Origin of the sequence: Pseudomonas sp. OTU5201 (genome assembly GCF_038440135.1) — a bacterium.
GTDB lineage: Bacteria > Pseudomonadota > Gammaproteobacteria > Pseudomonadales > Pseudomonadaceae > Metapseudomonas > Metapseudomonas resinovorans.
In genome coordinates this window covers 1-114747 of record NZ_JASATC010000004.1, presented here as the reverse complement: position 1 = coordinate 114747, position 114747 = coordinate 1, and the positions used below count along the sequence as shown (strand labels likewise).

General features: G+C 61.4%; 106 protein-coding genes and 2 pseudogenes. 10 read left to right on the top strand and 98 right to left on the bottom strand.

What is annotated here, in order from left to right:
• Positions 1-129: 129 nt before the first annotated feature.
• The 76 genes from AAHM40_RS04005 to AAHM40_RS03630 form a co-directional block, all read right to left on the bottom strand.
• Positions 130-540 carry a DUF2802 domain-containing protein gene (locus AAHM40_RS04005; protein WP_342243505.1) on the bottom strand — a complete coding sequence of 137 codons (411 nt, stop codon included), beginning with the start codon at positions 538-540 and terminating at the stop codon, positions 130-132.
• A 1-nt stretch (position 541) separates the two neighbouring features.
• Positions 542-1021, bottom strand: coding sequence for a chemotaxis protein CheW (locus AAHM40_RS04000; RefSeq protein WP_016493839.1), 480 nt, complete (start codon positions 1019-1021; stop codon positions 542-544).
• A gap of 94 nt (positions 1022-1115) precedes the next feature.
• Positions 1116-1973, bottom strand: a complete 858-nt coding sequence (locus AAHM40_RS03995; RefSeq protein ID WP_342243504.1) for a CheW domain-containing protein — start codon at positions 1971-1973, stop codon at positions 1116-1118.
• An 87-nt stretch (positions 1974-2060) separates the two neighbouring features.
• Complete coding sequence (locus AAHM40_RS03990; protein WP_342243503.1) at positions 2061-2849, bottom strand: ParA family protein; 789 nt, start codon at positions 2847-2849, stop codon at positions 2061-2063.
• Between the two features lie 49 nt (positions 2850-2898).
• Positions 2899-3786: a flagellar motor protein MotD gene (gene motD, locus AAHM40_RS03985; RefSeq protein ID WP_342243502.1), complete on the bottom strand. Its 888-nt coding sequence runs from the start codon at positions 3784-3786 to the stop codon at positions 2899-2901.
• A 10-nt stretch (positions 3787-3796) separates the two neighbouring features.
• On the bottom strand, positions 3797-4537 hold the full coding sequence (locus AAHM40_RS03980; protein ID WP_342243501.1) for a flagellar motor protein: 741 nt from the start codon (positions 4535-4537) through the stop codon (positions 3797-3799).
• 16 nt (positions 4538-4553) lie between these two features.
• Entirely contained in the window at positions 4554-5657 is a 1104-nt protein-coding gene (locus tag AAHM40_RS03975; protein ID WP_342243500.1) for a protein-glutamate methylesterase/protein-glutamine glutaminase, read from the bottom strand.
• A gap of 44 nt (positions 5658-5701) precedes the next feature.
• Positions 5702-7930 carry a chemotaxis protein CheA gene (locus AAHM40_RS03970; RefSeq protein ID WP_342243499.1) on the bottom strand — a complete coding sequence of 743 codons (2229 nt, stop codon included), beginning with the start codon at positions 7928-7930 and terminating at the stop codon, positions 5702-5704.
• 18 nt (positions 7931-7948) lie between these two features.
• Entirely contained in the window at positions 7949-8737 is a 789-nt protein-coding gene (locus tag AAHM40_RS03965; RefSeq protein WP_028626566.1) for a protein phosphatase CheZ, read from the bottom strand.
• A 19-nt stretch (positions 8738-8756) separates the two neighbouring features.
• On the bottom strand, positions 8757-9131 hold the full coding sequence (locus tag AAHM40_RS03960) for a chemotaxis response regulator CheY (protein WP_003083073.1): 375 nt from the start codon (positions 9129-9131) through the stop codon (positions 8757-8759).
• Positions 9132-9214: 83 nt separating this feature from the next.
• Entirely contained in the window at positions 9215-9961 is a 747-nt protein-coding gene (fliA, locus tag AAHM40_RS03955; RefSeq protein WP_028626565.1) for an RNA polymerase sigma factor FliA, read from the bottom strand.
• Positions 9958-10791, bottom strand: coding sequence for a flagellar synthesis regulator FleN (gene fleN / locus AAHM40_RS03950; RefSeq protein ID WP_280282531.1), 834 nt, complete (start codon positions 10789-10791; stop codon positions 9958-9960). The genes fliA and fleN overlap by 4 nt, the downstream gene beginning before the upstream one ends.
• Before the next feature lie 70 nt (positions 10792-10861).
• Positions 10862-12211, bottom strand: coding sequence for a flagellar biosynthesis protein FlhF (gene flhF / locus AAHM40_RS03945; RefSeq protein ID WP_342243498.1), 1350 nt, complete (start codon positions 12209-12211; stop codon positions 10862-10864).
• A 15-nt stretch (positions 12212-12226) separates the two neighbouring features.
• Complete coding sequence (gene flhA, locus AAHM40_RS03940) at positions 12227-14350, bottom strand: flagellar biosynthesis protein FlhA (protein WP_342243497.1); 2124 nt, start codon at positions 14348-14350, stop codon at positions 12227-12229.
• 424 nt (positions 14351-14774) lie between these two features.
• On the bottom strand, positions 14775-15911 hold the full coding sequence (flhB, locus tag AAHM40_RS03935) for a flagellar biosynthesis protein FlhB (RefSeq protein WP_342243496.1): 1137 nt from the start codon (positions 15909-15911) through the stop codon (positions 14775-14777).
• A gap of 81 nt (positions 15912-15992) precedes the next feature.
• Positions 15993-16769 (bottom strand): flagellar biosynthetic protein FliR, encoded by a 777-nt coding sequence (gene fliR / locus AAHM40_RS03930; protein WP_274802908.1) that lies wholly within the window; start codon positions 16767-16769, stop codon positions 15993-15995.
• A 2-nt stretch (positions 16770-16771) separates the two neighbouring features.
• On the bottom strand, positions 16772-17041 hold the full coding sequence (fliQ, locus tag AAHM40_RS03925; RefSeq protein ID WP_077521921.1) for a flagellar biosynthesis protein FliQ: 270 nt from the start codon (positions 17039-17041) through the stop codon (positions 16772-16774).
• 10 nt (positions 17042-17051) lie between these two features.
• Positions 17052-17807, bottom strand: coding sequence for a flagellar type III secretion system pore protein FliP (gene fliP / locus AAHM40_RS03920; RefSeq protein ID WP_342243495.1), 756 nt, complete (start codon positions 17805-17807; stop codon positions 17052-17054).
• Positions 17807-18247 (bottom strand): flagellar biosynthetic protein FliO, encoded by a 441-nt coding sequence (fliO, locus tag AAHM40_RS03915; RefSeq protein WP_342243494.1) that lies wholly within the window; start codon positions 18245-18247, stop codon positions 17807-17809. Before fliO ends, fliP begins: the two co-directional genes overlap by 1 nt.
• 4 nt (positions 18248-18251) lie before the next feature.
• Positions 18252-18707 (bottom strand): flagellar motor switch protein FliN, encoded by a 456-nt coding sequence (gene fliN, locus AAHM40_RS03910; RefSeq protein WP_446731532.1) that lies wholly within the window; start codon positions 18705-18707, stop codon positions 18252-18254.
• A gap of 54 nt (positions 18708-18761) precedes the next feature.
• The gene (fliM, locus tag AAHM40_RS03905) at positions 18762-19733 is read right to left on the bottom strand and encodes a flagellar motor switch protein FliM (RefSeq protein ID WP_028626555.1); all 972 of its coding nucleotides are present in this window, start codon (positions 19731-19733) and stop codon (positions 18762-18764) included.
• 13 nt (positions 19734-19746) lie between these two features.
• The gene (fliL, locus tag AAHM40_RS03900; RefSeq protein ID WP_342243493.1) at positions 19747-20265 is read right to left on the bottom strand and encodes a flagellar basal body-associated protein FliL; all 519 of its coding nucleotides are present in this window, start codon (positions 20263-20265) and stop codon (positions 19747-19749) included.
• Between the two features lie 189 nt (positions 20266-20454).
• Positions 20455-21738: a flagellar hook-length control protein FliK gene (locus tag AAHM40_RS03895; RefSeq protein WP_342243492.1), complete on the bottom strand. Its 1284-nt coding sequence runs from the start codon at positions 21736-21738 to the stop codon at positions 20455-20457.
• Positions 21739-21822: 84 nt separating this feature from the next.
• Positions 21823-22176: an Hpt domain-containing protein gene (locus AAHM40_RS03890; RefSeq protein WP_342243491.1), complete on the bottom strand. Its 354-nt coding sequence runs from the start codon at positions 22174-22176 to the stop codon at positions 21823-21825.
• A 32-nt stretch (positions 22177-22208) separates the two neighbouring features.
• On the bottom strand, positions 22209-23903 hold the full coding sequence (locus tag AAHM40_RS03885; RefSeq protein WP_342243490.1) for an ATP-binding SpoIIE family protein phosphatase: 1695 nt from the start codon (positions 23901-23903) through the stop codon (positions 22209-22211).
• Between the two features lie 11 nt (positions 23904-23914).
• The gene (locus tag AAHM40_RS03880; RefSeq protein ID WP_028626550.1) at positions 23915-24220 is read right to left on the bottom strand and encodes an STAS domain-containing protein; all 306 of its coding nucleotides are present in this window, start codon (positions 24218-24220) and stop codon (positions 23915-23917) included.
• Between the two features lie 156 nt (positions 24221-24376).
• Positions 24377-24826 carry a flagellar export protein FliJ gene (gene fliJ, locus AAHM40_RS03875; protein ID WP_342243489.1) on the bottom strand — a complete coding sequence of 150 codons (450 nt, stop codon included), beginning with the start codon at positions 24824-24826 and terminating at the stop codon, positions 24377-24379.
• 6 nt (positions 24827-24832) lie between these two features.
• On the bottom strand, positions 24833-26185 hold the full coding sequence (fliI, locus tag AAHM40_RS03870; RefSeq protein WP_028626548.1) for a flagellar protein export ATPase FliI: 1353 nt from the start codon (positions 26183-26185) through the stop codon (positions 24833-24835).
• Positions 26175-26969, bottom strand: coding sequence for a flagellar assembly protein FliH (fliH, locus tag AAHM40_RS03865; RefSeq protein WP_342243488.1), 795 nt, complete (start codon positions 26967-26969; stop codon positions 26175-26177). Before fliH ends, fliI begins: the two co-directional genes overlap by 11 nt.
• Before the next feature lie 10 nt (positions 26970-26979).
• A complete protein-coding gene (fliG, locus tag AAHM40_RS03860; RefSeq protein WP_028626546.1) occupies positions 26980-27996 on the bottom strand; it encodes a flagellar motor switch protein FliG in 1017 nt (338 codons plus the stop codon).
• Positions 27989-29767, bottom strand: coding sequence for a flagellar basal-body MS-ring/collar protein FliF (fliF, locus tag AAHM40_RS03855; RefSeq protein WP_342243487.1), 1779 nt, complete (start codon positions 29765-29767; stop codon positions 27989-27991). Before fliF ends, fliG begins: the two co-directional genes overlap by 8 nt.
• Positions 29768-29781: 14 nt before the next feature.
• Positions 29782-30114: a flagellar hook-basal body complex protein FliE gene (gene fliE / locus AAHM40_RS03850; protein ID WP_028626544.1), complete on the bottom strand. Its 333-nt coding sequence runs from the start codon at positions 30112-30114 to the stop codon at positions 29782-29784.
• 216 nt (positions 30115-30330) lie between these two features.
• Complete coding sequence (fleR, locus tag AAHM40_RS03845; RefSeq protein ID WP_342243486.1) at positions 30331-31746, bottom strand: sigma-54-dependent response regulator transcription factor FleR; 1416 nt, start codon at positions 31744-31746, stop codon at positions 30331-30333.
• A gap of 6 nt (positions 31747-31752) precedes the next feature.
• Positions 31753-32958, bottom strand: a complete 1206-nt coding sequence (locus AAHM40_RS03840; RefSeq protein WP_342243485.1) for a sensor histidine kinase — start codon at positions 32956-32958, stop codon at positions 31753-31755.
• A gap of 110 nt (positions 32959-33068) precedes the next feature.
• Complete coding sequence (locus AAHM40_RS03835; RefSeq protein ID WP_342243484.1) at positions 33069-34541, bottom strand: sigma-54 dependent transcriptional regulator; 1473 nt, start codon at positions 34539-34541, stop codon at positions 33069-33071.
• Positions 34542-34759: 218 nt separating this feature from the next.
• On the bottom strand, positions 34760-35056 hold the full coding sequence (locus AAHM40_RS03830) for a flagellar protein FliT (protein ID WP_280282551.1): 297 nt from the start codon (positions 35054-35056) through the stop codon (positions 34760-34762).
• Positions 35057-35084: 28 nt separating this feature from the next.
• Positions 35085-35465 (bottom strand): flagellar export chaperone FliS, encoded by a 381-nt coding sequence (fliS, locus tag AAHM40_RS03825; protein ID WP_028626539.1) that lies wholly within the window; start codon positions 35463-35465, stop codon positions 35085-35087.
• Positions 35466-35549: 84 nt separating this feature from the next.
• A complete protein-coding gene (gene fliS, locus AAHM40_RS03820; RefSeq protein WP_028626538.1) occupies positions 35550-35948 on the bottom strand; it encodes a flagellar export chaperone FliS in 399 nt (132 codons plus the stop codon).
• Positions 35949-35951: 3 nt separating this feature from the next.
• On the bottom strand, positions 35952-37394 hold the full coding sequence (gene fliD, locus AAHM40_RS03815) for a flagellar filament capping protein FliD (protein ID WP_342243483.1): 1443 nt from the start codon (positions 37392-37394) through the stop codon (positions 35952-35954).
• A gap of 96 nt (positions 37395-37490) precedes the next feature.
• Entirely contained in the window at positions 37491-37853 is a 363-nt protein-coding gene (locus AAHM40_RS03810) for a flagellar protein FlaG (RefSeq protein WP_342243482.1), read from the bottom strand.
• A gap of 81 nt (positions 37854-37934) precedes the next feature.
• On the bottom strand, positions 37935-39128 hold the full coding sequence (locus AAHM40_RS03805) for a flagellin (protein WP_342243481.1): 1194 nt from the start codon (positions 39126-39128) through the stop codon (positions 37935-37937).
• Positions 39129-39435: 307 nt separating this feature from the next.
• Entirely contained in the window at positions 39436-44619 is a 5184-nt protein-coding gene (locus tag AAHM40_RS03800) for a glycosyltransferase (protein WP_342243480.1), read from the bottom strand.
• Between the two features lie 65 nt (positions 44620-44684).
• Entirely contained in the window at positions 44685-45431 is a 747-nt protein-coding gene (locus tag AAHM40_RS03795; RefSeq protein WP_342243479.1) for a cephalosporin hydroxylase family protein, read from the bottom strand.
• The gene (locus AAHM40_RS03790) at positions 45428-46135 is read right to left on the bottom strand and encodes a metallophosphoesterase family protein (RefSeq protein WP_342243478.1); all 708 of its coding nucleotides are present in this window, start codon (positions 46133-46135) and stop codon (positions 45428-45430) included. The genes AAHM40_RS03795 and AAHM40_RS03790 overlap by 4 nt, the downstream gene beginning before the upstream one ends.
• Positions 46132-47118 carry an ATP-grasp domain-containing protein gene (locus tag AAHM40_RS03785; RefSeq protein ID WP_342243477.1) on the bottom strand — a complete coding sequence of 329 codons (987 nt, stop codon included), beginning with the start codon at positions 47116-47118 and terminating at the stop codon, positions 46132-46134. The genes AAHM40_RS03790 and AAHM40_RS03785 overlap by 4 nt, the downstream gene beginning before the upstream one ends.
• Positions 47108-47971 carry an NAD-dependent epimerase/dehydratase family protein gene (locus AAHM40_RS03780; protein ID WP_342243476.1) on the bottom strand — a complete coding sequence of 288 codons (864 nt, stop codon included), beginning with the start codon at positions 47969-47971 and terminating at the stop codon, positions 47108-47110. The genes AAHM40_RS03785 and AAHM40_RS03780 overlap by 11 nt, the downstream gene beginning before the upstream one ends.
• Positions 47971-48696: a class I SAM-dependent methyltransferase gene (locus AAHM40_RS03775; protein ID WP_342243475.1), complete on the bottom strand. Its 726-nt coding sequence runs from the start codon at positions 48694-48696 to the stop codon at positions 47971-47973. Before AAHM40_RS03775 ends, AAHM40_RS03780 begins: the two co-directional genes overlap by 1 nt.
• Positions 48693-49421 (bottom strand): WbqC family protein, encoded by a 729-nt coding sequence (locus AAHM40_RS03770; protein WP_342243474.1) that lies wholly within the window; start codon positions 49419-49421, stop codon positions 48693-48695. Before AAHM40_RS03770 ends, AAHM40_RS03775 begins: the two co-directional genes overlap by 4 nt.
• On the bottom strand, positions 49418-50542 hold the full coding sequence (locus tag AAHM40_RS03765; RefSeq protein ID WP_342243473.1) for a DegT/DnrJ/EryC1/StrS family aminotransferase: 1125 nt from the start codon (positions 50540-50542) through the stop codon (positions 49418-49420). The genes AAHM40_RS03770 and AAHM40_RS03765 overlap by 4 nt, the downstream gene beginning before the upstream one ends.
• Complete coding sequence (locus AAHM40_RS03760) at positions 50539-51762, bottom strand: class I SAM-dependent methyltransferase (protein WP_342243472.1); 1224 nt, start codon at positions 51760-51762, stop codon at positions 50539-50541. The genes AAHM40_RS03765 and AAHM40_RS03760 overlap by 4 nt, the downstream gene beginning before the upstream one ends.
• Positions 51759-52316 carry a dTDP-4-dehydrorhamnose 3,5-epimerase family protein gene (locus AAHM40_RS03755; RefSeq protein ID WP_342243471.1) on the bottom strand — a complete coding sequence of 186 codons (558 nt, stop codon included), beginning with the start codon at positions 52314-52316 and terminating at the stop codon, positions 51759-51761. Before AAHM40_RS03755 ends, AAHM40_RS03760 begins: the two co-directional genes overlap by 4 nt.
• On the bottom strand, positions 52307-53383 hold the full coding sequence (gene rfbG / locus AAHM40_RS03750; RefSeq protein ID WP_342243470.1) for a CDP-glucose 4,6-dehydratase: 1077 nt from the start codon (positions 53381-53383) through the stop codon (positions 52307-52309). Before rfbG ends, AAHM40_RS03755 begins: the two co-directional genes overlap by 10 nt.
• Positions 53383-54150, bottom strand: a complete 768-nt coding sequence (gene rfbF / locus AAHM40_RS03745) for a glucose-1-phosphate cytidylyltransferase (RefSeq protein WP_342243469.1) — start codon at positions 54148-54150, stop codon at positions 53383-53385. Before rfbF ends, rfbG begins: the two co-directional genes overlap by 1 nt.
• 150 nt (positions 54151-54300) lie before the next feature.
• Complete coding sequence (locus AAHM40_RS03740) at positions 54301-55632, bottom strand: UDP-glucose dehydrogenase family protein (protein WP_342243468.1); 1332 nt, start codon at positions 55630-55632, stop codon at positions 54301-54303.
• Positions 55633-55664: 32 nt separating this feature from the next.
• The gene (gene flgL / locus AAHM40_RS03735; RefSeq protein WP_342243467.1) at positions 55665-56915 is read right to left on the bottom strand and encodes a flagellar hook-associated protein FlgL; all 1251 of its coding nucleotides are present in this window, start codon (positions 56913-56915) and stop codon (positions 55665-55667) included.
• Between the two features lie 11 nt (positions 56916-56926).
• Complete coding sequence (flgK, locus tag AAHM40_RS03730; RefSeq protein WP_342243466.1) at positions 56927-58981, bottom strand: flagellar hook-associated protein FlgK; 2055 nt, start codon at positions 58979-58981, stop codon at positions 56927-56929.
• 9 nt (positions 58982-58990) lie between these two features.
• Complete coding sequence (gene flgJ / locus AAHM40_RS03725) at positions 58991-60151, bottom strand: flagellar assembly peptidoglycan hydrolase FlgJ (RefSeq protein WP_342243465.1); 1161 nt, start codon at positions 60149-60151, stop codon at positions 58991-58993.
• A gap of 10 nt (positions 60152-60161) precedes the next feature.
• Complete coding sequence (locus AAHM40_RS03720) at positions 60162-61262, bottom strand: flagellar basal body P-ring protein FlgI (RefSeq protein ID WP_342243464.1); 1101 nt, start codon at positions 61260-61262, stop codon at positions 60162-60164.
• Positions 61263-61273: 11 nt separating this feature from the next.
• Complete coding sequence (flgH, locus tag AAHM40_RS03715; protein ID WP_028626517.1) at positions 61274-61987, bottom strand: flagellar basal body L-ring protein FlgH; 714 nt, start codon at positions 61985-61987, stop codon at positions 61274-61276.
• Between the two features lie 18 nt (positions 61988-62005).
• Positions 62006-62791, bottom strand: coding sequence for a flagellar basal-body rod protein FlgG (flgG, locus tag AAHM40_RS03710; protein WP_028626516.1), 786 nt, complete (start codon positions 62789-62791; stop codon positions 62006-62008).
• A gap of 45 nt (positions 62792-62836) precedes the next feature.
• The gene (gene flgF, locus AAHM40_RS03705; protein WP_280282570.1) at positions 62837-63580 is read right to left on the bottom strand and encodes a flagellar basal-body rod protein FlgF; all 744 of its coding nucleotides are present in this window, start codon (positions 63578-63580) and stop codon (positions 62837-62839) included.
• Between the two features lie 283 nt (positions 63581-63863).
• Positions 63864-65201 (bottom strand): flagellar hook protein FlgE, encoded by a 1338-nt coding sequence (flgE, locus tag AAHM40_RS03700; protein ID WP_342243463.1) that lies wholly within the window; start codon positions 65199-65201, stop codon positions 63864-63866.
• Positions 65202-65246: 45 nt separating this feature from the next.
• The gene (gene flgD / locus AAHM40_RS03695; RefSeq protein ID WP_342243462.1) at positions 65247-65930 is read right to left on the bottom strand and encodes a flagellar hook assembly protein FlgD; all 684 of its coding nucleotides are present in this window, start codon (positions 65928-65930) and stop codon (positions 65247-65249) included.
• Positions 65931-65946: 16 nt separating this feature from the next.
• Positions 65947-66393 (bottom strand): flagellar basal body rod protein FlgC, encoded by a 447-nt coding sequence (flgC, locus tag AAHM40_RS03690; protein ID WP_342243461.1) that lies wholly within the window; start codon positions 66391-66393, stop codon positions 65947-65949.
• Between the two features lie 14 nt (positions 66394-66407).
• On the bottom strand, positions 66408-66815 hold the full coding sequence (gene flgB / locus AAHM40_RS03685; RefSeq protein WP_137821659.1) for a flagellar basal body rod protein FlgB: 408 nt from the start codon (positions 66813-66815) through the stop codon (positions 66408-66410).
• A gap of 332 nt (positions 66816-67147) precedes the next feature.
• Complete coding sequence (locus AAHM40_RS03680; RefSeq protein WP_342243460.1) at positions 67148-67852, bottom strand: NAD(P)H-dependent oxidoreductase; 705 nt, start codon at positions 67850-67852, stop codon at positions 67148-67150.
• Between the two features lie 89 nt (positions 67853-67941).
• Positions 67942-69132: a pyridoxal phosphate-dependent aminotransferase gene (locus AAHM40_RS03675; RefSeq protein ID WP_342243459.1), complete on the bottom strand. Its 1191-nt coding sequence runs from the start codon at positions 69130-69132 to the stop codon at positions 67942-67944.
• Positions 69133-69153: 21 nt separating this feature from the next.
• A complete protein-coding gene (locus AAHM40_RS03670; RefSeq protein WP_342243458.1) occupies positions 69154-70764 on the bottom strand; it encodes a 5-guanidino-2-oxopentanoate decarboxylase in 1611 nt (536 codons plus the stop codon).
• A 103-nt stretch (positions 70765-70867) separates the two neighbouring features.
• Positions 70868-72955, bottom strand: coding sequence for an acetate--CoA ligase family protein (locus tag AAHM40_RS03665; RefSeq protein ID WP_342243457.1), 2088 nt, complete (start codon positions 72953-72955; stop codon positions 70868-70870).
• A gap of 13 nt (positions 72956-72968) precedes the next feature.
• Positions 72969-74129 carry an acyl-CoA dehydrogenase family protein gene (locus AAHM40_RS03660; protein WP_028626506.1) on the bottom strand — a complete coding sequence of 387 codons (1161 nt, stop codon included), beginning with the start codon at positions 74127-74129 and terminating at the stop codon, positions 72969-72971.
• A 28-nt stretch (positions 74130-74157) separates the two neighbouring features.
• A complete protein-coding gene (locus AAHM40_RS03655) occupies positions 74158-74940 on the bottom strand; it encodes an enoyl-CoA hydratase/isomerase family protein (RefSeq protein WP_342243456.1) in 783 nt (260 codons plus the stop codon).
• A gap of 373 nt (positions 74941-75313) precedes the next feature.
• Positions 75314-76711, bottom strand: a complete 1398-nt coding sequence (locus AAHM40_RS03650; protein WP_342243455.1) for an amino acid permease — start codon at positions 76709-76711, stop codon at positions 75314-75316.
• 181 nt (positions 76712-76892) lie between these two features.
• On the bottom strand, positions 76893-79139 hold the full coding sequence (locus AAHM40_RS03645; protein ID WP_342243454.1) for an ATP-binding protein: 2247 nt from the start codon (positions 79137-79139) through the stop codon (positions 76893-76895).
• Complete coding sequence (locus AAHM40_RS03640; RefSeq protein ID WP_342243453.1) at positions 79136-79909, bottom strand: substrate-binding periplasmic protein; 774 nt, start codon at positions 79907-79909, stop codon at positions 79136-79138. Before AAHM40_RS03640 ends, AAHM40_RS03645 begins: the two co-directional genes overlap by 4 nt.
• A gap of 4 nt (positions 79910-79913) precedes the next feature.
• Positions 79914-80633, bottom strand: a complete 720-nt coding sequence (locus AAHM40_RS03635; protein WP_028626501.1) for a response regulator — start codon at positions 80631-80633, stop codon at positions 79914-79916.
• Between the two features lie 78 nt (positions 80634-80711).
• A complete protein-coding gene (locus AAHM40_RS03630) occupies positions 80712-81362 on the bottom strand; it encodes a TetR family transcriptional regulator C-terminal domain-containing protein (protein ID WP_342243452.1) in 651 nt (216 codons plus the stop codon).
• 150 nt (positions 81363-81512) lie between these two features.
• On the opposite strand from AAHM40_RS03630, the gene AAHM40_RS03625 reads away from it, so the two are divergent.
• From AAHM40_RS03625 to AAHM40_RS03610, 4 genes are all read left to right on the top strand, one after another.
• The gene (locus tag AAHM40_RS03625; RefSeq protein ID WP_342243451.1) at positions 81513-82607 is read left to right on the top strand and encodes a polyamine ABC transporter substrate-binding protein; all 1095 of its coding nucleotides are present in this window, start codon (positions 81513-81515) and stop codon (positions 82605-82607) included.
• 31 nt (positions 82608-82638) lie between these two features.
• A complete protein-coding gene (locus AAHM40_RS03620; RefSeq protein WP_342243450.1) occupies positions 82639-84057 on the top strand; it encodes an aminotransferase in 1419 nt (472 codons plus the stop codon).
• A gap of 43 nt (positions 84058-84100) precedes the next feature.
• The gene (locus AAHM40_RS03615; RefSeq protein WP_342243449.1) at positions 84101-84952 is read left to right on the top strand and encodes a helix-turn-helix transcriptional regulator; all 852 of its coding nucleotides are present in this window, start codon (positions 84101-84103) and stop codon (positions 84950-84952) included.
• A gap of 86 nt (positions 84953-85038) precedes the next feature.
• The gene (locus AAHM40_RS03610) at positions 85039-85464 is read left to right on the top strand and encodes an organic hydroperoxide resistance protein (protein ID WP_120649894.1); all 426 of its coding nucleotides are present in this window, start codon (positions 85039-85041) and stop codon (positions 85462-85464) included.
• A gap of 87 nt (positions 85465-85551) precedes the next feature.
• On the opposite strand, the gene cheR is transcribed toward AAHM40_RS03610, so the two are convergent.
• Together cheR and AAHM40_RS03600 are read right to left on the bottom strand one after the other, a co-directional pair.
• Positions 85552-86379 (bottom strand): protein-glutamate O-methyltransferase CheR, encoded by an 828-nt coding sequence (gene cheR, locus AAHM40_RS03605; RefSeq protein WP_342243448.1) that lies wholly within the window; start codon positions 86377-86379, stop codon positions 85552-85554.
• 45 nt (positions 86380-86424) lie between these two features.
• Positions 86425-87357, bottom strand: coding sequence for a chemotaxis protein CheV (locus tag AAHM40_RS03600; RefSeq protein WP_342243447.1), 933 nt, complete (start codon positions 87355-87357; stop codon positions 86425-86427).
• 76 nt (positions 87358-87433) lie between these two features.
• Here AAHM40_RS03600 and flgA point away from each other — a divergent pair, with 76 nt between their 5' ends.
• The 4 genes from flgA to AAHM40_RS03580 all read left to right on the top strand — a co-directional run bounded on the left by flgA (position 87434) and on the right by AAHM40_RS03580 (position 90018).
• The gene (gene flgA / locus AAHM40_RS03595) at positions 87434-88195 is read left to right on the top strand and encodes a flagellar basal body P-ring formation chaperone FlgA (protein ID WP_342243446.1); all 762 of its coding nucleotides are present in this window, start codon (positions 87434-87436) and stop codon (positions 88193-88195) included.
• Positions 88196-88324: 129 nt separating this feature from the next.
• Positions 88325-88663 (top strand): flagellar biosynthesis anti-sigma factor FlgM, encoded by a 339-nt coding sequence (gene flgM, locus AAHM40_RS03590; protein WP_342243445.1) that lies wholly within the window; start codon positions 88325-88327, stop codon positions 88661-88663.
• Positions 88664-88710: 47 nt separating this feature from the next.
• Positions 88711-89178 carry a flagella synthesis protein FlgN gene (locus AAHM40_RS03585; RefSeq protein WP_342243444.1) on the top strand — a complete coding sequence of 156 codons (468 nt, stop codon included), beginning with the start codon at positions 88711-88713 and terminating at the stop codon, positions 89176-89178.
• Between the two features lie 90 nt (positions 89179-89268).
• Positions 89269-90018, top strand: a complete 750-nt coding sequence (locus tag AAHM40_RS03580; protein WP_342243443.1) for a flagellar brake protein — start codon at positions 89269-89271, stop codon at positions 90016-90018.
• Positions 90019-90087: 69 nt separating this feature from the next.
• Here AAHM40_RS03580 and AAHM40_RS03575 read toward each other — a convergent pair whose 3' ends face one another.
• The 19 genes and pseudogenes from AAHM40_RS03575 to AAHM40_RS03490 all read right to left on the bottom strand — a co-directional run bounded on the left by AAHM40_RS03575 (position 90088) and on the right by AAHM40_RS03490 (position 111809).
• The gene (locus AAHM40_RS03575; protein ID WP_342243442.1) at positions 90088-90708 is read right to left on the bottom strand and encodes a TIGR04282 family arsenosugar biosynthesis glycosyltransferase; all 621 of its coding nucleotides are present in this window, start codon (positions 90706-90708) and stop codon (positions 90088-90090) included.
• Positions 90709-90807: 99 nt separating this feature from the next.
• Positions 90808-92136, bottom strand: a complete 1329-nt coding sequence (locus AAHM40_RS03570) for an MFS transporter (RefSeq protein WP_342243441.1) — start codon at positions 92134-92136, stop codon at positions 90808-90810.
• A gap of 60 nt (positions 92137-92196) precedes the next feature.
• Positions 92197-93438: a glutamine synthetase family protein gene (locus tag AAHM40_RS03565; protein WP_342243576.1), complete on the bottom strand. Its 1242-nt coding sequence runs from the start codon at positions 93436-93438 to the stop codon at positions 92197-92199.
• A gap of 509 nt (positions 93439-93947) precedes the next feature.
• Positions 93948-95954 (bottom strand): polysaccharide biosynthesis protein, encoded by a 2007-nt coding sequence (locus AAHM40_RS03560; RefSeq protein ID WP_342243440.1) that lies wholly within the window; start codon positions 95952-95954, stop codon positions 93948-93950.
• A gap of 217 nt (positions 95955-96171) precedes the next feature.
• Positions 96172-97182, bottom strand: coding sequence for an MraY family glycosyltransferase (locus AAHM40_RS03555; RefSeq protein ID WP_342243439.1), 1011 nt, complete (start codon positions 97180-97182; stop codon positions 96172-96174).
• Complete coding sequence (locus AAHM40_RS03550; RefSeq protein ID WP_342243438.1) at positions 97179-98141, bottom strand: UDP-glucose 4-epimerase family protein; 963 nt, start codon at positions 98139-98141, stop codon at positions 97179-97181. The genes AAHM40_RS03555 and AAHM40_RS03550 overlap by 4 nt, the downstream gene beginning before the upstream one ends.
• Positions 98142-98160: 19 nt before the next feature.
• A complete protein-coding gene (gene wecB, locus AAHM40_RS03545; protein WP_342243437.1) occupies positions 98161-99288 on the bottom strand; it encodes a non-hydrolyzing UDP-N-acetylglucosamine 2-epimerase in 1128 nt (375 codons plus the stop codon).
• A complete protein-coding gene (locus AAHM40_RS03540) occupies positions 99281-100291 on the bottom strand; it encodes a polysaccharide biosynthesis protein (protein WP_342243436.1) in 1011 nt (336 codons plus the stop codon). The genes wecB and AAHM40_RS03540 overlap by 8 nt, the downstream gene beginning before the upstream one ends.
• A gap of 30 nt (positions 100292-100321) precedes the next feature.
• Positions 100322-101179: a dTDP-4-dehydrorhamnose reductase family protein gene (locus tag AAHM40_RS03535; protein ID WP_342243435.1), complete on the bottom strand. Its 858-nt coding sequence runs from the start codon at positions 101177-101179 to the stop codon at positions 100322-100324.
• Between the two features lie 11 nt (positions 101180-101190).
• Positions 101191-102429 carry a glycosyltransferase family 4 protein gene (locus AAHM40_RS03530; RefSeq protein ID WP_342243434.1) on the bottom strand — a complete coding sequence of 413 codons (1239 nt, stop codon included), beginning with the start codon at positions 102427-102429 and terminating at the stop codon, positions 101191-101193.
• Positions 102430-102476: 47 nt separating this feature from the next.
• Positions 102477-103649, bottom strand: a complete 1173-nt coding sequence (locus tag AAHM40_RS03525; protein WP_342243433.1) for a glycosyltransferase family 4 protein — start codon at positions 103647-103649, stop codon at positions 102477-102479.
• Between the two features lie 38 nt (positions 103650-103687).
• Positions 103688-104623, bottom strand: a complete 936-nt coding sequence (locus AAHM40_RS03520) for an NAD-dependent epimerase/dehydratase family protein (protein ID WP_342243432.1) — start codon at positions 104621-104623, stop codon at positions 103688-103690.
• A gap of 69 nt (positions 104624-104692) precedes the next feature.
• Complete coding sequence (locus AAHM40_RS03515; protein WP_342243431.1) at positions 104693-105844, bottom strand: hypothetical protein; 1152 nt, start codon at positions 105842-105844, stop codon at positions 104693-104695.
• A gap of 100 nt (positions 105845-105944) precedes the next feature.
• Positions 105945-107051, bottom strand: a complete 1107-nt coding sequence (locus AAHM40_RS03510) for a polysaccharide pyruvyl transferase family protein (protein WP_342243430.1) — start codon at positions 107049-107051, stop codon at positions 105945-105947.
• The gene (locus AAHM40_RS03505) at positions 107048-108040 is read right to left on the bottom strand and encodes a nitroreductase family protein (protein WP_342243429.1); all 993 of its coding nucleotides are present in this window, start codon (positions 108038-108040) and stop codon (positions 107048-107050) included. The genes AAHM40_RS03510 and AAHM40_RS03505 overlap by 4 nt, the downstream gene beginning before the upstream one ends.
• A gap of 38 nt (positions 108041-108078) precedes the next feature.
• Positions 108079-109428, bottom strand: coding sequence for a flippase (locus AAHM40_RS03500; RefSeq protein WP_342243428.1), 1350 nt, complete (start codon positions 109426-109428; stop codon positions 108079-108081).
• A gap of 268 nt (positions 109429-109696) precedes the next feature.
• On the bottom strand, positions 109697-109771 hold the full coding sequence (locus AAHM40_RS27175) for a hypothetical protein (protein ID WP_446731534.1): 75 nt from the start codon (positions 109769-109771) through the stop codon (positions 109697-109699).
• Positions 109772-109890: 119 nt separating this feature from the next.
• Positions 109891-110181, bottom strand: a pseudogene (locus tag AAHM40_RS03495) (MBL fold metallo-hydrolase); the annotation flags it as partial.
• Positions 110182-110513: 332 nt separating this feature from the next.
• Positions 110514-111809 carry a Wzz/FepE/Etk N-terminal domain-containing protein gene (locus AAHM40_RS03490; RefSeq protein WP_342243427.1) on the bottom strand — a complete coding sequence of 432 codons (1296 nt, stop codon included), beginning with the start codon at positions 111807-111809 and terminating at the stop codon, positions 110514-110516.
• Positions 111810-112240: 431 nt separating this feature from the next.
• On the opposite strand from AAHM40_RS03490, the gene AAHM40_RS03485 reads away from it, so the two are divergent.
• Entirely contained in the window at positions 112241-112519 is a 279-nt protein-coding gene (locus AAHM40_RS03485) for an antitoxin of toxin-antitoxin stability system (RefSeq protein WP_342243426.1), read from the top strand.
• A gap of 112 nt (positions 112520-112631) precedes the next feature.
• Positions 112632-112769: pseudogene (locus AAHM40_RS27170) on the top strand (type II toxin-antitoxin system RelE/ParE family toxin); the annotation flags it as partial.
• A gap of 71 nt (positions 112770-112840) precedes the next feature.
• Here AAHM40_RS27170 and AAHM40_RS03475 read toward each other — a convergent pair.
• The gene (locus AAHM40_RS03475) at positions 112841-114124 is read right to left on the bottom strand and encodes a Wzz/FepE/Etk N-terminal domain-containing protein (protein ID WP_342243425.1); all 1284 of its coding nucleotides are present in this window, start codon (positions 114122-114124) and stop codon (positions 112841-112843) included.
• Positions 114125-114747: the final 623 nt, after the last annotated feature.

The window sequence follows — 114747 nt, the reverse complement described above, 5'->3', positions numbered from 1 at the left end:
GAGAAGCCCCGGAATTTCAGCTTAGGTCAGGCGTATGGGTAGGATTCGGAACGATTGGAATGGAACAGGAATGGGTTAATAACAGCGGGCACTAAGACGCGCGCAGAATTCGAAGTTCGGTGACGAAGGTCAGTCGCGATCCTTCTGGGCCTGGTGCAGCCTGCTTACCAACTCGGCTTCGGCCTTGGTCAGGCCACAGGAATGGGTGAGGTCGTCGACGCTGGCGCCAAGTCCCACCAAGCGCGCAGCTTGCGAGAAGGAAAGGCTGGTGGGGTCACGCTGTTCGATCCGACTGAGCTTGTCCGGCAAGGGCGCTACCTGGCGGCGTAGCTCGTGGAGTTCCTCGCCCATGCGCACGCTGCCTTCCAGATAGGCGTCGAGGCGACGCCCCAGATCCTTGAACTTCTGGTCGCGCACTGCATCGCGCTGGGCCTGAGCCTCCACTTCCTGGCGCAGGCGCTTGGCCAGCCAGTAGCAGGTCACGCCCAAGCCGATGCAGGCCAGCGCAAGGGCCACCGCGAGCAGTGCAATCCAGATCAACTCAAATGCTCTCCAGCTCCGACCACTCTTCCTCGCTCATCATCTTGTCCAGCTCGACGAGGATCAGCAGCTCGCCGTTCTTGTTGCAGACACCCTGGATGAACTTGGCGGATTCGTCATTGCCGACGTTGGGCGCGGTCTCGATCTCCGACTGGCGCAGATAGACCACCTCGGCCACGCTGTCGACCAGGATGCCGACCACCTGCTTGTCAGCCTCGATGATGACGATGCGGGTATTGTCGGTCACCGGCGCCGGGCCGAGACCGAAGCGTTGACGGGTGTCGATCACGGTCACCACGTTGCCGCGCAGGTTGATGATACCCAGCACGTAGCTCGGCGCCCCCGGCACCGGTGCGATCTCGGTGTAACGCAGGACTTCCTGCACCTGCATCACGTTAATGCCGTAGGTTTCGTTGTCCAGGCGGAAAGTCACCCATTGCAGGATGGGATCTTCGGCACCTTGAGCGGACGATTTTTTCATGTTCCCTAGCCTCTCTTGAGCCACCCTGGGCGGCGGTCGCGGGTTATGCCCGCTGTTGTGTTCATGGGGCCCCGTACGGCACAGGGCCTCCCCCTCAATTCAGCGACATGCGCTTGGTTGCGCCGCTGGCGATCAGCTCGGCCAGTGCCGAGACGTCCAGCAACGCACACATATGTTCGATCACGGTACCGGCCAACCAGGGCCTTTGGCTACGCTGGCTGCGCCATTTGATTTCATTCGGGTCCAGGCGGATGGAGCGGCTGACCTGGTGCACCGCCAATCCCCACTCGTAGCCCTGCACCGAAATCACGTACTGCAGGCCTTCGCGGAAATCCTCGCGGTAGCGTTCAGGCATCACCCAGCGCGCGGTATCCAGCACCTTCAGGTTGCCTGCCTGGCACGGCAGTATGCCGAGGAACCAGTCCGGCTGCCCGAACAAAGGCGTCAGCTCCTGCCCGGCCAACGGGTAAATGGAGCCCAGGGACACCAGCGGAACGGCCAGCGTCAGGCCGGCGACATCGAACAACAGGCACTCGAAGGGCTCTTCGCCCCACGCGGGGCGCCCACCGGCGACCAGTGCCGGCACATCGGACTGGAGCGCCCCCGGCATACTGAGCTCCACCAGCGGCTCGACACGCGCGTGCATGGGTTCTGGCTCGGCTTCGACCACCGTCGGCATGAGGGCTTCGGCTTCCAGGACCAGCAGCGGCTCCACCTCCGCCTCAGGTGCGACCAGAACCGGGGCAACCAGCGGCTCGGGCGCCAGCACGGGCAGAGCCCCCAGTGCGTGAGTCAGGCGTGCGTCACGTACCTGCTCTTCCAGCACCGCAGCTTCGAACTCTTCCCGGCTGATGCTTTCAGCCAGCTCGACCGTCGCCTCATGCAACAGCGCATCCAGGTAGGACTGCAGAGCCAGCTGCGGGCGGGTGGCGGTGGCGAGGGGACGACTCATGTTGGGAACCCACGGAATTTATCTGTAGAGCCTATCGGCAGGCGGCGCCCTTCACTTGAGCTCCGGCGGTCGACGATGCGATTCATCTCAGGCCACCTGGGTAGCCGGCAGTTGGCTGAGCAAGTGCTTGAGCAAGGCTCGGTAGGCGATCACGCCACGACTGTTGGCATCGTACTGGGACGGCGTGACACCGGCGCGGCTGGCATCCCGCAAGCGGGTATCCACCGGGATGTAGGCCTGCCAGAGGTTCTCCGGGTAGTTGTTGCGCAGCACCTTGAGGGTATTGAGCGACGCCTGGGTCCGACGGTCGAACAGAGTCGGCACGATGGTGTACGGCAGCGCTTGCTTGCGCGAGCGGTTGATCATCGCCAGGGTACTGACCATGCGCTCCAGCCCCTTTACCGCCAGGAACTCGGTCTGCACCGGAATGACCAGTTGCTGGCTCGCGGCCAGGGCGTTGACCATGAGCACGCCGAGCAGCGGCGGACTGTCGATGATGGCGTGATCGAACTGCTGCCAGAGCTGCGCCAGGCTCTTGGCGATCACCAGCCCGAGGCCGTTCTGCCCCGGCGACTGACGCTCCAGGGTCGCCAGCGCTGTGCTGGACGGCAGCAGGGAAATACGTTCGTGGCTGGTCTGCAGCAACAGTCCACGCGGCAGGCCATCGGGTACGGTGCCTTGTTGCAGGAACAAGTCGAAGCAGCTGTGTTCCAGGGTATCCGGGTCATGCCCGAAATAGCTGGTCATCGACCCGTGCGGGTCGAGGTCCACCACCACGACTCGCTTGCCGGCATCCGCCAGCAGGCCCGCCAGGGCGATGGATGTGGTGGTCTTGCCGACTCCACCTTTTTGGTTGGCTACTGCCCAGACTCTCATCTTCATCATCCTCCCGGCTGTGCTACTGCGCCGAGAATCAGCACCTGCCCTACGGGGCCGGTGACGGGGAATTGACGGCACCCGTTGCAGGGGCCTGTGCTGGCGCTGCAGGTGCAGGTTGCGTGCCAGCCCGCTGCAAGGCGCTATCCGGTTTGGCATTGGCGCTGCCGACGCCGCTCACACTGCGACGCACATCGAGATTGCGGGAAATCACCAACACGACTCGGCGATTGCGCGCCCGACCTTCGGCGGTGGTGTTGTCGGCAACCGGCTGGAACTCACCATAGCCCACTGCAGCCAGGCGGTTGGCTGCCAGACCATCCTTCGCCAGCATGCGCACGATGCTCGCGGCACGCGCCGCAGACAGCTCCCAGTTGGACGGGAACTGCGAGGTGGCGATGGGCAGGTTATCGGTAAAGCCTTCGACATGAACCGGGTTGTCGTAGGGTGCCAGAATCCTGGCGACCCTCTCGATAAGGTTGAAGGCCGCATCATTGGGAATGGCGTCGCCGCTGGGGAACAGCAGGCTGGAGTTCATCTCGATCTCCACCCAGAGCTCATTGCCGCGCACGTTCAACTGCTCGGACTTGATCAGGTCGCCAAAGGCATCGCGCACGCTCTGGGCAATTTCCTGCAGCGGGTCGGCGCCCGGATCATCAACGGAGGTCTGACTGCGTTCGCTTTCCTCCATCATGCTCCGGTCCGGCTCAGTGGTCCGGGGCTTTTCCTCTCCCACCGGGATCGGCTTGATCGAACGATCCGGCTGGTTGAACACGCCCACCAGGCTGTCAGAGAGAATCTTGTACTTGCCTTCGTTGATCGACGAAATGGAGTACATCACCACGAAGAAGGCGAACAACAGCGTGATGAAGTCCGCGTAGGACACCAGCCAGCGTTCGTGATTCTCGTGTTCTTCCTGATGCCGCCTGCGCGCCATGGCCCGCTCCTCAATCCATGAAGCCCTGAAGCTTGAGTTCGATGGAGCGCGGGTTCTCGCCCTCGGCGATGGAGAGAATGCCCTCCAGCAGCATTTCGCGGTAACGCGACTGGCGCATCGCGACGGACTTCAGCTTGTTGCCGATGGGCAGAAGCAACAGGTTGGCGAAGCCGACGCCATAGATGGTGGCGACGAAGGCCACGGCGATGCCACCGCCCAACTGACTGGGATCGGCCAGATTACCCATGACATGGATAAGGCCCATGACGGCACCGATGATGCCGATGGTGGGCGCGTAACCGCCCATGCTCTCGAACACCTTGGCGGCCTGCAGGTCACGGCCTTCCTGGGTGAAAAGGTCGACTTCGAGGATGCTGCGGATGGATTCCGGCTCAGCACCATCAACCAACAGCTGCAAGCCTTTGCGGGCGAAAGGATCGGGTTCGGTGTCGGCGACCGGTTCCAGGCCCAGCAGGCCTTCCTTGCGCGCGGTCATGCTCCAGTTCACTACGCGGGTGATGCCACCGGCGAGGTCGACCTGGGGCGGGAAGAGTATCCAGCGAATGATGACCAGGGCGCGCTTGAAGATGTTCATGGGCGTCTGCAGGAACGCTGCGCCCAGGGTGCCACCCAGAACGATGAGCGCCGCCGGTCCGTTGAGCAGGGCCGCGGCGTGGCCGCCTTCGAGGTAATTGCCGCCGATGATGGCGACGAAGGCCAGGATTACCCCGATGAGGCTTAGTACATCCATTACCTGGGTTTCTCCATCACATGCACGCCTCGACCAGGTGGCGGCCGATGTCGTCCAGGCCATAGACGGCGTCGGCCAGGCTGGCCTTCACCACCGCCATGGGCATGCCGTAGATCACGCAACTGGCTTCGTCCTGGGCCCAAACCTGGCTGCCGCCCTGCTTGAGCAGGCGCGCACCTTCACGGCCATCGGCGCCCATGCCGGTCAGCACCACCGCCAGGACTTTGTCATTGTAGGACTTGGCCGCGGAGCCAAAGGTGATGTCTACGGAAGGCTTGTAGTTCAGGCGCTCGTCACCGGGCAAGATACGAACCACACCACGTGCATCGACCATCATTTGCTTGCCGCCGGGGGCCAGCAGGGCCAGGCCGGGACGCAGTACGTCGCCGTCCTCGGCTTCCTTGACGGAGATCCGGCAGAGCTTGTCCAGACGCTCGGCGAAAGCCTTGGTGAAGGCCGCCGGCATGTGCTGGATCAGCACCAGGGGTGCTGGGAAATTGGCCGGCAGCTGGGTGAGCACGCGTTGCAGGGCAACCGGCCCGCCGGTGGAGGTGCCGATGGCTACCAGCCGGTAGGCCTTACGCTTTGGGGCAGCGGAACTGGCCGGGGCTGCCGGGGCGGCGTGGCTCGGTTGCGCCGGCGCATGGAGCGGACGCGCCGGGGTGCTCGGTACCGCCGTCGGAGTCGAATGCGACGAAGCACTGAAGCTGCTGTAGCGACGGTTGCTGCGAGCAATGCTGTGGACCTTCTCGCAGAGCAACTGCTTGACCTTCTCGGGCGTGCGCGAGATGTCCTCGAAGTTCTTCGGCAGGAAGTCCACTGCACCAGCGTCCAGAGCGTCGAGGGTGACGCGGGCGCCTTCGTGGGTCAGCGAGGAGAACATCAGGACCGGGGTCGGGCAACGCTGCATGATGTGCCGCACCGCGGTGATGCCGTCCATCATCGGCATCTCGTAGTCCATGGTGATGACGTCGGGCTTGAGTGCCTGCGCCTGGTCGATGGCCTCACGGCCATTCGTGGCGGTACCGACCACCTGAATATTGGGGTCGGAAGAAAGGATTTCCGTGACACGGCGGCGGAAGAACCCGGAGTCATCCACTACCAGAACCTTGACTGCCATAAGAATAAAGCTCCTAGAAGGCGGCCATTCCTGGCCGCCCCAGATCAACCGCGGCGTGCGTAATGCTTGAGCATGCTCGGCACATCGAGGATCAGTGCAATACGGCCATCGCCGGTAATGGTGGCGCCGGACATGCCTGGCGTGCCCTGGAGCATCTTGCCCAGGGGTTTGATCACCACCTCTTCCTGGCCCACCAACTGGTCGACCACGAAACCGATGCGCTGGGTGCCCACGGAGAGGATCACCACATGGCCCTCGCCCTGCTCTTCCACCGCAGCGTCACGCACCAGCCAGCGCTTGAGGTAGAACAGCGGCAATGCCTTGTCGCGGACGATCACCACTTCCTGGCCGTCCACCACATTGGTGCGCGACAGGTCGAGGTGGAAGATCTCGTTGACGTTCACCAGCGGGAAAGCGAAGGCCTGATTGCCCAGCATCACCATCAGAGTCGGCATGATCGCCAGGGTCAGCGGAACCTTGATGACGATCTTCGAGCCGTGGCCCTTTTGCGAGAACACGTTCACCGTGCCGTTGAGCTGGGAGATCTTGGTCTTCACCACGTCCATGCCGACACCGCGGCCGGACACGTCGGAAATCTCGGTCTTGGTCGAGAAGCCCGGGGCGAAGATCAGGTTGTAGCACTCCAGTTCGGTCAGACGCTCGGCGGCGTCCTTGTCCAGCAGCCCCTTCTCCACCGCCTTGGCGCGCAGCACAGCTGCATCCATTCCCTTGCCGTCATCGGTGATCATCAGGAGTATGTGGTCACCTTCCTGCTCGGCGGAGAGCACCACCCGGCCGGTGCGCGACTTGCCAGCGGCCTCACGCTCCTCGGGAGACTCGATGCCGTGGTCGACGGCGTTGCGCACCAGGTGCACCAACGGGTCGGCCAGGGCTTCGACCAGGTTCTTGTCCAGGTCGGTTTCCTCGCCCACGAGTTCGAGGTTGATTTCCTTTTTCAGGTTGCGCGCCAGGTCGCGGACCAGGCGCGGGAAGCGACCGAATACTTTCTTGATCGGTTGCATCCGCGTCTTCATCACCGCGGTCTGCAGGTCGGCGGTCACCACATCCAGGTTGGACACGGCCTTCGCCATGGATTCGTCACCGCTGTTGGCGCCCAGGCGCACCAGGCGGTTACGCACCAGCACCAGCTCGCCGACCATGTTCATGATCTCGTCCAGGCGCGCGGTATCCACCCGTACGGTGGTTTCCGCTTCGCTGGCCACGGCCGGGCCGGCAGCGCCGTTGCCGCCGGCAGTCGCAGCCGGTTGGCGAGGTGCGGGCGCAGGCGCCGGTTCCGCCTTGGCCTTGACCACAGGCTTGGGCACCGGTGCGGGAGCGGGAGCCGGGTGGCTCGCGGCAGGCGCAACGACCGCGTCTTCGGCGGCGCCGTTGAACTTGCCCTTGCCGTGCAACTGGTCGAGCAGCGCTTCGAACTCGTCGTCGGTGATGTTCTCGCCGCCGTTCGCGGCTGCGGCCGAAGCAGTAGGCGCGACCGGCGCGACCGGAGCACTCGCGGCCACGTCCGTGGCGCCGTTGAATTTGCCCTTGCCGTGCAGTTGGTCGAGCAGGTCCTCGAACTCATCGTCGGAGATTTCGTCACCCGCGCCGGCCATAGCCGGCGCAGCCTTGGCGGCATGGGCGGAGACGGCGGCTTCCGGCTCCACGGCAGCAACGAACTTGCCCTTGCCATGCAACTGGTCGAGCAGCGCTTCGAATTCGTCGTCGGTAATTTCATCAGCGGCAGCAGCGGCCGGTTCGGCGACGCCACCCACGTTGTCACCCAGGGCGTCCAGCAGTTGTTCGAACTCGCTGTCGGTGATATCTGCGTTCGCTTCGACGGCAGCAGGCTCCTCGATCACCGGAGCAGGCGCAGGCTCGGCGCCAGCCGGCTCGGCCAGGCGCGACAGTGCAGCCAGCAACTCCGCAGTGGCAGGCGTCGGTTCGCTGCGCTCGCGCACCTCGGTGAACATTTCGTTGACCGTGTCCAGCGCCTGCAGCACCACGTCCATCAGCTCGGCATCAACGCGGCGTTCACCCTTGCGCAGGATGTCGAAGACGTTCTCGGCGATGTGGCAGCACTCCACCAGGGCATTGAGCTGGAGGAAGCCAGCACCACCCTTCACGGTATGGAAACCACGGAAAATCGCGTTGAGCAGGTCCATGTCGTCCGGGCGGCTTTCCAGCTCGACCAGCTGCTCGGACAATTGCTCCAGAATCTCGCCGGCCTCTACCAGGAAGTCCTGGAGGATTTCTTCATCGGCGTCGAAGCTCATATGAGCGCTCCATAGGGTTTAAAAGCCAAGGCTGGACAGCAGATCGTCTACGTCGTCCTGTCCGGACACCACGTCTTCACGTATATCGGCATGGATCTGCGGACCTTCACCCCTGGAAGGACTTTTTTGTTGTTCCAGCTCGGCGCGCAGCGCGTTGTGGTCGTGCTCGATACCGGCATAGCGATCCACCTGGCTGGCCATCAGCACCAGCTTGACCAGGTTGCTTTCCACCTCGGTTACCAGTTGGGTCACGCGCTTGATCACCTGGCCCGTGAGGTCCTGGTAATCCTGGGCGAGCAGGATTTCGTTGAGCTTGCCGGACAGCGCATCAGTGTCACGTTGGCTGCGGGCGAGGAACTGTTCGATACGGCGAGCCAGTTCACGGAAACCATCCGCGCCGATTTCCCGGCGCATGAAGCGCCCCCACTCATCCCCCAGTTGCTGGGCTTCATCGCTCAGGCCGTTGAGCAGCGGCGCGCTTTCCTCCACCAGATCCATGGTGCGGTTGGCGGCCTTCTCGGTCATCTTCACGACATAGGAAAGTCGGTCGGTCGCGTCGGCGATCTGCGACATTTCCTGGGAGTGCGGCAGGTGCGGGTCGATCTGGAAGTTGACGATGGCGTTGTGCAGTTCGCGCGTCAGCTTGCCAACTTCCTGGTAAAGGCCGCGGTCACGGACCTGATTGAGTTCGTGAATGAGTTGCACGGCGTCAGTGAAATTGCCCTTCTCGAGGCTATCTACCAATTCTCGCGCGCGGGTTTTCAGGGTCGACTCGAAGTCTCCCAGCAGGTGTTCGTTCTGGTCCATGGTGCCCTCGCGGCTGACATCAGCCGTTTACCCGCTCGAAGATCTTCTCGATTTTTTCTTTCAGGACCTGGGCAGTGAAAGGCTTGACCACATAGCCGTTCACCCCGGCCTGGGCCGCCTCGATGATCTGGTCGCGCTTGGCCTCGGCGGTCACCATCAGGACCGGCAGGTGCTTCAGGCGCTCATCTGCACGCACCGCGCGCAGCAGGTCGATGCCGGTCATGCCGGGCATGTTCCAGTCGGTCACGAGGAAATCGAAGTTGCCGCTGTGCAGCATCGGCAGAGCCGTGGTGCCGTCATCGGCTTCGGCGGTATTGGTGAAACCCAAGTCGCGCAAGAGGTTCTTGATGATGCGTCTCATCGTCGAGAAATCGTCAACGATGAGGATTTTCATGTTCTTGTCCAAGTCGACCTCCGTACAGTCTCAAACGCCCCTCTTGCCGGGTGCGCCGTTCAAATCTGGCAGTGGTGTGCCGTTCAGCGCGCGCGCCATTCACCGAGCCGTGCGCGCAGGCGTGCCGCGCACTGGCTATGCAACTGGCTGACTCGCGATTCGCTGACCCCCAGCACTTCACCGATTTCCTTCAAGTTCAGTTCTTCGTCGTAATACAGCGCCAACACCAGGCGCTCACGCTCCGGCAGGTTCGCGATGGCATCCGCCAGCGCGGCCTGGAAGCGGTCTTCTTCCAGATCATGGGAAGGTGAGAATTGGGTGACACCGGCGTCCTCGTGCACACCACCCTGCTCGCCGTCCTGCAACAGGTCGTCGAAGCTGAACAGGCGGCTGCCCAAGGTGTCGCTCAGGATGCCGTAGTAGTCTTCGAGACTCAATCCAAGTTCGGCAGCAACTTCCTGATCTTTAGCGTCGCGTCCTGTTCTGGCTTCGATCGTACGGATTGCGTCGCTCACCATACGGGTATTGCGGTGCACCGAACGCGGTGCCCAGTCGCCCTTGCGGACCTCGTCGAGCATGGCCCCGCGAATACGGATGCCGGCGTAGGTCTCGAAACTGGCGCCCTTGCTGCCGTCGTATTTCTTCGAGGCTTCGAGCAAGCCGATCATCCCGGACTGCATCAGGTCTTCGACCTGCACGCTGGCTGGCAGGCGCGCAAGCAAGTGATACGCGATTCGCTTGACCAGGGGCGCATAGCGCTCGATCAGCTGATGTTGCGAATCCCTTGCCTGAGCCTTGCCGTACATACGCAGTCCAGTGGCGGGTGTCATACGGGGCTTTCCGCGGAGGGCTGTTTGACCAGCCGCTCGACGAAGAACTCCAGGTGGCCCCGCGGGTTGGCCGGCAGCGGCCAGCTGTCGACTTTCTGTGCGATGGCCTTGAAGGCCAGCGAGCACTTCGAGCGCGGGAAGGCTTCATAGACCGCACGCTGTTTCTGTACGGCCTTGCGCACCGACTCGTCATAGGGAACGGCGCCCACATACTGCAGCGCGACGTCGAGGAAACGGTCGGTGACCTTGGTCAGCTTGGCGAACAGGTTGCGCCCTTCCTGCGGGCTGTGGGCCATGTTGGCCAGCACGCGGAAGCGGCTCATGCCGTAATCGCGGTTGAGCAACTTGATCAGCGCATAGGCATCGGTGATGGAAGTTGGCTCGTCGCAGACCACCACAATCACCTCCTGGGCCGCGCGAACGAAGCTGACCACCGAATCGCCGATGCCGGCGGCGGTGTCGATCACCAGCACGTCGAGGTTGTCGCTGATATCGCTGAATGCCTGGATCAGGCCGGCGTGCTGCATGGGCGAAAGCTGCACCATGCTCTGGGTGCCGGAGGCGGCCGGGACGATGCGGATGCCCCCCGGTCCTTGCAACAGCACGTCGCGCAGGTCACATTCGCCATTGATCACATCGGCCAGGGTGCGCTTGGCGGTGAGGCCGAGCAGGACGTCGACATTGGCCAGGCCAAGGTCGGCGTCCAACAACATGACGCGACGGCCGAGCTCGGCCAGGGCCAGCGAAAGGTTCACCGACACGTTGGTCTTACCGACGCCGCCCTTGCCGCCGGTCACCGCGATCACCTGTACGGGATGCATACTACCCATTTCAAATACCTTGCCTTAGGGGCCATTTGGCGGTCCAGCACCGCCCCTAGGGGGGGCGGTTCACAATTCTTCAACCGGCGCGACGCGCCGGATTCTGGTAGAGGCCGGCGAACAGATCGGCCATTGCCTCTTCACTCGGGTCTTCAGGCGCCTGAAGGCTGACCGCGCGGCTCACCAGTTGATGGCTGCGGGGAACCTGCAGATCATCCGGAATTCGCGGGCCGTCGGCCAGATAGGCTACCGGGAGATGCTGGCCGATAGCCAGCCCCAGAACCTCACCCAGGCTGGCCGCTTCGTCTGCCTTGGTAATGACGCAACCGACCAGGCCGCAACGTTTGTAGCTGTGATAGGCCGCCTTGAGTACCTGGCTCTGGCTCGTGGCGGCCATCACCAGGTAATTCTTCGCGTTTATCGCCCGGCTGGCCAGGGCTTCGAGCTGCATGGCCAGGGCCGGATCGTTGCCCGGCAGACCGGCGGTATCGATCAGCACCACGCGCTTGCGGACCAGAGGGGCCAGGGCCTGGGTCAGAGACTGCCCCGGGTCGACCAGGGTCACCGGCACATTGAGGATGCGGCCAAGGGTCTTGATCTGCTCCTGGGCGCCGATGCGGAAGCTGTCCATGCTCACCAGGGCGACGCTCTGGGCGCCGTACTTGAGCACGTAGCGGGCGGCCAGCTTGGCCAGGGTGGTGGTCTTGCCCATGCCGGCAGGTCCGACCAGCGCAATCACACCGCCCTCTTCCATCGGTTCGATCTGCGGCGTGCGAATGGCATGGGCCAGGTGCGCCAGCAGCATGCGCCAGGCCTGACGCGGCTCGTTGACCTTGGCCACCTTGTCCAGCAGGGTGCGGGCCAGTTCAGCCGGCAGCCCCATGCGCTGCAGGCGGCGCCAGAGGCTGGCCTGTTGCGGACGACGGCTCTGCATCTGACCCCAGGCGATGGAACCCAGTTGCACTTCAATCAGTTCACGCAGGCCACTCAACTCGAAACGCATGGCATCCAGGGCAGCCTGGTCCACAGCGGCGGATCTGGGCGCACTGACCGGTTCCACCGGGCGGGCCACCGGACGTGGGCGGCTCATGGCTGCGGCCAGGGCGGCTTCCGGCAATTCCGACTCGATGGCGGTCAGGGGCTGGCCGGCGAACAATTGACGGTCCTTGCCAGCGTCAGCCTGGGCACGGGTGGTCAGTTCGGCCTGCGCCTCGGCGATGCGCGCCTGAGTCTTGCGCAACTCGGCCTCGAGCGCGGGGTTGGGCTTGCTCGGGGCCGGAGCGGGCATCGGGTAGTCCAGCGCCGCGGTCAGCTCGACACCGCCGGCAACCCGACGATTACCGATGATGGCGGCATCCGCGCCCAGTTCATCACGCACCAACTTCATGGCTTGACGCATATCGGCGGCGAAGAAGCGTTTGACCTGCATGGTCTTTGACCTCGGTTAGTTCTGCCCCACAGTCGCGACTATGGTGACCTGCTTGTTGTCCGGTATTTCCTGGTAGGCCAGTACGTGCATGGTCGGCACGGCGAGCCTTGCGAAGCGCGACATCATCGCCCGGATCGGCCCGGCCACCAGCAGGATCGCCTGCTTGCCGAGCATTTCCTGGCGCTGCGCCGCTTCCACCAGGGAACGTTGCAGCTTCTCGGCCATTCCGGGTTCGAGGAGAACGCCATCTTCCGAACCTTGTCCGGCCTTCTGCAGACTATTGAGCAATATCTGTTCCAACCTGGGTTCCAGAGTAATCACAGGCAGCTCCGGCTCTAGTCCCACAATGCTTTGCACGATTGCGCGGGCCAGCGACACACGAACCGCCGCCACCAGAGCGGCGGGATCTTGACTCTTGGGCGCCACGTTGGCGATGGCTTCGGCGATGGTGCGGATGTCGCGTACCGGCACCTGTTCCTGCAGCAGCGCCTGGAGCACCTTCAACAAGGTCGACAGCGAAATCATGCCCGGCACCAACTCTTCGGCGAGGCGCGGCGAACTCTTGGCCAGGTTCTGCATCAGTTGCTGGACTTCTTCATGACCCAGTAGCTCGTGAGCGTGCTTGTGCAGCACCTGGTTCAGGTGCGTAGCGACCACGGTGCTCGCATCGACCACCGTATAGCCGAGCGATTGCGCCTGGTCGCGCTGGCTGGCATCGATCCACACCGCTTCCAGCCCGAATGCCGGATCCTTGGCGGCAACGCCGTTGAGGGAGCCGAACACCTGGCCGGGGTTGATCGCCAGCTCGCGGTCCGGGTAGACCTCCGCCTCAGCCACGCTGACACCCATCAGGGTCAGGCGATAGGCATTGGGCAGCAGGTCGAGGTTGTCGCGGATATGCACCGAAGGCATCAGGAAGCCCATCTCCTGGGACAGCTTCTTGCGAACCCCCTTGATCCGTGCCAGCAGCTGACCACCCTGGTTACGGTCTACCAACGGAATCAGCCGATAGCCAACTTCCAGGCCTACCAGGTCGACCGGAATCACGTCGTCCCAACCCAGTTCCTTGGTTTCCTGCGCGCGCTGGGCGGGCAACAGTTCCTGCTGGCGCTTTTCTTCCTGGACAGCTTCTTCCGTGACCTTCTTCTGCTTCTGCCAGATCAACCAGGCGCCACCAGCGGCAACCAGACCCAGGCCGATGAAGGACACATGGGGCATACCGGGCACCAGGCCCATGGCGATAAGGATCGCAGCGGACACCGCCAGCGCCTTGGGCGAGGCGAACATCTGGCGATTGACCTGCTGGCCCATGTCCTCGGAGGAAGACACGCGGGTCACCATGATGGCCGCCGCAGTGGACAGCAGCAGCGAAGGAATCTGCGCCACCAGGCCGTCACCGATGGTCAGCAGCGAGTAGATGCGCCCGGCGTCGCTGAAGCTCAGGCCATGCTGCAGCATGCCGATGGCCATGCCGCCGATGAGGTTGATGAAGAGAATCAGCAGGCCGGCGATGGCGTCACCGCGCACGAACTTGCTCGCACCGTCCATGGAGCCGTAAAAATCGGCTTCCTGGGAAACCTCGGAGCGGCGCTTCTTGGCTTCGGCCTGGTCGATGAGGCCAGCGTTGAGGTCGGCGTCGATCGCCATCTGTTTGCCCGGCATGGCATCCAGGGTGAAACGCGCACTCACCTCGGAGATACGCCCGGCACCCTTGGTGACCACTACGAAGTTGATGATCATCAGGATCGCGAAGACCACGGCACCGACCACGTAGTTGCCGCCTACCACGACATCGCCGAAGGCCTGGATAACCTTGCCCGCGGCGTCGTGGCCCTCCTGGCCGTGGAGCAGCACCACGCGGGTGGAGGCGACGTTCAACGCCAGACGCAACAGGGTGGCGACCAGCAGGATGGTCGGGAAAACGGCGAAATCGAGTGGGCGCAAGGCGTAGACGCTGACCAGCAGCACCACGATCGATAGGGCAATGTTGAAGGTGAAGAAGACGTCCAGCAGGAACGGCGGTACCGGCAAGGTCATCATGCCCAGCATCACCAGGACCAGCAGCGGCACGCCGAGGTTGCCACGTCCAATGCCCACCAGGTTGTTGCGGACATTGCCGATCAGTTGCGTACGATCCACTGGTACTCCCCTACCCCTTTCGCGAAGCCTGGCTCCGCACATCCAATCTTTTGACGCGTCGATGCGTCCTGATCCCCCTTGTGCAAGAAGCTTTCCAACTTCGTTAAGAGATTGATTCAGATAAAGGATTTCTCAGGGAGATGGTTGTGGGGGCGAACTTATTCGCTATGTCTGCGTTAGCTGTTGCGAGCGACTTACCCTCGGGCCAAGAGCCTTGTAGGAGCTGGCTTGCCAGCGAAACGGGGCCATTCGCTGGCAAGCCAGCCCCTACGAGCAATGCAGCTGCCTACAACATGTCATGCAGACATAGCCGATGAATTCGCTAAGGGTGGCCAAGCCACCCCATTCGATCCCAGGGCAGACCTGCGGTCTGCTCCGCGAATGAATTCGCCCCCACAGAAAGGCAGAGCTGCTTCCGCGAGGATTACTCGTCGCGCCGCAAATCCGGCGGAATCGGCAGGTTGTTCAGTGGCGCCGGGCGTTTGCCGCGGCCGGCGCGGAACTGCTTGAGCTGATAGACGTAGGCCAGCACCTGGGCCACGGCCAGGTAGAGGCCGGCGGGGATTTCCTGATCCAGCTCGGTGGAGTAGTAGACCGCCCGCGCCAGGGCCGGGGACTCCAGCACCATCACCTGGCGCTCCTGGGCGATCTCGCGGATCTTCAACGCAGTGAAATCATTGCCCTTGGCCAGCAACACCGGCGCGCCACCCTTTTCGGCGTCGTACTTCAGGGCCACGGCGAAATGGGTCGGGTTGGTGATGACCACGTCCGCCTGCGGCACGGCAGCCATCATTCGGCGCTCAGCCATTTCCCGCTGCAGGCGACGGATGCGCGACTTGACCTCAGGCTTGCCCTCGGTGTCCTTGTACTCGTCGCGCACCTCCTGCTTGGTCATCATCAACTTCTGCTTGTTGTCCCAGAGCTGGAACGGCACGTCCACGGCAGCGATCAGGATCAGGCCACAGGCCAGCCAAACCGCGCTCCAGCCCACCACCCGGACGCTGTGAAGGATGGCCATGTCCAGGGGTTCATGGGCGATAGCCAGGAGATCGTCGCGGTCTGAGCTGAGCACGGCCAGCGCCACCAGCAGGATCAGCACGAACTTGGCCAGCGCCTTGAGCAGCTCAGCCAGCGCGTGCAGGGAGAACATCCGCTTGAGCCCGGACAGCGGATTCATCCGGCTGAACTTGGGCATCAGGGCTTCGGTGGAGAACAGCCAACCGCCGAGGGAAATAGGGCCGGCAATGGACACCACAAGCAGGGTGATCAACAACGGCAGCAAGGCATCCAGCGCCATCTTCCCGGACATCAGCAACCAGATACCCATGCTGCGCTCATCCATCAGCACCGCTCGCGGCAGGTCGAAGTTGGACTGCATCAGCTTCATCAGCATGTCTGCCAGCCCCCCGCCGCTGGCCAGCAGGCCACCCGCCCCGGCCAGGGTCACAGCGAGGGTATTGAGCTCACGGGAGCGGGCGATCTGGCCCTTGTCGCGGGCCTCCTGCAACCGTTTCCCTGTGGGTTCCTCGCTCTTGTCCGCCCCGCTCTCACTCTCCGCCATGGAAAACTACCTGCGTTGCCAATGCTGCGCTGAGGACGGCCTCAACATGCTCATGTACCGTCGAAAACCGGGATGACGTGTTCATCGCGCCCTCGCCAGCTCGCGCATGAGTTGCAGGGCGTCGCTGGCCAGGACCTGGTACTGGGTGAGGATGTCGGCCAGGCCGATCCAGACGATCACCAGCCCCAGCGCCAGGGTCAGGGGGAAACCAATGGAGAAGATGTTCAGTTGCGGTGCCGCGCGGGTCATCACGCCGAAGGCCAGGTTCACCACCAGCAGCGCGGTGACCGCCGGCAAGGACAACAGCAGGCCCGCCCCCATGACCCAGCCGAGTTTGCCGGCGACTTCCCAGTGATGGTTGGTCAGCAATCCGCCGCCCACCGGCAGGGTGACGAAGCTTTCGGCCAGTATCTCGAAGACCACCAGGTGGCCGTTCATGGACAGGAACAGCAAGGTCACCAGCATCAGGTAGAACTGGCCGAGCACCGGCACCGAAACGCCATTGGTGGGATCGACCATGGACGCGAAGCCCAGGCCCATCTGCATGGAAATGATCTGACCAGCCACCACGAACGCGTGAAAGAACAGTTGCAGCACGAAGCCGAGCAAGGCGCCGACCAGTATCTGCTCGCCAATCAGCAGGATGTTGCCCAGGTTGATGGCGTCCACCTGCGGCATCGGCGGCAGCGTTGGCACCAGCACCACGGCAATGGCCAGCGCGAGGTACAGGCGGACCCTCGTCGGCACCAGTTGGGTACCGATGATCGGCATGGTCATCAGCAGCGCGGCGATGCGGAACAGCGGGAGCAGGAAGCTGCCGACCCAGCCACCGATCTGTGCGTCGCTGAGTTCGAGCATGGTCAGCCGATCAACATCGGGATGTTCTGATAGAGCGTCTGGATGTACTCCATCAGTTGGCGGGTCAGCCAGGGGCCGGCCCAGATCAGGGTGAGCAGCATCACCAACAGGCGCGGCAGGAAGCTCAGGGTCTGCTCGTTGATCTGGGTGGCCGCCTGGAACATGGCGACGATGAGACCCACTACCAGGCTCGGAACCACCAGGATGGCGACGATCAGACAGGTCAGCCAGAGCGCCTCACGGAACAGGTCGACCGCAACTTCAGGGGTCATCGCGAGCCTCCTATACGCCGCCGAAACTGCCGGCAAGGGTGCCAATGATCAATGCCCAGCCATCCACCAGGACGAAGAGCATGATCTTGAACGGCAGGGAGATGATCAGCGGCGAGAGCATCATCATGCCCATCGCCATGAGCACGCTGGCCACCACCAGGTCGATGATCAGGAACGGGATGAAGATCATGAAGCCGATCTGGAACGCCGTCTTCAGCTCGGAGGTGACGAAGGCCGGGACCAGGATGGTCAGCGGCGCCTCATCCGCGCTGGCGATGTCGGTGCGCTTGGACAGGCGCATGAACAGGTCCAGGTCGCTGGCGCGCGTCTGCGCCAACATGAAGTTCTTGATCGGCACTTCCGCCTTGGCCACTGCGTCCTGCGCCGTCATCTGCTCGTTGAGGTAGGGCTGCAGGGCATCGCGATTCACCTGATCGAACACTGGCGCCATGATGAACATGGTCAGGAACAGCGCCAGGCCGACGAGGATCTGGTTCGACGGCGTCTGCTGCAGGCCCAGCGCCTGGCGCAGGATGGAGAAGACAATGATGATCCGCGTGAAGCTGGTCATCAGCATGACGAACGCCGGGATGAAACTCAGCGCCGTCATGATCAGCAGGATCTGTAGGCTTACCGAGTATTCCTGCTGGCCTTCCGGATTGGTGGACAGCGTAATGGCGGGCACTGACAAGGGGTTGTCGGCGCCCAGGGCCAGGGGCGCGGCCAGCACCAGCAGCAGCGCGATGAGAAAGCGGTGCAGGGGCATCAATGCTTGTCCTTGCCGAGCAGTTCCATCAGACGTTGGGCGAATTCCGGGCTGGCGACTTCGGCTTCAGCCAGGGGCACAGGCTCCTTCAGCACATGCAGCGGCGTGATACGCCCGGCGCTGAGGCCCAGCAGAATCTGTTCTCCCCCCACCTGGACCAGCACCAGCCGATCTCGCGGGCCCAGCGCCTGGCTGGCCACCAACTTGATCACCTGGCCGCCACGCGGCCCGAGTTGCTGTACCCGGCGCAGCAGCCAGGCGAGCAGGAAGATCAGCCCCACCACCAGCAACAGGCCGAGCGCCAGTTGCCCGAGCTGGGCGGCCATGCCAGTACCGGCCTGGGCCGCAGCGGCGGCGGGCGCCGGAGCAGTCGCAGCGGTTTCGGCGGCGAAACCGGTCATGGGGAAGCAGAACAGCCCCGCGAGAAGAAAACGGCGCATGGTTTCAGCGCAGCTTCTTGATGCGTTCGCTCGGGCTGATCACGTCAGTCAGCCGGATGCCGAACTTCTCGTTGACCACCACCACTTCGCCATGGGCGATCAGGGTGCCGTTGACCAGCACGTCCAGCGGCTCGCCAGCCAGACGGTCAAGCTCGATCACCGAGCCCTGGTTGAGCTGCAGCAGGTTGCGGATGGTGATATCGGTGTTGCCCACTTCCATGGAAATAGACACCGGGATATCCAGGATCACGTCCAGGTTGGGGCCGTCCAGGCTCACCGGACCGTTGGCCTTGGGTGCGCTGCCGAACTCCTCCATGGGGGCACGCGGCGAACTGGGGGCGCTGCCGCCACCCTGGTTCATCAGCGCGTCGATATCGTCCTGGGACGCGTCACCGGCTTCGGCCAGGGCGGCAGCCCATTCGTCGGCCAAGGCCTGCTCTTCGGGAGTGGTAGTGTCCATGTCGTTTGCCATCGCTTGACCTCGGCTGGCTCTGAATTCGTGGGTAGCGCGCAATCAGCGCTGGCGTTCGATCGGTTCGAGGATCTGCAGCGACAGGTTGCCCTTGTGCGACCCCAGCTTGGCCTTGAAGGCCGGCACGCCATTGGCGCGCATGATCATGTGTTCGGGCAGCTCCACCGGAATCACGTCGCCCGGCTGCATGTGCAGGATGTCCCGCAGCTTGAGCTGGCGACGCACCACGGTGGCACCCACCGGCACGCTGACGTCGAGGATGTCTTCGCGCAGGGCCTTGATCCAGCGTTCGTCCTGGTCATCGACATCGGACTGGAAGCCGGCGTCGAGCATCTCCCGGATCGGCTCGATCATCGAATAGGGCATGGTGATGTGCAGGTCGCCACCGCCGCCGTCCAGTTCGATATGGAAGGTGGAAACCACCACCACCTCACTCGGGCTGACGATATTGGCCAAGGCCGGGTTCACTTCCGAGTTGATGTACTCGAAGTTCACGTCCATCACGGCGTGCCAGGCTTCGGCCAGGTCGACGAAGGCCTGGTCCAGCACCATGCGGACCACGCGCAGCTCGGTTGGGGTGAACTCGCGCCCTTCGATCTTGGCGTGGCGACCGTCGCCGCCAAAGAAGTTGTCCACCAGCTTGAACACCAGCTTGGCGTCGAGGATGAACAGCGAAGTGCCGCGCAGTGGCTTCATCTTCACCAGGTTGAGGCTGGTGGGCACGTAGAGCGAATGCACGTACTCGCCGAACTTCATCACTTGCACGCCCCCCACCGCCACGTCGGCCGAGCGACGCAACAGGTTGAACATGCTGATGCGGGTGTAACGGGCGAAGCGCTCGTTGATCATTTCCAGGGTCGGCATGCGACCCCGGACGATACGGTCCTGGCTGGTCAGGTCATAGCTTTTGACACTGGTCGGGTCGGCATCGGTTTCGGTTTCAACCAGGCCGTCGTCAACGCCATGCAACAGCGCGTCGATTTCGTCCTGGGACAGCAGGTCTTGAACAGCCATGGTTGTACCTTGCCTACTGCAATACGAAGTTGGTGAAGAGCACTTGTTCGACGGTCACCGCGCCAGTTTCCTGCGTGGCCAGCTCCTGTACGGTGGCGGTGGCCTGCTGGCGCAGCATCTCCTTGCCCACCGGCGTGGCCAGGGTTTCGAAGTTCTGGCTGGAGAACAGCATGACCAGCTTGTTGCGCAGCACCGGCATATGCACCTTGAGGGCATCCAGCTGGGCCTGGTCGCGGGTCATTAGCGCAACGCTCACCTGCATGTATCGCTGGCGACCGTTCTGGTTGAAGTTGACCACGAAAGCGGGGGCCAGCTCCTGGTAGATGGCTGGCTGTTTGGTCGGCGCACTGGTGGCTTCTTCTTTGGCCGGTTCGGCACCTCTATCGCCACGACTGAGGAAGAACCAGGTACCGCCCACCGACAGGCCGATTGCCAGCAACAGCGCAACCACGCCCAGAATGATGAGCTTCAGCTTGCTCTTACCGCCTGCTGCACCGCCCTCTGCCGGGGCCTTCGCTTCTTTCTTCGCCATGCCAATAATCCGTCGCCGAACGGGGCAAGCCCGCCTTTTCCTGGGGAATGAGCAAGTGTTATGCCAGCTCGCCAGCCAATCGGCAGCTCAGGCAATTGCTTTCAGGGCTGCGGATATACCAGTGTCGGGGGGCGGCTGTCACGGGGTTCCCTCTCCCCCTGAAGAGGAGAGGGGCCGGGGGAGAGGGCGTCAGGCGTAGAAATCCACCAATCCCCGTCCACCACTTGTCGAGGCCGGGCGGATCTCGCTGTGGCTCACGGAGATGTCTTCGTCACTGCCCCCACCGAAGTCGGCACGGCCGCCGGCAGATCGGCGCTCGCCGTCACCGCCCTGCCCTTGCCAGCCACGGTTCAGGGATTGGTCGGAAACGTTCACGTCGAGCTGGTTCATGCCCTGCTGGGCGAACAGGTCACGCAGGCGGTGCATCTGCCCTTCCAGGGCATCGCGAACGTTGGCGTTGGGGCTGGCGAAGGTCACCTGGGTCTGGTCCTGGGTCATGTTCACCCGTACTTCGAGACGGCCCAACTCTTGAGGATCGAGCTGGATCTCGGCGGACTTGAGGTTCTGGCTGGACAACCACATGACCCGATCCACCACCGCTTCGCTCCAGCCCCCCTGCTGCATGGCCACCGGTTGTCCCGGCACCAGGACCGGCGCGCGCTGGGCCTGGGCAGTCTGCTGGCTGATGGCCTGGCTCAAGGCATTGAGGCGGTTGGCGAGCAGTTCGTTACGCACCTCACCCTTGTTCTCGCCTAGCCTATCGGCCAGCTCAACCGAGAGCTCGGAGGATGACAGCGCCTTGTCCAGCTCGCCCTCACCGGCTTCCAGCGGTTCATCGGCGAAGGCTGCCAGGGCACTGGCGAAGTCCTGATCCGCGCCAGGCGCGGCCTGAGCCGCGTTCTGCACCTGCTGGGCTGCTGCCTGGGCCGCCTGGGCACCCTGGTCCAGGGCCATCTTCACCGGCGGCAAGCCGTTGAGCTGATCGAGGTCCGGGTCGAGGGCGGTTTCGCTCAGGGTGGCAGGCGCCGAGCTGTTCACTGACGGCGCAACGGGCAGGGCCGACAGCGCCTCGGCGGCGCCATCCGCCTCGACCGCTGCGGCATCGGCGGGCAGTTGGCCAGTCATTCCCATGAGCAGCAGCGGGTCCATCACGGGCTCTTCGGGAGCCTCCTTGGTGTCGCCTTCTTCGGCCGGCAAAGGCTTGCCGCTATCGGCAACAACCGGCTGGCTGGCGGCAGGGTCGGTCGCAGGCTTGTCCTGGATTGCCGCCTCATCCGACTTGGCGCTGGCCTGTTTGGCCGCCGCTTCATTGCGCTCAGCGGCCTTGGCCTGACGTTCTTTCGCGTACATCTGGGCGAAGCTGGAAGCCTCGCCCTTACTGGTTTCCGCCGGTTTTTCCGGGGCTTTTGCGGCCGGTGCTTTCGGCTTCACCTCAGGCCTGGCCTGAAGAAGCAGATCGGGGGCAACGGGCATGGGCACTCTCCGCTCGGGTTGGTTCGTGCCAAGAGAATTGCAAAGGATGGGCCAACACGCTGGTCGATGGCTGGGGGGCACCGATCAGTCGGCCAGACCGCGACGTTCTTCCTGCAGCAGGTCGCGGACGATGAAGAACTCCTGCTCGATCTGCAGGATGACGGCGGATGCATCGGTAAGCTGATCACGCCGGGCGATGTCTTCCAGTTGCTTGCACAGCCCCGCCAGCAGGGGAGCGCCCATGTTGCTGCAACTACCCTTGAAGCTATGGGCCGCCAGGCGCAGGGCCTGGCTGTCTTGCACAGTATTCGCCTGCTGGATCTGCCGCAGGCGCTCCGCTGAGTCCGCCAGGAAGGTATCCAGCAGCACTGGAAACTCGTCCTCCATGACTTCCCGCAGGGAAGACAGCACAGAATGGTCGAGATGGATATTGGACAAACCCGTCACTCCCTGTACTGAACGTCAGAAAATTATGCCCGAATGGGCCAACGGAACTCCACGTGTATGCCCTTGCCGTCTTCGGCGGGCTCGCAACGTGCCGTCAGCTGACTGATCAGGGTGAGGCCCCGACCACAGAGGCTGTCCATCGACGGCTGCTGAGCCAGGACCGCGCCCACGTCGAAGCCCTTGCCGCTGTCTTCGACATGGATCAGCAACCGCCCTCCCCGGCCTTCCGGGACCAGTTGCAGATGAAAACGCACGTAGCCTTCCTCCAGCCCGGCCAGGCGCTCGCTGCGCTCCCGATAGTAGCGGGCGAAACCTTCGGCGTTACGCTTGAGCGAGGAATCCAACCCCAGCACGCCGTGCTCCAGGGCGTTGGAGTAAAGCTCGGCGAGCACCGTATAGAGGGCGCCCCCCTGATCGCGCAGCCCCTGGACCTCCAACAGCAGTTGCAACAGGAAAGGCAGCGGATTGAAGCGTTTCAACGTCTGGGCACGGAATTCGAAGGACGCGGACCAGTCCAGGGGGCTGGCCTGGCCACTGTCAGTGAAGGCCAGTTTGGCACGCTCGGTGGACTCTTCGAGCATGCGCACCTCGATCATGCTCACATCGTCCTGGGCATGGCCGCGAAAGGCGCTCAGGGCCAGCTGGATCTCGTCGAACAGACGACTGCCGTCACCGCTGGCGTCGAGCACGGCGCGCAACCGCTCGTCGCCAAAGGTTTCTTCATTGTCATTGCGGGTTTCCAGCACACCGTCGGACACCAGGAGGATGCGGTCACCCGTCTCGATGGGGTAGGACTCGAAATGCGCGTTGAAGCTGCCCTGGTCGAGCACCCCCAACGGTAGGTGGCGCGACACCAGCGGCACCAGCTCGCCGTTGCCGGCGCGCCGCAGGTAGCCATCGGGCAGGCCGCCATTCCACACCTCGACCAAGTGTCGCTGGAAGCTCAAGTTGAGGAATGTGGCGCAGCAGAACACCCCCACCGGCAGGATGCGTTTCAGCTTGGCGTTCATCTCGCGCAGGATGTCGGCCATGGCATAGCCCTTGGCGGTCATGCCGTAGAACACTTCGGCCAGGGGCATGGCACCGATGGCCGCCGGCAGGCCATGGCCGGTGAAGTCGCCGAGCAGCACGTGCATGCCACCTGAGGGTTTGTAGGCCGCCAACAGCAGGTCACCATTGAACAAAGCGTAAGGCGATTGCAGGTAACGAATGTTCGGGGCGCTCAGGCAACCGGAATGCGCCACCTTGTCGAAAACCGCCTTGGCCACCCGCTGTTCGGTCACCAGGTGCTCATTGTGGCGAGCGATCAGGTCGCGCTGCTGCAGCACGGTGTCCTGCAGGCGACGCAGTCGGTCCAAGGCCTTGATCTTGGCTTCGAGGATGACCCGGTTATAGGGCTTGGCAAGGAAGTCATCGCCGCCCGCCTCCAGGCAGCGCACCAGCGCTTCGTTTTCCGTCAATGAGGTGAGGAAGATGATCGGCACCAGGGCTTCGCCCGCCAGTTGCTTGATCTGGCGGGCAGCCTCGAAGCCGTCCATCACCGGCATCAGGGCATCCATCAACACCAGTTGCGGCTGTTCCTGCTGGAACAGCGCCACGGCCTCACGACCGTTGGCGGCGGTCAGAGCGCGATGTCCTTGGCGGTTGACGATGGTGGACAGCAGCAGCCTGTCCGCCGCGTTGTCCTCGGCAATCAGGATCGTCAGCGGCGACGGCATGGCAGCAGGCCTCAGGCGATCTGGAACAATTGTTCGAAGTTGGAGATGGCGAGGATCTTGCGGACGTCGGGGTTGCAGTTGGCGAGGCGAATCTGCGCCCGCTCGCCACCGGCGTGATCACGCAAAAGGAGCAGCATGCCGAGTGCGGAGCTGTCGAGGTAGGTGGTGCCCTTGAGGTCCACGACGTAGCGCTTGGGGGTGAAGTTGACGCGCTCGTAGGCGTCGCGGAATTCCTGGTGGGCGCCGAAATCGAATCGTCCCTGGATGGTGATGGTCAGCTCCTGCCCATCGTCTGAGGGCATCGAGGTGATGGCCATGCAAAGCTCCTTGTTCAAGTTCGGAATACGCGTGGTGAAGATTTAGCACCCACCTTGAGGCAGGGCAACTGGAAAGCGGCGCCTTGGAAGAATTTATGGTTCTGAGATGACGCGTTGAAGTACGCATCGATATGGGGTTGATGGGTTTTGCTGGCTCTACTCTTCATGTCGGGCCGGCAAGCGTTGTACCAGCTCGTCCAGCAGTTTCTGCTCGCGCTTGTCTTCCGCCGCACGGGCTTCATCCAGATAGCGTTGCACCAGCTTGCGCAGGCCTTCCAGGCGAGCATAGCGCTGTTGCCACGCAGCACGCGCCTTGTCGAGGTTGTCGCGGTGCCATTTGAGGCTCTGCATCTGCTGGCCGATTGCAGACTCGAGCTGAGACAGGAAGCGCTGGTAGTTCATGAGCCATTGGCCGGAAACGCCGCGTCGGCCTTCCTCGATCCACTGCTGCTGGTAGTCGGAGCGGTAGCGTTCCAGTTCACCCAGCTTCATCTCGGCCTGGGTCACCTGGCCCTGGCAACGACCCAGCATGCGTGCCGCTTCGCGCTCGGCACGTTCGGCCATTTCGACGACCGGCGCCAACCGCGCCGCACGACTGCGGGACATGCGCTATCAGCCCTGGATGCCCAGGGAGGCAGCCAGCCGCTGGGCGCTCTGGGCGAGGCTCTCGCTCTCGTCGAGCCCCTGGCGCAGGAAGGCGCTCATGGTTGGCTGGCGGGCAATGGCCAGATCGGTGTCAGGATCGCCGCCGGCAACATAGGCGCCCACACTGATCAGGTCGCGGCTTTGTTGGTAGCGCGACCAGAGCTGCTTGAAGCGTTGCGCCATTTTCATGTGCTCCGGGCTGACCACCTGAGGCATTACCCGGCTAATGGACGCCTCGATGTCGATGGCCGGGTAATGACCTTCCTCGGCCAGCCGGCGGGAGAGCACGAAGTGACCGTCGAGCACCCCACGCGCGGAGTCGGCGATGGGGTCCTGCTGGTCGTCGCCTTCGGAAAGGACCGTGTAGAAGGCGGTAATGGAACCTCCGCCCTGCTCTGCATTACCGGCCCGTTCCACCAGCTTCGGCAGTTTTGCGAACACCGATGGCGGATAGCCTTTGGTCGCCGGCGGTTCGCCGATGGCCAGGGCGATCTCGCGCTGGGCCTGGGCGAAGCGGGTCAGGGAATCCATCAGCAGCAAGACATTCTTGCCCTTGTCGCGGAAGTATTCGGCGATGCGCGTGCAATACATGGCCGCACGCAGTCGCATCAGCGGCGCGTCGTCCGCCGGAGACGCCACCACGACGGAACGCTTGAGGCCTTCCTCGCCAAGGATGTGCTCGATGAATTCCTTCACCTCGCGGCCCCGCTCGCCGATCAGGCCCACGACGATGATTTCCGCCTCGGTGAAGCGGGTCATCATGCCGAGCAGCACGCTCTTGCCCACGCCGGTACCGGCGAACAGGCCGAGGCGCTGGCCGCGGCCGACCGTAAGCAGGGAGTTGATGGAGCGGATTCCGACGTCCAGGGGTTCGCTGATGGGGTGGCGCTTCAGCGGATTGATGGTGGGACCATCCATCGGCACCCAGTCCTCGGCCCTCATGCCGCCCTTACCGTCCAAGGCGCGGCCGGCGCCATCCAGTACACGGCCCAGCATGGACATGCCCATGGGCAGGCGACCGGTATCCGGCAGCGGCACCACGCGGGCGCCAGGCGCGATACCGGAGAGGCTGCCCACCGGCATCAGGTAGATCTTGCTGCCGGAAAAGCCCATTACCTCGGCCTCCACCTGCACGGGGTGGTAGCTGTCATCGTTGATCACCAGGCAACGACTGCCCACCGGCGCACGCAAGCCTTCGGCCTCCAGGGTGAGTCCCACCATGCGCAGCAGGCGGCCTTCCACCAGGGGTTGCGAGGGCAGATCGATCACATCGTTGTAACCCGCCAGACGCTTGGCGAAGCTGGCGCGCTCAATACGCATGGTCGAGGCTGTCCGGGGAGTCCAGGTCCATGACCAGGTCGGCTGATGGCGGATGGACCTTCTGTTCGCGCTGCTGCTCGAAGAGCTGCTTCATGGCCTGGCTCAAGCGCGTTTCGATGCTGGCGTCGATGCGCGAATGCTCGGTCTCGACCCGGCAACCGCCCGGTTCCAGCGATTCGTCTTCGAGGATGCGCCAGGTTTCTTCATGCCGCTCACGCAGGGCCTTCACCTGCTCGAAGTCCTGCGGATTGATGTGGATGCGCAGGTTGCTGGCGCCCATGGGCAGCAACTTCAGGGCCTCACGCAGGACATGGCGAATCTGGCTGGAATCCACGCGCAGCTCGCGCTGGATCACCTGGCGGGTGATCAGGCTGGTGAGATGCACCAGGGATTCCTCGATCTGCCGGTCCTGCTCGGCGATAGGGTCGAGCAACTGAACCATCAGGGTTTCGAGTTGCGCGAGCCGGGCATTCACAGCGACCTCGGCCTCCTGCCGGGCCTTGAGCTGGCCGGCATGAAAACCGTCGCGCTCACCGGTGGCAAAGCCTTCGTTGTAGGCGTCCTGGCGGATGGCCTCGAGCTCGTCCAGCGTCAGCGGCTTGACGTCTTCGACCGGCACTTCCTCGATCTGCGGTTCCGGCTCGGGCTCGGGCGCCGCAGTCATCGGCTCTTCTGGTACTGCGGGCTCGGGAGCGTCCGGGTCGAAGCTGGGCAACGACCAGCGATCAAAGACGTTGACGTCCTTGGCGCGGATCAGCTCGCTTGCCTGTTCCTTGCTGGCCATGGTCGCCGCCTCAGATCATTTCTTCGCCGCCCTTGCCACCGAGGACGATTTCCCCGGCTTCGGCCATTCGGCGGGCGATGGTAAGGATTTCCTTCTGCGCCGATTCAACGTCGCTGACGCGGACCGGGCCCTTGGCCTCCAGGTCGTCGCGTAGCAGTTCGGCGGCACGTTTGGACATGTTCTTGAAGACCTTTTCCTTGATGGCTTCATCCGAGCCCTTGAGGGCCAGCACCAGCACGTCGGAAGAAACCTCGCGCAGCAGTGCCTGGATACCGCGGTCGTCGACATCGGCCAGGTTGTCGAAGACAAACATCAGGTCTTCGATCTGGGTCGAGAGGTCTTCGTCCACTTCGCGGATGGAGTCCATCAGTTGGCCTTCGACCGAGCTGTCGAGGAAGTTCATGATGTCCGCCGCGCGCTTCACGCCGCCCATGGTGGTGCGTGTGGTGCTGGCATTGCCGGCGAACTGCTTCTCGAGGATCAGGTTCAGCTCCTTGAGTGCCGAAGGTTGCACGGTGTTCAGCGACGACACGCGCAGGACGATATCCAGGCGCACCTTGTGGTCGAAATGGCTGAGCACTTCGGCGGCCTGGTCCGGGTCCAGGTAGGCGACGACGATGGCCTGGATCTGCGGGTGTTCGTAGCGGATCACGTCAGCCACGGCACGCGGCTCCATCCACTTCAGGCTGTCCAGGCCGCTGGTGCTACCGCCCAGCAGGATGCGGTCGATCAGGTTGTTGGCCTTGTCCTCACCCAGGGCCTGGGTGAGCATCTTGCGGATGTAGCCGTCGGCGCCGACGCCCAGGCTGGTCTGGTCGCCGACGATCTCGACGAACTCGCTCATCACCTGCTCCACCTGCTCACGGTGGATGTTGCGCATCTGGGCCATGGCGACGCCAACCCGCTGCACTTCCTTCGGCCCCATGTGGCGGAGCACCTGGGCAGCGTCAGTCTCGCCCAGGGACAGCAGCAGAATGGCGGCCTTGTCGACCTTGTTCAGCTTGGCGGGGGCGCGATTATCACTCATCGGCGTTGATCCATTCTTTGACTACCAGGGCCACGCGGCCAGGATCTTCGGCCACCAGGTTCTTGATGGCATTGAGCTGCGCATCATACCCGTCGCTCGGGCTGGGCAGGAGGATGCTTTGCGGTCCGCCGAGGCTGACGCGGTCATCCGACAGCTCGCCGGACAGTCCCATCTCGCCCAGGTCGACATCGCCGTTACGGCCGCCGTCAAGATCCTTGCCCTTGCCGCCGCTGATGTTGTTCAGCACCGGACGCAGCACGCCGAATACCAGCACCAGGATGAACAGCACACCCAGCACCTGCTTCACCACATCCCAGAACCAGGGCTGGGTGTAGAACGGAATGTCGATGACTTCTTCGGCTCCGTCGGCGATGAACGCGGTGTTGATCACGCTGACACTGTCACCCCGGCTGGCGTCGTAACCTACCGAGTCCTGCACCAGACGGGTGAAGCGGGTGATCTCGTCGGCAGTCCAGGGCACTCGGGTGGTTTCGCCGGTTTGCGGGTCGACCTTGATCTGGTCGTCCAGCACCACCGCTACGGAAAGCCGGCGCAGGCGGCCCTGCTGCTGCTTGGTGTAGCTGATGGAGCGGTCCAGCTCGAAATTGCGCGTGGTCTGATCGCGCTTGTCGGTGGGATACGGCGCGAGCATCGGCTTGCCAGTGGTCGGGTCGATGATCTGCTGACCGTTGTCATCCAGTAGCGGCTGGCCGGGCTGCACGCCGGCGGCTGCGGCGCCCGTGGCCTGCTGCGGCGCGGCTCCGGGTGCCGGGGGCTGGTTCGACAGCGCGCCAGGGACGCCCTGCGGACCGCCATTGTTCTGCCGCTCTTCAGCAAGCTTCTGCTCGCTGCGCAGGGCTGGCTGGTCCGGGTTGAACATCTCGGAGGTGGATTCGACGGCGCTGAAGTCGACGTCGGCGGAGACCTCCGCCTTGTAACGACCGCTGCCCAGCACAGGTTGCAGGATGCTGTGCACGCGCTGGGTGTAAAGGGTTTCCATGCGACGGGTGTAGTCGAACTGCTTGCCGGCCATGGTCAGCTCGGACAGCTCCTGCTGGTCGGACAGCAAGTTGCCCTTCTGGTCGACGACGGTGACCTGGGACTTCTCCAGTTCCGGCACGCTGGTCGCCACCAGGTTGACGATCGCCATCACCTGGCTCGGCTCCAGACCGCGGCCGGGATAGAGCTCAACCAGTACGGAGGCCGTGGGTTTGCGTTCGTCACGCACGAACACCGAGCTCTTCGGAATGGCCAGGTGTACGCGCGCACCCTTGACGTTGTTCAGGCTGGAGATGGTGCGCGCCAGCTCGCCTTCCAGGCCGCGGCGGTAGCGGGTGGCTTCCATGAACTGGCTGGTGCCGAGCCCCTGCTCCTTGTCGAGAATCTCGAAGCCGACGGTGTTGTCGCTGGGCGCCACGCCGGCGGCAGCAAGTTTCATGCGGGCACGGGCGAGGTCGTCGGCCTTCACCAGCAGGGCGCCAGAGTTGGGCTCGATCTTGTAGGGGATGTCGGCGGCGCCCAGGGCTTCGACCACCTGGTTGGCATCCATTCCCGAAAGGCTGCCGTACAACGGGCGATAGTCCGGCTGCTGCGACCAGAGCACCACGGCAAAACCGATGGCGACACTGGCGGCCAGGCCGACCAGCAGGCCGACCTGACGCAGCATGCTCATCTGCGAGAGGTTATCCAGGAAAGACAGGCCGAAAAGCGGCTTCTTCTCTTCCGGTGCATCTGCCTTGGCGGGGACCTTTGCAACAGCTGCTTCAGCCATTTTTCAATCCGTCCTCAAACCGGCATCTGCATGATGTCTTGGTAGGCCTGGACCAGCTTGTTCCGCACTTGGGTCATGGCCTCGAAGGAAACGCTGGCCTTTTGCGACGCGATCATGACGTCGGTGAGGTCAACGCCCTTCTGCCCGACCTCGAACGCGGTGGCCATTTCCGTGGAGACCTTCTGGGTATCCGCGACCTTGTTGACCGCCTGGCCGAGCATGTCGGCAAAACTCGGCGCACCGGCCTCCGGCGCTGCCACGGGGGCAGGCTTGGCGCGGGCCATCGCGTCCATCTGCATGGAGCGCATTTCCAACATCAAGCGATTGAATTCAACACCCTGGCTCATCACATTCCTCCAACTGCCGCGATTTTTTGACGCTACGCGGTCCGATGAAGGGGTATCTGCAACAAGGGTGCCAAAAGCTCAGGAACGGGTGTTACGGGGAAGGTTGCGAACTTGTAGGAGCGAGCTCTGCTCGCGAAAAATCGCGCTCGGGCCGTTCGCGAGCAGAGCTCGCTCCTACGAAAGGTTTTGCCGGGACTGGCCCTTCCGCCTCAGGTTTCAGCTGGCGTAGAGGTACGCGTCGATGTCCATGCCCGCATCGCGCATCTGCGCGAGCTTGTAGCGCAGGGTGCGTGGGCTGATGCCCAGGCGCTCGGCGGCTTCCTTGCGACGGCCGCGCTCGGAACGCAGGGTGTCGATGATCATCTGGAACTCATGGCGGCGCAGGTCATCCCCCAGGGCGCTGGGCGCTTCGGCGGGCGCGGCAGCCACCGGCAAGGGCACCACGGGCGCAGAAACAGTGACCAGAGCGACTGCCGGCGCGGCGGGCACAATAGCCATGCCGATGGGGGCGGTCAGGCACAGGTCATGAGGCTGGACCAATCCACCCTGCTGCAGGATCAACGCGCGCTGCACGGCGTTGTCCAACTCGCGCACGTTGCCCGGCCAAGCGTGAGCCAGCAGCGCTGCCCGGGCTTCGCTGGAGAAGCGCACGGCGGAGTGATTCATTTTTTTGACGTGTTTGGCCAGCAGACGCTCGGCCAGCGGCAGGATGTCCGCCGGACGCTCCCGCAGCGGGCGCCAAGCAAGGGGGAACACGGAAAGACGGTAGTAAAGGTCTTCCCGGAAACGCCCCGCCGCCACTTCGCCAGCGAGGTCACGGTTAGTGGTGGCGAGCACGCGGATATCCAGGTTGATCGGCCGGCGCGCGCCCACTCGTTCCACCTCACGCTCCTGCAACACGCGCAGCAACTTGGCCTGCAGGCCCAGCGGCATTTCGGAAATTTCATCAAGCAGGATGGTGCCGCCGTCCGCCAGTTCGAATTTGCCCGGCGCGCTGGCGATGGCACCGGTGAAGGCGCCCTTCTCATGACCGAACAGGGTGGCTTCCAGCATGTTGTCCGGAATGGCAGCGCAGTTGATGGCAATGAAGGGACCGTTGGCCCGGGTGGACTGCTGGTGGATGTACTGCGCCAGTACCTCCTTGCCGGTACCGGACTCACCCGAGATCAGCACAGTGGAATCGCTACGTGCCACGCGCGCGGCCAGTTCGAGCAACTGGCGGCTGGCTGGCTCCAGGGCTACGGGGCCATCGCTGATGGCCTGACTCACACGCCCCAAGGCATGCCGCGCCACAAGATCCAACAGAGTATTGGGTTCAAAGGGTTTCACCAGGTAATCGGCGGCGCCCTGGCGCATGGCATCCACCGCGCGCTCCACGGCGCCGAAGGCGGTCATCAGCAACACCGGCAACTGCGGGTAGCGCTGACGGACGATGGCCAGAAGTTGGTGGCCGTCCATGCCGGGCATGTTGACGTCGCTGACCATCAGACCGAAGGACTCCTCACCCAGCGCCACCAGGGCAGCCTCGGCGCAGTCCACCGCACGGTAGTCGTAGCCGCCGATCAGCAAGGTGTCCGCCAGGGCTTCACGCAGGGCGCGGTCGTCTTCGACCAGCAGAATTTTGGCAGTCATCGTCCTTTACTCCTGAAAAACCGAATGTGCCGCGGGAATCAGCGGCAGGACCAGGGTGGCGCAAGTACCGCGGCCGGGACGCGAGCGCAGCCGCAGCTCGCCCTGGTGGGCACGCGCCACCGCCTTGACCACGGCCAGCCCGAGTCCGGTGCCGGTGGTCTTGGTGGTGAAGAAGGGTTCGCCCAGACGCGCCAGGGTGGCGGCGTCGATACCGGGGCCGTTGTCACTGATGGTCAGGTGCAGATCGCCACCGCGCCGATAGAGGTGCACCTTGAGCAGCAGGTCACGGCCGGCGGCCTGATTGGCGTTCTCGATCAGGTTGAGCATCGCACCAACCAAGGTGTCGCGATTACACAGCAGTTCGCCCTCGGCGAGATCGCACTGCCAGCGCACTTCCTTGCCTTGCACATGGGACTCGGCCGATGCGCGCAGGGCGGAGAACAGCGCCGACGGCGCCAGGCGGTCCGGCAGCGGCAGCTCGCCACGGGCGAACACCAGCATGTCGCGCACCTGATGCTCCAGTTCATGCAGCCGCTCCTTGAGGCGACCGGCAAAACGCTGCTGCTGATCCGTTGGCAGCACCTGCTGGGTCAGGTGGCTGGCATAGAGCAAGGCCGCGGACAGCGGCGTGCGGATCTGGTGAGCCAGGGACGCAACCATTCGACCCAGGGCAGAAAGACGTTCGTGGCGGGAAAGCTGATCCTGCAGGCGACGGGTTTCCGTCAGGTCGGTGAGCAGAACCAGTTGGCCGGGCTCGGCATTCAGGGAGCGGGTGGCGATGGAGACACGGCGTCCATCCTTGAGGGAGATTTCATGGCCATCGTCTTCGCGCGGGGCGAAGTTACGCGCGATCACTTCGCGCCAGAGCATGCCCACCAGGGGTTGGCCGAGCAGGTTGCGCGCCACGGGATTGGCTTCGCGCACCACGCCCTGCCCGTCGATCACGATGACGCCGCCGGGCAGCAGGTCCAACAGGCTCTGCAGGCGATTGGCGAGCCGTTCCTTCTCCGCCAGCTCCTGCATGCGCTGGGCACTGACCAGGGCCAACTGGCCCTTCAGCTCGGTGACCCGCGCTTCCAACAGGCTGTAGGACTCGCTGAGCTGGGTCGACATCTGGTTGAACAGCGCAAAGGCTTGTTCAAGACCCGCGCGACTGGCTTGTTCGACGGGGGCGGCTTCCGGATTCTGTGCGGGCGTAACGGCGTGGCTCATGCTCTTCTCTCGCTCCATCGACCGTCAGCAGACGGTCGGTCGAGTGAGATATAGCAATACCCGTGCCTAAAATTTAGTCCTTTAAAAACAACAACTTGGAAAAAGCGGAATTATTCTTCCGCCAATTCCTCGTCGCGACGGCTCATGCCGTACTTGCGCATCTTCTCCACCAGCGTGGTACGGCGGATGCGCAGACGCTCGGCGGCACGGGCCACGACCCCGGAGGCGTCGTCCAGTGCTTGCTGGATCAGGCCCTGCTCCAGGTTGCCGAGGTAGTCCTTGAGATCCAGGCCCTCGGGCGGCAGCAGCGCCGGCGAAGCGATGCCCGGCAGGCCGGCACCGATGGCCGATCGCTCTTCGATCTCTTCGCGCAGGCTGGCCTTGAGCTGTTCGTCCTCATCGTCGACGTGGCGGAACTTCTTCGGCAACTCGCTGACGCCGATGACGCCGTAGGGATGCATGATCGCCATGCGCTCCACCAGGTTGGCCAGTTCACGGACGTTGCCCGGCCAGTCGTGGTTGCACAGCGACATGATGGCGGCGGAATTGAAGCGGATGGAGCCGCGCTTCTCGTGCTCCATCCGCGAGATGAGTTCGTTGATCAGCAGCGGGATGTCTTCCACGCGCTCACGCAACGGCGCCATTTCGATGGGGAAAACATTGAGGCGGTAATAAAGGTCTTCGCGGAAGCTGCCCGCCTCGATCATCTGTTCGAGGTTCTTGTGGGTGGCCGCGATGATGCGCACATCGACGTTCTGCGTCTTGTTGCTGCCAACCCGCTCGAAGGTGCGTTCCTGCAGCACACGCAACAACTTGACCTGCATCGGCAGCGGCATGTCGCCGATCTCGTCGAGGAACAGGGTGCCGCCGTTGGCCAACTCGAAGCGCCCTGCCCGGCTGGTGATGGCGCCGGTGAAAGCGCCCTTCTCGTGGCCGAAGAGTTCACTTTCCAGCAGCTCTGCCGGAATGGCGCCGCAGTTGACCGGTACAAACGGTGCTTCGCGACGCTTGGAATGGTAGTGAAGGTTACGCGCCACCACTTCCTTGCCGGTACCGGACTCGCCCAGGATCAGCACGCTGGCGTCAGTGTCGGCCACCTGCTGCATCATCTGGCGAACCTGCTGAATGGCACGACTGGTGCCCACCAGGCTACGGAACAGGTTGGGCTCGCGTTGGCGGCCACGCTCGCGGGCATGGTCGTACATTTCGCGGTAGACCTGAGCACGATGCAGGGAGTCGAGCAGCTTGTTGTAGCTGGGCGGCATCTCCAGGTTGGTCAGCAGGCGACGGCGGAGGTCTTCCGGCCAGTCGGCCTGGACCTGGTCGCCGATCAGCAGGACCGGCAGGAACTCATCCCAGGCCAGCAATTGCTTGATCAGCTCGAGGGCACCGCCCTTGGCACCCACCTCACCCAGCATGACGCACAAGACGTCGCGGCTGGAATTCAGGGGTCCCGTCACGTCGCGCCAGTCATCGCTGCCGCAGTCCAGGTACTCTTCACCGAGGAAATTCAGGATCACCGCGAAGTCGCGGCGGCGATCGCTATTGTCGTCGATCAGCAGAATCTTGGTTTCACGCCACATTGTCTGGTTCTTGCTTTTAGGGCTTAACGCCGTTTTCCACGGCGCATGGGCAGACGGTGCATCCCGGGAGGAGGATCGACCGGCAATTGGCCACTAGTAAAGTGAAAAACCCTTGCCGAGTCAATTTTATGGCGTGCTTTTTTTGGTCGAGCCGACAGAATGGCTAAGCGGCTGTCGAAGCAGTATCGAACTAGTGGCAGATGGGAATCGCTGAGCCATCAGCCGAACAGCTTGTAGACCTTGGCACCCTGTTGGGCCTGATTGAGCTGGACCAGCTCACCCGCAATACGTTGCTGTTCCAACTGACAGATGGAAACCAGCTCGCGATAAAGGCCAAGCAGTTCCTGCAGGCGACTGCCGAGCGCCTCGACATCGTCCACGGCGTCGACCATGGCGTCATCGACCACCTGACGGCAGAGCTGGTCCAGCTCACCGATGGCTGCCCAGTCCTGGCGAGCCAGCGCATCACGCAGAGCGCTGCCGGTTGCTTCAAGACGCTGGACTGATGCATTCATTGGAACTCTCCTGCCAACCCGGACGGCATCACTGGGCGATGCCATCCCATCCGGTTTTCACGTTACGCAACAACCCTGCTACTTCATCCACCAGCGCAGCGTCGCTTTTCAGGTTCGCTTCGAGCAGGCGGGACACCATGTACTCGTAGAGTGCATCGAGGTTGGCCGCGATATCGCCGCCCTGCTCGAAGTTCAGGCCATCACGCAGACCGCCAATGATAGCGATTGCCTTGCCGATCAGCTCGCCTTTTTGTGCGAGCTGACCACGCTCGATGGCACCGCGAGCCTGGGCCAGGCGGGTAAGGCCGCCTTCCATGAGCATCTGGATCAGCCGATGGGGGCTGGCATCCACGGCCTGGGCCTGGGTGTTCACGGACTGGTACTGCTTGAGGGCCGCCATCGCGTTCATGTTCGCTCTCGCTCGTGTGTCGGGCTTGGATACCTAATGTATCGGCAGCACCCGCGAGAGCTTTAGCCCGCAGCTTTGCGGATATCAGGAAATTTCCGCAGCGACCGGTGCTTCCACTTCCGGACCGATGGAGTCCCACGCCTGCTTGATCTCCAGCAGCAGCGTCTCGACCTCATCAATGGGACGCGGCGAGCTGTCCAGCGCGACGCGAGAAAGGCGACGGGTCATGTAGTCGTAGAGGGCATCGAGATTCTCGGCGATTTCGCCACCAAGCTGCTTGTCCAGGCTGGCCTGAAGCACGCCAATGATGCTGAGGGTAGAACCCACCGCCATGCCGCGAACTTCCGGGTTGCCGGTTTCGAGGCCGTGACGGGCGAGGGAAAGGCGTTCCAGCGCGCCATCCAGCAAGAGCTGCACCGCGCGATAGGGGGTGACTTCCTGGCTGGTCTTGACCTGCTTGTAGGTATCGATCGGATTGGCCATTACTTAGCTCTGCTTGACGACGCCGGGAAGGTTGGAGAGAGCCTGGCTCAGCCGGTCGCTGGTCTGGGTCAGGCTGGCGATCAGGGAGTCCATGGCGTTGTACTGGGCATACAGCCGCTTCTGGACCTGTTCGATTCGCTGGTTGAGCTTGGTGCGCTGGTCCGTGACCGAACTGAGGGTGTCCTGCAGGCCGTCCTGGCGCTGGGACAGGATGCCGCCCGTTTCGGTGTAGACGTCCAGCTTCGAATTCATGCGAGCAGTCAGCCCGTTCTCGCCAGTGAAGAAACCAGCGACGGCCTCGTACTGGGTGCTGAGGACTTTGTCGAGTTTCGAGTCTTCGATCTTCAGCGTACCGTCCTTCTGGGTGGTGATACCCAGGTCGGACAGCAAGGAGATGCCATCCTTCTGACCCGACGGATTCACCAATTCGTTGCGCACGGTGGACACCACCGAGCGCACCGTGGAATCGCCCACGAGGGCGCCAGTCACGGGAGCCTTGTCCTCACCGACCGAGGTCACCGACGTCAGCGTCTTGGTCACCCCCATCAGCTTGTTATAGGCATCGACGAACTTCTTGATGTTGCCTTTCACGGTCGCGGTGTCCTGCTCGACCGTTACCTTGAACTTCTTGCCGGGCTCAGCACTGACCAGGTTGAGGGTGACTTCGGAAATCGCGTCGGACACTGTATTGCTGGCGCTGCGCAGGCTCAGGCCGTCGATCGTGAATTCCGCATCCTGGGCCTGGGAGATGTAGCCACTGGTGGCGGCATTGTTTCCGTCCAGCGCGGTCAGGGCACCGGTGGGGCTGGAAGTCGGATTGTTGTCGGCGAAGTTGCCGATGCGGAAAGCTTCGAGGCCAGCCGAAGCCTGAACATAGATGTCCTTGCCGGCACCGGTCGTGTTGGAGCTGAGTACCAGGCGCGACGAGCCATCCGCCGGATTGCTGACGATGTTGGCACTCACCCCCTTGTCCTTCAGCGCCTTGTTCAGGCTGTCGCGGATTTCGGAGAGGGTGGCACCGGCGGCAACCTGCACATCGACGCCGCGGTCATCGGGCCCCAGCTTGACGGTGAGCGTACCGGCTGCGGCTGCGGTGGCGCCCTTGGCGAAGGTGGCGGTGCCGACCTTGCTGGCTGTGGCGAGCTTCTCGACAGTGACCTGGTAGGTTCCCGAGCTTGCCTTGTTGGTGGCGGAGACGGTCGCCAAATCGGCATTGCTGGATTTCGCCGAACGTTTGGAGAACAGGTCGCTGGAGTTCAGGTCCTTCAGCGCAGTCTGGAAATCGCTGATGGCACTCTTGAGCTGGCCGACCGCGGAGAACTTCGATGTAGCGGTCTTTTCCACTCGGGTCAGTTGGGCTTCCTTGGGCGCTCTTTCTGCGTCCACAAGGGCCTTCACGATGCTGTCGATGTCGATGTTCGAACCGAGTCCGGTTATGCCAGCCATTTTTCCGTTACCTCGCCAATCGTCTGACGCCTGCTCCAATACTCGATAAAGCAGTCAAGAAACGTGCCATGTCGCACGCAAGTACCAGCTGGTGTATCAGGCCTCGGCCTTGAACAGCAGGCTGCGCATTTCCGACAAGCTTTCCGCCAGTTTCAGTGCATCTTCCGAAGGGATTTGGCGGATCACCTCGCCGGACTCCGAATCGGTCACCTGCACCACGACCCGGCCGCTGCTGTCGTCAACGTCGAAGTTCAGGTTGCGGCGAATGCTCTGGACGAACTCCTGGATGCTGGAGGCGGCGGCTTCTAGCGGCTCGCGCTCTTCGGCCTCGGACTTTTGCCGTGCCTGCTCGGAAACCTTCTCGGGGCTTTCCTTCTCCGCCGGCCCGCGAACCTGGGCATTGCCGGCCGGAGTGGCATTCACGCCCTTCCCCGTCAGGTTGACTATTCCGATATCCATTGTGCTCACCTCACAAATGGCAATAAGGGGGGAAGCGCCAAGCACTTCCCCCCGCGTTTACCGCCTTGCCTCGTCCGGGCCTTAGCCCAGGAGGCTGAGGACCGCCTGCGGCAGCTGGTTAGCCTGGGCCAGGATCGAGGTACCTGCCTGTTGCAGGATCTGGTTCTTGGTCAGGTTAGCCGTTTCTGCTGCGAAGTCGGTGTCCTGGATACGACCGCGGGCGGCCGACACGTTCTCACCGATGTTCTGCAGGTTGGAGATGGTGTTCTCGAAGCGGTTCTGCACGGCACCGAGGCTGGCGCGCTGGGCGTCGATGGACTGGATGGCCTGGTCGATGATGATCACCGCCTCCTGGGAACCCTTCACGTCGGTCAGGTCGATGTCCTTGACGGTGTTCTCAGCGCTTACTGTGCTGACGGTTGCATCGGTACCAGTGGCAGCAGCGGTTTCGGCAGCCGAAACGCTGGCGCCCGATGCGAACTTCAGAGACTCGATGTTGCCGGCGGCGGAACCGGAGGTCAGCGAGGTCACCAGGTCGATGTCACCGTCGTCGTTGACGAAGGCACCCACACCGATGTTGGCGTCGTTGATCACGGTGGCGAGGGCCTGCACCTGCTCGACGGCGGTAGCACCGCTGGCGAAGGTGGCACTGAAGGTACGTGCAGTACCGTCGGCCATCTTCACTTCTACGGCAATGGCGCCCGAGGCGTTAGCCGGACCGGATGCTACGTCGGCATCGTCGATGCTGCCGGAGCTGAAGGTGGCTTCCAGGGACGAAGTGCTCATCTCGTCGATCTTGACGCTGATGGTTTCGTTGGCGGCGCTGCCCACCTGGAAGGTGGTGGTACCGAAGGTGCCGTCGAGGAGCTTGCGACCACCGAAGGTGGTGGTGTTGGAAATACGATCCAGCTCTTTCTTCAGCTCGGTCACTTCGTCGTTAAGAGCCTTGCGCTCGTCGGTGCTGTTGGAGCCGTTGGCCGACTGCAGGGCCAGATCACGCATACGCTGCAGGATGCTGGTGGACTGCTGCAGAGCGCCTTCAGCGGTCTGCGCCATGGAGATGCCGTCGTTGGAGTTCTTCACCGCCACGCCGAGGCCGTTGATCTGGCTGCTCAGACGGTTGGCGATCTGCAGGCCGGCGGCGTCGTCCTTGGCGCTGTTGATGCGGGAACCGGTGGACAGACGTTGCAGGGACGTGTCCAGCGCACGGGAGGAGGTGTTCAGGTTGCGCTGGGTGTTGAGCGAAGCGATGTTCGTGTTGACGGTCAAAGCCATGGTGGTGTCCTCCGAGGACTGCGTGTTTGCCTGAGCTTGCGACCTTGGGCGGGCATCGCCCAGGCACCCATAAAGTTCGCATTCGTACTTCGTATCGGCGGTGTCGGAGGAAGCTTTAGGGGCGTTCAAAAAAAATTCTTGCCCGGGGCTTGCCACGCCAACGTCCGCCATCCAGCCAGCTTTTCGACCACCCACCGGAAAACTTTAGGGGGATGATGCTGACCGATCCGGCAGGATGCCCTGCCCACGTCCGGAAACGACAAGGCCCCGCACGTGCAGGGCCTTGTCGGGTTCGAGGCCAGGATCGTCAGAGCGAACCGGGCGTCCAGCCCTTGAGCCAGAGCTCAAGGTTGCGGCCTTCCAGCATCCAGTCCCGACGTACCACGGTCTGGAGCTCGTCACCCATACGGGCGGTGGCGTCCAGGTCGGCCAGGTGCATGCGGATCGCCTCTACCCAGTCCTTGAAGCGGTTCTTCACACGGGTCACCGGCAGGTCACCCTGGTAGCAACGGATATCGCTGCAGATCACCGGGAAGCCGCAGGCGCCGTACTCCAGCAGACGCAGGTTGCTCTTGCACTCGTTGAACAGGTTCAGCTCCACCGGCGCCAGGGCCAGATCCAGGTTCAAGCGCGCCAGTGCCGCCGGATACTGCTCGATGGCCACGCCAGGGTGGAACTCGTGGACGTAGGGGCGCATCGACTCCGGGCACATGCCGAAGAAGACCCACTCCACTTCGTTCGCCAACTCCTTCACAACGTCCTCGATCAGCTCCAGGTCGCCGGTATGGCTTGAACCGCCCGCCCAGCCCACTCGCGGCTTGGCGGAAGCCCGACGCTGGCCCTGCAGCCCCTGCCACCAGCCAACCGGCAGACGGTTCTCGACCACCAGGATGTCGTCGTGCATGCCGGCGAAGGCCTCGGCGAGCGGTTGCGTGGATACCACGAAACGGTCAACGAACCCCAGGCCGCGCCGCAGGGACTTGAGGATGTCCTTGGGCATGTGCTGACGGTGCGCGCTCTTCATCGGCAGGTTCAGCAAGTAATCGTCCAGCTCGTAGACCTTGAAGGCACGGGAGAACGCCTTCATCCGGCGCATGGCTTCAAGGCGCTCATCGCCGATCTGCCGTTGCAGGATCAGGGTGTCCGGGTCGTAGCGCTCCAGATCGGTCACGTGCATGAGCCCTACGGACAGCGCGCCATCGATCACCCCAGCCTGCTGCAACGCGGTGAACGGCTGAATGACGCGGTAGTGCCCGCAGCCGTACAGGTCCGCCGGATGGGCGAGCACGGTAGGCAGCGGTTTCCAGGACGACAGCGGCCGCCAGGACAGCGCCGTGTCAGCCAGCTTGAAGCCACCGGGCTGCGCCAGGGAGAAGTTCGGATTGTAGGCTGGGTCACGCGCCAGCACGGGCAGCCATTTCTCGTAGAGCGCGTCGTTGTCCTCCGCCTGGGCGACGCAAGGGGCGTCGCCGTCGAGCATCAACTTTGCATTGGCCGCCCAGACCGTCAGGTAACCCGCCTGCCTGGCGCGCAGGCAGATGTCCGCGTCGATGTAGTTTTCGGGCAGGTCCTCGGCGATTCCACCCAGCGCGCCGTACAGCTCCCGGCTAATCATCAGGCACTCACGGCTGACAGCGCTGTAGTTCTGGTCGACCTGCAGGCGTTGCAGATAGCCAGACGCGTCCACAGGCTCGCCCACGAACGGCCGGCCCACCGGCCCCTCCAGGCCGAGAATCAGGCCGGCATGCCGGACCGATCCATCGGCGGCAAGCAGCTTGGCCCCGACCACTCCAACTTCCGGACGCTGGGCATGGTTGACCAGTTCGTCCAGCCACTGCTCGTCGATCACGGCGGTATCCGGCGAGAGCAGCAACAGGTAGTCGCCCTTCGCCTGGCTGGCCGCAAGATTCAGCGCGGCAGCCGCACTGAGCTGCGCCGCGGCGGGCCAGACGGTTCTCAGGCGCGCTTCACCCATTCCTTCGAGGGCCTTGAGCCAGCCCCTGACCTCGCCCGCAGCAGGATCGCTCTCGATCAGAAGCAGTTCATAGCTCGAATAGCGAGTCGTCTCGAGCAGGCTCTCCAAACAGCGTTGCAGCCGCGGAAGCTGGCTGCCCGCCAGGACCAGCAGCGAAACCATCGGCTGTTGCGGGTGCCCGTAGTGGATGCGGTATTGCCCCGGCTGATCGGACTCGATTCTGGGTTGCTCGTAACCCCGCTCCTGCAGATGACGCAGGATTGCCTGTCGTTCGTCTTCGATATCGCAAACCGCCGGCGCATCGGTGATCAGCAGCGGCTCGGCGATGTGCCCGAGCCCGGCAAGACCACCGGAGCCGATCAGTCGCAGGATCATCTCCAGTTCGACCGCACGAGGGAGACCCGCGTCGAATCCACCAGCCTTGAGCAGCACGTCCCTACGGAACAGCCAGTGGTGGGCCATGCCCGCCGGGAAGCTGAGCAGATAGTCGAGATTGAAGGCCGGCCGGAAGGCGGCGCCCAGATCGCCGTTCGATTGGCGGTACATCTGGTCGCAATACACGGCCCTGCAGTCAGGCGCCGTGAGCAGTTCCAGGCAAGCCATCAGCAGGCCATTGGAGGTGAATTCCTCACCGGCATTGACCAGGACGAGCCAGTCGAAATCGGCTGCCTGCAACGCCTGGTTGAGCGGCATCACCCACGCATCCGCAGAGACCTCGACGACCTGACCGGGGAAGCCCTCCGCAGCCGATTGCGCAACGGTCAGTAGAAGCGGCTGCACATTGTGGTAAGCATTACGGGACGGGCTCAGCGATTCTAGAGTGAGCGCTACCGCGGCAGCATCTCCCTTCACATCCCGAACGACGACGCCGATGCTCGGCCCGCCCTGCTGCTGCAGACGTTCCGCAACCAGACGCTGCTGGGTCGGCGTGAGCACACGCTTGTGCAGCCACTCCTGCAGGCTGGCATTACGCACTCGCCCACCGGCCGAATCCTGTATGCCGAAACGCTTGAGCATCTCCTGGCGAGCCAGGCGCACGGCGTCGCTGCCCAGATCGGAATGGCGGCGATACATCTCTTGGTAGAGGGCGCCAAAATTCTTCTGCTCGCGACCGAGCATATGGTCGGTGCCGGTATTTGGAGCGTCCCGCAGGTGCACCTCGGCGGTTAACTGCGGCACATGGACCAGGGGATAGCGGGCGGCGAGCCGCAGCAGCATGTCCCAGTCTTCGAAGGCCGTCAGGCCGGTATCGAACTCACCGACTTCCGCCAGCATGCTGCGGGGATGCGCCCAGGTATTCACAGGGATGTAGTTCTGGACGAACAGGCGTTCCTTGTCATAGGCCGCATGGGCGAACGGCGCACTGCGGCTGAGCTCGATACGCTCGCCCGCTTCCACCTGTTCGTTGATGTATTCCACGCCGGTGTAGACCACGGCCTGAGGGTGCTGCTCGAAGGTGTTCGCCAGTACCGCCAGGTGTTCCGGGAGATAGATATCGTCGTCGTCCAGGTAGCTGACGTAGCGTCCCTTCGCCAGCTTCAATCCCGCGTTTCGCGCGGCGGACAAACCCTGGTTGCGGCCCTGATAGAGATAGGTGATGGGGAAGTCGAACTCTGCCAGCAGCGACTCCACCGGGTCACCATGGTCGTTCACCAGGATGACCTCGAAGTCGCGCAGGATCTGATCACCCAGGCTGACCAGGGCATCCCTCAGCAGGCCAGGGCGGTTGTAGGTCGTCAGGATGATGGAGAACAGCGGCTCGTATCGCGCACCGGCCAGCTTGTCCAGTTCGGCCAAGGCCTCGGCGTTGTCCTGACCGAGAGCTCGCGCCTTGTGGGCCATGCGCAGGGCCGGGCCATGCTCGTCGATCTGACGCAGGATGCCCGACACGCGCCAGCAGGCGGCAGCCTTTCCCGCCCGGTCGTCGGCAAGGCCGGGGAAGAGTCGGCTGACGGGGTAACGGGCGAAGGCATCCAGCACCACCTTGCCTTCGAAGGCCCGGCTCTTCGCGCTGGAGAGACTTTCGCCGTGCTGGCGCCAGTGGCAGAGGATCGCATCGACTTTCTTGAAGTCGGCCGTGTCGGCCAGGCGAGTCCAGATCTGGTAGTCGTGGCAACGGGTGAACGTCGTGTCGTAGTCGCCATGACGCTGGTACAAGGCACGGCGCACTGCGGTGCCGGGGTTGGGCAGGCAGTTGGCCTGGACCAGCATCGGCAGCAGCGACTTGCCCTGGTAGTCGGCATATCGGGTGCGGTGCACCTGGCCGGGGAAGCGATCATCGAATATCTCCAGATCGCCGTAGAACACGTCCGAACCAGGATTCTCGACGATGCTCCGGCGCAGCGCCGAAAGCGCGCCCTTGGCCTGGAGATCGTCACTGTCGATCCATACCACGAACTCCCCGCGCGCAGCGGCAAGGCCCTTGTTACGCGCCGAAGCGCCGCCACCGTGGTCGTTGTGGAGCAGGCGGATGCGCGGGTCCTGTATGGAACGGATGATCGCCACCGAACGGTCGGTGGAGCCGTCGTCAACCACCACTAGCTCGAAGTCGGCATCGTCCTGCGCCAGCACCGACTCGATGGCCTCGCGCACGTAACGTTCGCGGTTGTAGACCGGCATGACGACGCTGAAGAAGGGAGCAGGCCCCTCATTCGACGGGGTGACCGTTTGGGCTTCCGGCTTCGGAGTGACACTGGAAAACAGCGCGAAGCGCTTGTCCATCCAGGCCAGCACCTCTTTCACCAGCACCGGTTTGGCTTCGGCGCAGAGGCTGCGGTGCGAGCAGATGCTCTCGGTGAACAGGGAAGCCAGTTCGTGATAGCGCGGCGCAACCTTCTTGCCAGTCATGCGCTCCATGGCCGAGCTGGTGCGGTTGCTGATTTCGCGGCGCAGGTAGAGAGGCTTCTCGACGCGAGCGAACGGACCGTGAGCGGCAAGGTGACAGAGGAACGCCAGGTCGGCGCTCACCACTGGGCGGAACGCCATGTCGATGCAGTCGCGACGAATCAGCTGGTTGACCGCCTCGCAGCGATCCAAGGCATGCAACACGCGAAGGTATCGCTCATCCGCCGCCAGGGGTTCGTCGAACACGTAGTTGCCGCCATTGGTACGTCCCAGCGCCTGCCCCTGCTCGTCGATCCATTGCGTCTGGGTGTAGGTCAGGCTGATGCGCTCGTCGGCTTCCATCAGCGTCAACGTTTCGGCGAGGAACTCAGGGGCAAGCAGGTCATGGCCGCCCAACCACATGAAGTACTCCGAATCGGTCTGTTCGAAGCAGAAGCGGAAGTTCACCGACGCGCCGAGGTTTTCCTCATGGCGGACGTAATGGAAGCGCGGGTCGGCGGCGCAGAACGCCTGGCAGATGCGGCCGGTGTCATCGCTGGAGGCGTTATCCGCCACCAGCGCCTGGAAATCGACGTGAGTCTGGGCGGCCAGCGACTTCAGCGTCTCGAGGACATAAGGGCCCTCGTTGTAGACCGGCAAGCTGACCACAACCCTGCTTTGAACCTTTTGCATGCAAACCTCGCATTGGAAATCTTGTAGTGACCGACGCTCTTCCCGAGTGCCTGGGTCGCGCGGCGTCAAACCCGCTTCAGGTAACCTTCCGGCGCAACGCTGATGAGCAATTTGTGATCCATCCGCTCATCCACCTGGAACTCCGGGTGGCGGCTCAGATACTCGCGAACCGCCGACTTCGGGCTGTTCCCACGTCCCCAGGGACGGCCACTCTGGAGTTCGTCGGGGGTGTCCTCGACGACGGTATCGAACACCACGCAGTAACTGCCCGGCGTGACCAGGGGCGCGTAAGCCTCTAGCTCCGCCAGCACATGGTCATGGGTGTGGTTGCTATCCAGGGACAACAGCACACGCTTGCCTTGGGCCTGTCGATACACCTGTTCGATGACCTCAGGGGCGATGCTGGAGCCCTGGATCATATCGATGCGCCGCGACATCGGATGGGCCTCGATGGCCTCTCGGTTGTGGGCACGGATATCGATGTCGATGCCGAGCACCCGCGCATCGGTTGGCCCGCCGCAAGCAGCATTGAGTTCCAGTAGGGAGGCAAACAGGATCAGTGAGCCGCCATGGGCGATTCCGGTCTCGATGATCAGCTCCGGCTGGGTGGCCCAGACCAGCTCCTGCAACGCCACGATGTCCTGCGGGTACTGGATGATCGGCCGGCCGAGCCAGGTGAAATTGTAGGAATAACGGTACTTGCCGCCCGCCTCCAGCATCCAATCAAGGGAACGCGCCTTCAGCCCCTCGTCCTGGCCTGCGGCCTCGATGTTGCGTTGCACTTCGGCTTGGAACTCTTCGTTTGCGCTCACTTTGCGTTCTCTCGCTCGATGATTTCGACTTTGTCGACGCGCCCGCCAATCTGGGCGCCTATGTAGAGGTTTTCCCACAAACGGGGCTCGTCGTAGCCCGCCCGCCGCATGGCCTGGACCGTCTCGTCGACGTCATAGGCCACCCGTTGCAGGCGGACCTCCGAACCGTCGAAGACTGCGAATGCCGCACGCGGGTCGCCGTCGCGCGGCTGCCCGACCGAACCGGGATTGCAATACGTCTTCGTGCCCAAGGTCGCCAGCACTTGCACATGGGTGTGGCCGGAAAAATAGAAACGCCAATCGCCGGTGAGCTTGTCCTCGGAAACCCGGTAAAGGTATTGGTCACGCGGGTCTTCCCAGCCACCGTGGACGAAGCAGGCATCGCCTTCCTCGTACAGGGATGAAAGGCTCGCCAGCAGCGCCAACTGGTCCGCCCGCACGACCCGCGCCTGGTGCTCCAGCAGCGAAGACACCAGACGTGAACGGGGACATCCCGTCCCTTCCGTCAAATAGCCGTCATGGTTGCCGAGCAGTTGGATGGCACCGCGGGCCACCAGAAGGTCGATACATTTCTCAGGTTCGGCGTAGTAGCCAGTGACGTCGCCGAGGGAAATCACCCGGCTGCAACCGAGCCGATCCGCCTCCGCGAGTACCGCGCGCAGGGCCGGGAAATTGCCATGGACGTCCGAAATCACAGCGATCATAGGTACTCGATATGGTCTTCGATGTAGCGAGTGCAGCGCGCCGGTCGCCAGGTATCAGCGTCCGGCCGCTTCCCGCGGCAGTAGTAGTCGATGCTCATCGCCGCCTCGTTGAAGCCCAGTGCCGCCCGTAGTGACACTGACGCTGACAGGCGCGGATTGATCTCCAGCAGCCAGGCACGTCCCTCTGTCTTGCGAAACTGGTAGTTGGTCGGCCCCACGGGCCGGAAATGCGCAGTCAGCTCCTCGCAAGCGGCTTCGATCAGCGGATCGCAGACGATGCTGTGCGCCCGCCAGGTAGCGCCTCCCGGCCCCAGGGTGCGGCGCAGGATGGCTGGCCGGCTTGAATGGCCGTCGCCGTAACCGAACAGCCCGACGGTGTACTCCTCATCGGCGCTGCCAATCAGGCGCTGCAACATGAAATTGTCACCGTGCTTACGCGCCAGATAGGACAGGTCGTCTTCGTCCTCTACCAGGGCCTGGCCACGCCCACCAGAACCCCTGCGCGGCTTGCACAGCAGCGGCGCCGGCCCAAGCTGCTCCAGAGCCTGTCGCCAATCCGGCTCGATACGGGATGGAATGGCTGGAATGCCGGCTTCCAGCAGCGCCTCATGCATCCGCCACTTGTCGCGCGCCAGCTGGATCAGGCGGCCGTCGTTGAGTGCCACGGCCGCTCGGGACGCCGCAAACAGCTCCCGATGGGCGTCGAAATAGAACACGTCCTGCTCGATGCCAGGCAGGACCAAGTCGATCGCCTCGCGTTCCAACAGGTCCATCAGGAAGCGACCATAGGCGGGATCGGCTTCCGACAGCGCCGGCTTGCAGATGAACACATCGCAGGCGAGCCGGCCGAAAGCACCGGGGTCGCGGTCCAGGCCAACGACCTGGACGCCCGGCAACAGGCGCAACGACTTGACGATACCCTGGCCGATGATGGCGCCGACGCCCGTCACCAGGACACGCGTGGCACGGGACTCAGTGAACATCGAAGACCTCGAAGCGCTGGGCGTGGCCACCGTCACGAATGCCCCGCAATCCTTCCAGCAGGCTGGTGAAACGCAGGCTTGAAAACTCCGGCGAGAGCACCGGAAAAAAAGTGTGGCGGAACGGTACCTTCTCCGGTGCGATGACCACGTCACCGCCACTGCCGAACACCTCGAAGGCCTGGCGGGCGATGGAAAGGTAGCTATGGCCCTCGGGGTGGCAAAGGTGCGTGACCCCACGCAGTTCCTGGTCTGCAGCTAGAACCAAGGCGGCCACGGCATCTCGCACGTGGACGAAATTGCGCAGGGCTTCGCCTGGGGGCAAACGCAACGTGCGGCCGGTGCGCGCGTAGCTGACGATGCGACCGAACCAGCGCTGATGGTTCACGCACTCACCGCGCTCGTCGTAGAGCTGGGCCAGGCGCAAACTGGCAAAACCAAGCCCTTCCCGCTCCAGACCCCACGCAAGTATCTGCTCTGCACGCGCCTTGGATGCACCGTAGGAGCCAAGATCCGGCGCCTGCGCAGTAGAAGACACGCTGCCGGCGTATATCACTTGCCGACAACCCGCCGCCCGGGCCAGGGCCAGAACCTGGTGGCTGCCCAGTACATTGACCCGCTCGTTGAGCCAGGCACCCTCGGGCGAGTCATCGCCGAATGCAGAAGCGCAATGGAACAGCACATCGGCCTTCAGCACGGGGTAGTCCAGGTACAACTCCGCGCTGCCGAGATCCAGATGTACATCGCATTCGGCACGCCGGCCGACGCCAACAACGTCCCAGCCGAGCTCACGCAAGCGCTCGCTCAATCGGCTGCCAAGCATCGAGTTGGGCCCCACCACCAGCGCACGCGGCATCAGGACACCTGCACTTCCATCAGCAGGCCGACGCAGAGGTCAGGGAAATCCACACCGACCTCGCACATGGCACGCAAGTTTTCTTCGAATTCCGGCATCATCTGCATGTAGCCGAGCGGCAGCGGTTTGAGGTAGATGCCCTCTTCCCAAGTAACCTGGTAGCCCTCTTCGTGCAGCAGCGCTTTCAGGGTGTCGCGGCAAAACTGACGCTGGTGTCCCAGGGCATGGTCGTTGGCATTGAGCTCATAGATATCCCCAATCTTGCCCATTGCCAGGCCCAGACGACGGTTCAACGACTTGGCATTGGGTACCGCGACATAGAGTCGGCCACCGGGCCGCACGTGCTTGCGGAAGCGACGCAGGATCAGGCCGGGGTCATCCACATGCTCGAGGATGAAGCCCATCATCACCACGTCAAACTGCTCGTCGCTGCTGAAATGCTCGAAGTAGCCTTCCACCAGCTCGATGGTCAGATCGGGATAGTTCTGGCGGAACAGGTCGATGACCACCGACGCCCCTTCCACCACCACGTGACGCGTGAAATGGCGATTGAACAGCGCGGTGGTATAGCCGTGCCCCAGCCCCAACTCCAGCAGCGAGCGGTACCCCATGCCGTCGAGGCGGCCAAGGATGCGCGGCGGATACCAGTTGAGGATCAGCTCGTTCTCCAGGGAGGTCACTGCCCCGGGTTTGTACTGCGAGGTCACTTCGTTGAGATTGTTCATGCTTGATCCCGTTCGGCCATTACCGCCCGCCAAGGCGTCACATCCGATTCGATGACATGCCGCCCATCCCGCCCACAGTTGGCCACCAGGTCGAGGACGGTGACGTAGGGGGTGAACGGCGCAAATTTCTGCGGGTACTCGCGCTTGCGGTAGTCCATGTAGCAAACCTCGATGCCGCCCCGTTCACAGGCTTCGTGATCGAGGTAATTCAAAGCGCCCATGCCGGTCACATAGCGGTCGCCGCCCAGGCGGGTTACCAGCCCCTGGATCAGCTCACTCTTGCGTCCCGGCACCTCGAGCTGCGAAGAACGGTGCAGTCGCTTGCCTTCCAGCAGGTCGAAGTAGCTGGCGACGGCCTGCATGCCTTCGATCAGCAGTTCGCAGAAACTCAGCTCACGGCGCAGCAACACCGACTCAGCGAGGCCCATGGCGTCCTCCAGGTACGGCGTTCCCGCCAGTGACAGCGCCAGGCTGCGCAGATGCTTGTCGCGCCAACCGCCCTCTTCCGAGCATTCCAGGTCGCAGATGCGCGCATCGCGGCTGTGCTGGCGCAGCGGCACGGTCAGCCAACTGCTGCCGGTCGGCGTCTTGTACTGCACGCGATTGATGAAGCCGCGCGCGAACTGCACGTCATCGAAGAACACGAAGTCATCGGCCAGCCGCCATTGCTCGAACAACCCCACCCAGGGGAAGTACATCGGCTGGGAAATCACCACGGTGCTCACCGGCCGGCCTCGCGGTGCAGGGACTCGATGACTGCGCAGACCCGATCGATCTCCACCTCGGAGATGTCGTGGAAGCTGGGCAGGTTGACGGCCCGTGCAGCGATGCTGGCCGCATTGCCGCCGTCGGGTTTCCGGTAGCCCTCGAACATCGGCAGGTCCGACAGCGGGTAGAAGAACACCCGCGCGTCGATGTTGTCCTCGGCGAAGCGCGCCAGTAGCCGTTCGCGCGAGACACCAAGCTCGGCGGCGAAGACCACGGTGGGCATCCAGGCGCCGATGCGGGTTCCGGCCGGCTCCGGGTTGAGACTGAGGCCAGTGAGCCCCCCCAGACGGTGTCGATAGGCCGTGAGGATCGCGCGCTTGCGCTCGACCAGCTCGTCGATCCGCTCGACCTGGGCACACCCCAGGGCCGCCTGCAGGTTGGAAATCTTGTACTTGAAGCCCAGCAAGTCGGGCCAGAACTGGCGCGCCTGGCCGCGCACACGACCGTGGTTGGAAAGGCTAAGCACACGCTCGTACAGCTCGTCATCATTGGTGACGAACATGCCGCCTTCGCCGGTCGTCATGGTCTTGGTGCCGTGGAAGGAGAACGCCCCGAAACGCCCCAGGCTGCCGGCACGAAGCCCCTGGTATTGGGCGCCGATGGCCTCGGCCGCGTCCTCCACCACCGGGATGCCGTGACGCTCACCGAGAGCCAGCAATGCTTCCATGTCACAGAGGTTGCCGTACAGGTGCACGGCAATGATCGCCTTGGTTCGCGGCGTGATGGCAGCTTCGACTCGAGCCGGATCCAGGCACCAGGAGTCCTCGAGGATGTCGACGAACACCGGCGTCGCCCCCAGGTGCACGACCGGCGCGACTGAGGCGATCCAGTTGGTATCCGCCAGGATTACCTCGTCGCCGGCACCGACGCCCAGCGCCGCCAGCCCCATGTGCAGTGCGCCGGTGCAGCTCGACGTGGCGATGGCGTGCTTCACGCCCAAATGAGATTTGAATGCAGCCTCGAAGCGCTCGATGTACTCGTAGCAGCGCGGCCCCCAGCCATTACGGGCAGCATCGGTCACGTACTGCACCTCCAACTCGGAGATGGACGGCTGGGTGTACTGGATACGTGGGTTCATTTCACCTCCAACGTCGGTACGGCCGTGACGAAACGCCCGCCCCACTGGCGAATGCGTTCGTTCTGCCGCATCACCTCATCCGCGATGTTCCACGGCAGGATCAACAGCAGGTCGGGCCTCACGTCGTCCAGCTCCTGCGGGGAGCGGATCGGCACATGGCTGCCTGGCAGGTACTTGCCCTGCTTCGATGGCGCAGCGTCGAACACCCAGGGCAGCAGGTCGGGCTTGACCCCGGCGTAGTTGAGGATGGTGTTGCCCTTGGCTGCGGCGCCATAGGCGGCGACTCGTCGCCCTGCCCGCTTCTGCTCCAACAGGAAGCCCAGCAGATCGTCCTTCACCCGATCCGCCCTGGCCTGGAAACCGCTGTAGATCGCCAGGTCACGCAAGCCGGCGTTCGCCTCTGCCCGCAGTACGGCATCCACTGCCGCCGAGCAAGGGCGCTCGTCGTCCTGGTGGCAGGCGAAGATTCGCAGGCTGCCGCCATGGGTGGTCAACGCCTCGACGTCGTGCACTCGCAGGCCGGCGGCCGCCAGGATGCGCTCGACGCTGTAGAGCGACAGGTAGGAGAAATGTTCGTGGTAGACGGTGTCGAACTGCACCAGCTCGACCAGCCGCAACAGGTGCGGAAACTCCAGGGTCAGAGTACCGCCGGGCTTGAGTGCGGCCTTGAGGCCGCGGGAGAAATCGTTGATGTCCGGCACATGGGCGAACACGTTGTTGCCGATCAGCAGGTCGGCCTGACGACCGTCCTCCGCCAGGCGCCGGCCCAGGGCCTCGCCGAAGAATTCGCGCAGCACCGGAATGCCGAGACGTTCGGCCGCGTCAGCGGTGCTCGCAGTCGGCTCGACACCCAGACAGGGAATGCCCGCCGCAACGAAGTTCTTCAGCAGGTAGCCGTCATTGGAAGCGACCTCGATCACCAGGCTGTCCGCGCCCAGTCCGAGACTTTCACGCATACGCTCGGCATAGCGGCGCGCGTGCTCCAGCCAACTGCTGGAGGTGGAGGAGAAATAGGCGTACTCGGCATCGAACAGCTCGCCGGCCTCGGCATAGTCCTCGGTCTGCACCAGCCAGCACTGGTCGCAGACCCACAGGCGCAATGGGAAATAGCGCTCGGGCCGGGCAAGGTCGGCAGCGGTCAGGTAGGCATTGGACGGCGGCGCATGACCAAGGTCCAGAAACGGGTGCTGCAGCGCGGTATGGCAATGCCGACAGTTCATGGGGCCAGTCCGATGAAGTCCGGGGTAAGGAAAGGATGTTGGCGATCACGTTGCGACAGGTCGCGCGCCTCCAACGGCCAGGCGATAGCCAGTGCGGGGTCATCGTGGCGCAGACCACCTTCGGCCTCGGGGCGGTAGAACTCGGTGTGCAGATAGAGCAGCTCGCTGTCGGCCTCAAGTACCTGGAAGCCGTGGGCACACCCTTCCGGAATCACCAGCATGCGCTGGTTCTCAGCGCTCAGTTCCTCCGCATGCCAGCGCAGGAAGCTGGGCGACCCACGGCGCAGGTCGACGATCACGTCCCACACTCGGCCGCGCGTACAGCGCACCAGCTTCATCTCGGCATGGGGAAAATGCTGGAAATGCAACCCACGCACGGCACCGACGGCGCAGGTGCGGGACTGGTTGATCTGCACGATGCGCCGCTCGCCCAGCAAGAGCGCCAGGCTGTCAGCACAAAACAGGCGGGTGAAGGCGCCACGCTCATCGCAATGCGAAGGGCAGTCGACGCGCACCAGGCCGTCGATGGGCGTAGTGGCCAGGCTCAAGCCCATACACACTCCACCTGGCGCGCCGCCTCGCCGAAGCGTTTCAGTTGTTCGAAAGTGGCTGGCCCCTCGCCGGCGAGGTCGCGGCGATACCAGTCAGCGGTGACTTCCAGGGCCGTCTCCAGCGCCCAGACCGGCGTCCAACGCAGGCGCGCCCGCGCCTTGGCGCTGTCCAGGTAGAGCAGTTGAGCCTCGTGCAGACCATCACTGGAGGTGGCACGCCAACCCAGGGCCGGCCAGTGCCGCTGCAGCGCGCCGAGCACTTGCGCCACCGATCGATTGGCGTCGGGAGAAGGACCGAAGTTCCAGGCCTCGGCGCACGCTCGATCACCCTCCAGCAGGCGCTGGCCGAGCAAGAGGTAGCCGGAGAGACACTCCAGCACATGCTGCCAGGGCCGGGTGGCCGAAGGGGAACGGATTTCCAGCTCGCGGCCCGCCTGAACGGCACGAACCAGATCGGGAATCAGGCGATCTTCCGCCCAGTCACCGCCACCGATGACGTTGCCTGCCCTCGCGGTGGCCAGCAGCGGGCCCCGTTCCTGCCAGAAGGACTTGCGGTAGCTGTCGCAGAGCAACTCGGTAGCAGCCTTGGAGGCACTGTAGGGATCATGCCCGGCAAGCCCGTCAGACTCGCGATAGCCCCAGGACCACTCATGGTTCTCGTAGACCTTGTCGGTGGTCACCACCAGCACGGCCTCGACGCCTGCTACCTGGCGGCAGGCTTCCAGCACGTTGGCGGTCCCCATGACATTGCTCGACCATGCCAGCAACGGGTCGCGATAGGACGGCCGGACCAGGGACTGGGCAGCCAGGTGAAACACGATTTCGGGCCGCTGGGCCGCGACTACTCCGCGCAGGAATTCGGCGTCACGGATGTCACCGCGCAGGTCGGTTACCGGCAGCTGCAGCGCTGTCCAGTGGCGGGCGTCGCCATCAGACTCCTCGGGCAGGGATACGCCAGTCACCTCGGCGCCCAATTCCACCAGCCAGGTGGCCAGCCAGCTGCCCTTGAAGCCGGTATGCCCCGTGACCAGGACCCGGCGCCCGCGATAACGCTCGGCGAATTGGCCCATTACCAGACCTTCCAGGGCGCGCGGCCGCCGTACCAGAGGTCGTTCAACTGATTCTTGTCGCGCAAGGTATCCATGGCCTGCCAGAAGCCGCGATGGCGAAATGCCATGAGCTTGTCATTGGCCGCCAACTGCATCAAGGGCGCCCCTTCCCAGCTGCTCTGGTCGCCGTCGATATAGTCGATGACCGAGGGATCGAGCACGAAGAAGCCGCCATTGATCCAGGAACCATCCCCGGCAGGCTTCTCCTGGAAGCTGCCGACCCGCTCTTCATCCAGGCCCAGCGCGCCGTAGCGCCCCGGCGGCTGAATGGCGGTGACGGTGGCCGGCTTGCCGTGGGAATGATGGAAATCCACCAGTGCGCCAATGTCGATGTCCGCCACGCCATCGCCGTAGGTGAAGCAGAACGGCTCGTCGCCGAGATGCTCGCGGACGCGACGCAGGCGGCCACCGGTCAGGGTCTCTTCGCCGGTGTCGACCAGCGTCACCCGCCAGGGCTCGACATAGCGCTGATGGACTTCCATGGTGTTCTTCGACATGTCGAAGGTGACATCGGACATGTGCAGGAAGTAGTTGGCGAAGTACTCCTTGATCACGTAGCCCTTGTAGCCCAGGCAGATGACGAAATCCTGGATGCCGTAATGGGAGTAGATCTTCATGATGTGCCAGAGGATTGGCTTGCCGCCGATTTCAATCATCGGCTTAGGCTTGAGGTGGGACTCCTCGCTGATGCGAGTGCCCAGGCCTCCGGCAAGAATGACCGCCTTCATCACTACCCCCTTGGGGCCAGGGGAGCGGGCTCTCCCTGGCGTACCGACCCGTCAATTAGTCGGCATGCTGTTGTTCGATGCCCAGGTTCTGCAATAAGCAGGCCACCCCGATCGAGCGGCTGCGGCCGGAGTGGATATCCTGGGGATCGATCAGGCCGGGAGACGGCCGATAGAGTGGTAGCGCAGGCCGTAGCGCTGCATCACGCGAGGATCGTAGAGGTTGCGCCCGTCGAAGATCAGGGCGTCTCTGAGGGTATTGCGGATCAGGTCGAAATCCGGCGCCTTGAAGCTCTGCCAGTCGGTGACGATGGCCAGCGCATCGGCGCCCTCCAGCGCTTCTTCCTTGCTGTCCAGCAAGACCAGATCAGGCCGCTCGCCATAGAGGCGACGGCATTCCGGCATGGCCTCCGGGTCGTAGGCGCGAACCTGCGCACCAGCCTGCCAGAGCTGCTCCAGCAAGGTCCGACTCGGCGCTTCGCGCATATCCCCGGTGTTGGCCTTGAAGGCAAGGCCCCACAGGGCAATGACCCGCCCGCGCAAATCGCCGCCGTAGTGGTGGTGAATGCTTTCGCCGACCTTGCGTTTCTGCCGCTCGTTGACCGTCGCCACCGCGTGCAGGATCGCCGGCTCGTGGCCGGCGGTTCTTGCCGATGCCTTCAGCGCGCTCACATCCTTCGGGAAGCAGGCGCCACCGTAGCCGCAGCCAGGGTAGATGAAGTCGTAGCCGATGCGCGGATCGGCGCCAATGCCACGGCGCACCGCTTCGATATCGGCACCGAAGAGTTCGGAAAGCCCCGCCATCTCATTCATGAAAGAGATCTTGGTGGCCAGGAAGCAGTTGGCCGCGTACTTGGTCAGCTCGGCGCTGCGCCGATCCATGACCATGATCTTTTCGCGATTGCGGTTGAACGGGTTGTAGAGCTCCTGGAGCAGTTCGATGCTGGCGGGCTCGCTGGAACCGATGATGATCCGGTCCGGCCGCTGGCAATCGCTCACCGCTGCGCCCTGCTTGAGGAACTCGGGATTGGACACCACGTCGATGTGCAGTTCGCGACGACCACGCTCGGCAAGGACCTGGCTCATCAAGGCCTGCAGTTCGTCGGCGGTGCCCACCGGCACAGTGGACTTGTTGATGACGACCTGGTCGTTTCCGGTGACGCTGGCAATGCCCCTTGCCACCTCGAACACCTGGCTGAGGTCCGCCTGCCCTTCGGCATCGGACGGCGTGCCGACGGCGATGAACTGCACCCGCGCATGGCGAACTGCGTCCTCCAGCGAACCGGAGAAGCGCAGGCGCCCCGCCTGAACATTGGACTGCACCATACCCGTCAGACCGGGCTCGAAGATCGGCACCTCGCCCCGCTCGAGCATCGCCCGCTTGCCGGTATCGCTTTCAATACACAGCACGTTGTGGCCAACGTTGGCCAGCACGGCCGCCTGAACCAGGCCGACGTAACCTGCCCCGAATACACCGATATTCATTCCCGCTCCCCAAGGCTCCGGCGGCGCGCCAATCAGCCCAGCTTGTTGAACAGCGTCAGCGACGCGATCTTCACGTAACTCTGCTGCGACGCTTCCAGGATGATCGACTGGAACGACAGCCGCGACAGGGCCTCGGCATAGTCCAGCTCCCGCAGGTCGGCCTGCACGGCCTTGTTCACCAGGGTCACGTCTTCGTTGTCAGTCAGGGTGGACTCCACCACGTTCAGGCGCGCGCCGATGCCACCGCGCACCGAGTCGACCACGGTCATGCCGTTGTCCAGGTTGGTCAGGGCCTCCGCCACGGAATCCCGGACCTGCAAGTTGCCGGCCGGTGTGTCGGGGGCGTTTTCCAGCGCCTTGCGCAGGTTGGCGATGGTGTCGAGGATGCCCTGCTTCTGCTCATTGGGCTGCGGGGTGACTTCGATGGTTTCACCGCCCACGGGAACGCCGTCGAACTTGATGCTGACGCCGCGGAACACGACCTGGTCGGCAGTGCGGTCATCCGTGTCGATGACACCACTGCCCAGCACTGGCGTGGTGGTGCCCTGCTCGAAGATTTCATAACTGTTGGCGTCGGGGTTGCCGAACACGATCTGCACGCCGGCGTTGGGGAATGGCGGATTGCCGGAAAACGCGACCTCGTCCTGCACCAGCGGCGCCGAGGGGCTCAGGGTAGAACCGGCAGGGCTGTTGGTCAGGGCGCTGTCCAGGCGGCCAGCGTTGATCACGTTCTCGAAGATGGCCTTGCCGTTGTCGCTGATGGCCACTTGCAGCGAGCTGGCGATCTGCAGCTTGCGCTGGCCTTCGTCGCCCTCATAGCTGTAGCTGCCATCGGCGTTGCGCACGAAGGGTTGGGTCTTGCCCTGGAAGCCGGAGAAGATGTACTCGCCGCGCGCGTTGCGGGTGTTCATCAGGCTCAGCAACTCATCTTCCCGCTCGCGCAGTTCGGCGGCGATGGACTTGCGGTCCGCAGCGCTGAGGGCGCCATTGCCCGCTTCCCCGGCCAGTTCGCGCACGCGCTGGAGCACCGTGTTGACCGACTCCAGGGTGGCCTCCTCCTGGGTCAGGCTGTTCTTGGCTGCCGTCAGGTTGGAGCTGTACTGCTCAAGGATGCCCTGCTGCTGGTCGAGCTGCAGCAGGCGTACCGACGCCACCGGGTCATCCGCGGGGGTCAGGATGCGATTGCCGGTGCTGATCTGCTCTTGGGTACGGGTCACGTTGGCGTAGTTCCGCTGCAGCCCCATCACGCCGTTATTGAATTGCTGGATGGTAGAAATTCGCATGGCCGGGTCCGTCAGCGGAAGGTGTTCATCAGGGTATCGAACAGGCTGCGCGCAACTTGAATCACCTGCGACGAAGCGTTGTAGTACTGCTCGAACTTGATCAGGTTGCCCGCCTCTTCATCGAGGCTGACAGCGGACAGGGAATCCCGGTTGTCGGTGGCCTGTTTGAGGATCGCCGCACTGGCTTCGCTGTCCACCCGCGCCTGGGCGGTGAGGGTGCCAACGCGCTCGACCAGGTCGCCGTAGCCGTCGGTGAAGCTCGAACCGGTGCCATTGACCAGGGCATCGACACCAACGGCAGCCTTGGTCTGCAGGTCCGCCAGTTTCAGCGCGTTGCGGTTGTCGGAGACGCCATTGGCGCTGACGGCAAGGCTGAAGCTGTCGCCAGTCTCCGCCCGACCGCTGAAGCTCTGCTTGATCTCGAACGACTGGGTCGTCGGCGGCGTGCCAGTGGTCACCGAAACCGTGTAGCTCAGTTCGTTGGTCTGCCCCGGCGTCACGTTCAGGGTTCCGGAAGCCGGCTGGCTGATGGTCACCCCGGCCGGCAGGCCGGAAAACGACAGGGTGCCGCTGGGCGAGCCTGCGGTGTAGTTCAGGGTGATCGAGGAAATCGCCGCCAGGTGTGCCTGGCTCATGGGCTTGAGCACGTTGCTGATGGACGGCTGACCAATGGCGCCAGTGCCCTTGTTCTGCAGGTTGGCTTCCGAATGCAGCGGCGCAGCGAAGGCCAACTGGTCCGCCTGGTCCAGCACGGCCTTCATGTCCAGCGCGCCGGAGCGGGTCGGCTGGAGGATGAACTTGTCGCCGGTGGTGGGCGGCGGCGTGCCCAGGGCGATCTGGAAGCCCTGATCGCGTCCCGCACTGTCCTTGATGGTCAGCGTGCCGGACGGGGTACTGTCGGTAACCACCATGTCCTGGTTGTCACTCAGGCGGCGCACCCTGTAGGGCGGCGTGGCCGTGGCGTCGTATTCCATCTGGTAGTCGCTGGTGGAAAGCAGACTGGTGTTGGTGATGTTCAAGGCCGGCTGGGCATTGCTGTTGCCGGAAAACGCCTTGACCCGAAGCGCCGCCAGCGCCGGATCGTTGTAGTCACCGAACAGCGCCGTACCCACTTGCCCTTTCAGGTCCAGGCCTTGGCCCAGTTGGGTGTTGACCTGCTCGGTAATGGCCAGGGCCAGGCGACCCACCGAGTTGAGACTGGCGTCGAGGGTTTCCTCTCGGTAGCGGACCAGGCCACCCAACTCGCCGCCGCTGAGCAAAGTGGTGACGCCCTGGCGCGAGTCGCCGCTGACGAATTCCAGCTCGAAGCGGGTCGGGTCGCCTTTGCCGGGGACGGCCTCCAGGCGGTTCGCCGTGCTGCCCACCACCAGAGGCTGGCCGGTGCCGACGAAGATGCTCTGGGTGCCGTCACTTTGCGGCACCACGCTGACGCCCACATAGGTAGACAACTGGCGGATGGCTTCCTCGCGGGCGTCCATCAGGTCGTTCGGTTCCTTGCCGTTGGCCGAGGCGACGGCAATCGCGTCGTTCAGGCTGGCGATGGACCCGGCCAGGCGGTTGACCTGGTCAGTGACGGAAGACAGCTGCTTGTTCAGCGATTCGTTCTGCGCCGCCAGCCTGTCGTAGATGGTGTTGAAACGCCGCGCCAGGCCCTCGGCCTCGGACAGCACCAACTGCCGCGCCGGAATGTTCGCAGGGTCCTCCGCAGCCGTCTGCATGGCGGCGAAAAAACTCTTCAGCGACGGGCTGATGCCGGTGGTCGTACCGGACAGCAGCGAATCGAGCTGGTCGATCTGACTCTTGTAGGCATCCACGTCACTGCTGAGTGAGGTGGTGTTGCGCAGCTGCGCGGTGAGGAATTCGCTGTAGCTGCGACGGATATCCGTCAGGCTCACGCCGCTGCCGATGTAGCCCGAACCGGAGAACTGCGGCAGCGTGGTCGCCTGAGCCGCACTCTGGCGCGTGAAACCGGGGGTGTTGACGTTGGCGATGTTGTGACCGGTGACGGTCAACTGGCTCTGGCTGACGCGCAGCCCGGACAAGCCAATGTTCAGTAAGTCAGCCATGACTCAGCCTCATATCCTGGTGGTCGTGCCGTCGACGGCGGCAACGGCCTGGTAGATCTGCATGCCGCGGGCGATCTGGGTGATCTTGCGGGCGTACTGGGGGTCGGTGGCGTAGCCGGCCTTCTGCAGCTCGCGCACGAACTGCTCCGGCTTCTCCGCGGAATCCAGCGCTTCCTGGTAGCGGTCGTTGTTCTGCAGGAAGCTCACGTAGTCGTGGAAGCTCTGCTCGAAGGAGTTGTAGGAGCGGAACGACGCCGCCTCCTTCACCGCCTTGCCGCCTTTGTACTCGGTGGTCATGACCCGCGCCGACTCGCCGTCCCAGCTCTTGTGGGCCTTGATGCCGAACAGGTTGTGACTGCTGGTGCCATCGCCCTCGCGGATGATCGACTTGCCCCAGCCGGTTTCCAGCGCGGCCTGTGCCACCAGGTAGCGGGGGTCGACGCCGATACGCTCGGCGGCCTTTTCGGCCATCGGCAGCAGCGTTTCGATGAACTCGTTGCGCGAGGCAAACACACGCTTGCCGGCGGCCTTGGTGGAATCGACGCCGGCCACCGACTCGCGCTCCGGCGCGGCGTAGGTCTTGGCCGGGGTCCAATCCTTGCCGGCCAGCGATGTGCCGGCGACCTGCTCGGGCGACGGCACGATGCCGGCCATCTGGCGGTCGCTCAGTTTGCTCGGCAGCGCCAGTCGACGCTGATTGAGCAGCCTGGAGTCATCACGCGCGAAGGCGCTGGCCTCTTCAGTCTTCGCCACCGGCTTGCTGCCCTGTGCCGGCCAGTTGGCCTGGACACCGGACTGGACCTGGGCGAAGGGGTTCGGCCGATCCGAATGACGGACCTTGGACAACTGACGGGTCAGCACATCGGCCAGGCCCACACCGCCCTGCTTGGACAGGGTCACGGCCAACTGCTGGTCGTGCATCTCCTGGTAGGTCTTGGTCTCGTTGCTGTTCAGGTAGTTGCCTTCGGAGAAGGCCTCACCCGCCTGACGCATGGACTTCATCATTTCGTTGAGGAACAGCGACTCGAACTCCTGAGCCACCTTGCGGATGTTGCCCTCGCTGTCGCGATCCTTGCCGGTCTTGAGTTGGCTGAGCCGGTTCAGGTCGGTGTAGGCGCCGCTGTCCAGCCTGGAGCCGGTGGCGAGACCTGCGGAGAGTTTCGAGTTCATCGCCATTCCCTTAAATCACGATCAGGTCGGCTTGCAGGGCACCGGCCTGCTTGAGCGCTTCGAGGATGGCCATCAGGTCCGACGGTGCCGCCCCCACCTGGTTGACCGCACGCACGATCTCGTCGAGCGTGGTGCCGGGGCCGAACTTGAACATCGGCTTGGCTTCTTCCTCGGCATTGACCCTGGACCGCGGCACAACCGCGGTCTGACCGCCGGAGAAGGCTTCCGGCTGACTGACGATGGGGTCTTCGGTGATGGTGACGGTGAGGCTGCCATGGGTTACGGCGGCCGGTTGAACCCGCACGTTCTGACCGATGACGATGGTGCCGGTGCGCGAGTTGATGATGACCTTGGCCACGGCCTGGCCGGCCTCGACCTCCAGGTTCTCGATCACCGAGAGGTAGTCCACGCGCTGGCTCGGGTCCAGCGGCGCGCTGACCCGCACCGAACCGCCGTCGATAGCCTGGGCCACGCCCGGGCCAAGCAGTTCGTTGAGCTTGTCGACGATGTTCTTCGCGGTGGTGAAGTCCGGGCGATTGAGGTTCAGGGTAAGGGTATTGCCCTGCTCGAAACCGCTCGGCACCGGACGCTCGACGGTGGCGCCAGAGGGAATGCGGCCGGACGAGGGAACGTTGACGGTGATTTTCGAGCCATCGCTGCCTTCGGCGTCGAACCCACCCACCACCAGGTTGCCCTGAGCGATGGCGTAGACATTGCCGTCGATGCCCTTCAGCGGGCTCATCAGCAGGCTGCCGCCACGCAGGCTCTTGGCGTTGCCGATGGAGGAAATGGTGACGTCGATGGTCTGGCCGGGCTTGGCGAAGGGCGGCAAGTCGGCGTGGATGGACACCGCCGCGACGTTCTTCAGCTGGACGTTGCCGACGTTGGCCGGCACCTTGATACCGAACTGGGCCAGCATGTTGTTGAAGGTCTGCAGGGTGAAGGGCGTCTGGGTGGTCTGGTCACCCGTGCCATTCAGGCCCACCACCAGGCCGTAGCCGATCAGCTGGTTGTTACGCACGCCCTGGATGCTCGCCAGATCCTTCAGGCGTTCGGCCTGAACGGTGCCGGCGGCAATCAGCAGGCAGAGGGCTGATATCAGTCGCTTCATGGTCAGCCTCATCAGAACGGGAACAGCGGGCTGATGAAGAACCGATCGAACCAGCCAGGCTGACTGGCATCAGCGAAGGCGCCAGTGCCGGAATAGGTGATACGCGCATCCGCCACGCGGTTGGACGGTACGGTGTTATCGGTACCGATATCGTCGGCGCGGACCATCCCGGCGATACGCACCAGTTCGTCTCCGGTATTCAAGGTCAGCCACTTCTCGCCGCGTACCGCGAGGATGCCATTGGGCAGCACTTCCGAGACGGTGACGGTGATGGAGCCGGACAGGCTGTTGCTCTGCCCTGCCTTGGAATCACCCTTGGTATCGCGGGTGGCGTTGTACTCCGCGTCCAGAGACAGGCGCGCGGCGTCCAGCGGATTGAGGCCGCCATTGGGGTTGTTCACCGAAACGCCGCCGCCGAACAGGGACGTCAGGCCGATGTTGGCGTTGCTGTCCTTCTGGATCTGCGAGTTGGCGTTCTTGCTGGCCTGGGTGCGCTCGTTGAGGGTGATGGTGATGATGTCACCCACGCGGTAGGCCTTGCGGTCGTCGTAGAGGTTGGTCTCGAAGCCGGCCTGGTAGATGGCGCCGTTGGTCTGCGCCGCCGGCAATGGCGTGCGCGGCAGTACGGGCGCGTAGTACGGATCGTTCGGCCGCGGAGCCGGCTGCACACAGCCCTGGATAAAGGCGATACCGAGCAGCGGGAGAAGAATGATCAGCCGGTTCATGGCGACTACCTCAAGGCGTTACAGGTTCTGCGTGACGAAAGCGAGCATCTGGTCAGCGGTGGAGATGACCTTGGAGTTCATCTCGTAGGCGCGCTGGGTGGTGATCATGTTCACCAGCTCCTCGACCACGCTGACGTTGGAGTTTTCCAGGGTGTTCTGCTGCACGGTCCCGAGACCGGTAAGGCCCGGAGTACCGACCTGCGGCGCCCCGCTGGAGGCGGTTTCCAGGAACAGGTTGTTGCCGATGGCCTGGAGGCCAGCCGGATTGACGAAGTCGGCGGTCTGGATATTGCCGATCACCTGGGCGGCAGGGTTGCCGGCGGTGGTGACGGAAACGGTGCCGTCCTCACCCACGGTGAAGGTCTGCACATCGGTGGGGAGCACGATGGCCGGCTCCAGGGCAAACCCCTGGGAGGTGACCAACTGGCCATCGGAGTTCAGGTGGAAGCTGCCGTCGCGGGTGTAGCCGACGGTGCCGTCCGGCATCAGTATCTGAAAGAAGCCGCGCCCGTTGACCGCCATGTCCAGGGGTTGTTCGGTGGTTTGCAGGCTGCCCTGGGTGAAGATCTTCTGGGTGCCGGCGATGCGCACACCCGTACCCAGCTGCAAGCCGGTAGGCAGCTCGCTGTCCTGGCTGGTCTGGCCGCCCGGCTGGCGACGGATCTGGTACAGCAGGTCCTCGAACTCGGCGCGGTCGCGTTTGAACCCCGTGGTCGACACGTTCGCCAGGTTGTTGGAAATGGTGGTCATGTTCATGTCCTGGGCGGACAGGCCGGTCTTGCTGACCCAGAGTGCCGGAAGCATCTATCTCTCCTCGGGCGCCGGAATCATGGCGCCGCGTACTGGTGATTAGCTGAACTGCAAGACCCGCGCCATCGCCGAGGCATTGTCCTCGGCGGTACGCATCATCTTCACGGAAAGCTCGAACTGGCGGGACAGTGAGAGGATCGCCGTCATCTCTTCCACGGCATTGACGTTGCTGGCTTCCAGGAAGCCGGAGGTCACCTGCACATTGGCATCCGCCTGCACCAACTGCTGCGGGTCCTTGACCCGGATCATGCCGTCGCTGCCTTTCTCCAGCTGCTTGGGATCGGGATTGACCAGCTTGATGCGGTCCACCTCCGCCACCACGTTGGGGTTCTCACCCAGGGCGCGGATGCTGATGGTGCCGTCCTGGCCGATCTCGACTTTCTGCTCCGGCGGAATGGCAATGGGACCGGCATTGCCCATGACCGGCAAACCATTGCCGGTGCGCAGCTGGCCAAGGGCATCGATCTGCAGGCTGGCGGTACGCACGTAGGCTTCGCTGCCGTCCGGGGACTGGACCGCGATCCAGCCCTCTCCTTCGATGGCCACATCCAGGTCCCGACCGGTTTCCTGCAGGGCACCCGGGGTGAAGTCGGTACCCGGGCGCTCGGTCATGGCATAGACCCGCGACGGAAAGCTGTCACCGAACACCGGCATGGAGCGCGCCTGCTCGAAGTCACGACGGAAACCGGTGGTGGAGATGTTCGCCAGGTTATTGGCATGAGCACGCTGGGCCAGGCTGTTCTGGCTGGCTCCGCTCATCGCGACGTAAAGCATCTTGTCCATGAATCTCTCCGAGTGGGCGTTGCCGCCCTTGGCTCTTTGCAGGCTATCCAGCAAGCGCCATGCCAAACTCGAATATCATTCTCAAGACACTGAAATAAAAGGATTTTCCATAAAAGAAAAAAGCCCTTTGCAGGGCCTAGTCAAAGCGCTGGCGGCCAGCGGCTGCCGCCAGCGGCAAGGGGATTTGCCGCCAGTAGGAGCGGGCTTGCCCGCGAATGGGCAAACCTTCGCGAGCAAGCTCGCTCCTACATCAGCTACTCCATCGAAAGGATGCAGCCGCTCATCAACGCAGGTTGATGATGGTCTGGGTCACGGCGTCCTCTGTCTGGATAGTCTTGGCGTTGGCCTGGTAGTTGCGCTGGGCAACGATCAGGTTCACCAGTTGATCCGACAGCTCGACGTTGGAATCTTCCAGCGCGCCGGCCTGCAGGGCACCCAGCGTGCCGGAGCGCGGGGTGCCGACCACCGGCTCACCGGACTCGAAGGACTGTACCCAGCCAGTCTTGCCCACCGGGCTGAGGCCCTGGGCGTTGGCGAAGTTGGCGAGGATCACCTGCCCCTGCACCTTGGACTGGCCGTTGGTGTAACGGGCGAAGATCACGCCGGTGTCGTCGATTTCCAGACCGGCCAACTGGCCGGTGGTGTAGCCATCCTGGCTGATGCTGTTCACCGCAAAGGCACTGGAGTACTGGGTGGAACCGCGGATGTCGACGCTGATGCCGCCGGCGTTGGCAGTGGCGCCGTTGGCTGACCAGTTGGCCGGGGTACCGCCATCGGAAACCGCGGGCACCCAGTCGTCGAGGTTCATCAGGCCGGTAGCCGGGTCGTAGTTCAGCTCGCCGCCCGCGGCCATGCCAGCCGTGTTCAGGCTGCCGTCGGCATTGAACTGCAGGTTGGTGGTGTGGGGATCGGTGCTGGTCGGGTCGGACGGATTCCGGCCATCCACGAGCACGGCCATGGTCCAGTCGTTGGTCACCGGCGGGGTGGCCGCCGGATCGGAGTTGTTGATGAAGTACTGGGTCATGACGTGGGCATTGCCCTGGGAGTCATAGATGTTGACCGAGGTGGACGAGGTGTAGGTCGTCGGGTCGCTCGGGTCGAACGGGGTATTGGTCGGCGCCTTGGTCGTGGAGTTCAGGTTGAACTTCTGCTGGATCTCGGTAGTGGCCTTGGGGGCCTGGTTCCCGGTCTGGATCTGCAGGTCGCTGACCACGCCGTTCTGCACGTTGCCGTTACCGTCGATGCCGTAACCCTGCAGGCGGTAGCCGAAGTTGTTGACGATGTAGCCGTTGCGGTCGGTGCCGAAATAGCCGGCACGGGTGTAGCTGATCTCGCCGTTGTTACTGGTCTGGAAGAAGCCGTTGCCGTTGATGGCCAGGTCCAGGGCGTTCTGGGTGTAGTTGATATTGCCCTGGTTGAACAGCTGGGACACATCGCCAAGGGCCACACCGCTACCTTGGGCGTTCTTGCCGGTGCCGAGCACCGAGGCAGCGTAGACGTCGGCGAACTCTGCGCGGGACTGTTTGAAACCCGCGGTGCCCGCGTTGGCAATGTTGTTGCCGGTGACGTTGAGGTCGCTGGTCGCCGCCCGCAGGCCGCTGAGACCGATGTTGAACGCCATTTCTATCTCCTTTGCCGGTGCTTCCCGGCGCTCTGAACCGGGAAGTTATTGACCGATGACCTGGACCTTGGACAAGCCGACGCTGCCGATGCCGGCGAGGTTGAGCATCAGCTCGCCGCCGTTCTGCGACAGGGTGACGCTGTCGACGTTGGCCGGCAGCATGGTGTAGAGGGCCTTGGATTCGCTGCCGTACTGAGCCTGCGCTTCGAACTTGTAGGTACCGGGCGGCATGACCTTGCCGCTGGAGTCCTTGCCGTCCCACATGAAGCTGACGCTGCCGGCAGGCTGCTCGCCCAGGTTGATGCGATTCACCAGGGTGCCGGCGGTGTCGTAGACGTTGACCCAGACGTTGCTGCTGGAAATGGGCAGGGTGGCGCTGGCCTTGAAGGTTTCGGCGGTATCCACCACGGCCTTCTCGGACGGCACGATCACCTTGCGTCCCACCAGGGACGAGGCCTGCAGGGCCTGGGAAGACTGATAACCAGAGAGCAGCGAGCCCATGCTGGTGTTCAGTTTCTCGATGCCCTCTACCTGGCTGAACTGCGCCAGCTGGGCAATGAACTCACCGTTTTCCTGGGGCGCCAGCGGGTCCTGGTTGTTCAACTGGGCGACCAGCAGCTCAAGGAATTCGTTCTTGCCAAGATCGTTGCTGGTCTTGGTTTCGTTCTTGATGGCGTATTGATCGAGGAAAGACTGGCCATCGGTGGACGATACGTTGCTGACACTCATGCGGGTTCGCTCCCTGTTACTGACCCAGGGTCAGCACTTTCTGCATCATCTGTTTGGCGGTGTTCATCATTTCCACGTTGGTCTGGAACGACCGGCTGGCGGAAATCATGTCGGCCATTTCTTCGACCACATTCACGTTCGGGTAGTAGACGTAACCTTCCGCATTGGCCGCCGGGTGGTTGGGCTCGTAGCGCGGCGTCAGGGTGCTCTGGTCCTCGACGACACCGAGAACTTGCACGCCGGCGCCGGACTGGTCCTGGTCGGCGAACAGCGAGCCGCGGTCACCGCCGCCCAGGCTGTCCTGGAACATGGTGGCGAACACCGGATGACGGGCGCGGTAGGTCTGGTCGAGGCTGGAGGAAACGGTCTCGGCGTTGGCGATGTTGCTGGAGATGGTGTTCAGCCGAGTGTTCTGCGCACTCATGCCGGTGCCGGCGATGCTGAAGATGCTGGACAGGGACATGGCTTGGCTCTCCGTTATTCGCCGCGCAGGGCGCCGATCAGCCCTTTGAATTTGCTGTTGAGTAAGGTGAAGCTGGCCTGGAACTGCATGGCGTTCTCGGTGTAGTTCGATTGCTCGAGCTGGGCGTCGACGGTGTTCTGGTCGACGGCGGCCTGGAACGGGATGCGGTACTTCAGCGAGGCATCCGCCAGATCGAAGCCTTCGGCGGCGATATGCCGTTCGTTGGTCCGGGCGGCCTGGAAGCCGCCCTGGGCAGCCTTCTCGGACTGCTGGGCCAACACGCTGGCGAAGTCGAGGTCACGAGCCTTGTAGTTCGGGGTATCGGCGTTGGCGATGTTGTTGGCCAGCACCTCTCCACGCTGAGCGCGGAAGCTGAGGGCTTGCTGATGGATGCCGAGGGCCTTTTCGAAACTGATGCTCATGTCCGGAACCTTTGCCAGTGGCAATCTGGGTTGCTTGCCTGACATTCAGCAAAGGCCGTGCCAAATAGCTTTATCCTTTATTTTCAATATCTTATGAAAATTTTGAGCGGCAAAAAGCGGCAATGAACGCTGGACGGGCGGCAAAGCGGCAAGGGCAACTTGCCGCTGGTTGCCGCTTTGCCGTGGGCACCCGGCGATAGAACAGGTAGGAGCGAGCTTGCTCGCGAATGATCGCGCCCGGGACTTTCGCGAGCAGAGCTCGCTCCTACAAAAAGAGTTCAGCGGAGAAAGAAGAAGGCCGCCCTCGGGCGGCCTTGGTGCTCTCAGTGCTCTCAACGAGCCAGTGGATACAACCTGTCGTCGAACTGGTCCAGCCGGGGAAACTGAAGTGGCAGGTCCTGATCCAGCCCCTGCAACCGGTCTTGATAGGCGCGCAGGAGATCCTGGCGGGCGTCGCTGCTGATGTAGGGCACATGCCACGCCACGAAAGGCGGCAGGACCTCCAGGCCGACGTAGGCCAGGGTGCCACGCAGCAGCGGCCGCAGCATGTCTTCCAGCGGACCATGGATGGCCCCCTCGCCGAACATGTGCTCGCGGCCGCCCAGGGTCAGGGTTACCAGTGCCTTCTTGCCGGCCAGGCCGCCCTGGTCGTAGAAGCGCTTGCCGCCGTAGCAGACGCCGGATACCAGCACCCGGTCGATCCAGCCCTTGAGGATGGCTGGAGTGGAGAACCAGTAGAGCGGGAAGTTGAGGATCAGCAGGTCGGCCCAAAGCAACTTCTCCAGCTCGCGCTGGATATCCGGCGCAATATTGCCGGCCTTCACGCCTTCGCGCTGTTCCAGCGCATAGACCAGGTAATCAGGGTTTTGCCGCTCGCTGAAATCGGCAGCACTGGCTACCGGGTTCCATTCCAGGGCGTGGAGGTCGGATTGCCGGACTTCGTGTCCCTGCCCTTGCAGGGTTTCCACGGCCAGGTCGCGCAAGGCGCTGCAGAAGGACTGCGACTCGGGGTGGGCATGGACGATCAGGATCTTCATGGGTGTTCCTTATGGGACGGTCCGTAGGTTGGCGCAGAGCGTAGCGAAGCCCAACATTCACGGATTCGCCGCGCAACGCAAACCTTCATTCACGCGATTTCTAGTTGACCAATCAGTTCGGCCGCACAACGGGCAATGCGTCGGCAGGCCTCTTGCAGCGGCTCACTGCCCAGCACCAGCCCCAGGCGGATGTGCCCGGCCGCGCTCGGCCCGAAGGCTTCACCCGCCAGTACCGAAACGCCATGGTTGTCCAGCAGCCGGTCGGCGAAGTCTTGCGCAGACAATCCGGTCGGGCGGATATCCACCATCACGAACATGCCACCGTCCGGCTTCAGCGCGCGCAGGCCGGGGCAGCCTTCCAGGCTGGCGCACACCAGGTCACGGCGCTGGCGATAGGCCTCGCGCATGGCGCCCAGCTCCGGCAAGCGAGCTTCCAGGGCAACACAGGCAGCGTCCTGCACGAAGTCCGGCGAACCGTAGAGCATGCACAGGGCAAGGTTTTCCAGGTGCCCGGCCAACGCCTCTGATCCCACCACCCAGCCCACGCGCCAACCGGTCATGGCGTGGGACTTGGAGAGGCTGTTGATGGTCGCCGTACGCTCGGCCATGCCCGACAGGCTGGCCGGGCTGATGTGCTCACCTTCGAACAGCAGCTCGCTGTAGACCTCGTCGGAAATCATCCAGAGGTCGTGAGCGATGCAGAGTTCGGCCAGGGCTTCCCAGGTGGTGCGCGGCAGGCTGGCGCCGGAGGGATTGTGCGGGCTGTTCAGGGCCAGGGCGCGGGTCCGCGGCGTGATGACGGCGGCCACGTCTTCGGCCTGGATGCGGAAGCCGTTCTCCGAGCGGACCGGCACCGGGATCACTTTGGCGCCACAGGCGCCGAACACGGCTTCGTAGGTGACATACATGGGTTCGGCAACGATGACTTCGTCCCCCGGATTGAGCAGGCACTGCACCACGCAGTACAGCGCGCACTGGGCACCGGCCAGCACCACCACCTGGTCGGTGTCGACGTTCTGTCCGCTGCGCTGGTTGTGCCAGGCGGCGATGCGCTGGCGCAGTGCGAACTTGCCGCGCACGTCGGAATAGTGGGTGTTGCCGTTGAGCAGGCTGTCGATGGCCGCCTGGACGATGGGCTGCGGTGTGTCGAAGTCGGGATCGCCCACCGACAACAGGAGAATGTCGTCACCCCTGGCCTGGCGCTCCAGGGCACGGTAGTGAATGTTCCAGGCAGCTGCGCCGTCGCCGGCGATACGTTGGGTGAGGTCGGAAAAACGCATGGATAGCTCCTTGGCCCGTGCTCAACGAGCACAGGCGTGTTTCAGTTCGATCAGGGTGACACCGGGATGGCCGAAGCCTGTGCGCAGGTCGCGTTCCAGTTCGTCGAGACTCTGTGGCTGCTTCACGGCGCAGCCGAAGGCGCGGGCCAGTCCGGCGAAATCCGGGTTGCGCGGCAGTACGCCTAGCGGCTCGATGTCCAGGGCCAGCATGTCGTCGCGGATCTGGCCCAGTGCATCGTTGTTCCACAACAGCACCACCAGCGGGCTGTCCAGTTCCTCCACTGCAGTGGCCAGCTCCTGGACGGTGTAGAGGAAACCACCGTCGCCCACCAGAACCAGGCCGGGCCGCGTCGGCGCGCCGAACTTGGCGCCGATGCCAGCCGGCAATCCATAGCCGAGGGTGCCGTAGCCGGTGGGGTGCAGCCAGCTGCGCGGCGCCCGGCTGGCAAGGGCGTAGTTGCCCGTGTAGGCCAACTGGGTCATGTCGGTACTGATGAAGGCATTCGCCGGAAGCACAGCAGCAATGCGGTCGAGGATCGCCTGGTGGATAGCCTGCAGCGGTCCGTGGCCATTGCGGATCGCCTCGCGCAGCCGGTCGACGCGCGCCACGGCCGCCTCCCCTAACCTGCCCGCCGCCGGCAGGTGGACCAGCAAGGCCTCCAGGGTCTGCCGGGCATCGCCCTTGAGCGCCACCGCGCAGGGATAGAAGTCGTTGAACTTGCGAGGGTCGATATCAACACGGATCAGCTCGCCGGTCAGCGGCAGGCGCTCGCGCCAGAAGTCGGTGTCGGCCATCTCGGTGCCCACCGCCAGTACCACATCGGCCTCTGCGATCATTTCCCACCCGGGCGCCATGCAAAGGCTTGAGCCGGCGTTCAACGGTGCCTCGGGCGGTAGCAGCCCCTTGCCGGCAACGCTGGTAAAGACCGGCGCGGCCAATCGCTCGCTGACGGCCTGGAGGGCATCGGCGCCCTCCAGCGCACCGCCGCCCGCGATGATCATCGGACGCTTCGCAGTAGCCAGTCGGTTCGCCGCCGCTTGCAGTGCATCGCCAGAGGGCAGTCCGTGGCCGGGTCGACGGACCACTTCACGGCTCCAATCCCGCGCGATCGGCGCCGCCAGCACGTCCAACGGAACCGAGATATGCACCGGGCGTGGACGTTCACCGTCGAATACGGCGAAGGCACGGGCCACCAGCTCAGGCAGGTCCTCGGGCGTCAAGGCCACGGCCGAGAAGGCGGTGATGGGCGCGCTAATGGCGCGCTGGTCCTGGGTTTCGTGCAGGCAGCCCCAGCCTTTGCCGAGGCTCGCCGTATGGTTGACGCTGGAGATCACCAGCATTGGAATCGAATCGGCGTAGGCCTGGCCAATCGGCGTGGCGGCGTTGGTCACGCCCGGGCCGGTGATGATGAAGCAGACTCCGGGCTTGCCGCTGACGCGGGCATAGCCATCGGCCATGAATCCGGCACCCTGCTCGTGACGGGTCAACACATGACGGATACCACTGCCGGGCAGGCCGCGGTACAACTCGAGGGTGTGCACGCCGGGGATGCCGAACACGGTGTCCACGCCGTAGTTGGCCAGGAGGCGAACCAGGGCCTGGCCGCCGGTGAGAGTGTTCTGGTGTTGCATGAGGTGTCTCCTCGAATCGATACCAAGACCTGTAGGAGCCAGCTTGCTGGCGAAACTCTCGTGCTCAGCCGTTCGCGAGCACGCTCGCTGCTACAGGGGGATGTCATTCCGCGATACGAATCAGTGCATCCACCGCCACGGCGCCGTCGACACTCACCAGCAGCGGATTGACGTCCAGCTCCAGCAACTGCCCCGCGTTCTCGCAGGCGTAATCCGCCACCGCGCGAATGGCGGCCACCAACGCCTCCAGATCTGCCGCCGGGCGACCGCGGAAGCCAGTGAGCAACGGCGCACTGCGCAAGCTCAGCAGGGCATCCCGGATGGCCGCGTCATTGGTGGGAAGCAGCAGGCTGCGGCTGTCCTTGAGCAACTCCACCAGGATGCCGCCGGCACCGATCACCAGGGCCAGGCCGAAGCCTTGCTCGCGCTTGATGCCGACGATCAGCTCCGCCAGCGGCGCCGTGGCCATGCGCTCCAGCAGCACCTGGTCGAATACAACGCCCGGTGCATAGGCGGCAATGCGTTGCCGCATCTCGCCAAGGGCCTGTGCCAGCGCCTCGGCATTTTTCAGGTTGAGGGCCACGGCACCGGCTTCGGTCTTGTGCGGCAACTGCGCACTGACGGCCTTCAACACCAACGGATAGCCAAGCTGGTCGGCATCCTCCAGTGCCCGCTCCGGGGTACTGAGCAGCGCCTGCGGTACCGGCAGGCCAAAGGCGCGCAGAGCCTGTTTGGATTGCCACTCATCCCACAACTCGCCATCGGCCAGTGGCGATGGGCTCATCGGCACCAGGGCGGATTCGCCGCGGGCCAACAGCGCCTCACGGCGCTGCCGGTAGGCGGCGATGCGGCCCCATGCGGCGAGGCCATCCTCCACCCCTTGCAGGGCGGCGACGCCACGGGCGTGCAGGTAATCCCGGGCGGCTGCAGGCAGCAACTCGGGGAAGGCCGACGCGATGAAGCCGGCCTTGCCATGACGCTTCAAGGCTTCGCAATAGCGCTCCAGAAGCAGGTCACATTGCGGTCGTTCACCGGTTTCTTCACCGGGGTAGTCCAGCACCAGCAGTGCCGCGTCGGCCGCACTGCGCAGCGCGCTGTCGAGCATGCGCTCCAAGGCGTCGCCGTTACCCCAGATGGCCGTGGTGAAATCCAGCGGGTTGGCGATGTTCGCGTAGCTCGGCAGGATCTGCGCCAGCGCGTGGTACTGGCCAGCGTCCAGTTTCGGCAAGTGCAGGCCATTGGCCTCGGCATAGTCGGCGATCAGCCCGGCATCACCACCGGAACACGCCAAGGCGATAAGGCTGGGGCCGGCCGGCAGCGTGCCGCAGGCAGCGGCCTTGAGCGTTTCCATGAAACTTACCGGGCCGCTGACGCGGATCACTCCCAGGCGCTCGAACAGGCTGTCGTAAAGCGCATCGGAACCGGCCAGCGAGCTGGTATGACTGAGCGCCAGTTCGGCGCCGATCTGTGACACGCCAGTCTTCAGGGCAATGATCGGCACACCCTTTTCCAGCGCCTTATGTGCCGCACGGGCGAAGCCCGGCACGTTCTTCAGTCCTTCCAGGTGCAAGCCGATGGCCGTGACGCGCGGCTCGTCCAGCAGCACGTCCATCAGTTCCGCAACGCCCAGCTGGGCCTGGTTGCCCACCGAAGCCATATAGGCCACCGGCAACGAGCGGTCGCTCATGGACAGGTTGTAGGCGAAGTTGCCGCTCTGGGTGAGCACGGCCACCCCTTTCTCGACCTGCTTGCCGCCGTGAGCCACCGGCCAGAGGGCAGCGCCGTGCAAGTAGTCGAGCAGGCCGTAGCAGTTGGGCCCGAGCAGCGCCATCTCACCCGCTGCAGCCAGCAGCTGCGCTTGCAGGGCCTGGCCTTCAGCGCCGGTTTCGGCAAAGCCGGAGGCGTAGCAGATGGCGCCACCGGCACCCTTGGCCGCCAATGCGGCGACGCTTTCCAGGGTCTGTTCGCGGTTGGTGGCGATGAAGACCGCATCCGGTCCGCAGGGCAGTTCGGCGACGGTGGAAACGCAAGGGACGCCTTCCAGCTCGGCATGCTGAGGATTGACCAGCCACATCTGGCCGGTAAAACCGCCTTCGGCACAACGCTTGAGGGCGCGGGCCATACTGCGGCCGCCGACGAAGGCCAGGTGACGTGGCGCCAGCAGGCGCTTGAGGTTGTCTCGTTGAGTCATGCTCGGCCTCCGGTCAGCGCAGCAGCGGCCGCAGCAGTTCGCGGGAAATAATGTGGCGCTGGATTTCCGAGGTGCCCTCCCAGATCCGCTCGATTCGCGCATTGCGCCAGATGCGTTCCACCGGGCCTTCATCCATCAGGCCCATGCCGCCAAAAATCTGCACGGTCTCGTCGGCCACCTTGCCCAGCACCTCGCTGGCGAACAGCTTGGCCATGCCGGCTTCGCCGTCGGTCATGGTGCCCTGATCCATCTTCCAGGCCGTGTGCAGGGTCATCAGCTCGGCCGCACGAATCTGCGTGGCCATGTCGGCGAGCTTGAAGGAAATGCCCTGGTAGCTGCCGATGGGCTGACCGAACTGCTTGCGGTCGGCTGCCCATTGCAGAGACAAGTCGAGGGCGCGCTGGGCCTGGCCGACACAGTTGGCGGCAACCATCACGCGGCCCGCAGTGAGCCAGGCGTTGGCCACCTCCCACCCCTTGCCGACTTCGCCGAGGACTTTGGAGGCTGGCACGCGGCAGTCATCGAAGAAGATTTCGTAGGTGTGGTAGCCCTTGTTGCTCACGCACCTGGGACCACGGCGCACGGTCATGCCCGGAGTCCCCTTGTCGACCAGGAAGGCGGTGACGGCGTTGCGCTTCTTGCCGTTGTGCTCGTAGGTGTCGGTGACAGCGAAAACGATGGCGAAGTCCGCATGGCCGGCATGGCTGATGAAGTGCTTACTGCCGTTCAGCACGAAGTCGTCGCCCTCGCGCACAGCGCGGGTCTTGATGGAGTTGGCATCGGAGCCGGCGCCCGGCTCGGTGAGGGCGAAGCAGTCGATTTTCTCGCCCTGGATGCTCGGCAACAGGTACTGCTGGATCTGCTCGCCCTTGCAGGCCATGAGGATCTTCGAGGGCCGCGCTACGAACACGTGCAGCGCCCAGGACACCTTGGACAGTTCACGCTCCACCAGGGCCTGGGACAGGTAATCCAAGCCACCGCCACCCACCTCTTCCGGCATGTTGAAGGCATAGAAACCGGCAGCCAGTGCCTTGCCGCGAATTTCCGCGGCGAGCTCCGGAGACACGGCGTCAGCACGGTCCACGGCCTCTTCGTGGGGCAGCAGTTCCTTGTCGACGAAGGCGCGTACCGCGTCGACGAGCATTTCCTGTTCCTGGGTCAGTTGGAAGTTCATGGCTAGGTCCTCTGGCGGATTCGGCGCATCAGCGGCCGGTGAATTGGGGAGCGCGCTTTTCGGCAACGGCGCGCAAGGCCTCAGCCGCATCCTCGCTGCGACCGCAAAGCAGACCGGAGGCCAACTCGGCCTCCAGTTGTTGAGCCAGATTGCGGCTGGCGCCATCGCGAATCAGCGCCTTGGTCTGGGTGAACGCGAAGGTCGGGCCGGTTGCCAGGCGGGAGGCCAGTTCACCCGCGACTTCCTGAAGTCGCTCGTCGGCGCAGACTTCGCCCACCAGGCCAACGGCCAGGGCACGCTCGGCGCCCCAGAGTTCGTCGAGGAACAGCAAGCGCTTGGCCTGCTCGGCACCGATCAGGCGCGGCAGGTGCCAACTGGCGCCCGCGTCGGGTGAATAGGCCATGCCGGTGTAGCCGGCCTTGAAGCGGGCCGAGGCGGCGGCGATACGGAAGTCGCAGCACAGGGTCAGGTCCATCCCCGCACCGACGGCCGTGCCGTTGATGGCGGCAATGGTGGGCTTGGCCAGACCGTGGAGGCGAGTCATCAGCGCGTGGGCGGTTTCAGTCCAGCCGTAGGTTTCCAGAGCGCCGCGGGCATCGGCTTCAGCCCACTCGGCAAGGTCCGCGCCCGCGCAGAAACTGCGCCCCGTCCCGCTCAGTACCACTACGCGCACGGCCGGATCAGCCTCGTGCGAATCCAGAAGCGCATGCAGGGATTTCAGGGTGGGGATATCCAGCGCGTTGCGCTGTTGCGGGCGATTCAGGGTGATCCGGGCGATGCCGGCTTCGACCTGGCTGAGCAGGGTAGTCATGGAAGCCCTCGTCTTGTTGTCTTTGCTGGTGAGGCTGGGAAGTTGCAGCGATCCTAAACGAGTGTTCAGGAAGCCGGCAATCCTGCCCAAATGAGGTATGTAACGGAGAGGATTACTATCTATCTGATTGTTTCTAAAAGGCTTTTCAAAAGAAGACAGAACCCGAAACAAAGAGTTGTTACATCTTCGAACAACTCGAAACCCGGATTCCTGGGGAGGAAAACTGCTTCGTGATGCGGGATGAGAGGTGAGGTGAGGTGAGGTGAGGTGAGGTGAGGAATCCTCACCCAGCCCCCTCCCCAAGGGGGAGCGGGCGTTGTTGGCGTTTCCTGTGGGAGCGAGCGTAATCGCGAATCAGGCCAGCACCGGACCATCAGGCGGCTGGCGCAATCACCGCCCTGCGCTGGCGCTTGTACTGCAGGACGTAGTACGCCCCGTAGCAGATCCCGATAAAGCCGAAGCCCCAGTAGAGCGACGGGCGCTGGGTCGGGTCCAGGGCCAGAAAGATGAACAGCGAGCTGCACAACAGGATGCAGGCCAGCGGAATCAGCGGGAACAGGGGGGCGGCGTACTTGAGGTCCTGCACCGTGCCGCCTGACTTGTACAGTTCGCGACGGGAGCGGTACTGGGCCAGGGCGATGACGATCCAGGTCACGGTGCCGGCCATGCCGCTGATGGCCATCAGCACCATGAACAGGGTGTCGGCGGCGATGAAGCTGGTCAGCAGGGAAACCAGGGCGAAACAGAGGGTGACGGACAGCGCATTGAGCGGCACGCCTCGCTTGCTGAGCCGGGCCAGGCCACGCGGCGCCATGCCAGTCTTGGACATCGCCCAGAGGATGCGGGTGGAGGCATAGAGGCCGGAGTTACCGACCGAGAGAATGGCGGTGAGGATGACGAAGTTCATCAAATCGGCAGCGAAGGGAATGCCGACCATATCGAACACCTGAACGAAGGGGCTTTCCATCAGCCCGGCCTCCTGCCATGGCACGATGGCCGAGAGCACGACGATGGCCAGCACGTAGAAGATCAGTACGCGGAACACCACATTTCGCACGGCGCGAGGGATGCTCTTTTCCGGCTGGTCGGTTTCGCCGGCTGCCACACCCATGATTTCGCAGCCCTGGAAGGCGTAGACCACCGCCATCATCACGGCGAACACGGCGGAAATACCGTTGGGGAACAGGCTGTCGCCGATCAGGTTGGAAAACATGGGAGCCGGCTCGCCGCTGGCCAGCGGCAGGCCGCCGAAGATGGCGAGCAGACCGACGACGATGAAACCGAGAATGGCCGCAACCTTGATTCCGGAGAACCAATACTCCGCTTCACCGAAGGCGCGAGTGGCCAGGGCGTTCAGGGAGAAGAGCACTGCCACGAAGAGCGCCGACCAGTACCAGATGGGGACATCGGGGAACCAGCGCGTCATCAGCATGCCGGCGGCGGTGAACTCCAGCCCGACGGTAGTGGCCCAGCTCATCCAGTAGACCCAGCCGATCATGAAGCCGGTGCCCGGCCCGATGTAACGGGTGGCGTGGGCCTGGAAGGAACCGGAAACCGGCATCTGCACTGACAGCTCGCCCAGGCAGACCATCACCAGATACATGAGTACACCCGCCACCAGGTAGGCCAACACGGCGCCAGCCGGACCTCCCTGGTGGATGGTGACGCCCGAGCCCATGAACAGGCCGGTGCCGATCACGCCGCCCAGCGACAGCATGAAGATGTGACGGCTTTTCAGCGCGCGGGTGAGCTGGATGCGTTCTTCAGACATGCAGCACCTCCAGGTGGAGGCGACGATGGGAGAGGCGGGCTTTGCGGGTCATTATTCTTGTCTCCAATAGGCCACGGGGACCGCGTTGGACGCGGTTCGGACCGATTATTGGAACGACTTGTAAGACGCCGTTGAATACCGGGATCGAAGTTGTAAAAAGTCGTAAGGAATTTGTTCGATTTCAGCTGGCCGACCGCAACACCCCATCCAGGGCCAAAGCGGAGCGCGATAGCAGCGCTTCCAGGTTCGGCTTGAGTGCCGGCAAGGCCGTGCCGTCACCGGCCAGGGCGATCGCCTCCAAATGCCGCAAGCAGGCGGCCAGGGCGCGCAAACCCAGGGACTCGCTGCTGCCGGCCAAACGGTGGGCGAGGTGGCCGACTTCGGCGCAGTCCTGTGCAACCAGGGCGTCGAGCAGGCCGTCCCGGTGCTCCTCGAGCAGGCGTCGCAGCAATTCCAGTAGCCCCTGGAGCTTCTGCTCGCCGAGCAGGCTGCGATGGGTGTCGAGCAATCGCCGATCCAGCAGTTCGGCATCGACCTCCTCTGCCAGCGGCAGCGTCTGTCCGGCCAAAGCACGGCGCAAGTCGTCGAGTTTCAGCGGCTTCGCCAGGGCGCCCTGCATGCCGGCGTCCAGGCAGCTGCGCACCAGCGCAGGTTGCTGGCTGGCCGTGAACGCGAGGATGCGGGTATCACGGTTGCCCCCCTCCCCATCGCGTCGAATCAACCGACACAGCTCGGTGCCCGCCATGCCCGGCAAGTGCAGGTCCAGCAGAATCAGGTCGAAGCGCCGCTGCCGACAAAGCGTCAGGGCCGGCGCGGCATCTTCCGCCAGGGTGACCCGGTGACCGTCGCGCTCCAGCAATCCACTCACCACTTCGCGGTTGAGGGCCACGTCTTCCACCACCAGCACGTCCAACGCGTGACTCCGCGGTGCGACCGTCATTTCGATGGATTGTCCTCGCGCGGCCCGCAAGGTCAGCTCGAACCAGAAACAACTGCCCTCGCCTTCCTGACTGTCCACGCCGATTCGCCCGCCCATCAGTTCCACCAGCCGCTTGCTGATGGCCAGGCCCAGGCCAGTGCCGCCATAGCGCTGGGAGACGGCCTCGCTCGCCTGGGTGAAGCGCTCAAAGATTTTCGCCTGCATGTCCGGGGCAATGCCGATGCCGTCATCCGTGACGCTGATGCGCAGGCGCTGCGCGCCCTCGAGATTCTCGAGCCGCCGAACCTCCACGAGTACCTCTCCTTCCTCGGTGAACTTCACCGCGTTCGCCAACAGGTTACTCAGCACCTGACGCAAGAACTGCTCGGCGCCATGACACTCAGTCGCCACTTGCGCGTCGATACGCGAGCGCAGGATGGTGCCGTTGGCACTGGCCTTGGGTTCCAGCAGGGTCAGCACCTGGTCAAGCAGCGCCGCCAAGGAGAAGTCGACCAGCTCGGGGCGGCCTTCGCCCTCCTCCAGTCGCGCGAAATAAAGGACTTCGTTGAGTATTGCCAGCAGGCCTTCGGCGGCCTTGTGCAAAGCCTCCAGGCGCTTGCAGTCACGCTCGCCCAGGGCCGCACCGCGTAGCAGTTCTGCCATACCCAGGATGCCGCTGAGCGGCGTGCGGATTTCATGACTCATGGTGGCAAGGAAGCGAGACTTGGCGAGGTTGGCCGCCTCGGCTTCCTCCTTGGCTCGCTGGAGGCTGGCGGTGCGCCGCTCCACCAGGCCCTGCAGTGCGGCGCGATCATCCTCGCGACGCCGGATGTCATCGAGGATGGCGCGACGCATGTCATCCAGGGCCTGGGCGACCGTGTCAATTTCATCGGCGCCGCGTCCGGCCCGGCGATCCAGACGCAGCGCTTCGTACCAGTCACCAGCACCGATGCGTCGCGCGAAGTCAGCCATCACCCGCAAGTGGCGGGTGACGAGGCGGTGAAACAGAAATGACAGCGCCACCGCCAGGCCGCAGAGGAATGTCCCCATCCAGAGCAAGCTGGTCAGGCCGGTAGCATAGAGGCGCTGGTAGACGGCACCGAGGTCAATGGCGACTTCCAGTTCTCCGAGCTGGCGCCGCTCGCCACTGGGCGGTTGGTAGGACAGCGGAAAGCGCTCGCGGCGAAGCGGCCCGGCGAGTGCGCTGGCGCCCTCCTGCAAGTCGAAATCACTGCTGGTCAGGCGTACCTGGGCGATGTCGGGAAAGTCCGCCAGACCGCGCAGCTGCATTTTCAGTTGCTCCTGGTTGAGGTCCCAGAGGCTGCGTTCGAAACTCGCCAGATAGCCGACGCGGATCAGCTCCAGGCGTGCTTCGATATCACGCATCTCGCGGCGATATTCCAGGTGCAGTTGCACGGCACTGGCCACCAGCGTGAAACAAAGACTGAACAACAGGATGAACAGCAGGAGCCGGCGCAACAGGCCATTGGTGGGTTTCAGTCCGGTCATCGACGCGGCTCCGGCTGGGCGATCATGTCGCGGTAGGTGGCTTCGCTCTCCGCCAGCCAGCGCTCGATATCACCGCGGTCGGTCAGGCGTTGCAGCTCGCGGTCGATGTCCGGCATGCGCCCGGCCAGGGGCGAATGCCGCGATACGCCCAGGCGCAAATGGTCCACAGCCAAGGTCATGGGAAGAGCACGGATGTCGCCACCTCCCGGCAAATGTTCGATGTACAGCAGGCCCGTGCGCCGCTCATGGGGGATGAAGTCGATGCGGCCACGAATCAGCTTGCCGAAGTTCTGCTGGCTATCGGAAACCCATTCGATGTTGCCGACACGGGCCACGGTCTGGTCAAAGGCTTCGCCGTAGCTTTCACCAAAAAGCAGGCCGCCGCGATAACGGGCAAGGTCTTCCAGCGTGTCTACCTGAAGCGGGCGCCGAGTGTTGTAGAAGACTGCAACCTCCTCGCGCAGGACCGGCACGTTGGCGAATAGCAGGTCGCTATCACGCTGTGGCGTGCGGTAGGCCAGCACCACATCCACTCGCCCCTGGGCGGCGTCCAGCAGGCAGCGTTTCCAGTTGCCCAGTACAACCATCTCCACGTCCAGGCCGAGTTTGGTGAACACGGCCTTGACCACACTCGGTGCCAGGCCGCGTACCTGCTTACCGTCGCTCCAGGAGATAGGCGGGTAGACCGGATAATCGCAGTAACGTACCGCAGGCGCGGCCTGGGCGGCGCCACAGAGCAGCAGGAAGGCCAGCAGCCAGAAACGCAGCATGGGCTCAGGCAGCGCTGGCCGTGGCGGTGAACAGGTAGCCCGCGCCGTGGATGGTGATGATCAGTTGGGGTTCGGCCGGGTCGTCGCGCAACTTGCGGCGCAGGCGGCCAACCAGCACGTCGATGGAGCGGTCGTTGGGCAACCACTCGCGGTTGCGGATCTGGTCCATCAACTGGTCGCGGCTGAGGGTGTGCCCGGCGTTGCGCAGGAAGACGCTGAGTAGCTGGAACTCACCGTGGGTGAGCAGGGTTTCGCTGCCATCCTGGTCGATCAGGCGGCGCCGGTCGCTGTCCAGCCTCCAGTCGGAGAAGCGCTTCAACTGGCCATTGGCCGGCGCGGCGGGCTGCTGGGCATGGCGTACACGGCGCACCAGGTTCTTGGCGCGAGACACCAGTTCGCGGGGGTTCAGGGGTTTGACGACGTAATCGTCCGCGCCGCACTCCAGGCCGACGATTCGGTCGACTTCATCATTGCGACCAGTGATCAGGATGATGCCGACCTCGGAGCGCACCCGCAGTTCGCGGGTGAGGGTCAAGCCATCCTTTCCGGGCAGTCGGATGTCCAGCATCACCAGGTCAACCGGCGCTTCCGCCAGGCAGGCTTCCGCCTGTTCGGCCGTGCTGGCGCAACGTACCTGGTAGCCCTCCTGGGCCAGGTAGGACTGGAGCAGTTCACGAATCAGCGGATCGTCGTCGACGATCAGCACACTGGGAGCCATTGCAATTGTCCTCCGCCTCCGCGTTCAGGCGGGGCGTTCTTATTGTTGGAGGTGGCTGGAGGTTATCGCCAGTTGAACGACCGATCAACAGACCCCGACGGGCCGTAGAAACCGCTGTACGCCGCCGGCCTGGAGGCCATCCACCCAGGCCTCGCAGATCAGCACGCCCTGCTCCGGGGTGAAGGTTTGCGGATTCAGCCCGGACTCCAGCCAGAGGCCGTCGAGCAACGCACTCAGGCTGATGGCCGCCAATTCCGCATCGAATCCCTGCCAGCACTCCTCTATCGCCAGTTCGCTGAGCGACTTGGCGAGGATGGCGCGGTACTCGCCATAGGACTGGTCATGGGCTGAGTTGATGGCCTGGGCGGTTTTCACCGCGCCCCAGAACGCCAGCCAGGCCTCCAGCAGTTGCGGGTCCAGCAACTCCGCGGAAAAGGATGCCCGAAAGAACGCCGACAGCCGTGCTCGTGGACTGGGCTGGGCTCCGTCGATGGCATCACGGAGCAGCTTCATCACCCGCCCGGTCACGGCCAGGTAGGCCTCGGCGACCAGTTCGTCCTTACCGGCGTAATGGTGGTTGATCAATCCGACGGAAACCCCGGCCTCGGCGCAGATCTTGCGAATCGACGCGCCCTGGAAGCCATGTCGTTTCAGGCAGGTGAGGGTCGCTTCGATGAGGTGGGCCTTGCGCAACTCGGGGTCCAGACGGGAGTAGCGCACATCCTGGGTCGTCATGCCGAAAGCTCCTGTGGTGATGCGACGAATCTGAACGACTGTACAGGAGGAAGTGGATTGCACCTACCCGTTCGGGTTATGGCTGCATCCAGGCAACCGGCGGAGAGTAGCCCCAGGTGACCCGATAACGACAATACAGGCGGAACCGACATGCGCAAGACACTGGTTGCAGCACTTGGCACGACCCTCATCCTGTTGCCGGCCCTGAGCCCAGCGGACGATGGCAATACCCTGCGTCTATACAACTGGTCGGATTACATGGGCGAGCACACCCTCGCCGAGTTCGAGAAAGCCACCGGCATCAGGGTGGTCTACGACACCTTCGATTCCTACGAAACGGTCCAGGGCAAGCTGCTGCCGGGTCGCTCCGGCTACGACCTGGTGGTGCTCAACGCCGCCCTGGTGCCACCGCTGCTCAAGGCCGGTGTGTTCCAGCCGCTGGACAAGAGTCGCCTGCCCAGCTGGGGCAACCTGGACCGCCAGGTACTGGCCAGCCTCGAGCACTTCGACCCGGGCGTGACTTACTCGGCGCCCTACACCTGGGGCAGCAACGGCATCACCTACAACGTCGACATGATCAAGGCGCGCATGCCCGATGCGCCGATCGGATCCCTGGCGATGATCTTCGACCCCGAGGTGGTGTCGCGCTTCGCCGACTGCGGCGTGACCTTGATCGACTCCCCCACCGATGTACTGCCGCTAGCGCTGGCATATCTGGGCCGCGATCCGAACAGCGCGGAGCCCGAGGACCTCAAGGCCGCCCATGACCTGCTGATGAAGGTGCGTCCCTACATCCGCAAGTTCGACTCCATGAGCTACCTCAACGGCCTCGCAAACGGCGACCAGTGCATCGCCATGACCTGGTCCGGCGACTACGCCACCGCCCAGGCCCGAGCCACCGAAGCGGGCGCCAAGGTGAAGCTGGACTACTTCATCCCGAAGGAAGGCTCGCTGATCTGGTTCGATGACTTCTATATCCCCAAGGACGCGCCCCATGTGGAGAACGCCCACACATTCATCGAATACATGCTGCAGCCCAAGGTGATCGCCCAGGTCACCGACTACATCCGTTATGCCAACAGCAATGAGGCCGCCACTCCGCTGGTAGCCGCCGAGGTGCGCAACGACCCGGCGATCTACCCCGACGATGCGACCCGTGCACGGCTCTTCACCCAGAAACCGCAGCCGCCCAAGGCCATGCGCCTGATCACCCGCACCTGGAATGCGGTCAAGACCGGCAAGTGATTTGAACTGCCCTGTATCAGAGGTAAAGAACATGAATACCCCAAACGCCGACTTCTTCGCCCAGTTCGACAATGGGCGTCTGATCGCCGCCGACAAGGCGCACTACATGCACTGCTATCACGTCTTCGACGACCACCGGGAAAACGGCGCGCTGAACATTGCCGCTGGCGACGGCGCCTATATCTTCGACACGGCCGGCAATCGCTACCTGGACGCCGTGGGCGGCATGTGGTGCACCAACATCGGCCTGGGCCGCGAGGAAATGGCCGAGGCCATCGCCGACCAGGTACGCCGCCTGGCCTACTCAAATCCCTTCTGCGACATGGCCAACGTCACCGCCATCGAGCTTTGCGAAAAGCTCGCCGAACTGGCGCCCGGTGATCTCAACCACGTGTTCCTCACCACAGGCGGCTCCACTGCTGTGGATACCGCCTACCGCCTGGTGCAGTACTACCAGAATTGCCGTGGGTTGCCGGCCAAAAAGCACGTCATCACCCGTGTCAACGCTTACCACGGCTCCACCTACCTGACCATGTCCCTGGGCGGCAAGGCCGCGGACCGGCCGGCAGAGTTCGACTTCCTCAAGGATCGTATCCACCACATCTCCTGCCCCAACCCCTACCGCGCTCCAGCGGGCATGGACGAAGCGCAATTCCTGGATTTCCTGGTGAACGAGTTCGAGGACAAGATCCTCACCCTGGGCGCGGATCGGGTGGCGGCGTTCTTTGCCGAACCGATCATGGGTTCGGGCGGTGTGATCATTCCGCCGGCCGGCTACCACAAGCGCATGTGGGAGGTCTGCCAACGCCACGACGTGCTCTATGTCTCGGACGAGGTGGTGACCTCCTTTGGCCGACTCGGCGCCTTCTTCGCCTCGGAGGACGTCTTCGGCGTAGTACCGGACATCATCACCACGGCCAAGGGCCTGACCTCCGGCTACCTGCCGCTGGGTGCCTGCATCTTCTCCGACCGCATCTGGCAGGTGATCGGCGAGCCGGGCAAGGGCCGTTGCTTCAGCCATGGGTTCACCTACAGCGGGCACCCGGTGAGTTGCGTCAGCGCACTGAAGAACATCGAGATCATCCAGCGGGAAAACCTGCTGGCCCGGGTGAATGAAGTGGGCGCCTACCTGGAAGAGCGACTGCAAAGCCTGGCCGACCTGCCGCTGGTGGGCAGCGTGCGGTGCCAGAAACTGATGGCCTGCGTCGAGTTCGTCGCCGACAAGGCGAGCAAGACGCTGTTCCCCGATGAACTGAACATCGGCGAGCAGATCCATCTGAGGGCACAGAAGCGCGGCCTGCTGGTACGACCGATTGTGCATCTGAACGTGATGTCGCCGCCGCTGACCATCTCGCGCGCCCAGGTCGACGAAATCGTCGAGACGCTGCGCGAAGCCATCCTGGAAACCGCTGCCGACCTGCAGCGCAGCGGTGACTATGCCGGTCGATAATGGCGTTTTGCAGCAGCCGGATGCCGCCAGTAGACTGCCGGACATGACTGACAGCACTGCGCCCCAAACCCCGCCCCTCGCCACCCTGCATGCCTGGCATACAGGGTTGGCGCAGGCCATGCTCAATGTCGGCGAACCGACGTTCTGCGAACGACTGGCCGACGCGCTGGGCAGCCTGGTGCCCATCGAGTCGATACTGCTCGGGCTGGAATGCAAGGGCCTGCCACCTCGCCCGCTCTACCAGCGTGGCATCCCGACGGAGTACCGCGAAGCGCTGATCGAGCGCTACTACGCCCGTGGCTACATGCTCGACCCCTTCTGCCTGGCCCTTGAAAGCGGACTGGCGGAAGGCTTCTACCACCTCTCGGAAATCGCCCCGGACGACTTCTTCAACAGCGAGTACTACCGCACCTACTACCTCAAGTGCGGCTCGGTGGAAGACGCCCATTTCATCGTCGACCTCGGCGGCCAACGCAAGGTTTCGCTCTGCGTCTACCAGGGCCGCAGCGGTGCATGCTTCAGCAGCGCCGAACTTGACCTGCTGCGGGCCGCAGAACCCCTGGTACGCGAGCTGATCCGCCAGTTCGACGAACGCGGCGGCCTGGCACGCAGCCTGGATGGCCGAAGCCCAGAGCCGTTGCACAGCCCCATGCCCGCCGCGTTCAACCAGCAGATTCGTGCCGCATTCATGAACTTCGGCAGCGACCGCCTGACCGAGCGCGAACGGGAAATCGCCCACCTGCTACTGCGCGGCCACTCGGCCAAGTCCAGCGCCAAGGTGCTGGAGATATCCCCGGAAACGGTACGCATGCACCGCAAGAATCTCTATACCAAGCTGGAGATCGGCTCCCAGGCGGAGCTGTTCGCCCTGTTCATTGACTGGCTGACGAGTTGAAGGACTGCCTTCAGTCAGACGGATGTGATCAGGTCGAATCCTTTGACTAGGCTTGCTTGTCTCTGCCACCAATCCGGAGACCTCTCATGCCCATCGAGAAAGCCCTGTACACCGCCCACGCCGAAGCCTACGGCGGCCGTGAAGGCCGCGCCGTGTCCTCGGACGGCGTGCTGGATGTGAAACTGACCACGCCCAAGGAACTGGGCGGCCCAGGCGGTGACGGCACCAATCCCGAGCAATTGTTCGCCGCCGGCTATTCCGCATGCTTTCTCGGCGCCATCAAGTTCGTCGCCGGCAAGGAAAAAATCACCCTGAGCGAGGACACCTATATAGAAGGAGCGGTGGGAATCGGCACCTTGCCCACTGGCTTCGGCATCGAGGTCGAACTGAAAATCTCCCTGCCCGGGCTAGACAAGCAGGCGGCGAAAGAGCTGGTGGACAAGGCGCATATCGTTTGCCCGTACTCCAACGCAACGCGCGGAAATATCAACGTGACGCTGACCCTGGTGTAGGAGCGAGCTTGCTCGCGAATTACGGTTCGCCAGCAAGCTGGCTCCTACATCGGTGGCTGAAAAAGGGAGGCCATAGGCCTCCCTCGTTCATTTCACTTTGTAGATGATCCCCGGACTGCACTGGACCATCTGGTAGTGGTCAGGCAAACCGTTCAGCGCCTCGGAGGCGCCGAGGAACAGATAGCCGCCGGGCTTAAGGGTGGCATGGATGCGGGTGAGGATGTCCTTCTTAACGTCTGCGGAGAAGTAGATCAGCACGTTACGACAGAAGACGATGTCGAACTTGCCCAGCGCCGCATAGCTGTCCAGCAGGTTCAGCGGACGGAACTCCACACGGCTGCGAATGGCCGGCTTCACCACCCAGCGCCCCGGCCCCTTCGGGTCGAAGTAGCGGGTCAGGCGCTCCTGCGACAGGCCACGGCCCATGGCCAGGCTGTCATATTCCCCCGCCTTGCAGGCAGCCAGCATGGAGCTGGACAAGTCGGTGGCGACGATGCGCGCCCCCGCCTTGAGCTGGCCAAGGTTGATCTTCTCGAACTCGTCGATCGACATGGAAATGGAGAAAGGTTCCTGCCCAGATGAGCTGGCCGCCGACCAGATTCGCAGAGGCTGGTTCGGATTGGCTTTGATCAGCTCGGGCAACACCCGGCTTTTCAGCACCTCGAAGGGGTAGGTATCTCGAAACCACAGGGTTTCGTTGGTCGTCATGGCATCGATGACCTGTTCACGCAGGCCACCGCGGGAAAAACCCTGGATGCGCTGAGTTAGTTCACCCAGGGTCTTGATGCCATTCTGCTCCATCAGCTTGTTCAGCCGGCTGGAAACCAGATACTGCTTGTTGCTGCCCAGCAGAATGCCGCAGGTCTTTTCCAGGAACACCCGGAACTGCTCGAACTCCACATTACCTGAAGACACTAAGGGCGCCTCACGAATCTATTTCCATGTCAGGGGGCCGAGCCATCAGCACCCATCCGTTACCTTGATGCGTTCTACTACCCGTGCCGCGAGGTCGTCCGGCTTGAACTTGGCGAGAAAATCGTCCGCACCCACCTTCTTCACCATCGCCTGGTTGAACACACCGGAAAGCGAAGTATGCAGGAGGATATGCAGTTTCTGCATGCGTGGATCGTTGCGGATTTCGGCCGTCAGGGTGTAGCCGTCCATCTCCGGCATCTCGATGTCGGAAACGATCATCAGCAGTTCCTGATCCGGCGCCTTGCCCTCCTCCACCATTTCACGTAGGTAGTTGTAGGCCTGGCGACCGTCGTTCAAGGCCTTCACCTCGACGCCGACGGTTTCCAGGCAGCGGACCACCTGCTTGCGCGCAACGGAGGAGTCGTCGACGATCAGGACCCGCTTGCTGACAGCCTTGCTCTGGGTCTCGATGTCGATCACGCCTTCGGACACCACCTCGGAGGTGGGGGCAACTTCGGCGAGGATCTTCTCGACGTCGATGATTTCCACCAACTGCTTGTCGACCCGGGTAACCGCCGTCAGGTAGTGATCGCGCCCGGTTCCCTTGGGTGGCGGATGGATCTCCTCCCAGTTCATGTTGACGATGCGCTCCACCGAGCGCACCAGGAAACCCTGCACCTTGGTGTTGTATTCCGTGATGATGACGAAGCTGTTCTTCAAGTCATCCAGGCCTCTGCGCCCGGTTGCCATGGACAGGTCGAGAATCGGAATGGTACCCCCACGAATATTGGCGACCCCGCGTACCACCGGGCTGGACTTGGGCATCAGGGTAAGGCGGGGGCACTGCAGCACCTCCTTCACCTTGAACACGTTGATCCCGTAGAGCTGCGATCCGTCGAGACGGAACAGCAGCAGTTCCAGACGGTTCTGCCCAACCAGTTGGGTACGCTGGTTAACCGAATCCAAAACTCCGGCCATGACCAGACTCCTATTACAAGCCATTGAACGCCCGCTTCAGACTAGCAGGCGGCACGAGCCTTGCTTCTCAGTTTGCATGAACGCTATGACGACGCTTTTCCGACACCTGATGGCAAAACGCCGCAAATCGCTTGCGGCTGTTTTACCCGCTTTGTGCTGTCTCGGCTACAGTCCGGCGTCGAGTGCAACGGTGACGTCGCCTGAGGTGCTTATCGGCACGGCCGAGGGCTTTCTTGAGTATGCCGTCGAAGAATATCTGCAACGGAGCAATATCCAGGGTCGCAGCGAAATCCAGGTCAACCGCCTCGATCCGCGGCTGCGCCTCGCGGAGTGCGACAAGGATTTGACGAGCCAGCTGGAAAGCCCGGCGCAGCCGCTGGGGCGCGTCACCGTTCGAATCCGTTGTGACGGCAGTTCGCCCTGGACCGTGTTCGTACCGGCCCAGGTGAAGCTGTATCGCGACGTGGTGGTCGTCACCCGGCCGTTGCGCCGCGGGGCACCCATCGGGCCCCAGGATGTGACGGTGGCTGAGCGTGACGTGGGTACCCTGAGCCAGGGATTCCTGAGCGATCCGGAACAGATCGTCGGCCAGAAGACCACCCGCACCCTGCTCCCCGACCAGGTACTGGCACCGCTTCACCTGCAGCAGGCCGAGGTGGTGAGCAAGGGCGATCAGGTGGTGATCAGCGCCCAAAGTCCGGCAATAAGCGTCCGGATGCCCGGTGAGGCGCTGGCCAACGGTGCGCCGGGCGAGCAGATCCGGGTTCGCAACCTGAGTTCCGGCCGTGTGATCAGGGCGCGCGTCAAGCGCCCGGGCCAGGTCGAAGTGGACATGTAGGCGTGATTCCGCTGGCGCCAAAGTGGGCTGATTTCCTAAACTCAGCCAGCACTGAAGAATTTTCTAAAGTTATCCCGGACAGGGCCGATAAAACGGTAAGCGTCCAACTAGCGTCCGAGGTTCAGCATCATGGTTATCGACTTCAACCGGCTCAATAACGGCCCCACGCCCGCAAATACGGGGCGTACCGGCAGCACCCAGGCCGGCAAGAGCGAAACCGTCACCAGCGGCCAGACTGCATCGACCCAGAATACCGGCGAGCAGGCTCCAGCTACCAAGAGCGGCGAATCCGTGCAACTGAGCAGCGAAGCTCAGGTGTTGCAGAAAGCCGGAGAAAAACTGCGCGACCTGCCCGTGGTGGACAAGGAGCGTGTGGAAAAACTCAAGCAGGCCATTGCCGACGGCTCTTACCAGGTCGACAGCACGCGCGTGGCCAGCAAGCTGCTGAACTTCGAATCCCAGCGCTAGTCCACGGGCAGCGCTGGGGAACTTGGACGCTAGGCCCCAGAGCGCGTATGCACGACACCAACCTGCTTCAACTGTTCACCGACGATATCGGCCACGCCCAACGTTTGCTTGAGGTGATGGACGAAGAATTCCAGGCCATGGGCGAGCGCGATCTCGCCCGCCTCGAAAAGCTGCTTGCCGACAAGCAGCCGCTTCTCGCCCAGCTCGACCAGCATGGCCGCCAACGCAGCCAGCTGCTGGCCAGCCTTCAACTCAGCGCCGACCGCGCCGGACTGCAGAAACTCGCCGAGCGCTCTCCCCTGGGCGAGCACCTGCTCAACCGCAGTGACGAGCTGGGCGAGCTACTGGAGCGCTGCAAGGCATCCAACGAGCGCAACGGCCGCCTGATCCGCGCCAACCGGGCATCGGTCAGCAGCATGCTTGGCATCCTCCGCGGCGGCGAAACGCCTAGCCTCTATGACAGCCGAGGGGCTGCCGCTAGAATCGGCCAGCAGCGCCCGCTCAGTCAGGCCTGACAAGACACTACAAGAAAGGCGCAAAGACATAGAGGCACGATGCCACCCCTCTTTGCGTGACCTGCTTTTGCGTTTGGAGAGACCTGGACCGTGTCCAACCCATTCCACGAAGAGAACGGCCCACAGCCCCCAAAAGTGCTCAAAGCACCGGTAGAAATCCTGGCCAACCTTCGTCTGCTGCAGCAACACCACGATCCGCTGATCATCACCTTCCATGACCGTAACCAGCGTTTCCAGAGCTATCTGGTAGAAGTTGACCGCGACCGCGGCCTGATCGCCCTGGATGAACTGATCCCGAACGACGGCGAACGCTTCCTGAAGAACGGCGAGACCTTCCGGGTCGAAAGCTTCCATGAAGGCGTGCGAATCGCCTGGGAGACCCAGCAACCCGCCACCGTCGGCGAGTTCGAGGGTGACCGCTGCTACTGGTGCGCCCTGCCCGATGAAGTGACCTACCACCAGCGCCGCAACGCTTTCCGCGCGCCCCTCAAGCAGAGCCAGCTGGTTCCCGTTGAATTGGACGGCGACAAGATGTCGTCACCGGTCAAGGGTGTGATGCTGGATATCTCGGCCACTGGATGCAAGCTTCGCTTCGAAGGCGACCTGAATGGCCGCCTGCAACCCGGCCAGGTCTATGAGCGTTTCAGTGCGAAGATGCCGATCGGCCCGATCACCACCCCAGTCGAGCTGCGCCACCTGCATTTCGACGAGAAGCTCGGCATGAGTTTCGTTGGAATCCGATTCCACAAGATGAGTGGCCTGGTGCAACGCAATGTCGAGCGCTTCGTCTACCAGCTGCAGCGCGAAGCCCGGCGATTCGAGAAAGACGAACTCTTCTAGCGATCGATCAGGCATGTCCGACGGCCAGGTCTCTACCCCTGGCCCGCTTCAATCGCTTCCGCCCCCCGCTCAGGCAACCCCGAGCTTGAATCCCAGCCGCCCCAGGCGCGGCAAATGCTCAGGACCGTCCATTACCCAGAGCGAAGGCAACAGTCCGTGCCGCCAATCCAGCTCCTGCAGGCGCTCACAGGTCAAGGCCAGCACCTGGTCGCTGCCCCAAGGCATGGCTTCGAATAGTCGCGGATCGATGCGGCGAAGGCCGAGCAGCACATAGCGTCCGTCCTCGGTCGGACCTAGCACAGCATGATGTTGATCCAGTGCCTCGCAGGCAGCTGACAGGTAATCGGCATCCAGCATCGGGCAATGCTGGCCGATAAGCACCACGGCATCGTTCTCGGAGAGGCCCAGAGCAGCGATACGTCGCATTCGCTCCCCCAGATCGCCGACGGGCTGGCCCACCACCATCCAGTCATTGTCCTCGGCCAGGGCTTCCAGGGCCTCGTCCGGACCATCCTCGATCCAGAAGATCCGCTCGCTGAAGCCCATGGGCGGAAGATTGAGAACGCGCGCCACCAGTTGCCTGTGCAACCGGTTCACCCCCTCCTCCCCCAATTCCGGAACCAGTCGGGGATGGAGCTTGCCAGCCTGCGGGGCGCTGGCTAGCAGATGCAGGGAGATGCTCAACGTCATGACCAGATCCTCCTTGAAGTCCCGAGGCAGGCCTCGGGCTTGAAGCTCAGGTAGCCACACTGGTCAATAATTGGGCAAAAGCAATGTGGCGTTGGGCCACTATTTTTCGGGCTGAGGTTGCGCGGACGTGCCGCCGGTTGGCTCCGTTGGGGACTGGGGGATATCCCCATTCTGCATCTGGTCGTGTACAGCCCTCTCGTCGACCCGTGGGTCCAGGGCCGCCACCAAGGGCGAACTGATCATATTGTCCGGGGTCGGCACATGGTGCAGCGGCGCCTCGTCGACCCGGTGTAGTCCGGTAACGGCATCCGGTCGTACCCGCAACACCAGAACCGTGGCGCAGAAACAGACGAACGCATAGAGCATATTGGGCCCCAACTGCTTCATCAGCGCGCCGGTCAACAGCGGACCGATGCTCGCCCCCACACCGAAGGTGATCAACAACATCGCCGTCAGCGACACCCGCCGCTCGGCTTCTATATGGTCGTTGGAGAAGGCTACGGCGAGCGGGTAAAGGCTGAACTGCAGCAGGCAGACCAGGAAACCTACCGGGAACAGCACCTCGAGGGGCGCCGTCGGCATGATCGCCAGGGGCAAGGCAGACACTGCGAGCAACGCCGCCGTGCTGCGAATCAGCACCGCGCGATCATGACGGTCCGACAGCCAACCCAGCGGCCACTGTACGAGGAGCCCGGCCAGGATGCAGGTCCCCATGAACAGGCCGACCTGGTCGATAGGCAGGCCTTGGGCCGTGGCATAGAGCGGCGCCAGGCCGTAGAAGGAACCGATAACCAGACCGGAAACCAGCACGGTGGTCATGGACTGCGGCACGCGCTTGATGAAAAAGCGCGGCTCCAGCGGTGCCGGATGCAGAGGTGCCGGGTGCAGCTTCCGGGTCAACGCCACCGGCACCAGGCACAGAGCGAAACACATGGCCACCAGCATCAGCAATTCCGGCCCGAGGCCAGGGTGCAGGACCAGCACCAGTTGCCCCAATACCAGGCCGAGGTAGGACGCCACCATGTAGCCGGCAAAAACCTGGCCACGCTGGCTCGCATCGGCCTGCTCGGTGAGCCAGCTCTCGATCACCATGTACTGGCACATCATTCCCAGACCCACCAGCATCCGCATGAACAACCAGGCCGGCAGGAGGTCGATCAGACCGTGTCCGAGTACAGCCGCCGTCACCACCCCGGCACAGGCCACGTAGGCGCGGATATGCCCGACCCGCGCGATCAACCGATGTCCCAACTTGCCGCCGAGGATCAGGCCGAAATAGTTGGCCGCCATCAAGGCGCCGACCCAGAGCCCGTCCACCTTGTCCGCGGCCAAGCGCAGACCCAGGTAGGTACTGAGCAGGCCGGAGCCGATCAGCATGAGCAGGGTGGCGAAATACAGTGCGCGAAACGACTTCCAAATCCGATGCATCGGCGCTCCAGGCGGCTTCGTGTACAGGGAGGGCCGACCGATCGGACGGCCCTTGGGCGATCAGACCTGAGAAGCGAGGATGCGCCGTTCCCAGGGCGTGATCTCATCGAAGAAGCTGCTGAGCTCCATCGTCTTTGTAGCAATGTAGCCTTCGATGAACTCCTTGCCGAACAGTTCACGCGCCAGATCGCTGCGTTTCAGACGCTCGATCGCCGCATGCAGGGTACAGGGCAGCAACAACGCGTCCGGCGCCTCGAACTCACCCTGGATCGGCGCGCTCGGCTGCAGCTGCTGCTCCATCCCGTAGAGGCCGGCCGCCAGGCTGGCGGCGATGGCGAGATAGGGATTGGCGTCTGCGCCGGGCAAGCGGTTCTCCACCCTTCTGGCCACTGGCGCGCTGGCTGGAATACGCAGGCCCGCCGCCCGGTTGTCGTGGGACCAGCAGGCATTGTTGGGCGAAGCATAAGGGTGGCAAAGCCGCTGGTAGGAGTTCACGTTTGGCGCGAAGAGCGCGGTGAAATCCGCCATGGCCGCCTGCTGGCCGCCGATGAAGTGGGCAAAGGCCGCAGTGGGCTCGCCCTGAGTATCGCTGAAGATGTTCGCCTCGCCGTCGAGCGTCACCACGCTCTGGTGGATATGCATCGAACTGCCCGGAGTGTGCGCCAGTGGCTTGGCCATGCACACCACCTGGATGCCGTGCTTGAGCGCGACCTCCTTGAGCAGATGCTTGAACAGGAAGGTCTGGTCCGCGAGCAGCAGCGGGTCGTCATGGAGGAAGTTGATCTCGAACTGGCTGACGCCCATCTCGTGCATGAAGGTGTCACGGGGCATGCCGAAGGCCTCCATGCCGCGATAGACCTCCTCGAAGAACGGCCTCAAGCCATTGTTGGAGGACACACTGAAGGCCGAACAGCCGATCTCACGACGTCCGTCCAGCCCGAGTGGCGGCTGGAAAGCCTCCGTCGGATTCGGGCTGGGCGCGAAGACAAAGAACTCCAACTCGGTGGCGACCACGGGCTTCCAGCCGTGTTCGGCATAGCGCTCCACCACCTTGCGCAGCAGCCCCCGCGTGGACAACCCCGAAGGCCGGCCGTCCAGCTCCTGGGCATCGCAGATCGCCAAAGCGCGTGGCCGATCGGCCCAGGGCAGGCAATGGATCTGGCCAGGCTCCGCGACCAGGGCCAGGTCGCCGTCGTCGCTGCCATAGAAACGGGCCGGCGGGTAACCGCCCATGATGCATTGAAGAAGCACACCCCGCGCCAGCTGCAAACGGCGCCCGGAGAGGAAGCCCTCCCCCGTCATCACCTTGCCCCGCATCACCCCGTTCAGGTCGGGGGTGACGCACTCGATCTCTTCTACGCCGGCCAGTCGCTCGGCGAACGGGCTGCGGACTTTGGTAGTCATAGTTATTGTCCTTGTGCACTACAGCCGCTCTGGATGGCGGCTTGTACAAAATACGCACCGGCTGTTCGAAATATCAAGCGCTGCAAAAAGCCACCTGAAGCCGTAGGACTCTTCCAATTGTGGTCGAGGTAGGAATGGCAAATAGAAGGGAGAAATGTGTTCTACGGATAAGCAGATTTCTTGCCGTTTGTGCTCTTGGCACAACACTTCCAAGGTTTTGTACGAAAAGTCGTCGAGCGAAGGTCAGGCAAGGCGAAATCGGCCGAAGAAGCGCAGTTTACGTGCTGTAAATGAGCATTCTGAGACCGATTTCAAGGCAGCATCACCGAGCGCAGGCACTTTTCGTACAGAACCTAAAACTGCAGAACCTAACTTAGCCACTCCCCCCGATTCCAACTTACCAACGATCAGGGCTCAATCCGACGCTGCTGATGTATCCAGTCGACGATTTCCCCCTCCGGGGCATAACCGCTGACCGTCTCTCGCAGCAACTGACGCACTTTAGCGTAATCGTCCTGCTGAACGGCCTCGAGCAAGGCAGCCAACACTGTCTTGAGAGCATCCCAGGGTAGATGCTCCTCGTTGGCCCGCATGATCATTGGATGATCGGTAGGGCTGACGTTATCGCCGATCAGCAGCTCCTCATACAGCTTCTCGCCAGGGCGCAAGCCGCTGAACTCAATTGCGATATCCCCGTGAGGATTCTTTTCCGAGCGCACGCTGAGGCCGGAAAGATGAATCATCTTTTCCGCCAGTTCGAAAATCTTTACCGGCTCGGCCATATCCAACACGAACACATCCCCCCCCTGCCCCATCGAGCCGGCTTGAATCACCAGTTGAGCGGCCTCGGGAATGGTCATGAAGTAACGGGTGATATTGGGATGCGTAACCGTCACCGGCCCACCGCGACGAATTTGCGCATAGAACCGCGGGATCACTGACCCCGAGGAACCCAGCACATTTCCGAAGCGCACCATGGTGAAACGGGTCTTGTTGACCTGATGGACGGTATCCTTGTCTGAAAACAAGACTGGAGCCGATTCCCGGCTCAATGCCTGCAAAACCATTTCAGCCAGGCGCTTGGTGCTGCCCATCACGTTGGTCGGCCGCACCGCTTTGTCGGTGGAGATCAGCACGAAGTGCTCAACGCCGGCCCTCACCGCAGCCTGAGCGGTATACAGAGAGCCCATGACGTTGTTCAGCACCCCCTCGGCGATGTTGTGCTCCACCATTGGCACATGCTTGTATGCAGCGGCATGGTAGACGGTGTCCACCTTCCAAGTCCGCATAATGTCCAGCAACCGTTCTGGATTGCGGATGGAGCCCAGAATTGGCACCAGCCGGAGCGGCAAGGACTCACGCTCGATCCGTTGTTCAAGCTCGGCATGAATGCTGTACAGGTTGAACTCGCTGTGCTCGAACAGCAGCAGCGTTTTGGGCTCACTCGCCATAATCTGGCGGCACAACTCAGAACCGATCGAGCCTCCAGCGCCGGTCACCATTACGGTCTGACCACGAATGCAACGCTCGAACAACTCCTGTTGCGGCGGAACCGCGTCACGCCCGAGCAAGTCAGTGATATCCACTTCCTGGATGTCATCGACCTTCACCCGCCCGCTGGCCAGATCCATAAAGCCCGGCACACTGCGTACATGCAGTGGGAACTGTTCAAGGAGCCCTAGCACCTCGCGCCGACGCCCGCGGGAGGCCGAGGGGATTGCCAGCAATATCTCTTGCGCCCCCGTTTCCTCGATCATCTGTTGGATCTGCTTGGGCTTGAACACCCGCAGGCCAGCAATTACTTGATCGGCAATGCCGCTGTCATCGTCTATGAAAGCCACTGGACGCATCGCACGCCCCATACGCAAGGCCCCGACCAACTGATTACCGGCAGCCCCGGCACCATAGATCGCCACCTTAGGCAAACCGTCATCACGACTCATAAAGGGCATCGGTTGGCTGGCTGAAAACCAATCGCCCATAAAGTATTGGCGCATTCCCAGACGTAACCCGCCAAGCATCACCAAACTCAACCACCAGTAGTTGAACACCAGTGAGCGCGGCACAGCTATTGGTGCATCGCGGTACCAATACACGGCCAGGGCGAGGAGCAAGGCAGACAGCGTGACAGCCTTGGCAATGGCGAGCAGCGCATCATTACCGAAGTAGCGCATCACCGCCCGGTACATACCGAACCTCACGAACAGCGGGATAGCGATCAGCGGGGCGGCCACGAACAGCCATAGGTGCCCTCCCCAGGGCTGAATCAGATTGTCGGTGCCGAGGCGCACGACAAACGCCAGCCACAACGCAGCCCACACCAGCACCACATCCGCAGTCACCTGCAACAAGCGCTTGTAGCGACGCGGTAGCCGCAACAGCCCTCCGCGCAACTTATCAGCAGTCCTTAACACTAGAGCGTCCTCGAAATCTTTAACAATCCAATAAGTGGAACAGCCGCAAGGCAATTAACTTTCAGCGCCAGACACCCAGCCACCCATACTCGGAATCAGCACAGGGTGATACCCCCGCAAGGACTCCATCCTACCCACAGTTGGCATTCGTAACACCTGGCAACGAACTCAACCGCCCCCCTCTCGTCTGGAGAGAAGCCCCAGGCAAGGGGCGACTCTACTCCCGCTCCCCAGCCTTGAACCTGACCGCCAACCACACCAATGGTAGGTACGCCACCAACAATCCCAGGGCGCCATCGACTCCACCTAACCCGACCCAAAGCGCAATCGGCAGCAGCCAGAAAAGGTTCAGCATTGCCACGGCCAGCGTCACCGGCAAGTGTTTACCAAATTCTCGCGACGCGTACTGGTAAGCATGGCTGCGATGCGCCTCGTACACCTTGTCGCCCCGCAGCAGCCTGCGAAACAGAGTCCAGGTGGCATCAACAATGAACACGCCCAGTAGAATCAACCAACTCCACAGCAACTGTGGCGCCACCCAGGCCGCTTGCAGCGAGAGCACGCCCAGCGCAATTCCGAGGAAGCCACTACCGGCATCCCCCATGAAGATGCGCGCTGGCGGGAAATTCCAGAACAGGAAGCCCGCCACCGCTACCGCCAGCGACAAGGGCGCTAGTGCCGCGGCCCCCTCGCCTAGCAACAGATAGAGCAACGCGCCGCCCGAGCACACACAGATCGCCTCCACACTGGCAATACCGTCAATGCCATCCATAAAGTTATACAGATTGAGCAGCCAGACCAGGTAAAACGCCGCCAGCGCATAACCCAGCCACCCCAACTCCAGGTCTAAGCCGAAGATCACCAGCGGCGGCAAACCGCCCAACCAACCCAATGCCCAACCAGCGCCGATGAAATGCGCCAACAGACGCCAGCGCGCGGCGATATGCCCATGGTCATCGAGAAATCCCACCAGGGCGATCCAGCCACCCGCCCCCAGCAACGCCCACATCACCGGCCACGCCAACGCGCTGCCTGACGCCAACAGCGGCAGCGCCACCAGGAAGCTAAGCACAATGGCCACCCCGCCCCCACGCGGCGTGGGCACCGAGTGCGAACTGCGCCCATTGGGAATATCCATCAAGCTGCGCGCCAAGGCATATCTGCGCAAGACACCCGTCAGGAAAAGAGAAACGCCGGCCATAGCCGGTAGCAGCCACCAGATGCTCATTGAGTTTGATGTTCCAGAAAGTTCTCGGCCGTTTTGCGCAGGGCTACATCTACACTGGACGGCGGCGTCCAACCCAATAACTCGCGTGTCTTGCTGATGTCGACCTGTAGCGAGCCGCACAACCGCTGAGAAAGAGCCCTCTTCCCCAGAATCGCCGCCCCAGCCTCCAGCATCCAACTCGGCACCGGCAACAAACGGGCCGGCTTGCCCAGAACGGCGCCCATTCTGCGCAACAGTTCAGTCGTCGAAAGGTCCTCACCATCGCTCACCAGAAAGGTCTGGTTCGCTGCGGCAGGGTGATCGATACAGGTCACGATCAGATCGACCAGATTGTCCAAGGCCACCAGGCTGCGCCGGTTATGAATCGCCCCGAAAGGCAAAGGCACACCCTTGTACAACCAGCGCATCATGCTCAAGAAATTGGCTTTCACACCCGGCCCGTACACCAACGTCGGGCGAATAATCACGACCTCCATCCCGGTTTCAGCTGCAATCGCACGTAAACCCTGTTCGGCCTCCATCTTGGAAATGCCGTAAGGGTCCGCTGGTGCTGCTGGAGCATCGGCAACGTAAGGTCTGCCAACTGGCGTACCCTCGCCATTGACCTTGATCGAGCTGATAAAGATAAAGCGGCGTACCCCCGCCTCCGCCGCCTGGCGGGCAAGGTTCAATGTGCCCTCGACGTTGACCTTGCGGAACTCCGCGAGTGGGTCGGACGACTCATCGTGCATGACATGAACGCGAGCGGCGCTATGGATAACAGCATCTATCCCCTCCAGCGCTGTTCGCCACTCGGTGTCGGGCTCGAGCCCCGGAACCTGCAGGCACGTAACGGATTCGGGGAGCCCTGATACGGGCCTACGCAGTGCAGCGACCAACTCCAGGTTAACCAGAACCGACATCCTTTCCAGCAGTCCCCGGCCAACGAAACCGGTAGCGCCAGTCAACAAAACACGCATTGATATGCCTCGGGAATACTCAGGCTTTCGACCAGACGGTACGGTTGATGTAGTCGGTGTAACTGAGCACCACCCTGACCACCTGCTTGGATACCGGGCCGGCCTGGTAGTCCTTCACCACAGGGATCACGCGCCGGGCACGATCATGCTGGCTGGTCACCACACGCACCGCATCCAGCACACGCTCCGTCTTCAAACCACTCATGATCAGCGTACCCTCATCCATGCCCTCCGGCCGCTCATGGGCATTGCGGATGGTGATCGCCGGCAGGTTCAGCAACGAAGCCTCTTCGGTAATGGTGCCGCTGTCGGATAGCACACAGAACGCCGACATCTGCAGCTTGATGTAGTCCAGCAAACCGAACGGTTTGACGAAGCGAATCAACGGGTGATCCAACGAATCGCCCAGTGCCTCCAGGCGTTTCCGGGTACGGGGGTGTGTGGAGACGATGATCGGGTACCGGTACGTCTCGGCCAGCGCCCGCAGGGTGTCCAGCAGATCGCGCAAATTCTCGGGCGTATCGACGTTCTCTTCCCGATGGGTACTGACGATGAAGAACTTACCCTCCTCCAGCCCTTCGCGCTGAAGCACATCAGAGGCCTGGATACGCGGCATGTAGTAATCCAGCACTTCCTCCATGTGCGAACCGGTCTTGATGATGGTTTCCGGGCGAATCCCCTCGGCGATCAGGTAACGGCGCGCATGTTCGGTCAACACCATATTGATATCGCTCAGATGGTCGAGAACCTTACGATTCAACTCCTCCGGCACACGCTGATCGAAACAACGATTCCCCGCCTCCATGTGGAAGACGGGGATTTTCCGGCGCTTGGCCGCAATGACCGCCAAGCAGGTGTTGGTGTCGCCATACAGCAAGAGCGCATCGGGCTTTTCCAGCTCGAACACTTCATCGGCCTTAGCGATCACTTCCGCGATGGTCTTCGCCGCCGTATCGCCGGCAGCCCCCAGGAAATGATCCGGCTTGCGAATCTCCAGATCATCGAAAAACACCTGGTTCAATTCGAAGTCGTAGTTCTGCCCCGAATGCACAAGCACATGCTGAACCTGCCTATCCAGCTCCGCGATCACGCGGCTCATCTTGATCAGCTCCGGGCGGGTGCCAACCAGCGTCATCACCTTAAGCATTGAGCTGCTCCTGAATGTAGTCCAGCTTGAGCAGTACATCCTTGATGCCTTGAATGCTCAGGCGCTCGGTATTGTGTGAGGTGTAGTCGTCAAGTTCGGAAATATGCTGCTCGCCCTCGACGAAAAACTTCTTGTAGTTGAGGTCGCGGTTATCCGCCGGAATTCGGTAATAACGGTCCATGTCTTCAGCCTTGGCCATTTCCTCACGGGAAATCAGCGACTCATAGAGCTTCTCGCCATGCCGAGTACCGATGACCTTGACCGGGTTGTTGCGGGAAAACAGCTCTTTGAGCGCCTGAGCAAGGTCCGCCACCGTCGAGGCGGGGGCCTTCTGCACAAAGATGTCGCCCTGTTCGGCATGCTCGAAGGCATGCAGGACCAGATCTACGGAGTCTTCCAGCGACATCAAAAAGCGGGTCATGTTCGGATCGGTGACCGTCAGCGGCTCGCCGCTCTTGAGCTGGCTGATGAACAGCGGGATCACCGAGCCACGCGAAGCCATCACGTTACCGTAGCGGGTCGCACAGATAACCGGACCGGACTCTGGAATCATCCGCGACTTGGCGACCATGAGCTTTTCCGCCATGGCCTTGGAAATGCCCATGGCATTGATCGGATACACCGCCTTATCCGTGCTGAGCACCACCACGCGCTTGACGCCGGTGGCAATCGCCGCATTCAGCACATTCTCCGTGCCGATGACATTGGTACGGACCGCTTCCATAGGGTAGAACTCGCAGGAAGGCACCTGCTTCAGAGCCGCTGCATGGAAGATATAGTCGACACCGACCATGGCCTGGGAGACGCTGTCGTAATTGCGCACATCGCCGATATAGAACTTGACCTTGTCATTGGCCAGGGCAATGCGCATATCTTCCTGCTTCTTCTCGTCCCGGCTGAACACCCGGATTTCCTTGACATTGGTATCGAGGAAGCGCTTCAACACGGTATTACCGAAGGAACCTGTACCGCCGGTAATCATCAAGACTTTGTCATCGAACATAAACAGTCACCACACTTGAAAATATAAAAATTAACGCTGGTCACGCATCATTTTGACCAGCTCTGGCCAGACCGGAGGTAGGTAACCAGTGGCCTGACGGAAGCGGGAAGAATCCAACGAGCGGTCGATACAGACTTGCTCGTCTGGAGTAATCTCAATCCTGTGCCCGTAGACCTCAGCCACCAGCCTGAGTAGCGACAGCTTGTCGATCGGCTCGACCGATACATGATAAAGGCCATGCAGTTCGGGAGTCGGGATCACATAGTCCTTCATCACCCGAGCCAGTTCGACAGTGGGCAAGCCGGAGAATATGGCTTTTACATAGCCCTTGACCGGACCACTTTGTGAAAGAAACCAGTCGATCAACGAGAAGTTGGTACCTAGCTCATGCCCGATGATGGAAGTACGCAGCGTAATCGCGTGCGGCATCTCATGCAGTTCGCCAATAAACTTCGACTTGCCATAGAGATCTTCCGCATCCGACAGATCAGCCTCGGTATACATCCCCTTACGGCCAGAGAACACACAATCCGTGCTCACATGGATCAGCCGAGCGCCCGCCAACCCACAGAGTTTTGCCAACCGATGTGGCAGCATGGCGTTAATCGGCAAGGCCGACAGCGGATCTTTGGCGTCGGCCAACTGCTTGATCAATCCGACGCAGTTGATGACGACATCGGGACGGGTACGCTCCAGCACATTAACCAACGCATCTTGGTCGAGCACGTCAACGTTGCTAATTAACTGGGCATGAAAATGCTTAGGAAAATGGCGCCGTCCTCCGGCATTGCGCAATGTGCCCCATACTTGGTAGCGCTGGTCGTGGGAAAGCTGCCTGAAAACGGCACTACCCAACATACCGGTCACGCCTAATACCAGAACATTCATTTCGACCTTCCTCAACCTTCGCTAATTCTATTCTCGAGGATTTCCACTAAACGCTGGCTCTGGCGCGCCATCTCAAAATTCGCCAGAAAATACTCACGACCAGACTTCCCGAATTTTTCGCGCTCTGCCGCCGGCATATGGAAGAGTTGCTCAATGCAGCGAGCCAGGCCAGTGGAGTCTTCTGCGGGGCAGGACAGACCAGCGCCCGCTTCCTCGATGACACGAGCACCTTCGCCATCAAGCGCAGCGATCACAGGACGGCCAGCGGCGAGATAAGCCTGTATCTTGCTCGGAATCGTATAGGCGAAGATTTCCTCCCGCTTAAGCGTTACTAGCAAGCCATCGGCACGACTGAAAAACTGTGGCATTTCGGAGGGAGGAAAACGTCCCGCAAGGATCAAGTTATCCAAGCCCTTCAACATCTTTTGCGTCTGTATCCACTCAAGCATACTGCCACTACCCACCAGCACCAGCTTAAAATTAGGTAGGTGCTGCAATTTTTCCGCCGCGAGCACTAGAGTCTCGACAGACTGCGCCGTACCAAGGTTGCCAGCGAACACCAGGCAAAATTCTCGTTCCAACTGCTCCAGCAACTCGGTAGGGACTTGGGTACAGGCTGCTGGTTGCAGCGCAGAGTCCTGATGAGAATTTGGGTAGTAAACAATCTTCTCTGGCCGTGCATATCGCGCGACCGGAGCTATGAACGCCTTCGACTGCACAAGCAAAGTATCTGTACAGGCATAAATCCCGCGCACCAACCAACCAACCATACGCAACGCTAAGCGGTTACGAATAAACCCGGTAGCGCTCAGGCTTTCAGGCCAAAGATCTTGCACCCAAACAGCAAGATGGGCTCTAAATCGAAACTTTAAATAAATAGCCGGAATAACAGAAGTAATCGGCGACGGTGCAAAAACAAAAAACACATCGATTTTATCTTTCCTACTTCTGAGCGCACGAGGAAATAAAAAGAGCCCATTAAAGATAAAAGATAAATAATTTAATACTAAACCCTTGACCCCCCCTTTCCCTCTAGGACGCAGCGGTACACGATGCACTGAGACACCGGGCACAAAGCACTCATCAACACAACCAGCAATCTTGTACCCTGGGAAGATCTCTCCATCCGGATAATTTGGCTTGCCCGTTAGCACCTGAACATGATGCCCTTGGGCAGCAAGCACTCCAACCAAGTCGTTTATAATAAATGACTCTGGCCAAAAATATTGAGAGACCAAGACAATTTTCAATTAAAAATCCAATTCAAAATAAGCTACATACAAATAAATATGCAAACCTAACCCTTCAAAACAGAATCATATAACGATAGATATTTCCGAGCAGCCTCACTCCACCGGTAATTATTCACCACATACTCATTAAGCCTCTTCCCCATAATCTTCAAATCACCGTCCTCGATCATCCACTCAATACCCCGAGCAATTCCCTCAACTGAAGCGGAAACCACTCTACCTCCCCCTATTTGCTCCACATCATCGAAACCACACTGATCAGTGAGCAGTACCGGAGTCGCAGCTGCACCAGCCTCCAGAACTACAATCGACATTGCCTCTTGGCGCGATGGGATTACGAGGAAATCTGCCGCACGGTAAGCCTGCGACTTCTCACTACCACCTACATAGCCTAGATAGTGGACAGTTGTATCATGCTCAGAAGATCGTCTTTTTAAATTATTCAACATCCCACCATCAGGCCCTATAAAAACAAGCTCAAAAGATGAGCACTTATGACTAAGACTCAGAAACGCTTCTAAAAGCAAGTCAGGCCCCTTGATCTCATTCAGGCGCCCCACAAAAAGAATAAAAGGCCCTTTAAGTCCATACTTACTTTTAAACCCAGCACCATTCTTGCACTCAAAGTCACACACATTGATACCATTGGGAATTACTACGACTCTTCCCGGAGGAATTCCGTATTGGCCAAACTGTTCAACCTCACTCGGTGTGATAGCCACCCATCCGTTTGATTTCTGAACTATTCTTTTACCCACAATTGCATTATAAAGATTCTTTATAACCCTTGAGCGCCCAAAAATGGGTAAAGCTCCCGCAGGGCAGACGACATAAGGCTTTCGATATAATAAACAAAATAAAAAAACCAGTGCATTAATAATTGTCCAATGCCCCATCAAGTGAACGACATCGACATTTCGAATAGTACGCGCCACAAGCCCCAATAATGGAAAAGGTAAATAGAAACGTTTGGAGACACACGGCAAGTACACCGCCTTAATCCCTTTTGAATCTATAGAACGCTTAAGCTCTTCAGACAGGCCAAGGTCCATCGTAAGCAAAGTACACGAATGCCCAAGCTCAACAAACTCACGACACAACTGCATTGTACGCTCGGCGGTACCACCGCCAAGAACAGGATCAACTGACATGTTCACATTTAATATTTTCAAGCAAACACCCACTCTCACTAAAACCGATTTACATTCTTCATTCAATGTCAGCCCCAGCACTTAGAGGGCGCATATAAAATAAATTAAACACTTCGCCTGTTTTTATACCATTCGGCGAACCGCTCAATCCTACGCTCAAAGTCTTGTGATCGCACCCAGCCTAGTGCCTCTAACTTTTCTGAGCTATAGCGCCTATTAGCGTCAACATTTGATTTACCAGCTAACATCAACACGAAACGTAAAAAAGTGCGCGAGAGTAAAACACGAGGAACACAGTAATCACTAATACCCAGCGTACGCATAAAAATACGCTCCACATCGATATAATTATTACTCGACGCACCATCGTCAGACACGATGAAAACTTGCTTTCCAACATATCGATTTGTATGAATCAGAAACACTAAGGCGCTGACTACGTTTTCAACCGATACAAGATTCATTGTTCTCCTGCCATAAAGACAAGACTTTAAATAACCCTTAATGGAACTTCCAAAACACAGATCATTTGCCAGTTGGACAAGATTTTTCCCTTCGGCCCCAAAAACTGCCGTTGGTCTCAATATGATTTTTTCAAAGGCAGCATCATTATTTACAATCGCGTCCTCAACCATCAACTTGGTCTTATCGTACTCAGAAAACGGGTAGGCCACAGTCTCTTCAACTACTAGTGACGCCTCGGCTCTGCCAGCGACAACTGCAGTACTAACGTGTATAAATTTTCTTACTTTCCTTTCCCGACAAACCTCAATGACGTTACATATCAATTCTAAATTTTTATCCTGCCCCTCCTCCGCCAAGTAAGCCAGGTTAACGACAATAGCCCCTTCAACAATCAAGTCTAATAATGAAATCTTGTCGAAAACATTACCACGAACAATCTCAACTTTCGCAGACTTAGCCTCGCCGCTTTCCCTTCGAGAGAGTAGTCGCACACGACTTACCTGATCACTGCCGGCAAGAAAATCAACTAGATATTTACCTATAAATCCTGTCCCACCTATAACTATGATATCCATAGTCTAGCCACTCCATTCAATAGTTTAGAGAACAGGCAAAGCGTTTCGACGAAAAAGCGCCTGGAAACATCAAGCATAATCGGAACCATACCTGCACGAATGGCTCTTCCTTTTCTTGGTTACTAAAAAGATCGAAACCATGGCCAGTAAAATTCCGGGAGAAAAATAGCCGTAGCCTCGTGCAAATACCTCTATCGAAAATGCAACGATCAATGAGCAGCCCAGCACCGATGACACAGGAAACAGTTCCAATGCCTTATTCCGATCTTCCTGATAGGCTTTAAGAAAATTACGATTATAAAGGATAGATGAGCATAGTGCGATCACATAAAACAACAGAAAGGCTAGACCAAACACACCAAACTCACCAATAATTTTTGCAGCTAAAAAGCCCCCATCCTCCCTATTCTTATATATTCCTACTATTTGAAATATTCTTTCTCCGTACACCCCAGGATCTAAAGACCCCATATTCTGAAAACCTAGACCAATCCAATTTGTGTGTAACAAGGCCCTATACGCACTCTCCCAACCCTGCATATAAACAAGAGCCGTTAAATTTGACGTCGACTCATCGAAACTCAACCTATCTTCATAATACGAAACATCAAACCCGTAATATAAGATCAAATAACCCAACACAACCATAAAAAAAACAATAATACCCAAGCTCACAAAACTTCGAACGTAATAGCTGAACAACATAATAAAAACAAGCAAAAGCAAGAGTGTACTTGGATACACGAGCGCAAAAAACAATACACTTAAAACCAGCCCACCCCTGATCAAAAAATGTAAATAGAAGCCGGCAGCAAGCAAGATACCACCAACTGTAATCGCGTAATGGCTCGGCTCAGAAAACGGAAAAATAGATTTCGCATACTTAGAATAGTTCAAAAAACTTGCAGGAAAGACTAATGAGGTAAATCCAAAAAAAACAATAATCATAGCCAGCAAATACAGGACATTAATCAAATCAGAACCATGCATGCCTGAAATCTTCACGGAGAGAAGCCCGGCGCAAAAAAACACCATTGTGAGCAGCATCACTGAAAGTGCATGTTTTAGGGATGAGTCACCCTGCATGGCGTAATAAGTAGTATGAACAACAAAGGCGACGAGAAATAACAGTATGGATATCTTTATAAATCCACTAGGTAAACGCAACTTACCTACAGCCGCAACAATAATAAGGCACGACACCGCAATACCGGCAGCCATTGAAGACGCACTTAAAGATACGTAGATCAATGACGGCATCACGACAATAGCCAAGAGAACAAGGAAAATCCCAACAGAGTCTCTAGCAATTCGCATAAATCTATATTTCTAATGATGTAGAGAGCACAGCAAGCGAGGCACCCCTCGCTGCCAATAATTTTTCATGCGCTAACTTAAAGTCGATATCAACGCTGAAGTCGGCGAAATCTGCCACACTCTTGACCAGCCTATCCTCGAGCCCAACTAGCGACAGAAGGCTCTCGATTCTATTCACATACTTACCTGGCGAAACTGCAACAAAAGGCTTACCGAAGTTAAGAGAAAAACATACGCCATGAAAGGAATCCGTTATTACAAATTCAGCTTCTGAAAACAACCGAATAAAATCCAAAGGACCGGCATCTCTTATATGCTTATCGACACGAGCACCTGCGCTAAGCCCTTGATCAATAGTAATAACTCTCAGGCCAATCTTCTCAGAAAAATAATCAACAACATCCCTAACAAGAGAAACTTTTGGAACAGTATACAAGAGAATATACTTCTCCTTATCTCTCCTTTCTTTGGTTAGCCCGACACTTTTCAGCCATTCCTCTTTAGACAATAACAGCGTAGGATCAAGCACATGATCAACTTTACGACCCAATACTTCCTGCAATAACAACTGAGCGCCGCGCTCTCGTACCGCGACAGCAGAGAAGCCTTGTAAATATTCTTTGAGCTTTAATTTTTCCTGATCAGAAAAAACATAGGCACCCAAGCTAGAGGCATAAGAAATTTTTCTCGCGCCGGCAGGACAAAAATCAAGAAAATAAACAGGATCTAAGATACTGTCTGGGCTCACACAAGCTGGATTCCAAATCTGATCACTACCAGCAACATAGCAATCAAAAAAACCTGCCCCTCCCTTTTTTAATTCGGAAGCCGAACAAGTTTTTGTAAGCCTCATATTGTTACTAATGAACGCCTTAAAGCTATTAATTACTCGCCGCCTTGGAAGCAGTCTAAAAAAATCCTTCCCTGCACCAAGCACTCCATGAAACGACAGCTTAAACCTTATCAAATCAAAACTTCTCGAGACATGCCGATTATCGTAATCAACTATCTCCACTTCACCAAATCTGGAAAGCACAACCTGAAGCGCAAATGCCTGAAATATTGCACCATAGTTATTTGTGTTATGTATCGTGACCAATGCAATTTTCATTTATATCCCCCAGACCGAACTTTCAAACGCGTATAAACCTCATCTAATGGGCGCCTTGCAGATATGCACACATTATTTCTCTCTTCAGGCCACCCTATAGCAAGCATCATAACTACAGTATGATTATCTTTAATATCAACAAGAGCTCTAAGCAGCTTGTCATTAGCAGGTGATTGACTCCAGTTCAGGCAGCAGGATGCCACCCCCAAAGAATGCAAAGCATAAATCAATGACATCGAAAACAAACCGCCATCAATCCAGTGCTGGTAATGCTCCTGCCCTGGCATAAAGGCTTTTAGGTCTGTTGTTATAATCATAAGATTGGGAATCCTATCTCCAAATCCACGATTGCCAGCCTGATACCTTAAAGCAGCATCTTTAACCAATCGCTCAGTAGTGTGGTATACGTGCCAAGCTTGCCGATTGCAAACTGAAGGGGACTTCATTGCCAGTGAAACCGCACGCTTGATAATTTCTTCACTCACAAGTTCATCTTTAAACTCACGCAAAGAATACCGAGAAAGGAAAAATGCCTCTGGAGACTCCAAAACCCCTCGCTGAAAGTCTACTGCAGTATAAACTCTTGTTCCGTGCTCATCTAACGATGAAAAATCCAGCTTAGATAACTCACTTTTAATATACGTCGCCTGATCAGTTTGGCTGTTTTCTTCAAGCCCGATAAAATTCCATAACAGCTTACACGCTGCCTTATCGTGATAGCCAAGCTCACCAAGGCTTGCTGCGACTTTTAATAACTCTAACAACGCATAGGCATCTGACCAACCAGCCCCCTTCCGCCTATTTTTAAAACTCATACTTTTTTCCAGGCTATGATAGATTTTTGCAGCGTTGTAATTGCGCTGCTCAATATCTTTCATATTTGAACGCCATCCTGCATAAGAGTAAAAGCGTTTAAAATTGTAAGCAAAGCCATGAAGAGCTTTCAACAAGCGCCCGAAGGGTCTAACCTGAAACCAGATAAAATTCATAAAACCCTCAAATTACACTCAACCCTGAGCACAGACAATCAGCGCTCAAATCCATCAATTGCTCTGGCGACACATTTTAAATCCGGCCCAAAGACCAAATATTGAGCTGCTACGTAATAAATCACGAGCAAAGCGAGATTACTGATCACTGTTGCCACGGCGGCACCAACAGCACCAAATTCAGGAATCAAAGCAAAATTCAAAACAATATTTAAACCTGCCACGATCCCCATATACTTGACCTTCCTTGCCATATGCTCCTGAGTTACCAAGGTTGCACCAACACTACTTGCCACGAACACGACAGGTGCGCAAACTGCTAAGATATTAACAATAACAAAGGACTGTCTATACTCCGCACCAAATAGAAGAGGGATCGCCCAAAATGCCGCCCCCCAGATAGCCAGCATTGCGAGCACTCCAAGCACTAACATCGCTACATTTCCCTGACGATACACTTGATAAAATCGCTTGCGATCATGATTTGCCCAGCGATGCATCTTAGGCAATAAGAATTTCTGATAGATTACACTAGGAAGTAAATATACCGCCGCCATAACAGTGAACGCCACATTGTACACACCAGCAGCCTCATCGCCAGCAATGTACTTAAGCAAAATAATGTCACTTTGAAAGTAGACCAAGTGAAATATGGTCGCCAAGCCAAATGGCCAAGTTTGAGTTAGAACATCTGCGACCCTAACTGAAGCTATCGGATCTAGGTTTTTTTTCTCAGGTTCAGCCATACGTGAATGCCCTTTGAGAGCAAACCTTCCTCCCGCCATCGCCTTTAAATGGACACAACCCAGTACGAGGACAACAATCGCTACCAATGCATACACAACTGCAACGGTGATAACATTCGGATTACTTACGCCCGCAAACACTATCAGCAGTATCAGTACCAGACGCGTAAAATGGGGTAGCAATTGCCACAAAGCCAGCGAGCGGAAGCGCTCTTCAAGCAGTAATTTACTGCTCACTAACTCCATGAACAGATACCCAAGAATCACCGGAAGCAGCCAAAACAGTAATTGGGTTGTTGACTCATCATGCGGCCCCCAAGCAGCCCAAACAAAAAATAACGACAAAGTAGCCGCTGTGCTAAGAGTTACAAAGCGAAAGGATGGAGACAACCACCGAGTGCCTTGCCATCCTTCAGAGCCAAACACCTTTAGCCAAACACCTTGCACTCCAAAACCGGCCAACGGTGCCAACAAAGTTACGGTAGCTAGAGCAGCAGCAAAAACGCCGTAACCCTCTGGAGTAAGTTCACGAGCCAGTATAACTTGAGTAAAGAAAGCCAGTCCGGCACCAGCGAGTGAACCAAACCACAATAGTGATACGGCGCCAAGGGCTTTACGAATTGAGGAATCTTTTTTTAACATTTATATATTTCGACCCAAGCGATTCTGACAATTTCATCTTGGCTACCTACCCAACATAGCGAGCAGCAGCGAAGTATTTAAAACCAGTGCCGCCGCCAGCGGAATTTGTCATGTATTACTTTCGTTAAAAAGGTAGTTTTCTGTCCGCAATTTAACTATCCCTCTATTAACCCGGGTATTTTAAGTGACTGGTCGTTGTAGCGTGCATGCAACCCCCTTGCCAATTGCTTTTTAGCCCCAAGCGCTCGCCGTGAACAATCCTCACTACTCACGGCCACTCACGCATTCGCGTAACAAAATTCACCAGCCCCTTCTTGTCCGCATGGACCGAATAGCCGCATATGGTATGGATTTGAGCCCGAATGTAATAGCGCTACTCGTCAAAATCTGCGTAGCCGCCGCGCGGGCCGTAGGTCTGGATAGCGCGAAGTGGGGTGCCTTGGGCCTGGTAGCCGACGAAAAGGCGGAGGGTTCGCTGCAGAGTATCGGCCCCTTTAAGCCAACGGCCAGCAGGTAGGGAATGCGCCCGACGTGGTCGACATGTATGTGGGAGGCGACCAGGAACTTGATCGTATCCAGGGGAAACTCGATAGCCAGTCGTTCGGCAGTGGATTTACCTTCGACCGAGGTTGCTGCCCCCTGGAAAAGGCCGCAATCGATCAGCAGGCTTTGCCGGGCGCCCATCAGCAGTTGGTGGCAGGAGCCAGTGACGCCGTCCTTGGCGCCAAGGCGCAGGACGCCGGAGTAATTCATGTGGTCGGCCCCTGTTAGTCCGTTAACGTTGCCGGCGGGTGGAGCAGTGCCGGTGTTCATCCTTGGTTCATGGCGACGTGTTCGCCTCAATGGCGTCCGCCTTGCTTGTTTCTCGATCGGCCATGCCCACTGCCGGTGTTGCGGCGGCGTGCTTGCGTAGCAGCATGCCATTCGAAAGCTGCACGGCGGATTGTTCGCTGCGCTTCTGAGTCCGTCCTGCGGGCCAGATGCCTGTTAGCGGATCGCCAGCAAGCTGGCTCCTACACGGTTTGTTGCACGACCGCGCAGTCTCGAAGACAGGAATACCACTACTACAGACTATGCTTCGACGCTCATGCAGCGTTCGCCTGAGCAAAAGCATCGGGTTTACGGCGCAGCATATTGCGCAGCAGGGCGATGAAGAGGCCGAGCATGCCGCCGAGCACCAGACCCAATGCCAGGATCAGTGCCTTCTTGGGCTTGATCGGCTTCAGGGGTTCCACGGCGACCTGATCGATCGATACCAGCTTGAGATCGGCGACGTCGAACTGCAGGTTGCGCAGGCGGGCGGCCTCTTCACGCCAGGTGGCCAGATCCTGGAGGAACAGGTCTTCGTTTTCGCGCTGCTTGAGCACTTCGACCTGCCGGTTGCGTGTCAACAGTTGCAGCTCTTTGGCGATCTGCGCAATGCGCGGCTCGGTGAAGTCGTCGGAGCGGCGCTGTAGCAAGGCGTTGCGCTCGGCCTCCAGGGCTTCGCTGCCCATGAAGTAGAGCGGTATCTGCTGGTTATTGACCTCGGTGCGAATCACACTACCTTGCGCTGCGCGCTCACCCTCGCCCAATGCGGAAGGTGTGGTGGGCTTGCCGATACCCAGTGCCTTGGCGATTCGGATCGCCTCATCGAGCTGGGTAATGCGGTTCTCTCGGCGGGCCTTGAGCTGCTGGCGCAGAGCCTTGAGTTCGTCTTGCAGCTTCGCACGCTTGAGACTGTCGGCTTCGAGCAGCTTGGCGATCCTGGCTTCCTTGCTGGCTTCGTAGTTGGCGCGGGCCGCAGCTATCTTCAAATCGAGCTGGTTCAGGCGGTTCTGGATCACCGTTTGCAGATCGGCAGCGATCCGTCCGCGCTCCGACTGGATGGCACGCTCGACCAAGCCATCGACCAGGGCGACGCCATTGACATCCGCCGGGTAGGTCAGCTGGATGCCGACATAAGCACTGAGGCTGTCGGTTTTCTTTGGGTCGGGCTGCAGCATCTTGAAAGCCTCCCGATTGAAGCTTTCGAAGGTTTGCTCAAGGCTGCGATTGGGCTCGCGCAGGGCCTCGAACAACCCCTGGTTGTCGCGGAAGAATTCCAGGCGGCTGTCATAGGACTCCAAAGCCGCCCCAATGCGCTTCATGGCTTGCTCAGGTGTCAACTCGTAAACACCGGTGCGGTTCAGAGCATCGAGGTCTTTGATCGCCGCGGGGCGCAGCACGCTTTGCACCTGGTACTCCGGGGTGGCCAGGAAGGCATAGGCGGCCGCTGCCATAACGACCAGCAAAGTCACCACGCCAACGAGCAGCTTCTGCTCCCAGAGTGAATGAATTAAGGCAGCCAGGTCGATTTCGTCGCTGGGGGCTTGCTGTATGGCGGGGGAGATTGCATTCACGACTTGAGATCCATCTTCCAAAAAGTGTGTCACTGATGCACCAGCGGGGGACAACGATCCTTGGCAGCACATTGTTATGTTCTTCTGCCAAGGGCCGCTCACTCTGGAGCGCACGGCATAGCGGGCATATGCCCACCCCACCAGTAAGGACTTGGCGGCATTGTGCCTGCGCCGCATGACATTACAAGCCTTGACAATCAGTTTGCAGTTACTGACAGACGGACGGGAACTTTGTGGCATGCATCATGGTCCCGCATTTCGCACATTGACGCCTTGCTCCACTGGCGAGTGGATAAGTTCGTTATGCGTGCCGTGGGGTGGCGCCCCATCACCGTCTGCCGGCCAACAAACCTCCGATATCGAGCTTCGCGGCGTATCCCATGCTGAGAGCGTATGTGCTACGTAAGTACCTAGCTATAGGACGTACAACCATGTCGAAAGAAGCCGTTTTCACGATGAAACTGGAGCCCGAGCTACGCGCCGAGTTCATGGCCGAAGCCGAAGCGGCCTTCCGATCGACCTCTCAGGTAGTGCGCGAACTGATGCGCGAATTCGTCCAGCGGCAGCGCGAGTCGCGGGAATTTGACGAATTCCTGCGTCGCAAAGGCGAGGCCAGTCGTGCCTCCATGTGTGCCGTTGGGGGCCGCTCGAATGAGGAAGTTGAAGCCGAATTCGCAGCGCGGCACACCGGAGCAGCAAATCAGGCGTGAGAGTTATTTGCACGCCAGAGGCGCGGCAAGTTCGCACCGGCATATAAAACTACATTCCAAGGGACAATCTGCGTGCTGCCACTCAAATGGATGAGCTTTCAGCACCGCAGCGTTCAGGCTGGCAGACCATCCATCGCTCAGTAAGCCGGGAAAGATTCCCGGCACCCGCGAGTTAATGCCCCATCATAGCTACCGCCTAGTGTATGAAATCGACGGTAAAACGGCGTGGATACTGGCATTGGTCCATACGGTCCAACAGTGGCCTCTTGTGCGCAAACAAGGAATGACTGTGGGCACAATCATCGCCGTGGGGCGCGCCTCCTACAATACGCTCTCCGGTTTGTCGGTTTGCCTGGGGCGGAGCAGGTTGCGTAGCAACGCTACCAAGACGCCGAGCATCAGGCCGCCGACACCGCCCAGGCCGATGATCAATGCCTTCTTCGGCTTAACCGCCCCGAGCGGCTCGAGCGCCAGTTGGTCCAGCCGGAACAACTGCAAGGTGCTGGTATCGAACCTGATTCCCTTGAGTTGGGCCGCCTCTTGCCGCCATTGCGCCAGATCCTTGAGGTACAGGTCTTCATTCTTGCGTTGCTCGAGGACTTCCACCTGCCGATTGCGGTTCAGAAGGGCCAGCTCCTTCTCGATCTCGGCTACTCGCGGCTCACTGAAGTCATCGGAGCGGCGTTCGCTGAGGGCTTCTCGTTCGGCCTTCAAGGCATCTACACCCATGAAGTACAGCGGAATGTCACGGCTATTGACTTCAGTGCGTACGACCTGCCCCTGACGCTGTGCGTCGGCCATGGCGGAGGGGGTGGTGGGTTTGCGAATGCCCAGCGACTCGGCTATCTGCATGGCTTCGTCGAGGCTTTTGATACGGTTCTCCCGGCGTGTCTTCAATTCGCTGCGCAGGGCCCGCAACTCGTCCTGCAATTGCGCCCTGCGCAAGGCATCCTGCTCGAGCAGGCCGGCGATTTGCGCTTGCTTGCTCGCCTCATAGCTTGCCCGTGCAGCCTCAATCTTTTGCTCGAGGGCAAACAAGCGGTTGGCTATCAGCACCTGCAAGTCGTTGGCTATTCGCGCGCGCTCGTCCTCCAGCACGGAAGCGACCAGGCCATTGACTACCGCCACACCATCTACCCCCCTGGGATAAGTCAGCGATACACCGACGAACTCGCTCAGGCTATTGGGCTTCTTCGGGTCGACCTGCAACATGGTGAACGCCGAGCGGTTGAACTCCTCGAAGACCTGCTCCAACGAGCGTCCAGGCTCGACCAGCCCAGTGAATAGCTGTTGATTATCGCGGAAGAACTTGAGTCGGTTTTCATAGGAGGAAAGCCCGGCGCCGACACGACCCAACGCCTCGACCGGCGTTAGCTCATAGACGCCAGTGCCATTCAACTCATCGAGGCTGCCGCGATCCACCGGGCGCAGCACGCTCTGCACTTGGTAGTGCGGCGTCGCCAAGAAGGCATAAGCACATGCCCCCAGGGTGATCAGGCAGGCAATGGCTAGAATCAGATACTTTTGCTGGAACAGTGATCGAAGCAGTTCGACCAGATCAATCTCATCGTTGTTATAGCTGGGTTGCTGCGCTCGATCGGGCATAGGTCGGTTGGGATCCGTCTAAACAAAGGATAATCACATGGTATGCGATCAGTTTTAAGTCCACTCCTGAAGCGCCCTGCCCTCTTGTCAGGGCAGTAGCGGGCGCATCCCTTGTACCCGGTGGGGTGTGACAGTCGCTTGGGCGATTTGTTCAGCGCACCTGAAGTTAATGCCGCACCGCACGCCCTATGCACTCCATGCACATGCGGCCTGCAGATTCAGCGGGCCTTCTGGAATATATAGCCTCCGCAGCGTAGGACGGTAGGGTGTAAAGCGGATTTGTAGCAGCCCACTTGTGACCCACATGGATGTGGGAAGTGCAGCAAGCCGTGTAACGGCTGCTGCCTGGCGATACGGTCGACCGGACTGCCGCGGCGGTTCGCCGGCAAGCCGTCTCCTACACGAGCGGTGCCAGCATCAGAAGTTAACGGATGCTGAGCCAATAAAATGCGAAATGGGGCGACAAGCGCCCCATTTCGCAGTTACTTACATATCATTCCTAAAGTCGGCCGCCTCCTTATACCGCCAGGTTGAAGTCTGTTTGTGTGATGGTGGTCGCATCTGCGATACCAACAAGGCGGATGGAACCACCACCGACCGACACAAGGGTGTCAGCACCAACA

What these genes read in the sequence shown, in the direction of transcription:
- rfbG (WP_342243470.1), bottom strand. Translation starts at nt 53,383, where the DNA reads ATGGGCCAATTCGCCGAGCGTTATCGCGGGCGCCGGGTCCTGGTCACG.
- flgA (WP_342243446.1), top strand. Translation starts at nt 87,434, where the DNA reads ATGAACGCTATGACGACGCTTTTCCGACACCTGATGGCAAAACGCCGC.
- fliR (WP_274802908.1), bottom strand. Translation starts at nt 16,769, where the DNA reads ATGCTCGAACTCAGCGACGCACAGATCGGTGGCTGGGTCGGCAGCTTC.
- AAHM40_RS03720 (WP_342243464.1), bottom strand. Translation starts at nt 61,262, where the DNA reads ATGAAGCGACTGATATCAGCCCTCTGCCTGCTGATTGCCGCCGGCACC.
- AAHM40_RS03960 (WP_003083073.1), bottom strand. Translation starts at nt 9,131, where the DNA reads ATGAAAATCCTCATCGTTGACGATTTCTCGACGATGAGACGCATCATC.
- AAHM40_RS03550 (WP_342243438.1), bottom strand. Translation starts at nt 98,141, where the DNA reads ATGCGTGTTTTGTTGACTGGCGCTACCGGTTTCGTTGGCCGGGGACTG.
- AAHM40_RS03555 (WP_342243439.1), bottom strand. Translation starts at nt 97,182, where the DNA reads ATGAGCATCTGGTGGCTGCTACCGGCTATGGCCGGCGTTTCTCTTTTC.
- AAHM40_RS03575 (WP_342243442.1), bottom strand. Translation starts at nt 90,708, where the DNA reads ATGACGTTGAGCATCTCCCTGCATCTGCTAGCCAGCGCCCCGCAGGCT.
- flgE (WP_342243463.1), bottom strand. Translation starts at nt 65,201, where the DNA reads ATGGCGTTCAACATCGGTCTCAGCGGCCTGCGGGCGGCGACCAGCGAC.
- AAHM40_RS03970 (WP_342243499.1), bottom strand. Translation starts at nt 7,930, where the DNA reads ATGAGCTTCGACGCCGATGAAGAAATCCTCCAGGACTTCCTGGTAGAG.
- motD (WP_342243502.1), bottom strand. Translation starts at nt 3,786, where the DNA reads ATGGCGCGCAGGCGGCATCAGGAAGAACACGAGAATCACGAACGCTGG.
- AAHM40_RS03630 (WP_342243452.1), bottom strand. Translation starts at nt 81,362, where the DNA reads ATGACGACCCAGGATGTGCGCTACTCCCGTCTGGACCCCGAGTTGCGC.
- AAHM40_RS03965 (WP_028626566.1), bottom strand. Translation starts at nt 8,737, where the DNA reads ATGGACCAGAACGAACACCTGCTGGGAGACTTCGAGTCGACCCTGAAA.
- fliL (WP_342243493.1), bottom strand. Translation starts at nt 20,265, where the DNA reads ATGGCGAAGAAAGAAGCGAAGGCCCCGGCAGAGGGCGGTGCAGCAGGC.
- AAHM40_RS03620 (WP_342243450.1), top strand. Translation starts at nt 82,639, where the DNA reads ATGAATACCCCAAACGCCGACTTCTTCGCCCAGTTCGACAATGGGCGT.
- AAHM40_RS04000 (WP_016493839.1), bottom strand. Translation starts at nt 1,021, where the DNA reads ATGAAAAAATCGTCCGCTCAAGGTGCCGAAGATCCCATCCTGCAATGG.
- flgH (WP_028626517.1), bottom strand. Translation starts at nt 61,987, where the DNA reads ATGAACCGGCTGATCATTCTTCTCCCGCTGCTCGGTATCGCCTTTATC.
- AAHM40_RS03540 (WP_342243436.1), bottom strand. Translation starts at nt 100,291, where the DNA reads ATGTTCGATGACAAAGTCTTGATGATTACCGGCGGTACAGGTTCCTTC.
- AAHM40_RS03665 (WP_342243457.1), bottom strand. Translation starts at nt 72,955, where the DNA reads ATGACTCAACGAGACAACCTCAAGCGCCTGCTGGCGCCACGTCACCTG.
- AAHM40_RS03625 (WP_342243451.1), top strand. Translation starts at nt 81,513, where the DNA reads ATGCGCAAGACACTGGTTGCAGCACTTGGCACGACCCTCATCCTGTTG.
- AAHM40_RS03655 (WP_342243456.1), bottom strand. Translation starts at nt 74,940, where the DNA reads ATGACTACCCTGCTCAGCCAGGTCGAAGCCGGCATCGCCCGGATCACC.
- AAHM40_RS03670 (WP_342243458.1), bottom strand. Translation starts at nt 70,764, where the DNA reads ATGCAACACCAGAACACTCTCACCGGCGGCCAGGCCCTGGTTCGCCTC.
- AAHM40_RS03895 (WP_342243492.1), bottom strand. Translation starts at nt 21,738, where the DNA reads ATGCCCGTTGCCCCCGATCTGCTTCTTCAGGCCAGGCCTGAGGTGAAG.
- AAHM40_RS03520 (WP_342243432.1), bottom strand. Translation starts at nt 104,623, where the DNA reads ATGGATATCATAGTTATAGGTGGGACAGGATTTATAGGTAAATATCTA.
- fliP (WP_342243495.1), bottom strand. Translation starts at nt 17,807, where the DNA reads ATGCCCCTGCACCGCTTTCTCATCGCGCTGCTGCTGGTGCTGGCCGCG.
- AAHM40_RS03835 (WP_342243484.1), bottom strand. Translation starts at nt 34,541, where the DNA reads ATGTGGCGTGAAACCAAGATTCTGCTGATCGACGACAATAGCGATCGC.
- AAHM40_RS03810 (WP_342243482.1), bottom strand. Translation starts at nt 37,853, where the DNA reads ATGGATATCGGAATAGTCAACCTGACGGGGAAGGGCGTGAATGCCACT.
- AAHM40_RS03755 (WP_342243471.1), bottom strand. Translation starts at nt 52,316, where the DNA reads ATGGGCTTGAGCCTGGCCACTACGCCCATCGACGGCCTGGTGCGCGTC.
- fliJ (WP_342243489.1), bottom strand. Translation starts at nt 24,826, where the DNA reads ATGTCCCGCAGTCGTGCGGCGCGGTTGGCGCCGGTCGTCGAAATGGCC.
- AAHM40_RS03765 (WP_342243473.1), bottom strand. Translation starts at nt 50,542, where the DNA reads ATGAACCCACGTATCCAGTACACCCAGCCGTCCATCTCCGAGTTGGAG.
- AAHM40_RS03475 (WP_342243425.1), bottom strand. Translation starts at nt 114,124, where the DNA reads ATGCCCGATCGAGCGCAGCAACCCAGCTATAACAACGATGAGATTGAT.
- AAHM40_RS03675 (WP_342243459.1), bottom strand. Translation starts at nt 69,132, where the DNA reads ATGCGTTTTTCCGACCTCACCCAACGTATCGCCGGCGACGGCGCAGCT.
- AAHM40_RS03790 (WP_342243478.1), bottom strand. Translation starts at nt 46,135, where the DNA reads ATGATCGCTGTGATTTCGGACGTCCATGGCAATTTCCCGGCCCTGCGC.
- AAHM40_RS03760 (WP_342243472.1), bottom strand. Translation starts at nt 51,762, where the DNA reads ATGAACTGTCGGCATTGCCATACCGCGCTGCAGCACCCGTTTCTGGAC.
- fleN (WP_280282531.1), bottom strand. Translation starts at nt 10,791, where the DNA reads ATGGGTAGTATGCATCCCGTACAGGTGATCGCGGTGACCGGCGGCAAG.
- fliI (WP_028626548.1), bottom strand. Translation starts at nt 26,185, where the DNA reads ATGCGTATTGAGCGCGCCAGCTTCGCCAAGCGTCTGGCGGGTTACAAC.
- AAHM40_RS03510 (WP_342243430.1), bottom strand. Translation starts at nt 107,051, where the DNA reads ATGAAAATTGCATTGGTCACGATACATAACACAAATAACTATGGTGCA.
- AAHM40_RS03885 (WP_342243490.1), bottom strand. Translation starts at nt 23,903, where the DNA reads ATGCCGTCGCCGCTGACGATCCTGATTGCCGAGGACAACGCGGCGGAC.
- fliA (WP_028626565.1), bottom strand. Translation starts at nt 9,961, where the DNA reads ATGACACCCGCCACTGGACTGCGTATGTACGGCAAGGCTCAGGCAAGG.
- AAHM40_RS03975 (WP_342243500.1), bottom strand. Translation starts at nt 5,657, where the DNA reads ATGGCAGTCAAGGTTCTGGTAGTGGATGACTCCGGGTTCTTCCGCCGC.
- fliG (WP_028626546.1), bottom strand. Translation starts at nt 27,996, where the DNA reads ATGAGTGATAATCGCGCCCCCGCCAAGCTGAACAAGGTCGACAAGGCC.
- flgM (WP_342243445.1), top strand. Translation starts at nt 88,325, where the DNA reads ATGGTTATCGACTTCAACCGGCTCAATAACGGCCCCACGCCCGCAAAT.
- rfbF (WP_342243469.1), bottom strand. Translation starts at nt 54,150, where the DNA reads ATGAAGGCGGTCATTCTTGCCGGAGGCCTGGGCACTCGCATCAGCGAG.
- AAHM40_RS03660 (WP_028626506.1), bottom strand. Translation starts at nt 74,129, where the DNA reads ATGAACTTCCAACTGACCCAGGAACAGGAAATGCTCGTCGACGCGGTA.
- fliH (WP_342243488.1), bottom strand. Translation starts at nt 26,969, where the DNA reads ATGGCCAGCAAGGAACAGGCAAGCGAGCTGATCCGCGCCAAGGACGTC.
- AAHM40_RS03600 (WP_342243447.1), bottom strand. Translation starts at nt 87,357, where the DNA reads ATGGCCGGAGTTTTGGATTCGGTTAACCAGCGTACCCAACTGGTTGGG.
- AAHM40_RS03780 (WP_342243476.1), bottom strand. Translation starts at nt 47,971, where the DNA reads ATGCCGCGTGCGCTGGTGGTGGGGCCCAACTCGATGCTTGGCAGCCGA.
- flgF (WP_280282570.1), bottom strand. Translation starts at nt 63,580, where the DNA reads ATGGACAAGATGCTTTACGTCGCGATGAGCGGAGCCAGCCAGAACAGC.
- AAHM40_RS03805 (WP_342243481.1), bottom strand. Translation starts at nt 39,128, where the DNA reads ATGGCTTTGACCGTCAACACGAACATCGCTTCGCTCAACACCCAGCGC.
- AAHM40_RS03485 (WP_342243426.1), top strand. Translation starts at nt 112,241, where the DNA reads ATGTCGAAAGAAGCCGTTTTCACGATGAAACTGGAGCCCGAGCTACGC.
- AAHM40_RS03585 (WP_342243444.1), top strand. Translation starts at nt 88,711, where the DNA reads ATGCACGACACCAACCTGCTTCAACTGTTCACCGACGATATCGGCCAC.
- fliE (WP_028626544.1), bottom strand. Translation starts at nt 30,114, where the DNA reads ATGAGCCAGGGTGTTGAATTCAATCGCTTGATGTTGGAAATGCGCTCC.
- flgD (WP_342243462.1), bottom strand. Translation starts at nt 65,930, where the DNA reads ATGAGTGTCAGCAACGTATCGTCCACCGATGGCCAGTCTTTCCTCGAT.
- AAHM40_RS03785 (WP_342243477.1), bottom strand. Translation starts at nt 47,118, where the DNA reads ATGTTCACTGAGTCCCGTGCCACGCGTGTCCTGGTGACGGGCGTCGGC.
- fliO (WP_342243494.1), bottom strand. Translation starts at nt 18,247, where the DNA reads ATGCGCCGTTTTCTTCTCGCGGGGCTGTTCTGCTTCCCCATGACCGGT.
- flgJ (WP_342243465.1), bottom strand. Translation starts at nt 60,151, where the DNA reads ATGAACTCGAAACTCTCCGCAGGTCTCGCCACCGGCTCCAGGCTGGAC.
- fliM (WP_028626555.1), bottom strand. Translation starts at nt 19,733, where the DNA reads ATGGCTGTTCAAGACCTGCTGTCCCAGGACGAAATCGACGCGCTGTTG.
- AAHM40_RS03515 (WP_342243431.1), bottom strand. Translation starts at nt 105,844, where the DNA reads ATGGCTGCCGGTATTGCGGTGTCGTGCCTTATTATTGTTGCGGCTGTA.
- AAHM40_RS03830 (WP_280282551.1), bottom strand. Translation starts at nt 35,056, where the DNA reads ATGAATGCATCAGTCCAGCGTCTTGAAGCAACCGGCAGCGCTCTGCGT.
- fliS (WP_028626538.1), bottom strand. Translation starts at nt 35,948, where the DNA reads ATGGCCAATCCGATCGATACCTACAAGCAGGTCAAGACCAGCCAGGAA.
- AAHM40_RS03880 (WP_028626550.1), bottom strand. Translation starts at nt 24,220, where the DNA reads ATGGCCATCACCTCGATGCCCTCAGACGATGGGCAGGAGCTGACCATC.
- flgG (WP_028626516.1), bottom strand. Translation starts at nt 62,791, where the DNA reads ATGCTTCCGGCACTCTGGGTCAGCAAGACCGGCCTGTCCGCCCAGGAC.
- fliD (WP_342243483.1), bottom strand. Translation starts at nt 37,394, where the DNA reads ATGGCTGGCATAACCGGACTCGGTTCGAACATCGACATCGACAGCATC.
- AAHM40_RS03800 (WP_342243480.1), bottom strand. Translation starts at nt 44,619, where the DNA reads ATGCAAAAGGTTCAAAGCAGGGTTGTGGTCAGCTTGCCGGTCTACAAC.
- AAHM40_RS03840 (WP_342243485.1), bottom strand. Translation starts at nt 32,958, where the DNA reads ATGAGCCACGCCGTTACGCCCGCACAGAATCCGGAAGCCGCCCCCGTC.
- fliS (WP_028626539.1), bottom strand. Translation starts at nt 35,465, where the DNA reads ATGAACGCGATGGCGGCCCTCAAGCAGTACCAGTCCGTGAACACCCAG.
- AAHM40_RS03680 (WP_342243460.1), bottom strand. Translation starts at nt 67,852, where the DNA reads ATGAAGATCCTGATCGTCCATGCCCACCCCGAGTCGCAGTCCTTCTGC.
- fliQ (WP_077521921.1), bottom strand. Translation starts at nt 17,041, where the DNA reads ATGACCCCTGAAGTTGCGGTCGACCTGTTCCGTGAGGCGCTCTGGCTG.
- fleR (WP_342243486.1), bottom strand. Translation starts at nt 31,746, where the DNA reads ATGACTGCCAAAATTCTGCTGGTCGAAGACGACCGCGCCCTGCGTGAA.
- flgL (WP_342243467.1), bottom strand. Translation starts at nt 56,915, where the DNA reads ATGCGAATTTCTACCATCCAGCAATTCAATAACGGCGTGATGGGGCTG.
- AAHM40_RS03570 (WP_342243441.1), bottom strand. Translation starts at nt 92,136, where the DNA reads ATGCATCGGATTTGGAAGTCGTTTCGCGCACTGTATTTCGCCACCCTG.
- AAHM40_RS03995 (WP_342243504.1), bottom strand. Translation starts at nt 1,973, where the DNA reads ATGAGTCGTCCCCTCGCCACCGCCACCCGCCCGCAGCTGGCTCTGCAG.
- AAHM40_RS03500 (WP_342243428.1), bottom strand. Translation starts at nt 109,428, where the DNA reads ATGTTAAAAAAAGATTCCTCAATTCGTAAAGCCCTTGGCGCCGTATCA.
- AAHM40_RS03535 (WP_342243435.1), bottom strand. Translation starts at nt 101,179, where the DNA reads ATGAATGTTCTGGTATTAGGCGTGACCGGTATGTTGGGTAGTGCCGTT.
- AAHM40_RS03640 (WP_342243453.1), bottom strand. Translation starts at nt 79,909, where the DNA reads ATGCTGCGTTTCTGGCTGCTGGCCTTCCTGCTGCTCTGTGGCGCCGCC.
- AAHM40_RS03565 (WP_342243576.1), bottom strand. Translation starts at nt 93,438, where the DNA reads ATGACGGGGGAGGGCTTCCTCTCCGGGCGCCGTTTGCAGCTGGCGCGG.
- AAHM40_RS03505 (WP_342243429.1), bottom strand. Translation starts at nt 108,040, where the DNA reads ATGAATTTTATCTGGTTTCAGGTTAGACCCTTCGGGCGCTTGTTGAAA.
- flgB (WP_137821659.1), bottom strand. Translation starts at nt 66,815, where the DNA reads ATGAGCATCAGTTTCGAAAAGGCCCTCGGCATCCATCAGCAAGCCCTC.
- flgC (WP_342243461.1), bottom strand. Translation starts at nt 66,393, where the DNA reads ATGTCCCTGTCCAGCATCTTCAGCATCGCCGGCACCGGCATGAGTGCG.
- AAHM40_RS03990 (WP_342243503.1), bottom strand. Translation starts at nt 2,849, where the DNA reads ATGAGAGTCTGGGCAGTAGCCAACCAAAAAGGTGGAGTCGGCAAGACC.
- fliF (WP_342243487.1), bottom strand. Translation starts at nt 29,767, where the DNA reads ATGGCTGAAGCAGCTGTTGCAAAGGTCCCCGCCAAGGCAGATGCACCG.
- fliN (WP_446731532.1), bottom strand. Translation starts at nt 18,707, where the DNA reads ATGGACACTACCACTCCCGAAGAGCAGGCCTTGGCCGACGAATGGGCT.
- AAHM40_RS03740 (WP_342243468.1), bottom strand. Translation starts at nt 55,632, where the DNA reads ATGAATATCGGTGTATTCGGGGCAGGTTACGTCGGCCTGGTTCAGGCG.
- AAHM40_RS03645 (WP_342243454.1), bottom strand. Translation starts at nt 79,139, where the DNA reads ATGACCGGACTGAAACCCACCAATGGCCTGTTGCGCCGGCTCCTGCTG.
- AAHM40_RS03615 (WP_342243449.1), top strand. Translation starts at nt 84,101, where the DNA reads ATGACTGACAGCACTGCGCCCCAAACCCCGCCCCTCGCCACCCTGCAT.
- flhB (WP_342243496.1), bottom strand. Translation starts at nt 15,911, where the DNA reads ATGGCGGAGAGTGAGAGCGGGGCGGACAAGAGCGAGGAACCCACAGGG.
- AAHM40_RS03980 (WP_342243501.1), bottom strand. Translation starts at nt 4,537, where the DNA reads ATGGATGTACTAAGCCTCATCGGGGTAATCCTGGCCTTCGTCGCCATC.
- flhF (WP_342243498.1), bottom strand. Translation starts at nt 12,211, where the DNA reads ATGCAGGTCAAACGCTTCTTCGCCGCCGATATGCGTCAAGCCATGAAG.
- AAHM40_RS03610 (WP_120649894.1), top strand. Translation starts at nt 85,039, where the DNA reads ATGCCCATCGAGAAAGCCCTGTACACCGCCCACGCCGAAGCCTACGGC.
- AAHM40_RS03775 (WP_342243475.1), bottom strand. Translation starts at nt 48,696, where the DNA reads ATGAACAATCTCAACGAAGTGACCTCGCAGTACAAACCCGGGGCAGTG.
- AAHM40_RS03650 (WP_342243455.1), bottom strand. Translation starts at nt 76,711, where the DNA reads ATGTCTGAAGAACGCATCCAGCTCACCCGCGCGCTGAAAAGCCGTCAC.
- flgK (WP_342243466.1), bottom strand. Translation starts at nt 58,981, where the DNA reads ATGGCTGACTTACTGAACATTGGCTTGTCCGGGCTGCGCGTCAGCCAG.
- wecB (WP_342243437.1), bottom strand. Translation starts at nt 99,288, where the DNA reads ATGCTTAAGGTGATGACGCTGGTTGGCACCCGCCCGGAGCTGATCAAG.